This is a genomic window from Halomonas litopenaei, assembly GCF_017303055.1.
In the GTDB taxonomy this organism is placed as follows: domain Bacteria; phylum Pseudomonadota; class Gammaproteobacteria; order Pseudomonadales; family Halomonadaceae; genus Halomonas; species Halomonas litopenaei_A.
Map to the genome: position 1 here is coordinate 57,672 of NZ_JAEKJT010000006.1, position 115,343 is coordinate 173,014.

At 61.3% G+C, this 115,343-nt stretch carries 95 protein-coding genes, 7 tRNA genes, 1 pseudogene and 2 riboswitches (2 of these 105 cut by a window edge); of the genes and pseudogenes, 46 read left to right on the forward strand and 57 right to left on the reverse strand.

What is annotated here, in order from left to right; translation table 11 throughout:
* Nucleotides 1–1,035, reverse strand: partial view of a calcium-binding protein gene (locus JF545_RS12875; protein ID WP_206942675.1) — the 5' portion only. Its footprint begins 861 nt before the window's first position; only the first 1,035 of its 1,896 coding nucleotides appear in the window; the start codon lies at nucleotides 1,033–1,035; its stop codon lies beyond the left edge, outside the window.
* 167 nt (nucleotides 1,036–1,202) lie between these two features.
* Here JF545_RS12875 and JF545_RS12880 point away from each other — a divergent pair, with 167 nt between their 5' ends.
* Nucleotides 1,203–1,373, forward strand: a complete 171-nt coding sequence (locus JF545_RS12880) for a hypothetical protein (protein WP_206942677.1) — start codon at nucleotides 1,203–1,205, stop codon at nucleotides 1,371–1,373.
* A gap of 87 nt (nucleotides 1,374–1,460) precedes the next feature.
* Here JF545_RS12880 and JF545_RS12885 read toward each other — a convergent pair whose 3' ends face one another.
* The 3 genes from JF545_RS12885 to JF545_RS12895 form a co-directional block, all read right to left on the reverse strand.
* Nucleotides 1,461–3,365, reverse strand: coding sequence for a calcium-binding protein (locus JF545_RS12885; protein ID WP_206942679.1), 1,905 nt, complete (start codon nucleotides 3,363–3,365; stop codon nucleotides 1,461–1,463).
* Nucleotides 3,366–3,891: 526 nt separating this feature from the next.
* Complete coding sequence (locus tag JF545_RS12890; RefSeq protein WP_206942681.1) at nucleotides 3,892–6,021, reverse strand: TonB-dependent siderophore receptor; 2,130 nt, start codon at nucleotides 6,019–6,021, stop codon at nucleotides 3,892–3,894.
* 357 nt (nucleotides 6,022–6,378) lie between these two features.
* Nucleotides 6,379–7,278 carry a LysR family transcriptional regulator gene (locus JF545_RS12895; protein WP_206942683.1) on the reverse strand — a complete coding sequence of 300 codons (900 nt, stop codon included), beginning with the start codon at nucleotides 7,276–7,278 and terminating at the stop codon, nucleotides 6,379–6,381.
* Nucleotides 7,279–7,501: 223 nt separating this feature from the next.
* Between JF545_RS12895 and JF545_RS12900 the strand changes: the two genes are divergently transcribed.
* From JF545_RS12900 to JF545_RS12915, 4 genes are all read left to right on the forward strand, one after another.
* Entirely contained in the window at nucleotides 7,502–7,714 is a 213-nt protein-coding gene (locus JF545_RS12900; RefSeq protein ID WP_206942685.1) for a DUF3311 domain-containing protein, read from the forward strand.
* Complete coding sequence (locus JF545_RS12905) at nucleotides 7,707–9,158, forward strand: sodium:solute symporter family protein (protein WP_206942687.1); 1,452 nt, start codon at nucleotides 7,707–7,709, stop codon at nucleotides 9,156–9,158. Before JF545_RS12900 ends, JF545_RS12905 begins: the two co-directional genes overlap by 8 nt.
* 26 nt (nucleotides 9,159–9,184) lie before the next feature.
* Complete coding sequence (locus JF545_RS12910; protein ID WP_206942689.1) at nucleotides 9,185–10,495, forward strand: amidohydrolase; 1,311 nt, start codon at nucleotides 9,185–9,187, stop codon at nucleotides 10,493–10,495.
* Nucleotides 10,496–10,668: 173 nt separating this feature from the next.
* The gene (locus JF545_RS12915) at nucleotides 10,669–11,250 is read left to right on the forward strand and encodes a hypothetical protein (RefSeq protein WP_242520860.1); all 582 of its coding nucleotides are present in this window, start codon (nucleotides 10,669–10,671) and stop codon (nucleotides 11,248–11,250) included.
* Nucleotides 11,251–11,377: 127 nt separating this feature from the next.
* Here JF545_RS12915 and JF545_RS12920 read toward each other — a convergent pair whose 3' ends face one another.
* Nucleotides 11,378–12,586 carry an NAD(P)-binding domain-containing protein gene (locus JF545_RS12920; protein WP_206942691.1) on the reverse strand — a complete coding sequence of 403 codons (1,209 nt, stop codon included), beginning with the start codon at nucleotides 12,584–12,586 and terminating at the stop codon, nucleotides 11,378–11,380.
* Between the two features lie 111 nt (nucleotides 12,587–12,697).
* Nucleotides 12,698–13,219: a MarR family winged helix-turn-helix transcriptional regulator gene (locus tag JF545_RS12925; RefSeq protein WP_206942693.1), complete on the reverse strand. Its 522-nt coding sequence runs from the start codon at nucleotides 13,217–13,219 to the stop codon at nucleotides 12,698–12,700.
* A 300-nt stretch (nucleotides 13,220–13,519) separates the two neighbouring features.
* On the opposite strand from JF545_RS12925, the gene JF545_RS12930 reads away from it, so the two are divergent.
* The 5 genes from JF545_RS12930 to JF545_RS12950 all read left to right on the forward strand — a co-directional run bounded on the left by JF545_RS12930 (nucleotide 13,520) and on the right by JF545_RS12950 (nucleotide 19,535).
* Nucleotides 13,520–14,038, forward strand: coding sequence for a hypothetical protein (locus JF545_RS12930; RefSeq protein ID WP_224851778.1), 519 nt, complete (start codon nucleotides 13,520–13,522; stop codon nucleotides 14,036–14,038).
* A gap of 335 nt (nucleotides 14,039–14,373) precedes the next feature.
* Nucleotides 14,374–16,185: a BCCT family transporter gene (locus tag JF545_RS12935; protein WP_242520861.1), complete on the forward strand. Its 1,812-nt coding sequence runs from the start codon at nucleotides 14,374–14,376 to the stop codon at nucleotides 16,183–16,185.
* Nucleotides 16,186–16,404: 219 nt separating this feature from the next.
* Nucleotides 16,405–17,994, forward strand: a complete 1,590-nt coding sequence (locus JF545_RS12940) for an ABC-F family ATPase (protein WP_206942694.1) — start codon at nucleotides 16,405–16,407, stop codon at nucleotides 17,992–17,994.
* Between the two features lie 422 nt (nucleotides 17,995–18,416).
* Entirely contained in the window at nucleotides 18,417–19,007 is a 591-nt protein-coding gene (locus JF545_RS12945) for an NAD(P)H-dependent oxidoreductase (protein ID WP_206942696.1), read from the forward strand.
* A gap of 213 nt (nucleotides 19,008–19,220) precedes the next feature.
* Nucleotides 19,221–19,535, forward strand: a complete 315-nt coding sequence (locus JF545_RS12950; RefSeq protein ID WP_206942698.1) for a putative quinol monooxygenase — start codon at nucleotides 19,221–19,223, stop codon at nucleotides 19,533–19,535.
* A gap of 78 nt (nucleotides 19,536–19,613) precedes the next feature.
* Here JF545_RS12950 and JF545_RS12955 read toward each other — a convergent pair whose 3' ends face one another.
* From JF545_RS12955 to JF545_RS12970, 4 genes are all read right to left on the reverse strand, one after another.
* Nucleotides 19,614–20,804, reverse strand: coding sequence for an MFS transporter (locus JF545_RS12955; RefSeq protein ID WP_206942700.1), 1,191 nt, complete (start codon nucleotides 20,802–20,804; stop codon nucleotides 19,614–19,616).
* Nucleotides 20,801–21,208 carry a GlcG/HbpS family heme-binding protein gene (locus JF545_RS12960; RefSeq protein ID WP_206942702.1) on the reverse strand — a complete coding sequence of 136 codons (408 nt, stop codon included), beginning with the start codon at nucleotides 21,206–21,208 and terminating at the stop codon, nucleotides 20,801–20,803. The genes JF545_RS12955 and JF545_RS12960 overlap by 4 nt, the downstream gene beginning before the upstream one ends.
* Nucleotides 21,209–21,353: 145 nt before the next feature.
* The gene (locus JF545_RS12965; RefSeq protein ID WP_242520874.1) at nucleotides 21,354–22,034 is read right to left on the reverse strand and encodes an IclR family transcriptional regulator; all 681 of its coding nucleotides are present in this window, start codon (nucleotides 22,032–22,034) and stop codon (nucleotides 21,354–21,356) included.
* An 88-nt stretch (nucleotides 22,035–22,122) separates the two neighbouring features.
* The gene (locus tag JF545_RS12970; protein ID WP_206942707.1) at nucleotides 22,123–22,494 is read right to left on the reverse strand and encodes a winged helix-turn-helix transcriptional regulator; all 372 of its coding nucleotides are present in this window, start codon (nucleotides 22,492–22,494) and stop codon (nucleotides 22,123–22,125) included.
* Between the two features lie 288 nt (nucleotides 22,495–22,782).
* Here JF545_RS12970 and JF545_RS12975 point away from each other — a divergent pair, with 288 nt between their 5' ends.
* The 5 genes from JF545_RS12975 (at nucleotide 22,783) to JF545_RS12995 (ending at nucleotide 25,913) form a co-directional block, all read left to right on the forward strand.
* Nucleotides 22,783–23,370, forward strand: coding sequence for an NAD(P)H-dependent oxidoreductase (locus tag JF545_RS12975; protein WP_206942709.1), 588 nt, complete (start codon nucleotides 22,783–22,785; stop codon nucleotides 23,368–23,370).
* Nucleotides 23,371–23,399: 29 nt separating this feature from the next.
* On the forward strand, nucleotides 23,400–23,747 hold the full coding sequence (locus tag JF545_RS12980) for a cupin domain-containing protein (protein ID WP_172977712.1): 348 nt from the start codon (nucleotides 23,400–23,402) through the stop codon (nucleotides 23,745–23,747).
* Between the two features lie 26 nt (nucleotides 23,748–23,773).
* A complete protein-coding gene (locus JF545_RS12985) occupies nucleotides 23,774–24,574 on the forward strand; it encodes an SDR family oxidoreductase (protein ID WP_206942710.1) in 801 nt (266 codons plus the stop codon).
* Between the two features lie 102 nt (nucleotides 24,575–24,676).
* A complete protein-coding gene (locus tag JF545_RS12990) occupies nucleotides 24,677–25,393 on the forward strand; it encodes a glutathione S-transferase family protein (protein ID WP_206942711.1) in 717 nt (238 codons plus the stop codon).
* 115 nt (nucleotides 25,394–25,508) lie between these two features.
* The gene (locus tag JF545_RS12995) at nucleotides 25,509–25,913 is read left to right on the forward strand and encodes a PaaI family thioesterase (RefSeq protein WP_206942712.1); all 405 of its coding nucleotides are present in this window, start codon (nucleotides 25,509–25,511) and stop codon (nucleotides 25,911–25,913) included.
* Between the two features lie 471 nt (nucleotides 25,914–26,384).
* On the opposite strand, the gene JF545_RS13000 is transcribed toward JF545_RS12995, so the two are convergent.
* The 17 genes and pseudogenes from JF545_RS13000 to JF545_RS13075 all read right to left on the reverse strand — a co-directional run bounded on the left by JF545_RS13000 (nucleotide 26,385) and on the right by JF545_RS13075 (nucleotide 38,090).
* Entirely contained in the window at nucleotides 26,385–27,815 is a 1,431-nt protein-coding gene (locus JF545_RS13000; protein WP_206942713.1) for a P-loop ATPase, Sll1717 family, read from the reverse strand.
* Nucleotides 27,816–28,769: 954 nt separating this feature from the next.
* Complete coding sequence (gene yidD / locus JF545_RS13005; RefSeq protein ID WP_206942714.1) at nucleotides 28,770–28,979, reverse strand: membrane protein insertion efficiency factor YidD; 210 nt, start codon at nucleotides 28,977–28,979, stop codon at nucleotides 28,770–28,772.
* A 6-nt stretch (nucleotides 28,980–28,985) separates the two neighbouring features.
* Entirely contained in the window at nucleotides 28,986–29,231 is a 246-nt protein-coding gene (locus JF545_RS13010; protein ID WP_206942715.1) for a DUF4177 domain-containing protein, read from the reverse strand.
* Nucleotides 29,232–30,330: 1,099 nt separating this feature from the next.
* Nucleotides 30,331–30,605 (reverse strand): annotated as a pseudogene (locus JF545_RS19965) (IS30 family transposase); the annotation flags it as partial.
* A gap of 314 nt (nucleotides 30,606–30,919) precedes the next feature.
* Nucleotides 30,920–32,179 (reverse strand): hypothetical protein, encoded by a 1,260-nt coding sequence (locus tag JF545_RS13015; protein ID WP_206942716.1) that lies wholly within the window; start codon nucleotides 32,177–32,179, stop codon nucleotides 30,920–30,922.
* Between the two features lie 227 nt (nucleotides 32,180–32,406).
* Nucleotides 32,407–32,494, reverse strand: a tRNA-Ser gene (locus JF545_RS13020).
* Between the two features lie 137 nt (nucleotides 32,495–32,631).
* Nucleotides 32,632–33,207 carry a YiiD C-terminal domain-containing protein gene (locus JF545_RS13025; protein ID WP_431606265.1) on the reverse strand — a complete coding sequence of 192 codons (576 nt, stop codon included), beginning with the start codon at nucleotides 33,205–33,207 and terminating at the stop codon, nucleotides 32,632–32,634.
* A 40-nt stretch (nucleotides 33,208–33,247) separates the two neighbouring features.
* The gene (locus tag JF545_RS13030; protein ID WP_206942717.1) at nucleotides 33,248–33,808 is read right to left on the reverse strand and encodes a nitroreductase family protein; all 561 of its coding nucleotides are present in this window, start codon (nucleotides 33,806–33,808) and stop codon (nucleotides 33,248–33,250) included.
* A gap of 235 nt (nucleotides 33,809–34,043) precedes the next feature.
* The gene (queF, locus tag JF545_RS13035; RefSeq protein ID WP_206942719.1) at nucleotides 34,044–34,898 is read right to left on the reverse strand and encodes an NADPH-dependent 7-cyano-7-deazaguanine reductase QueF; all 855 of its coding nucleotides are present in this window, start codon (nucleotides 34,896–34,898) and stop codon (nucleotides 34,044–34,046) included.
* A 65-nt stretch (nucleotides 34,899–34,963) separates the two neighbouring features.
* On the reverse strand, nucleotides 34,964–35,737 hold the full coding sequence (locus JF545_RS13040) for an ABC transporter permease (protein WP_206942720.1): 774 nt from the start codon (nucleotides 35,735–35,737) through the stop codon (nucleotides 34,964–34,966).
* Nucleotides 35,734–36,678 carry an ABC transporter ATP-binding protein gene (locus tag JF545_RS13045; RefSeq protein WP_206942721.1) on the reverse strand — a complete coding sequence of 315 codons (945 nt, stop codon included), beginning with the start codon at nucleotides 36,676–36,678 and terminating at the stop codon, nucleotides 35,734–35,736. The genes JF545_RS13040 and JF545_RS13045 overlap by 4 nt, the downstream gene beginning before the upstream one ends.
* An 846-nt stretch (nucleotides 36,679–37,524) precedes the next feature.
* Nucleotides 37,525–37,599: transfer RNA gene (locus JF545_RS13050), tRNA-Gly, on the reverse strand.
* 55 nt (nucleotides 37,600–37,654) lie between these two features.
* A tRNA-Glu gene (locus JF545_RS13055) sits at nucleotides 37,655–37,730 on the reverse strand.
* Nucleotides 37,731–37,733: 3 nt separating this feature from the next.
* Nucleotides 37,734–37,808: transfer RNA gene (locus tag JF545_RS13060), tRNA-Gly, on the reverse strand.
* 27 nt (nucleotides 37,809–37,835) lie between these two features.
* Nucleotides 37,836–37,911: transfer RNA gene (locus JF545_RS13065), tRNA-Glu, on the reverse strand.
* 4 nt (nucleotides 37,912–37,915) lie between these two features.
* A tRNA-Gly gene (locus JF545_RS13070) sits at nucleotides 37,916–37,990 on the reverse strand.
* 24 nt (nucleotides 37,991–38,014) lie between these two features.
* A tRNA-Glu gene (locus JF545_RS13075) sits at nucleotides 38,015–38,090 on the reverse strand.
* Between the two features lie 335 nt (nucleotides 38,091–38,425).
* Between JF545_RS13075 and msrB the strand changes: the two genes are divergently transcribed.
* The 5 genes from msrB to ggt all read left to right on the forward strand — a co-directional run bounded on the left by msrB (nucleotide 38,426) and on the right by ggt (nucleotide 44,482).
* Entirely contained in the window at nucleotides 38,426–38,824 is a 399-nt protein-coding gene (gene msrB, locus JF545_RS13080) for a peptide-methionine (R)-S-oxide reductase MsrB (protein ID WP_206942722.1), read from the forward strand.
* A 188-nt stretch (nucleotides 38,825–39,012) separates the two neighbouring features.
* Nucleotides 39,013–40,014 carry a ribosome biogenesis GTPase YlqF gene (ylqF, locus tag JF545_RS13085; protein ID WP_206942723.1) on the forward strand — a complete coding sequence of 334 codons (1,002 nt, stop codon included), beginning with the start codon at nucleotides 39,013–39,015 and terminating at the stop codon, nucleotides 40,012–40,014.
* Nucleotides 40,015–40,111: 97 nt separating this feature from the next.
* Nucleotides 40,112–41,341, forward strand: coding sequence for a pyridoxal phosphate-dependent aminotransferase (locus JF545_RS13090; RefSeq protein WP_206942724.1), 1,230 nt, complete (start codon nucleotides 40,112–40,114; stop codon nucleotides 41,339–41,341).
* A 186-nt stretch (nucleotides 41,342–41,527) separates the two neighbouring features.
* Entirely contained in the window at nucleotides 41,528–42,427 is a 900-nt protein-coding gene (htpX, locus tag JF545_RS13095) for a protease HtpX (protein WP_206942725.1), read from the forward strand.
* A gap of 315 nt (nucleotides 42,428–42,742) precedes the next feature.
* Entirely contained in the window at nucleotides 42,743–44,482 is a 1,740-nt protein-coding gene (gene ggt / locus JF545_RS13100; RefSeq protein WP_206942726.1) for a gamma-glutamyltransferase, read from the forward strand.
* A 182-nt stretch (nucleotides 44,483–44,664) separates the two neighbouring features.
* Here the strand turns inward: ggt and pdxB are convergent, their stop codons facing one another.
* Complete coding sequence (gene pdxB / locus JF545_RS13105) at nucleotides 44,665–45,825, reverse strand: 4-phosphoerythronate dehydrogenase PdxB (protein WP_206942728.1); 1,161 nt, start codon at nucleotides 45,823–45,825, stop codon at nucleotides 44,665–44,667.
* Nucleotides 45,826–45,978: 153 nt separating this feature from the next.
* Between pdxB and JF545_RS13110 the strand changes: the two genes are divergently transcribed.
* Together JF545_RS13110 and JF545_RS13115 are read left to right on the forward strand one after the other, a co-directional pair.
* A complete protein-coding gene (locus JF545_RS13110; protein WP_206942730.1) occupies nucleotides 45,979–46,260 on the forward strand; it encodes a hypothetical protein in 282 nt (93 codons plus the stop codon).
* A 1-nt stretch (nucleotide 46,261) separates the two neighbouring features.
* Nucleotides 46,262–46,624 (forward strand): hypothetical protein, encoded by a 363-nt coding sequence (locus tag JF545_RS13115; protein WP_206942732.1) that lies wholly within the window; start codon nucleotides 46,262–46,264, stop codon nucleotides 46,622–46,624.
* A gap of 6 nt (nucleotides 46,625–46,630) precedes the next feature.
* Here JF545_RS13115 and JF545_RS13120 read toward each other — a convergent pair whose 3' ends face one another.
* Both JF545_RS13120 and rlmKL read right to left on the reverse strand, forming a co-directional pair.
* Complete coding sequence (locus tag JF545_RS13120) at nucleotides 46,631–46,972, reverse strand: glutaredoxin family protein (RefSeq protein WP_206942734.1); 342 nt, start codon at nucleotides 46,970–46,972, stop codon at nucleotides 46,631–46,633.
* Between the two features lie 14 nt (nucleotides 46,973–46,986).
* Nucleotides 46,987–49,353, reverse strand: a complete 2,367-nt coding sequence (gene rlmKL / locus JF545_RS13125) for a bifunctional 23S rRNA (guanine(2069)-N(7))-methyltransferase RlmK/23S rRNA (guanine(2445)-N(2))-methyltransferase RlmL (RefSeq protein ID WP_206942736.1) — start codon at nucleotides 49,351–49,353, stop codon at nucleotides 46,987–46,989.
* Between the two features lie 296 nt (nucleotides 49,354–49,649).
* Here rlmKL and rmf point away from each other — a divergent pair, with 296 nt between their 5' ends.
* The gene (gene rmf / locus JF545_RS13130; protein ID WP_045994893.1) at nucleotides 49,650–49,856 is read left to right on the forward strand and encodes a ribosome modulation factor; all 207 of its coding nucleotides are present in this window, start codon (nucleotides 49,650–49,652) and stop codon (nucleotides 49,854–49,856) included.
* A gap of 155 nt (nucleotides 49,857–50,011) precedes the next feature.
* Here rmf and JF545_RS13135 read toward each other — a convergent pair whose 3' ends face one another.
* Together JF545_RS13135 and JF545_RS13140 are read right to left on the reverse strand one after the other, a co-directional pair.
* Nucleotides 50,012–51,028 carry a quinone-dependent dihydroorotate dehydrogenase gene (locus JF545_RS13135; RefSeq protein ID WP_206942738.1) on the reverse strand — a complete coding sequence of 339 codons (1,017 nt, stop codon included), beginning with the start codon at nucleotides 51,026–51,028 and terminating at the stop codon, nucleotides 50,012–50,014.
* A gap of 142 nt (nucleotides 51,029–51,170) precedes the next feature.
* Entirely contained in the window at nucleotides 51,171–51,461 is a 291-nt protein-coding gene (locus JF545_RS13140; RefSeq protein WP_206942740.1) for an encapsulin-associated ferritin-like protein, read from the reverse strand.
* A 137-nt stretch (nucleotides 51,462–51,598) separates the two neighbouring features.
* Between JF545_RS13140 and mgtE the strand changes: the two genes are divergently transcribed.
* Both mgtE and JF545_RS13150 read left to right on the forward strand, forming a co-directional pair.
* Entirely contained in the window at nucleotides 51,599–52,951 is a 1,353-nt protein-coding gene (gene mgtE, locus JF545_RS13145; protein WP_206942742.1) for a magnesium transporter, read from the forward strand.
* Between the two features lie 278 nt (nucleotides 52,952–53,229).
* Nucleotides 53,230–53,601 (forward strand): hypothetical protein, encoded by a 372-nt coding sequence (locus JF545_RS13150; RefSeq protein ID WP_206942744.1) that lies wholly within the window; start codon nucleotides 53,230–53,232, stop codon nucleotides 53,599–53,601.
* A 170-nt stretch (nucleotides 53,602–53,771) separates the two neighbouring features.
* On the opposite strand, the gene JF545_RS13155 is transcribed toward JF545_RS13150, so the two are convergent.
* The 4 genes from JF545_RS13155 to JF545_RS13170 all read right to left on the reverse strand — a co-directional run bounded on the left by JF545_RS13155 (nucleotide 53,772) and on the right by JF545_RS13170 (nucleotide 61,793).
* The gene (locus JF545_RS13155; protein ID WP_206942746.1) at nucleotides 53,772–58,613 is read right to left on the reverse strand and encodes an NAD-glutamate dehydrogenase; all 4,842 of its coding nucleotides are present in this window, start codon (nucleotides 58,611–58,613) and stop codon (nucleotides 53,772–53,774) included.
* A gap of 180 nt (nucleotides 58,614–58,793) precedes the next feature.
* On the reverse strand, nucleotides 58,794–59,897 hold the full coding sequence (gene trmA, locus JF545_RS13160) for a tRNA (uridine(54)-C5)-methyltransferase TrmA (RefSeq protein WP_206942748.1): 1,104 nt from the start codon (nucleotides 59,895–59,897) through the stop codon (nucleotides 58,794–58,796).
* Between the two features lie 332 nt (nucleotides 59,898–60,229).
* Complete coding sequence (gene murI, locus JF545_RS13165) at nucleotides 60,230–61,006, reverse strand: glutamate racemase (RefSeq protein ID WP_206942750.1); 777 nt, start codon at nucleotides 61,004–61,006, stop codon at nucleotides 60,230–60,232.
* A gap of 244 nt (nucleotides 61,007–61,250) precedes the next feature.
* Nucleotides 61,251–61,793, reverse strand: a complete 543-nt coding sequence (locus JF545_RS13170) for a hemerythrin domain-containing protein (protein WP_206943167.1) — start codon at nucleotides 61,791–61,793, stop codon at nucleotides 61,251–61,253.
* A gap of 226 nt (nucleotides 61,794–62,019) precedes the next feature.
* On the opposite strand from JF545_RS13170, the gene JF545_RS13175 reads away from it, so the two are divergent.
* On the forward strand, nucleotides 62,020–63,372 hold the full coding sequence (locus JF545_RS13175) for a replication-associated recombination protein A (protein WP_206942751.1): 1,353 nt from the start codon (nucleotides 62,020–62,022) through the stop codon (nucleotides 63,370–63,372).
* Nucleotides 63,373–63,522: 150 nt separating this feature from the next.
* A complete protein-coding gene (locus JF545_RS13180) occupies nucleotides 63,523–63,672 on the forward strand; it encodes a hypothetical protein (protein WP_206942753.1) in 150 nt (49 codons plus the stop codon).
* A 129-nt stretch (nucleotides 63,673–63,801) separates the two neighbouring features.
* On the opposite strand, the gene JF545_RS13185 is transcribed toward JF545_RS13180, so the two are convergent.
* Both JF545_RS13185 and JF545_RS13190 read right to left on the reverse strand, forming a co-directional pair.
* Complete coding sequence (locus JF545_RS13185; RefSeq protein ID WP_206942755.1) at nucleotides 63,802–65,319, reverse strand: MFS transporter; 1,518 nt, start codon at nucleotides 65,317–65,319, stop codon at nucleotides 63,802–63,804.
* A 204-nt stretch (nucleotides 65,320–65,523) separates the two neighbouring features.
* Complete coding sequence (locus JF545_RS13190) at nucleotides 65,524–66,159, reverse strand: class I SAM-dependent methyltransferase (protein ID WP_206942757.1); 636 nt, start codon at nucleotides 66,157–66,159, stop codon at nucleotides 65,524–65,526.
* A 41-nt stretch (nucleotides 66,160–66,200) separates the two neighbouring features.
* Here JF545_RS13190 and JF545_RS13195 point away from each other — a divergent pair, with 41 nt between their 5' ends.
* The 10 genes from JF545_RS13195 (at nucleotide 66,201) to pta (JF545_RS13240) (ending at nucleotide 79,470) form a co-directional block, all read left to right on the forward strand.
* Entirely contained in the window at nucleotides 66,201–66,605 is a 405-nt protein-coding gene (locus JF545_RS13195; RefSeq protein WP_206942759.1) for a VOC family protein, read from the forward strand.
* Between the two features lie 121 nt (nucleotides 66,606–66,726).
* The gene (locus tag JF545_RS13200) at nucleotides 66,727–67,116 is read left to right on the forward strand and encodes a DUF4870 family protein (protein ID WP_206942761.1); all 390 of its coding nucleotides are present in this window, start codon (nucleotides 66,727–66,729) and stop codon (nucleotides 67,114–67,116) included.
* Nucleotides 67,117–67,118: 2 nt separating this feature from the next.
* Nucleotides 67,119–68,060, forward strand: a complete 942-nt coding sequence (locus JF545_RS13205) for a lysophospholipid acyltransferase family protein (RefSeq protein ID WP_206942763.1) — start codon at nucleotides 67,119–67,121, stop codon at nucleotides 68,058–68,060.
* A complete protein-coding gene (locus tag JF545_RS13210; protein ID WP_224851791.1) occupies nucleotides 68,057–68,413 on the forward strand; it encodes a DUF4870 family protein in 357 nt (118 codons plus the stop codon). Before JF545_RS13205 ends, JF545_RS13210 begins: the two co-directional genes overlap by 4 nt.
* Nucleotides 68,414–68,939: 526 nt before the next feature.
* The gene (locus tag JF545_RS13215; RefSeq protein ID WP_347401335.1) at nucleotides 68,940–70,556 is read left to right on the forward strand and encodes a glucan biosynthesis protein; all 1,617 of its coding nucleotides are present in this window, start codon (nucleotides 68,940–68,942) and stop codon (nucleotides 70,554–70,556) included.
* Nucleotides 70,553–72,475 carry a glucans biosynthesis glucosyltransferase MdoH gene (gene mdoH, locus JF545_RS13220; RefSeq protein ID WP_206942765.1) on the forward strand — a complete coding sequence of 641 codons (1,923 nt, stop codon included), beginning with the start codon at nucleotides 70,553–70,555 and terminating at the stop codon, nucleotides 72,473–72,475. Before JF545_RS13215 ends, mdoH begins: the two co-directional genes overlap by 4 nt.
* 170 nt (nucleotides 72,476–72,645) lie before the next feature.
* Nucleotides 72,646–72,797, forward strand: a riboswitch (TPP riboswitch).
* Between the two features lie 77 nt (nucleotides 72,798–72,874).
* On the forward strand, nucleotides 72,875–73,543 hold the full coding sequence (gene tenA, locus JF545_RS13225) for a thiaminase II (protein WP_206942767.1): 669 nt from the start codon (nucleotides 72,875–72,877) through the stop codon (nucleotides 73,541–73,543).
* A gap of 68 nt (nucleotides 73,544–73,611) precedes the next feature.
* A riboswitch (TPP riboswitch) is annotated at nucleotides 73,612–73,746 on the forward strand.
* A gap of 92 nt (nucleotides 73,747–73,838) precedes the next feature.
* Complete coding sequence (gene thiC, locus JF545_RS13230) at nucleotides 73,839–75,791, forward strand: phosphomethylpyrimidine synthase ThiC (protein WP_242520862.1); 1,953 nt, start codon at nucleotides 73,839–73,841, stop codon at nucleotides 75,789–75,791.
* Between the two features lie 305 nt (nucleotides 75,792–76,096).
* Nucleotides 76,097–77,311, forward strand: coding sequence for an acetate/propionate family kinase (locus JF545_RS13235; protein WP_206942769.1), 1,215 nt, complete (start codon nucleotides 76,097–76,099; stop codon nucleotides 77,309–77,311).
* A complete protein-coding gene (gene pta / locus JF545_RS13240; RefSeq protein WP_206942771.1) occupies nucleotides 77,308–79,470 on the forward strand; it encodes a phosphate acetyltransferase in 2,163 nt (720 codons plus the stop codon). The genes JF545_RS13235 and pta (JF545_RS13240) overlap by 4 nt, the downstream gene beginning before the upstream one ends.
* A gap of 126 nt (nucleotides 79,471–79,596) precedes the next feature.
* Here the strand turns inward: pta (JF545_RS13240) and JF545_RS13245 are convergent, their stop codons facing one another.
* Entirely contained in the window at nucleotides 79,597–80,658 is a 1,062-nt protein-coding gene (locus tag JF545_RS13245) for a YeiH family protein (protein ID WP_242520863.1), read from the reverse strand.
* A 183-nt stretch (nucleotides 80,659–80,841) separates the two neighbouring features.
* On the reverse strand, nucleotides 80,842–82,473 hold the full coding sequence (locus tag JF545_RS13250; RefSeq protein WP_206942773.1) for a GMC family oxidoreductase: 1,632 nt from the start codon (nucleotides 82,471–82,473) through the stop codon (nucleotides 80,842–80,844).
* Between the two features lie 212 nt (nucleotides 82,474–82,685).
* Here JF545_RS13250 and JF545_RS13255 point away from each other — a divergent pair, with 212 nt between their 5' ends.
* The 4 genes from JF545_RS13255 to JF545_RS13270 all read left to right on the forward strand — a co-directional run bounded on the left by JF545_RS13255 (nucleotide 82,686) and on the right by JF545_RS13270 (nucleotide 86,668).
* On the forward strand, nucleotides 82,686–83,918 hold the full coding sequence (locus JF545_RS13255) for a TRAP transporter substrate-binding protein (protein WP_206942775.1): 1,233 nt from the start codon (nucleotides 82,686–82,688) through the stop codon (nucleotides 83,916–83,918).
* Nucleotides 83,918–84,505: a TRAP transporter small permease gene (locus JF545_RS13260; RefSeq protein WP_206942777.1), complete on the forward strand. Its 588-nt coding sequence runs from the start codon at nucleotides 83,918–83,920 to the stop codon at nucleotides 84,503–84,505. The genes JF545_RS13255 and JF545_RS13260 overlap by 1 nt, the downstream gene beginning before the upstream one ends.
* 10 nt (nucleotides 84,506–84,515) lie before the next feature.
* Nucleotides 84,516–85,790, forward strand: coding sequence for a TRAP transporter large permease (locus JF545_RS13265; RefSeq protein WP_206942779.1), 1,275 nt, complete (start codon nucleotides 84,516–84,518; stop codon nucleotides 85,788–85,790).
* A gap of 101 nt (nucleotides 85,791–85,891) precedes the next feature.
* On the forward strand, nucleotides 85,892–86,668 hold the full coding sequence (locus JF545_RS13270; RefSeq protein ID WP_206942781.1) for an IclR family transcriptional regulator: 777 nt from the start codon (nucleotides 85,892–85,894) through the stop codon (nucleotides 86,666–86,668).
* Between the two features lie 158 nt (nucleotides 86,669–86,826).
* On the opposite strand, the gene JF545_RS13275 is transcribed toward JF545_RS13270, so the two are convergent.
* The 4 genes from JF545_RS13275 to JF545_RS13290 all read right to left on the reverse strand — a co-directional run bounded on the left by JF545_RS13275 (nucleotide 86,827) and on the right by JF545_RS13290 (nucleotide 90,589).
* Nucleotides 86,827–87,369, reverse strand: coding sequence for a universal stress protein (locus tag JF545_RS13275; RefSeq protein ID WP_206942784.1), 543 nt, complete (start codon nucleotides 87,367–87,369; stop codon nucleotides 86,827–86,829).
* A gap of 174 nt (nucleotides 87,370–87,543) precedes the next feature.
* The gene (locus JF545_RS13280; RefSeq protein WP_206942786.1) at nucleotides 87,544–88,884 is read right to left on the reverse strand and encodes a TRAP transporter large permease; all 1,341 of its coding nucleotides are present in this window, start codon (nucleotides 88,882–88,884) and stop codon (nucleotides 87,544–87,546) included.
* 2 nt (nucleotides 88,885–88,886) lie between these two features.
* Nucleotides 88,887–89,489: a TRAP transporter small permease gene (locus JF545_RS13285; RefSeq protein ID WP_224908234.1), complete on the reverse strand. Its 603-nt coding sequence runs from the start codon at nucleotides 89,487–89,489 to the stop codon at nucleotides 88,887–88,889.
* A 56-nt stretch (nucleotides 89,490–89,545) separates the two neighbouring features.
* A complete protein-coding gene (locus tag JF545_RS13290) occupies nucleotides 89,546–90,589 on the reverse strand; it encodes a TRAP transporter substrate-binding protein (RefSeq protein WP_206942788.1) in 1,044 nt (347 codons plus the stop codon).
* A 279-nt stretch (nucleotides 90,590–90,868) separates the two neighbouring features.
* Between JF545_RS13290 and JF545_RS13295 the strand changes: the two genes are divergently transcribed.
* Nucleotides 90,869–92,350: a PLP-dependent aminotransferase family protein gene (locus JF545_RS13295; protein ID WP_206942790.1), complete on the forward strand. Its 1,482-nt coding sequence runs from the start codon at nucleotides 90,869–90,871 to the stop codon at nucleotides 92,348–92,350.
* Nucleotides 92,351–92,536: 186 nt separating this feature from the next.
* Here the strand turns inward: JF545_RS13295 and JF545_RS13300 are convergent, their stop codons facing one another.
* The 3 genes from JF545_RS13300 to JF545_RS13310 form a co-directional block, all read right to left on the reverse strand.
* Entirely contained in the window at nucleotides 92,537–93,604 is a 1,068-nt protein-coding gene (locus tag JF545_RS13300) for a CobW family GTP-binding protein (RefSeq protein WP_206942792.1), read from the reverse strand.
* A gap of 216 nt (nucleotides 93,605–93,820) precedes the next feature.
* Complete coding sequence (locus JF545_RS13305; protein ID WP_206942795.1) at nucleotides 93,821–95,458, reverse strand: amidohydrolase; 1,638 nt, start codon at nucleotides 95,456–95,458, stop codon at nucleotides 93,821–93,823.
* Nucleotides 95,455–96,957 (reverse strand): sodium/glutamate symporter, encoded by a 1,503-nt coding sequence (locus JF545_RS13310; protein WP_206942797.1) that lies wholly within the window; start codon nucleotides 96,955–96,957, stop codon nucleotides 95,455–95,457. Before JF545_RS13310 ends, JF545_RS13305 begins: the two co-directional genes overlap by 4 nt.
* A 114-nt stretch (nucleotides 96,958–97,071) precedes the next feature.
* Between JF545_RS13310 and JF545_RS13315 the strand changes: the two genes are divergently transcribed.
* Nucleotides 97,072–97,968, forward strand: coding sequence for a LysR family transcriptional regulator (locus tag JF545_RS13315; protein WP_206942799.1), 897 nt, complete (start codon nucleotides 97,072–97,074; stop codon nucleotides 97,966–97,968).
* A 171-nt stretch (nucleotides 97,969–98,139) separates the two neighbouring features.
* On the opposite strand, the gene JF545_RS13320 is transcribed toward JF545_RS13315, so the two are convergent.
* From JF545_RS13320 to thiO, 3 genes are all read right to left on the reverse strand, one after another.
* Nucleotides 98,140–99,612: an NAD(P)/FAD-dependent oxidoreductase gene (locus JF545_RS13320; protein WP_206942801.1), complete on the reverse strand. Its 1,473-nt coding sequence runs from the start codon at nucleotides 99,610–99,612 to the stop codon at nucleotides 98,140–98,142.
* A gap of 32 nt (nucleotides 99,613–99,644) precedes the next feature.
* Complete coding sequence (locus tag JF545_RS13325) at nucleotides 99,645–100,037, reverse strand: nuclear transport factor 2 family protein (protein ID WP_206942803.1); 393 nt, start codon at nucleotides 100,035–100,037, stop codon at nucleotides 99,645–99,647.
* A gap of 119 nt (nucleotides 100,038–100,156) precedes the next feature.
* Entirely contained in the window at nucleotides 100,157–101,332 is a 1,176-nt protein-coding gene (gene thiO, locus JF545_RS13330; RefSeq protein ID WP_206942805.1) for a glycine oxidase ThiO, read from the reverse strand.
* 148 nt (nucleotides 101,333–101,480) lie between these two features.
* Here thiO and JF545_RS13335 point away from each other — a divergent pair, with 148 nt between their 5' ends.
* Complete coding sequence (locus JF545_RS13335; RefSeq protein ID WP_206942807.1) at nucleotides 101,481–102,485, forward strand: AAA family ATPase; 1,005 nt, start codon at nucleotides 101,481–101,483, stop codon at nucleotides 102,483–102,485.
* On the forward strand, nucleotides 102,482–104,233 hold the full coding sequence (locus JF545_RS13340) for a cobaltochelatase CobT-related protein (protein ID WP_206942810.1): 1,752 nt from the start codon (nucleotides 102,482–102,484) through the stop codon (nucleotides 104,231–104,233). The genes JF545_RS13335 and JF545_RS13340 overlap by 4 nt, the downstream gene beginning before the upstream one ends.
* Before the next feature lie 396 nt (nucleotides 104,234–104,629).
* Here JF545_RS13340 and JF545_RS13345 read toward each other — a convergent pair whose 3' ends face one another.
* The 3 genes from JF545_RS13345 to JF545_RS13355 all read right to left on the reverse strand — a co-directional run bounded on the left by JF545_RS13345 (nucleotide 104,630) and on the right by JF545_RS13355 (nucleotide 109,751).
* The gene (locus JF545_RS13345) at nucleotides 104,630–105,649 is read right to left on the reverse strand and encodes a Fic family protein (RefSeq protein ID WP_206942811.1); all 1,020 of its coding nucleotides are present in this window, start codon (nucleotides 105,647–105,649) and stop codon (nucleotides 104,630–104,632) included.
* 1,266 nt (nucleotides 105,650–106,915) lie between these two features.
* Nucleotides 106,916–108,151, reverse strand: a complete 1,236-nt coding sequence (locus JF545_RS13350; protein ID WP_206942813.1) for an NAD(P)/FAD-dependent oxidoreductase — start codon at nucleotides 108,149–108,151, stop codon at nucleotides 106,916–106,918.
* A gap of 187 nt (nucleotides 108,152–108,338) precedes the next feature.
* Nucleotides 108,339–109,751, reverse strand: a complete 1,413-nt coding sequence (locus JF545_RS13355; protein WP_206942815.1) for a sodium:solute symporter family protein — start codon at nucleotides 109,749–109,751, stop codon at nucleotides 108,339–108,341.
* Nucleotides 109,752–110,025: 274 nt separating this feature from the next.
* Between JF545_RS13355 and JF545_RS13360 the strand changes: the two genes are divergently transcribed.
* On the forward strand, nucleotides 110,026–110,958 hold the full coding sequence (locus tag JF545_RS13360) for a LysR family transcriptional regulator (protein WP_206942817.1): 933 nt from the start codon (nucleotides 110,026–110,028) through the stop codon (nucleotides 110,956–110,958).
* Between the two features lie 49 nt (nucleotides 110,959–111,007).
* On the opposite strand, the gene JF545_RS13365 is transcribed toward JF545_RS13360, so the two are convergent.
* The 4 genes from JF545_RS13365 to xsc form a co-directional block, all read right to left on the reverse strand.
* Complete coding sequence (locus JF545_RS13365; protein ID WP_206942819.1) at nucleotides 111,008–111,706, reverse strand: aspartate/glutamate racemase family protein; 699 nt, start codon at nucleotides 111,704–111,706, stop codon at nucleotides 111,008–111,010.
* A 69-nt stretch (nucleotides 111,707–111,775) separates the two neighbouring features.
* Nucleotides 111,776–112,561, reverse strand: coding sequence for a TSUP family transporter (locus tag JF545_RS13370; protein ID WP_206942821.1), 786 nt, complete (start codon nucleotides 112,559–112,561; stop codon nucleotides 111,776–111,778).
* A gap of 28 nt (nucleotides 112,562–112,589) precedes the next feature.
* Nucleotides 112,590–113,597 (reverse strand): phosphate acetyltransferase, encoded by a 1,008-nt coding sequence (gene pta / locus JF545_RS13375; protein ID WP_206942823.1) that lies wholly within the window; start codon nucleotides 113,595–113,597, stop codon nucleotides 112,590–112,592.
* 157 nt (nucleotides 113,598–113,754) lie between these two features.
* Nucleotides 113,755–115,343, reverse strand: the 3' portion of a protein-coding gene (xsc, locus tag JF545_RS13380; RefSeq protein WP_242520864.1) for a sulfoacetaldehyde acetyltransferase. 232 nt of this gene lie beyond the right edge of the window; the window shows 1,589 of its 1,821 coding nt (coding positions 233–1,821); its start codon lies beyond the right edge, outside the window; the stop codon is at nucleotides 113,755–113,757.

Below are 115,343 nucleotides of genomic sequence, written 5' to 3' on the forward strand. Positions count from 1 at the left end.
CACGATAAAGGCGGGATCACCATAGTGGTCAGACGTCGGCGACCAGATGTCGCCCACCCAATAGATGCCTCTGGCATCTTCACCCAGCGCGGCAACCACGACCACACTATCCTGACTCATCCACTCGTAGAACGACGACGATACGATTCGCGAAACCAGATCGGCAGTCCTTCCACTAAGATGGGCACTCCACGCAAAGGGATTTAGCACGGAGTGATTTGATAGGGAAAGTGTCAGACTGGCATAAACGTCATCAAATATAACGAGGTTGTCTACGGAGCTTGAGTAGTTGCCATCATTGTTCTCCAAGGCGCCATCAAGATTGCCAATGGCCGTCTCCAGGTCCTCGTAATCCCCCACATAGCGATACACTGCGTCATTTTCAAACCCGACATTCAGGACATTATCAGCCTCAAAAATGAAGGGCGATGCATAGCCCATGTAATTGCTCTCTGCAAAGAAGCCATCTGCCAACTGGCCAGAGAAGCGCGCTTGAATATTGGTCAGGGCTCCGCCCAGGCTGTAGCCGGTAATAATGGCATCGTCTCCACTCAAGCCATGTGCACTCATGTAACTGGCCACACTTGCCAACACAGGTTCCATGGTGTCGGCGATCTGATTGCCCTCATTCAAGTAAAAATAGTCGACAATATCGACCGGATTGTTGGTGCCGGCATAGGAGACGCAGACACGGCTGATGTTACCTAGAGAGTCATGTTCAGCGAGAACTTTCAGCTGCGGTCCCCCCGAGACACCTCCCAGTAAAGGACTGCTCAGTGTGATGTAACCGTCTTTATCAACAATGGAAGCATCAAGCCCTAGCTCAGCAGCGGACACTTCACGCCACCCGGATGGTATTTTATGCTCGCTTTCCAGTGCCGGCCCTGACACATGGTTAATGGTTTCAAGCACATCAACCGCCGAAAAGCCAGCGTCATCAGCAGCAGAATTAGAATATAGCGCGAGTTCGTATGCCGTGACGGTCAGTGCCTTTGCATCTTCAACATTCAACTTGGAAACGGAAAAAAGTGGCATCGCTTTTCCTCTAAATGGAAACTGCATTCACATTGCAGAGGAAGGCTAGAGCATCATAGCAACATCATGTCATACACTTTTTTTGGTACGGCGCCGTCGGCAAAGATTCAAGAACATGGCTTACCAACAACGGCACAGTCGCGGAACATTGTTGAACAGCCCAGGACATGGACGGCGAGGGAAATATCTTTAGCGAACACCGCGACCTGCACCGGATCAACGAACTGGCTGAGGTGGCGGCGAATCTCGGCCATGACCGCGACGAGGTCGAGGCAATGCTCGAGTCAGACGAGCGTGGTAAACCGGTGCGAAAACACCAGGCGGACATGGATAGCTAAGCTGCTTCGCATAGACCCAGGCATCGACATCGGCATCGCTCCACCCTGACGACCGCTCGGCTGTCCCGAGCGGTCGCAGGCATCCTATCAGACGACGGAGAGGACGTCCGGTAGATCGACTTGCCCCGTCAACACCGCGCCATGCATCAGCGACGCTGCATCGACGCCTTCCAGCCTGACCGTGCCCCCCGCAAAGTGCACGACACTGTCATCGCCAACCTGAACCAGTGAACGCTCGAAGGCAGCATCGTCCGACAACACATCACGCAGATCGAGGATATCCTGCTGTTCCCCTTCCAGCGCAAAGTCTTCGATCACCGCGTGCATGGCAGCACCGTCCTTCACCACGAAGAGGTCCTGCCCAGTCCCACCATTGGCACGATCGTTTCCGGCCGACAGCACAATCACGTCATTGCCTTCCCCGCCGTAAAGCAGGTCACTGCCGCCACCGCCATTGAGCCAGTCGCGACCTTCCTCGCCGACCAGGACGTCCTGACCCGAAGTTCCGCTCAGGTGATCGTTGCCGGCGCCAGCAAAAACGACCTTTCCTTTGATCACGTTATCCCCAGCATCACCCAGCGTGGCCTTGCTGTAGGCAAAATCGCGGTCAAACCAGGAAAACTTGTATGCGTCTTCAAGGTGGGAGTCCTGCACGAGATAGTTGACCCCTGGACCAGAGTGGAACCAGCCACCACCGCGGGTGAACTCAATGGTCTCAATACCATGGGCAATGGTCAGCCCCCCGTTGCCTAATGCCGCCACCTTGCCGTCATCCAGCTTGAAGACGTCGTAATCGCTAGCCCATCCATCAAGAATCAAGGCGTCGACGCCAGTCCCCCCTTCCACCTGGTTGAACCCACTGGAGGCGCGTATCCGGTCATTACCAGCCAGGCCATCGATATAATCGTTGGCAGCGCTACCCGCCAGCAGATCAGCAAAGTCGCTGCCTACGATAAAGGCGGGATCACCATAGTGATCGGACGTCGGCGACCAGATGTCGCTCACCCAGTGGGTCGCTCTGCCTACGGCTCCCATCGCTGACACGACAACGACGCTGTCCTGAGTCATCCAGTCATAGAATGAGGAGGATACGATGCGCGAAAACGCATCGGTGGTCATGCCGTTTAGATGTGCGCTCCAGGCCAGTGGGTTGATAATAGAGTGATTCGCCAGCAGCACGGAGAGGTTGGCATAGACATCGTCAAACATGACGACGTTATCGACAGAACTGGTGTAGTGACGATCGTTATTGTCCAGGAAGCCTTCTAAATTCGAAAGTGCTGTCAGCAGATCGTCATGGTCCCCCAGATAACGGTAAACCGCGTCATTTTCAAAACCCACATTCAACACGTTGTCAGATTCATAAATAACAGGGGAGCCATACCCAATGTAATGGCTGTCGGTGAAGAATCCATCTGCCACCTGTCCCGAAAAGCGCGCTTGAATATTCACCATCGCACCACCTTGGCTATAGCCGGTGATGATCGCATCCTCTCCGCTAAGACCATTGGCACTCATAAAGGTGGCAACATTCGCCAACACGGGTTCCATGGTCTGTGCTATCGCACTACCTGTGTTCATATAAAGATAGTCAACTATATCGACAGGATTATTGGTGCCAATATAAGACACACACACACGACTAATATTGCCGAACGCATCCTGCTCTGCCATCACTTTCAGCTGTGGCCCGCGTGAAACACTGCCGAGAAGCGGACTATCCAGTGTGATATAGCCATCTACACCAACCACCGATGACGGTAGCCCGAGCTCAGCTGCAGAAACTTCACGCCATCCGGCCGGCATGCTGACATTCACCTCGTTACCCCATACCGCACCAGGCCCTGCTGCCTGGTCGATGGTTTCAAAGATGTTGCCCAAAGGGATTCCAGAAAACTTCTTTAAGTGAGAATGCAGAGCAAGATCAAATGACGTCACCACCAATTCTTCGGCGTCTTCTGAGTCAAGTTTGGAAACGGAAAACAGAGCCATGATGATTCCTCTCGTGTGGACTTGCATTACATCATCCTACGTCAACGAGGAATGCTAGATCATCAAAAAATCAATATGTAATACTCGCTTTGACATGTAGCCACTGAAGCAAAAAACAGAGATAGTTCTCGAGCTGATTCGACACTTTCTTGAGTAGAGACTTACAACCTTACCACTTTGATAGAATTGACGTAGCGTTTCAAAAAATCGGAACCCTGAGCAACACCACCAACTGCAAATCATAAAAACAACCATGGCCCCATGAGATATTTCACTATTGATTACCACCCCTTTCTAATGCCGAGCTCGACCCTACGTCCTAACTGAGCCAACAGTCTTCATCGACTCTCACCTATGGCCTTCACTTCCAGGTTCGCTATCTCGAGGCCTGGAGGTGCTCATTATCCAATGCCTCGTGGCGTGGTGTTCAATCCGTGCAACTTGAAATCATCAAAAAGGGGCACCGTTAGACGGCGCCCCTTTTGCACGAGTACGGCATATCACACGACAACGTCGAGATAAGCCTTTACCAGCGATAGCTGAGCTTGGCGGTCACCTCACGTCCTGGGTTGTAGTAATCCGCCGTCCCGGAACCTACTACGTGCTTCTCGTCGAACAGGTTGCTGACATGCAGAGAGAGGTCAGTGTTCTGCACAAACTGGTAGCTGTACGATGCATCGAAGATGGTCGCTGACTCGCTCTTGATGGTGTTGGCGGTATCGAAGTAGTACTCACCGGTATAGCGCGCCCCAAGCCCTACGCTCATGTTCAGGTCAGGCAGAGTGTAGTGAGTCCATAGGGAGGCCATATGCTCCGGCGTGGTGGTGAGTTCGTTGCCCTCGATGGAGCTGCCGTCGCGCAGCGTGCCACGCTCCACTTCAGAGTCCATGTAAGAGTAGCCGCCGATCACGCTGAGGTTGTCGGAAAGCTCTACCTTGGCCTCAAGCTCCAGTCCCCTTACCCGCGACTCCCCGATGGTTTCACGCTCGATGATCCCACTGTCCTGGACCACTGCGATGGTGATGTCGTCCTGGTTGAGGTCATACACCGATGCCGAGAACAGGGCGTTGGTACCGATCGGAGCGTACTTCAGCCCCACTTCATACTGCTCGCCACGCTCGGGCGTCACACCGATGGAAGGCGGTGCCACCGACTCGACGTAGCTGACATAGGAAGACAGTTCTTCATTGATGATATAGGTCAAGGCGCCACGGAAGGACGTCTCCGAGAAATCATCACTGTCGTCAAAGGCGGCGCCCCAGGACACCCCCTTGCTCGACAGGTCCATATCGTCATTGCGTACCCCTGCGGTGACGATGAAGCGATCGTCGAAGGACAGGTTCTGCTGCAGGAAGACCGAGCGGGTCTCATAGTCCTGGTCATTGGTGCTATACACGTTGAGGCTGGACGGCCCGCCGCTGAAGGTCGGGTTGGACAGGTCAATCGGCTGTGCATCGCCATAGATGGAGCTCTCGTCGGTCGAGGCGTCTCGGTACTCGGTGCCTACCAGTGTACTGCTGTCGAAACCATCGAATCTGGCGTCGTACTGCACCATCAGGTTACCGATCACTTCGTGGGCATCGGTATCGGTGCCAAAGTAGTCGCGGTCCACGATGGAGCCCGTGCGAGCTGCGGAATCGGTCAGATAGATGTAGCCGAAGTCATCGGACAGATCGCTGTAGCGCAGGTTGCCACGCAGCACCAGGCCATTGTCGAAATCGTGGGTAAACTGGCCGGTCGCGCTGGTACGCTCCACATCGTGGTAGTTGAAGTCCGGTTCACCGAAGAACTCATCCCGCGAGTAGTCACGGTCCAGTGGATAACCGCCGCTATTGGGGGTGTCATCGCGATCCAGGTGATCGATGATCAGGCTGGCGGTGGTGAAGTCGGTGGGCTCCCAGGCCAGCCCTGCCATGACAAACTCGTTGTCGTCGCGGGAGTGGTCGTATTCGCGATCGCTGTCCTGCACCTTGCCGGTAATCCGATACGCCAGGGTGCCACTGTCATCCAGGACATCGCCGAAATCGACGCCCGTTTCCAGGTGGTCGAAAGAGCCGTAGCTTGCGTAGGCCTCGCCAAAACGCTCGAAGCGCGGACGCTTGGTGACAAAGTTGACCGATCCGCCCGGGTCGGCCGGCCCGAACAGCGTGGAGTTGGCCCCCCGCAGCACCTCGATACGCTCGTAGGCGAACGGCTCTTCTCTGACTCCACGCATCGAACCAAGCGTCATGCCATCCCGATACGTGGTGGCCTGGAAGCCGCGAATCTGGAAGTAGTCGTTGCGATCATCGGTGCCAAAGTAATCGGTGATGACGCCTGGCGTGTACTGCAACACCTCTTCGGTGGTACTGGCATTACGCTGCTCGATCTCTTTCTGGGTGATCACCGAGACCGAAGCGGGAGTATCCAGAAGACTGGTGGCCACCTTGCCACCGACCCAGAGCTCCTGGGCAACAATGGCATTGGCATCATCGTCAGCCACCGCCTTGGCATTGACGATGATGGGCGCCAGCCGGTAGACCTCATCCTTGGCATCGCTGTCGGCTTCCTGTGCCAGTGCCGGAAACGACAACACCGGAGCCAGGCAACAGACGGCCGTCAGCGCACGCGGACAGGCCCCCGCCCGGCCCACGAAACGATAGAGCAACGTGTTCATGTGATACATCCCGAGAAATCGTTATGGAGTCTGGTTATTGTGATGGTTCGCAGAGCAACCAAATTCTCGGGATTAGGTCATACAAAGTCAAGAATGAGAAACAAAATCATTTGAATGAACATCAATAAACAGAGCCTACCTTGCCCATTGTGGGTGGCACCTCCTCATCTATGAAAACGGCTAGCCCCTCACCGTTGGCACCGTAGCCCCAGTAGACATACCGCAGGCCTGCACGTGTCTTGACTCGGCAGCTGTTCGGACAGCCCCCACCGCGCTGGCGCCAGAACCGGGGCGCCAGAACCAGGGCGCCAGACCCGGGGCGCCAGTACTGGGGCGCCTGAACAGGGACGTGAACCATCAGGCCCCGGACGATAGCTCGGCTTGTACCTGCTGAATCAAGTTGCACAGGGTCGGTGAGTCATTACCATGGCGCCATGCCAGCCACAGCGGCATATCGCAGCGATCGAGCTCGGGCAACCTGACAAAGCGCACGCCGGGCAAGGGGTGATGCCGACTCGCTGAGGTGACGATGGCAAAGCCAAGACCTGCCGCCACCATGCTGAGAATGGTGATGTTGTCGGCGCCGTACTGGACGACTCGTGGCGCAAAGCCCAGGCGCTTGAAGTGCGACAGCATGCGGTCGTAGTACATCGGCGACGCGCTGCGAAAGCCCCACACAAAGTCCTCTTCCTGCAGGTCCGCCAGACACTGGGGCGGGCACTTGGCCCACGGAGAGGACTCCGGCAGCGCCAGCACCAGGCTGTCGTGTTTCAGCGGCAAGGTGTCGAGCCCGGGATAGTCCGGCCCATCCAGATACACCACGCCAGCGTCCAGCGTGCCTTCGCTCAACCGTTCTAGCTGCGGGCCAGAGAGCAAGGGAAAGACTTCAAAAGCCACGCCCGGATACTGCGCCCGATACTGCCCCATCATCCGCGCCACTTCGGGCACCCATAGGTGGGCCACCGTGATGCCCAGGCGCAATGTTCCCGTGCGACCGCTGCCCAGGGCCGTGAGACGGGCCTTGATCTGCGAACGCTGATCCAGCAACAGCAAGGCTTCCTCATACAACGCACGCCCCGCCATGGTCAGGCGGACGCCCCTGGCGTGACGGTCCAGCAGGCGGGTGCCCAGATCTTCCTCGAGTAAACGAATCTGGCGAGTCAGCGCCGGTTGCGCCACATGTACCCGGCGGCTGGCCTCGGTGATGGTCCCGGCCTCCACCACCGCCACGAAATAGCTCAGCTGTCGGAACTCCATGACGTGAATGCCTCCCTCGACGTTAGACGGCGCTGACGACGGCGACGGCAATCACCCCGTTCCCATGCCATATCGATATCGCTGCTATCAAAAAGCCATATTTTTGGTATCGAAAGAGCTATCCCATAGTAAAGGCACAATTTCAATAACCGCCCGCCGGCGGCACCGGGAAACGCTCGTCCGCAACAACCTCCCAGCGTCCCCCAAGGCCAAGGAACCTTCCATGACCAAGACCTTTCACCTGTTGACCGGGCTGCACTTCGCCGTATGTTCGCTCGCCATGATCTGGCCCGGCGCGCTGATCGCCAACCGCATTGAACCGATGGTACTGGGCCTGCCGTTCCTGTTCTTCTGGTACATCCTGTGGATGCTGATTCTGTTCGCCGGCATGTGGATCGCCTTTGTGGTGCGACACGGAGGGGATCGCCATGAATGATGCCTTCATCGTCGTCGGTATTACCCTCGCCTACCTGGGCGTAGTGCTGTGGGTGGGCATCCGCGCCCGTGGTCAGCACAGCTCCAGCCTCGAAGGCTACGTGGCCGGTGGTCGCCACGTCGGGGTGATCATTCTGTTCTTTATCCTTGGCGCCGAGATCTTCTCGGCGTTCGCCTTTCTTGGCACCCCCGGCTGGGCGTATGAGAGGGGCGCACCAGCCCTCTATATCCTGGCCTATCTGGCGCTGGTGCCGATCTCGATCTGGGTGCTTGGCCCAAGGGTCGCCAAGTTGGGACGAGAGCGGGGCTACCTGACCCAGGGCGACATGATCGCCCATCACTACCGCAGCAAACCTCTCGGCATGATCGCCGGCATCATCGGCGTCGCCGCCATGGTGCCCTACCTGACCATCCAGATCGCCGGGGCTGGCATGCTGTTCCAGGCCGCCACCGATGGCCTGGTGCCGCTGTGGCTTGGTGCGCTGCTCGCCTTTATCGTGGTCGCTGCCTACGTCTTCACCAGCGGCCTCAAGGGCATCGGTTGGACCAACCTGCTGCAGGGCATCATGATGATCGTGATTGCCTGGCACCTGGGTATCAGCCTCTCCGAGCGCCTCTATGGCGGGGTCGGCGAGATGTTCAGCCAGATCCAGGAGAGCGCTCCCGAATACCTGACCCTGCCCGGCGCCACCAACATGGGCTGGGGCTACTTCAGCACCGCGATCCTCGTCAGTGCCTTTGGCGGCGCCATGTGGCCGCATCTGTTCATGAAGTTCTATTCCGCTGACAGCGGTCGCACGTTACGCAAGGTCAGCGTCTTCTATCCTCTCTACGCCTACTTACTGGTACCTCTGCTATTCATCGGCTTTGCGGGCATTATCGTGTTTGCCGAGGAACCGCTGGCGCGCCCGGATACGGTGCTGCTGAAGCTCGTGCTTGACGTGGCCGACTACTCGCCCTGGGTCATCGGTGTGATGCTGTCTGGCGCCCTGGCCGCCGCCATGTCTACCGGGGCCAACCTGGCCCACACCGCGGGCATCGTACTGGTCAGAGACGTGCTGGGCCCGACGGTCATGCGCGGCGCCAGTGAAAAGACCGTGGTCAGCGCCACCCGCTGGAGTGTGGTGGGGCTGTCCCTGGTCGCCTACGCCTGTGCGCTGGCCAACCCGTCATCACTGGTCATGATGCTGCTTGTCGCCTATGGGCTGATCGTCCAGCTGCTGCCCATGGTCATGGGCGCGGTCTTCCTGCCGACACTACGACGCCTGAGCGTCCTGGCAGGCGCCATGGCGGGAAGCGTTGCCTACCTGTTGATGGAGTTCGTGTGGTCCTCGCCACTGGGCTGGCATTCCGGCCTGTGGACCATGCTGCTCAACGTGCTGGTAGTCACCGCCTGTCAGCGCTTCATCCAGCCGGCCGCCGACACCACATCCCTCGCCAACTGATGTGACACACACAAGGAGACGTACCCATGACCACTCACATCAGCGCTGACCTCAGTCAGGCTATCCGCGCCCACGCAGAGCAGACGCTTGAGACTATCGGCTCGCTCTACCGTCAGCTGCATCAGCACCCGGAGCTGCCTTTTCAGGAACATCAGACCAGCGCTCATCTGGCCGACGCCCTGGAGGCAGTAGCGCGGGACACCCCAGGCATGGAGGTCACCCGTGGCGTCGGCGGCACGGGCGTCGTCGCCCTGATACGCAACGGGGAAGGCCCCACCGTGATGCTGCGCGGGGACATGGACGCACTGCCGATCAAGGAAGACACCGGTGTCGAGTTTGCCAGCACGGATACCGCCGACACTGACGGCGGCAGCGTGCCGCTGATGCACGCCTGCGGACATGACCTGCACAGCAGTTGCATCGTCGGCGCCGCCACGGTGATGGCCGCCATGCGCGACCAGTGGCAAGGGACCCTGATGCTGATCTGCCAGCCCGCCGAGGAAATCTTCGGTGGGGCCAAGGCGATGCTGGAGGATGGGCTTTATCGCCGCTTCGCGCGCCCGGATATCGTTCTCGGCCAGCACAATATGCCAGCACTGGCCGGCAACGTCGGGCACATTGCCGGACGTGCCATGGCGGCCGCCTCGAATCTGGCGATCACTATTCATGGCGCTGGCGGCCATGGCTCGATGCCAGCTCACACCATCGACCCGGTCGTCATTGCCGCCCATGTGGTAACCCGGCTGCAGACCATCGTGTCGCGAGAAGTCCCGCCGGAAGAGACCGCCGTGGTCACGGTGGGCCGGCTGCACGCCGGCACCCAGGCCAATATCATTCCTCACCATGCCGAGCTGGACATCAATATCCGCAGCTTCGACAACAGCCTGCACCGCCAGCTGATCGAAGCGATCGAGCGCATCGTGCGCGCGGAATGCGACGCTGGGCGCTGTCCACGCCCGCCGGATATTCGCGTGATCAATGACACCATCGCGCTATACAACGACACGGACCTGGTCGAACGCCTTCGCCGCGCCCATGGCGAGCATTTCGGCCAGGACGCGCTCTACGACATGCACCGACTCAACGGCAGCGAGGACTTTCCGCTTTTCGGTGATGCCAAGGCAGGCGACTTCGGCGGCGACGATATCCCTTGCGCCTACTGGTTCTTCGGCGCCACCCCTGCAGAGCGCTGGGCAGCGACACCGGGCCGCACGGTGGCAGAAAAGATGCGGCACCTGGAGATGCCGCATTCTCCCCACTATTTCCCGGGCAACCCCGTGACCCTGCGTACCGGTATCGAAGCGTTGGTCAGCGGCGCCATCGCCTGTCTGGACTGACGCAGCACGACCGGGGAAGCAGAGGCGGCGAGCAGAAAAGGCCATCGCCAGGCTTCCCCGGACTCTCGAGCAGCCCCCGTCGATACACCCCAGCTTCAGCCCTGCCCTACTTACAGACATGCATACAGCCCTGCTCACAGCGTTTCTCTCCGCCTCTTACCCGACCCAGCATCATGCTCGCCGACAAGGTCTGTAAGGATTTGCGACACCGACCGACGCAAACCGGCGCGGCCTCGACTGTGCAGCTGCGCATTCGCGACAGGTTGCCAGCGGGGTGCCATGACGACCATCTCGTGACCGCCGCCGTGCGGAATGATCTCAGGAAAGGAGAGGAAACAGATATGTCAGGACTAAAAGGCGGGCTGCTGGCGATGCGTGTCGGCATCTTCCTGGTGTTACTGGTGTGGACGCTAAGCAAATTCATCAACCCCGCCCAGGGCAGCGGCATTATCGACAAGTACTTCGGCGTCGCGGGCGTGGACACCGCCGTGGTGATGGTGCTCGGCGCATTGGAGTTAGCCCTGATCCTGGCGTTCGTGGCGGGCCTTTATAAGCGCATGACGTACGCAGGCGTGCTCGCCATTCACGGCATCTCGACGCTGGTGACGATTCCCGCCATGGTGACAGATCCCTTTGGCCATATGCTGTTCTTCGCCGCCCTGCCGATGCTGGCGGCCTGCTACACCCTGTACCGGCTGCGCGACGAGGACACCTTGCTGACGCTGCAACGCTCGGCGCCAGTGACCACCGCCTGAAACACCGTCGCCGGACCTACCAGCCCCTGGTAAGTAATTCTTCAACTACCGGGGGCTGGCTGTGTCAGACAGATCGATGCGGTCGGGCACGTACCCTAGCCTCGCTATCCTCGCAAGCATCGTCGCTCTATCGATGGCCGAAGCTACCTCGTGCCGCTCCTTCCGCCAGCATTGCGACCACCGAGCGCACCTGTTCGTAACCGGTCCTCAACAGAAAGGTGGGAGCACGGCCGTAGCTCTTGATGCCCAGGATAAACAGCCCCTGCTCCGGATGACGGAGTTCCTCGGCGCCGTGGGAGGGCACCGAGCCACAGCTATGTACGTTGGGGTCGATCAATGGCGCCAGACGAACCGGGCTCTGGGTGGCGGGATCCAGCTCGAGGCGAAGCTCAGACAACAGCGACAGATCTGGCCGGAAGCCGGTAGCGACGACTACCTCGTCCACCGGCGGCAAGCCATGCCCTTGCCCCTGGATGACCAGACCATCGGCCCATTCCTCAAGTCGCTCGATCCTGACCCCGGGATAGACCTCGATCCTGCCATCGCTCACCAGACGCTGGACCTCAAGCCCCAGCCGACCGCGTTCCTCGAGAGGATCGTCGGCGCAACCGCAGAACATTCTGGCCGGTGAATCTCCACGAATTGCCCACAGCACCCTGGTGTCCGGAGCCGCCTTGGCGAGCTCAGCCAGATCACGTAGCAGATTGAAGGCCGAATGCCCGGCTCCGACGACCAGTACACGCCGGTTGGCGTAGCGATCACGCCCCTCCTTCAGCACCGATGGCAGTCCGTAGGTCACCCTCTGTGCCAGTCGCGCCTCCCCCAGCGCTGGCATACCGTGCGCTCCCATCCAATTGGGCTGGCCAAAGGTACCTGAGGCATCGATGACCGCATCGGCGAACAGGTCCCGCTCGCCATCGGGGTCTTCGATCCTCAGCACGAACGGCGCCTCGAAGCGCCCCTTGTCTTTCAGCACATCGATACCGGACCGACTCACTCCCAGCACGCGGTTTTGCAGGTACACGCGGTCTCGGAACTCGGGCAGATTCGCCAGAGGTTCCAGATAGTGATCCACAAGCTCCTGCCCGGTCGGGCAGGCATTGCCGCCAGGTGGCTGCCATCCGGAGGCCTGCAGCAAGGCGACAGCATGACCGTCGAGGTTGCATTCCCAGGGCGTGAACATTCGCACATGCCCCCACTGCCGCAGATGCTCACCGACGCCCTTGCCCGCTTCGATAACCAGCGGATCGAGTCCATGCGCTAGCGCGTGGGCGCAGGCGGCAAGCCCTACAGGACCGCCTCCGATGATCGCGATCCTGCCACTTGTCTGATTCATCTATCGCTCCTTGAGAGAGTGGTACCTTGGCGGACGCGCCCTCACATCCGACATTAGTTGTCAGTACCAACAATCCGTACAAAAAAACTCAGGTCTCGTCCTCATTACAACTCAGGGCCGAGGCCCTGGACCACAGCGCCGATGCGCTGCCTGGGTCAACTGCCGTATCAGGGTCAGCGCCGCCCGACGCATATCCGGAGTGAGCCCTTCGAGCATTGCCCGCTCTTCGGCGATCAGGTCGGCGCGAATCGTCTGGTACAACGCTTCTCCCTGCACTGTAGGCCGGATCAGCGCGGCACGTCGATCCGCCGGATCGGCGATCCGGTCGACATGTCCCTTGCGGACCAGGGCGTCCACCACGCGACTCGCCGTGCTCTTGTCCAGGTACATTTCGCTAGCCAACCCCTGCAGGCGCAATGGCCCTTGATGGACCAGAGTCTCCAGGGCATAACACTGGGCCACAGAAAGGTCATAGCCGCAAATGCGATCTCGATCTCGAAACTGGTGGACCCGAATCAACTGATTGAGCGCGTCATAGAGCGCTCGGGCATCCCGATCGAGGTTCTCGCCGCTAGGGAGGTCTCGGGAGTTGTCGCTGTCGCTTTTTTGGGTGCTATCGCTATGGAGAGACATTGGGTCTTTGGTAGTTTAGTTGGTACTAGCAACGTAAATGACCTTCCGGGCCGGGTCAAGCGGCGCACCGATGAGTCGAGAGCCCTGCGCCTGCGGTGAGCGACTCCTCTCCTCTGACTAAGAAGTTCCTTCTCAACCTCTGATATACGGCAAGGTTTTCTATTTCCCGCGCGCTAATGAACAGCAAGATTACAGTGACCGCTTGATGGCATCAGTTGGGCTTCATACCATCAGACTTCAATAATAAATAAAAACGTTCTGTTGAATGATATGAATATTTACGCACGGGAGTAACGCCAAGTGAAACGAACGAGTACCCTACTATCTGTTGCTGTAGCAAGTGCCATGATGCTCAGTGGTTGTGCCAGTATCGTTGGTGATCGCGATCAGGCAATCACCATCAACAGTGCTCCAACCCATGCAGACATTACAATCGTCGACGAAAAGGGGCAGCAAGTCTTCGAGGGAAGCACGCCAACCAGTGTAACGCTCAAAAAGGCTGACGGCTCCTACTTTGGCGGAAAGGATTATGTCGTCACCATCAGTAAAGATGGTTTTCAGAGTCGCTCTATAGAGATTACCAGCCATGCCAACGGCTGGTATGTAGGAGGCAACTTAATTTTTGGGGGATTGATTGGCTGGTTAATCGTTGACCCATTAACAGGGGCCATGTACTCGTTGACCCCGGATGAGATAAACACTTATCTGGGCGACAGTCTCACGAGTACACAAGGTGGGGAGCAAGAGGTCACTCTCGTATTGATCGAAGATGTGCCACAGGAGCTTCGCAATAACTTGAAGCTACTCAGCCAGCGATAGCCTACTCGTAGGGGGCAATGTAACTGTCAACCCACTCCTAGAGGGATGAACTGCGCCCGCACCCGAAGCGCCGGGGCAGTTCTCCCGGGCCCCATGACGCGCAGCGATGGTGGAGCGCTTGAGGCTAAACGTAGCGTCGACGCACCCAGAGACGTCTCGTCAAGCTATGTCCTGCGCCACGGCCGCCACTAAAAAGTGTATGATATGCAACGCATTGGTGGCCCGACGCCACCTTCTTTCCAGCATTGCTGGCGTTTGCGACAGCGCACCGGCCCTCGCTTCCCATGCAGGCGAGAGCAGGTTTGGTGCGTCCCATTCGCCAACGTCCAGGCACGATGACTTGCTCTCAGTCTTCGCGCCACGAGGTCGCTCGTAGCTGGAGTGACAGCGGGATCGCCGGCCCGTGGCCCGGCTCAAGAGGATACGAGACTATCGCTACTTCAGATTCACCCTCCACGGCAGCCGCCAGCACGGCGTCTTCCGACTCTCCCCCCGACGACAATCCCCATGCGGTGATGGGCACCGACTACATGGTCACAGAGCTCGACCAGGGCGGTCCTTTCCAGGGCATGCACCGCGGCATGACCATCACCTCTGGTGCGCTGATTCTGCTCTTTGTGCTGTTCACCGGCCTTAGTTCGGACACGGCAAGCGTGGTGTTCGGCACCGCCCGCACCTGGATCGAAAGCACCTTCAGCGGCTATTACCTGATTTCCGTGGTCGCGCTGCTCGTCGTCTGTGCCTTTATTGTCTGCAGTCGCTACGGCAATATCCGCCTGGGTACCGATGACAGCCGCCCGGAATTCAGCAACTTTGCCTGGTTCTCGATGCTGTTCTCGGCGGGTATCGGCATCGGCATTCTGTTTTTTGGCGTTGCCGAACCGATCTTCTATCTCGACAACTCCGGTGCCTTCGGCTATCCCAACAACCCCCATGCCGACATGGCCGGGGCCACCGAGATCGGCCACGAGCGCGCCATCGATGCGCTACGCGTCACCGTCTTTCACTGGGGCCTGCACGGCTGGGCCATCTACGTCATCGTCGGCATGTCGCTGGCCTACTTTGCCTACCGCAAGGGACTGCCCCTGGCGCTGCGGTCTGCCCTCTATCCGTTCATCGGCGATCGCATCTTTGGTCCCCTTGGCCACTTGTTCGACATCTTCGGGGTACTGGGCTGCGTGTTTGGCGTCGCCACGTCCCTCGGGCTCGGGGTCAGCCAGATGGGCGTCGGACTGGAAAAGCTGTTTGGCATCAGTGATGGCCTGCCCACTCAGCTAGCCCTGATTGCGGTCATCTCGACCCTGTCGATCATCTCGGTCGTCAGCGGTGTCCAGCGCGGTATCCGTATCATTTCGGTGCTCAACATCTGGGTGTCGGCGGTGGTGATCGGCATCTTCCTGTTCGGCGGGCCCACCCTATGGCTGTTCAAGACCTTCGGTGAGACGCTGGCCGACTACGCCACCGAAGTGATTCCGATGGGGCTCTGGTATGCCGACAAGGCAGGCACCAGCGAATGGCAACAGGCCTGGACCATTTTCTACTGGGGCTGGTGGCTCGCCTGGGCTCCGTTTGTCGGTCTGTTCATTGCCCGCATCTCGAAAGGCCGCACCCTGCGGGAGTTCGTGCTCGGTGTGCTGCTGGTACCGACCCTGCTGGCGTTTATCTGGCTGGTCATCTTCGGCGGCAATGCGATCCATCAGGAGTTGAACGCGGCCGGTGGCGCCGGCTCCGCCGGCATTATGGACATGGTGCGTGCCTGGGACCTGCCTTCGGCGCTGTTTGCCACCGCAGACGGTATCGTCGGCTCCGGCGTATTCGGCTGGGTGCTGTCGGCGATGATGGTGTTCCTGCTGATGAGCTGGTTCATCACCTCGTCAGACTCGGGCACCCTGGTGCTGACCACCATTCTATCCCTAGGCGATGACGATCCGCCCAAGCTGTTCCGCGTCTTCTGGGGCGTCATCATCGGCCTGGTGGCGGCGGTGCTGCTGGTTGTTGGCGGGCTCTCTGCGCTGCAGACAGCACTGATCGCAGCGGCGCTGCCGGTCAGCGTCGTCATTCTGGTGATGACCCTTGCGGTGCTGCTATCGCTGTTCCGCGAGCCGGGCGATCCCTATCGACCACGTTCTCGTCTGTCCCGTCGCTGATGCGACAAGCCCGAATCCCTGCGGATTCGGGCTTTTCAGTTCTGGCTGCCTGACATACGGCTATGCAAGCCCTGACGCTGCGGACAGGCAGCGCTGGGCGCTCACCGAGTGGATACCCCCCGGGTCGGACGCGTACAATGCGCGATCCACTTTGGTCGAAGCCTCCTGTCGTGCCGGCCCAAGTCTCACATTCATGCTGCTTCCGCGAGATTCCCTGCCGTGCTCTCTACCGCCAACATCACCATGCAGTTTGGCCCCAAGCCGCTGTTTGAAAACGTCTCTGTCAAGTTTGGACAGGGGCACCGCTACGGCCTGATCGGGGCCAATGGCTGTGGCAAGTCCACCCTGATGAAGATCCTTGGCGGTGACCTGGAGCCGACCAGCGGTCAAGTCATGAAGGACGCCACCACCCGGCTGGGCAAGCTGCGCCAGGATCAGTTTGCCTTCGAGGACGAACGCGTCATCGATACCGTGATCATGGGCAATGAAGAGCTGTGGAAGGTGGCTGCGGAGCGCGAGCGCATCTATGCCCAGGCGGAGATGAGCGAAGAAGATGGCATGGCGGTGGCCGACCTGGAGGTCCGCTATGCCGAGCTCGATGGCTACACCGCCGAGGCGCGTGCCGGTGAGCTGCTGCTGGGCCTGGGCATTCCGCTCGAACAGCATGATCAACCGATGAGCGTGGTAGCACCGGGCTGGAAGCTGCGCGTGCTGCTGGCTCAGGCGCTGTTCAGCGACCCCGACGTGCTGCTGTTGGATGAGCCGACCAACCACCTGGACATCAATACCATTCGCTGGCTGGAAGATGTGCTCAGGGCGCGTTCATCGACGATGATCATCATTTCCCACGACCGCCATTTCCTGAACAGCGTCTGCACCCATATGGCGGATCTGGACTACGGCGAACTGCAGCTGTTTCCCGGCAACTATGACGAGTACATGACGGCCGCCACCCAGGCTCGTGAGCGTCTGCAGGCAGAGAATGCCAAGAAGAAGGCGGAGATCGCCGAGCTCAAGCAGTTTGTCAGCCGCTTCTCGGCCAATGCCTCCAAGGCCAAGCAGGCCACCTCACGCCAGCGCAAGATCGACAAGATCAAGCTGGATGAGATCAAGCCCTCATCTCGGGTGAGCCCGTTCATTCGCTTCGAGCAGAACAAGAAGATCCATCGCCATGCCCTGGCGGTCGAGGAGCTGACCAAGGCCTGGGATGACAACGTGCTGTTCGAGCGCTTTGGTCTGCGCATCGAAGCCGGTGAACGCGTTGCCATCATCGGCCCCAACGGAATCGGCAAGACCACGCTGCTGAACTGCCTGGTCGGCTCGATGGAGCCCGACGCGGGCGAGGTCAAATGGACCGACGCTGCCGAGGTGGGCTACTTCGCCCAGGACCACGCTGCCGACTTCGAGGGTGGCGAGACGCTGTTTGAGTGGATGCAACAATGGACCACGTCTGGCGAGCAGATCGTACGCGGGGCGCTGGGCAGAATGCTGTTCTCCAACGATGATATCGGCAAGTCGGTCAAGGTGATCTCCGGTGGAGAACAGGGCCGCATGCTGTTCGGCAAGCTGTCACTGCAAAATCCCAACGTGCTGGTCATGGACGAGCCCACCAACCACCTGGACATGGAGTCCATCGAGGCCTTGAACCTCGCCCTGGAGCACTACGCCGGCACCCTGATCTTTGTTAGCCATGACAGAGAATTCGTCGGCTCGCTGGCCACTCGCGTCATCGAAATGAAGGACGATGGCATCGTCGATTTCAGCGGTAGCTACGACGACTATCTGCGCAGCCAGGGTATCCTCGGCTGATAGAGCACGGCATATCCACGGGCAGCGCTGGCTGCCCGTGGCTGCTCAGTGGCCTCGCTCGCTTAGCTGCTCGCCCCGATCATCTCGCCCTTCTTTCCTCTTTCCCGCTCTTTCTCCCTCTCTCGCTCTTTCTCTCTCTCGCACTATCTCGCTCTCCCCTCTCTCCCCTCTCTCCCCTCTCTCCCCTCTCTCCTCGATCCTGCTGATCTGCTGTCTCTCTTCTTCGACTTCCTCCTCTCGCTTTACGGTCAGCCGATCATGCCGCAGCGCTCACGGGTCTCCTGCCGTCAGTTCTTGGCTGCTTCTTGGCGCCAACGTGCAACATCATTAGCGAGAAAGTGTTTTGCACTCATACCGATTGTCCGAGCCTGCACGAGCCCCCACTGTACCGCGTGACCATTTTTAGACGAATCGGGCAGTCAATGAACATTCTGATGCTTAATGGCGGCAAGGCATTCGCTCACTCCGGCGGCCGCTACAACGACACTCTGCATGACGCGGGCCGAGGCGTCCTCGCTGAGCTGGGTCACCAGATTCAGGAGACACGCATCGACGAGGGTTACGACCTTCAGGCCGAAATCGACAAGTGGCTGTGGGCGGACACCATCATCGTGCAGATGCCTGGTTGGTGGATGGGACCGCCGTGGATCGTGAAACGCTACCTGGACGAAGTACTGACCGAAGGCCATGGCAGCCTCTACGCCAGCGACGGTCGCTCGCGCAAGGATCCGTCTCTCCAGTACGGCAGTGGCGGTCTGCTGCAGGGGCGCCGCTATATGCTGTCATTGACCTGGAATGCGCCCAGAGAAGCCTTCGATGAGGAAGGCAACTTCTTCGAGGGCAAGGGCGTCGACGGCGTCTACTTCCCGGTCCACAAGGCGATGGAGTTCCTCGGCATGCAAGGCTTGCCCACCTACCTCGCCAACGACGTGATCAAGGTGCCCGCGATCGATACCCATGTCGCCGAATATCGCGAACATTTGCTCGCGCTGTTCTCGACCACCGAAGCCTGAGCAAACGCTGCCGTCATTAGCCGTGCGGAACGACGCGTCAGCGCCCGAAGCCCAGCATCCGAAGCCTCTGTGCGATCAGGTAGGGCCTTCGAGCAGCGGACGACGCAGCGACTCATCCGTGCAGGCATTGATGCCGCGCTTCCTTGAGCGCTTTACGGCCCCGACAAACCGGCCGGGGCCCGTCCACCAGATCAAGACCAGAGGAGTGTCACCATGCTGTGGGTCATTGCGACGATCACCACAACCCCGGGCAACGCCCAGAACGTGCTGGATGCATTGCTTGAGGTAGCCCCAACGGTTCAACAGGAAGAGGGCTGCCTGCGCTATCAGCCGGCCATCGACGCCCCAAGAGGCCTGACCCATGACGACACCGCGCGTAGCGATACGGTCACCGTCATCGAAACCTGGTCCTCCCGTGCGGCACTGGAAGCCCACATGGATACCCCGCACATGGCGCGCTTTCGCGACGCCACGGCAGACTGGGTCACCCATGCCGACATTCGCTTGATCGACCCAGTCGACGCGTGATAAAGGCGCAACGATCAAGAACATACCCGCCCCCGCCCCTTCACCAAGGGGGCGGGGGCGGGCGAAATGGCGACTCCATCACGCCGCCGCCTCGACAACACGAGAGCGGTTCACCTTGCCCTGAAGCCACAGGATGCCCAGCGCCAGCACCGCCAGACCGCTTCCGGCCAGTGGCGTGAGTGCCAGCGCCTCCCTTGCGACCAGCGCACTCCCCACGGCGGAGCCGGCCGAGATACCGATATTGAACGACGAGATATTAAGCGCCGAAGCAAAGGCCACCGCCCGCGGCCGATGCTGTTCGGCAGACGCCAGCATGCCTGACTGAAACGCGGGCGACAGACCAAAAGCCAAGGCACCCCACACCGCCAGCCATATCGGCATCAACGCGCTTATCTCTCCCCAGGCATGGATGATCGCCAGGATCGCCGCCAATCCGACCAGCAGCCAGGCGGCCGTGCGCCGCCAGCCCATGGCGCCGACCATGCGACCGCCCATCAGGTTGCCAACCAGGGTCGCGCCACCGAAGACGATCAGCAGTCCACTGGCGATATGCGTGGAGAAACCCGACTGCTCGGTCAGCCAGAGACTGATGTAGGTGAACAGCGGAAAGGTCGCCCCGAAGCCCACCGCCGTCAGCGCCATGGTCACCACGATGACCGGATGGCCGAGCGCCGACAGCTGCTCTCGCCAGCTGCCTGTCGGCTGGGCGTCCAGATGCGCCGGCACCCAGCGCCACAGCGCGACTAGCGCCATGCTCGCCAGTACCACAATCACCACGAAGGGGACCCGCCACCCCACGCCGTTACCCAGCAGGCTTCCGACAGGTACACCAATCACCATGGCCAGCGTCAGCCCCGAGAACATCAGCGCAATGGCACTACCTGCCTGCCCTTGTGGCGCCAGCCGACTGGCCACCGTCGCCCCTAGCGCAAACAGGGCGCCATGTGCCACGGCCGTGATCACTCGGCCGAGCATCAGGCTGGTGAAGTCCTGGGCGATGACCGCCAACAGATTGCCGACCAGGAAGAGCGCCATCAGCCCCGTCAGCACCCTACGCGGCGGGAAGCGGGACAAGGTCAGCATGAGCAGCGGCGTACCGATCGCCAGGGCCAGTGCATAGCCACTCACCAGGGCACCGGCGCGATCCTGGGTGACGCCCAGATCACTGGCGATGGTGGGCAGCACCCCGACCACGATGAACTCCGCCATGCCGATGGCAAAGGCAGCCACCGCCAGTGCCAGCACGGCAGGATGCTGGCCGCGCATCATGCCGCCTCCCGTGCCATCAGGCGCGGCCCCAGCTGGGCAAGGGTCTCGTCCAGTTCAACGGTTGCGCCGGCTACACCGACGGCCCCGACCACGCGCTGTTGTGCATCGCGCAGTACCACGCCGCCGCCAAAGCTGATCAGGCCACCGTTGGTGTTTTCCAGGGTATAGACGGCCTCGCCGGGAGCGGCGATCTGACCGAGTTGTGCACTGTCGGCTTGAAACAGCGAGGCCGTGCGCGCCTTCTTGATCGCGACATCGATACTGCCGGGAACCGCGCCATCCATGCGTTCGAAGGCGACCTGGAGCCCGCTGGCGTCCACGATGGCCAGCGAGACGGCAAACCCTTCAGCGGCAGCAGCCTCGCGAATCCCTGCAATCACGTGATGGGTATCATCAAGGTGCATGTCATTCTCCTCATGAATACAGACAAGAGCAGCGTCGTCGTCGACGCGATGAGGAGCATGCCGATGCCGCGCAGGCAGGCACAGGGGGGAGCGGCGGATGCCGATCAAGATTCGACAATGTCGAACGGCGAGGAGTACAGGAGGGTCATCGCGCTAGAAGTTGCTTCGCCAACCGGCTCAGCTGCGCCTGCGTCCAGCGCGATGAGGGACCCGCCATGCCCAATGCGGCCACGCAATCGCCGCGCTGGCGCAGCGGAATCGCCAGGCAACAAAGACCTGCCTCCACGGCTTCAAGGTCCAGTGCAAAGCCCTGGAGGCTGACCTCACGCAGTTGAGCCTCCAAGGCATCACTCAGGGGCCCAGTACGCCTGACCTGACGTAGCAGGTCATCATCGTTGGCCAGGAAGACATGCCCGATCGCCGAATGCCGCAGCGACTCCCGGCGTCCTCGCGGGCTCTGGACACGCCGTGGCTGTCGTCCCTCCACGGCCTCGAGATACAGGTACTGCTGGCTGCCGCAGGGCGCGGCCAGATAGACCGTCTCATCACTCAGCGCCGCGGCTTCTTCCAATAGTCCGCGGTAATGATGACGCAGTTGCTCACGCTCCTGCGCCAATGGCTCAGCCAGCTCGTCAAGACGCAACCCAAGCCAGTAGCCCTCGGCCAGGCGCCGGACGTAGCCCAATGCCACCAGGGTATTCAGCAACCCGTGAACGGTGGTTTTGCCCAAGCCCACCTCAGCGCTGAGATGGGCCAATGTCTGCGGCTTGTCGGCGCGTCGCAACGCCTCGAGCAGCAGAAAGCTGCGCGACACCGACTGGATCATTCTGGTCACTGACGTGCCTCGCCCTGGGTCCCGGAGCGTGCGGTGGGAACGCCCGACACCCCGCGAGAGCGGCCCGGAGACACCCTCATCATTGGTCCACGACCCCTTCCGGCAATGACTCGCTCCATTCACGCAGTTCATCGAGCACCCTGATGGCCGTCTCGCCAAGTGGCGTGATCGCGTATTCGACCACAACCGGCGACGTCTCGCGCACGTGCCGGGAGATCAGCCCCTTTGTCTCGAGAAAACGCAGGCGCTCGGTGATCATCTTCTTGCTGGCGCCCCCCACCATGCGAGCAAGGTCATTGAACCTCACCGGCCCTTCGTTGATGTGCCACAGCAAGGACCCTGTCCACTTGCCCCCGAGAATTCGCATGCCCTTCTCGATGGCACACGGCTCCAGACAGGGCGACGCGACACGACGCCGGCCTTTCGAATCTTCCGTCACAGACGCTTCCACTTTCCTATCTCCTGTGTACCTACCCAGCCCCCGCTCGAATCGTGGCGTTGACGGCGCCTTGGCCGCTCTCCTCTACCAGGGCGTCCTCTACCAGGGCGCCTTCCACCAGCGCGTCGCCTCCAAGACGTCTCTGATAAGGCGTCAACACGTCCGCCGGGATGTCACGCTGCTGTCCAGCAGCCAGGTTACCAAAAGTATACTAGTTGTTTTTATATACCGCTCGCTTCATCTTAACTCCTGAAGAGCCTGCAGATCCATGACTCATTGCCACTCAAGACGGAGGTTTTTATGCGTAACGTACTGATCATAAACGGTCACCAGCCCTATCCATTTGCCAAGGGCACACTCAACGACAGCCTGGCTGAGCGCGCTCGTCATTGGCTTTCCAGCAAGGGCCACGAGGTGCGCGTCAGTCGCATCGCCGAAGGGTATGACGTCGATCAAGCCATTGCAGACCACCAGTGGGCCGACGTCGTGATCATGCAGTTCCCGATCAACTGGATGATGGTGCCCTGGTCCTTCAAGAAGTACATGGATGAGGTCTACACCGCCGGCATGGACGGCCGTTTCTGCAACGGCGACGGTCGCACCGCCGAGAAACCGAAAGAAAACTACGGTCTTGGCGGTACTCTCACCGGCACACAGTACATGCTCAGCGTCACGCTTAACGCCCCGGCCGAAGCCTTTGATGACCCCGAGGAACCTTTCTTCGCCGGCAAGTCGCTGGATGACCTGGTCGCCCCCGTGCATCTGAACGCACGCTTCTTCGACATGAGCCCACTGCCGACCTTCGGCGCTTTCGACGTGATGAAGAACCCCGACATCGATAGCGACCTCGCACGCTTCGATGCCCACCTCGAGCGCGTCTTCGGCTGATGCCTCCGTCACCTTCAGGAGAACACCCCATGACAACACCTCAATGGCCTGACGCTGGGCACCCGGTTCCGCTGGCCGACCAGGCCTCTCCGGAGTTCTACCGCGAGCTCATCAACACCGGTGAGACACGCCTGGTACACATGACCATGGCCCCCGGCGCCGCTGATGCGCCTCACCGCCATCCCGAAGAGATCGTCTACTTCCTTTCTGCCGGCCGCCTGCGCATCGCGCTGGAAAGTGGCGATGTCGTAGAGCGTGACGTGGTAGCAGGGGACGTCATGCATAACGAGGCCTGGGCCCACCAGGTGACCAACGTTGGCGCGACTTCCGTCGAGGCCATCATTTTCGAACGCCTGGATCGCGACGACCTGGCGTAACCCCACTTATCTCGAGGAGAGAGACGATGAAAACCATTCTGATGACAGGGGCCGGCAGCGGTCTGGCGGAAGGTGCCGCACTGGGACTGGCGCAGCAAGGACACCGGGTCATTGCCACGGCGGAGATCTGGCCACAGGTATCGGCCCTGAAAGAGAAGGCGCAGCAGCTGGGGGTTCGCCTGGAGGTCGAAAAGCTCGACATCACCGATGCTCAGGATCGCGACAGCATCTTTGCGCGCTACGGCGCCGAGGTGGATGTTGTGGTGGCTAATGCGGCGATCGGCGAGACCGGCCCCATCGCCGAAATCCCCGTGTCGCGCGTGCGCAAGGTCTTCGAGACGAACGTCTTCTCGACCCTCGAGTTCGTCCAGCCTTACGCCAAGACCTTTGCCAGCCGCGGCCAGGGCAAGATCGTGCTGGTATCTTCCATCGCCGGCTTCACTACCTTCCCGTACCTCGCGCCCTATGTCGCGTCCAAGCATGCCCTGGAAGGTATTTCCCAGCTGCTCCACGAAGAACTGGCACCGCTGGGCGTGAAGGTCGCCACCATCAACCCGGGCCCCTTCCGCACCGGTTTCAACGACCGCATGTACGACACTCTCGACCAGTGGTACGACCCAGAGACAAACTTCACCCCTGAGGCGCCGATCCGAGAGACCCAGCAACTGTTCGCCGGGGACGATCTTCAGCTTGATCCCTCATCCATGATCGATGAGATGGTGCGCCTCATCCCGCTGGACGAGCACGCCTTCCGTAATGTGCATCCCGCACGATTCGAGGAAGACGTAAAGCGCTACCAGGAGAGCCTTTGGGACCGTCAGATGTGACCGTCCACAGGCAACAGGAAATGCGCGTCGGGCCCGATGCACGAGGGTAGCGGGCCCGGCGAGCAACGCCCTACATCGCGTTACCCCATGAGGACGTTCCCTATGTCACTGCCGGATATTCACCTGTACACCGCTGCCACCATGAACGGTTACAAGCCGGTCATCTTTCTCGAAGAGGCGGAGGTGCCCTACGAATTGACCTTCATCGACTTCGGCAAGAAGGAGCAAAAGGCGCCCGACTATCTCAAGCTCAACCCCAACGGGCGCATTCCCACCATTGTCGACCGAGGCAATGACGACTTCGCCGTGTTCGAGAGTGGCGCCATCCTGTGGTACCTGGCCGAGAAGTACGACCAGTTCCTGCCCAGAGAGGCCAAGGCCCGCAGCGAAACGCTACAGTGGCTGATGTTCCAGATGGGGGGCATCGGTCCGATGATGGGCCAGGCCATGTACTTCCAGCGCATCGCCGCCCCCAACGGCCAGCAGGAACCCTTCTCCATCAAGCGTTACGTGGATGAGTCCCGTCGCCTGCTGGAGGTCCTGAACACCCGCCTGGAAGGCCGCGAGTGGCTGGCGGGGGATCAGTACACCATCGCCGACATGGCGACCTATCCCTGGGCACGCGCCTACGTCTGGGCCAAGGTGTCGGTCGACGGTCTCGACCACCTGAAGGCCTGGTTCGAGCGGCTCGATGCGCGCCCCCAGATTCAGAAGGCCTTGACCATCCCTAAGGCACAGCCCGCCTTCTGGGGTGACGCCGACGAAAGCGAGTTCCTCAAAGAAAATGCGGCACGCTTTTCCTCCGATGTGCGCACTTGAACTCAACCCGACGTGGCTCATCGCTGAAGGTGTGTAGCGACGCCATAGTGACAGCCCTTGGCCAGTGTGTATCGTAGGCGCTATTCAGAATTATCCTCACAATGAGATCACCGCCATGACCACCGCCGACGATATTAACCGCATGCTGGCAACACACTGGCCAAGCTGTCCGTTTACCTGTCTCGAACTTGCCGAGCGGCACGCCATTGCTACGGTCGAGGTCCGAGAAGAGGACCTGCGGCCCGGTGGCTATGTGTGTGGCCCTGCCCTGTTTGCCGCTGCAGACGCGGCACTGTGGTTTCTGGCTTCTGCTGGCCGTGAAACGCCACAGGCCATGGCGTTGACCTCTGACCTGGCGATTCGCTATCTGTCGCCGGCTGTCGGCCAGCGGATCATCGCCCGGGCCGACCTCAACAAGAGCGGAGGCAGAACCATGATCGGCAGCGTATCGGTGTGGATGGATGACAGCGAAAGCGAGCCCTGCGCCATCGCACAGGGCGCTTACATTCTTCCCGCCTGATAGTTGATGTCGGCTCCCGCCCGTCTATCACCTGGGAGCATACAACCCTTTGGCCGGCCGGGCGCCAATGGCCACAGGCCTGCTCGGCTTCGATCTACCGCCGTGCAGCGTCGTGCTGCTTGCTGACATCCTTCAACGACTTCTGACCCGGTCTTCACACTGCACTAGAGCTTATCGATCCATCTCAGAGCTAGGAGGCGGTGAAATCGTATTGGCGGGCCACCTCAGCTGCTGTGGTCTTGCCTTTCAAGATGTCAGTAACCACAGCTTTTTGAGTATCCCTGTTCGTCGTTCACCTTTCAGGGGTCGACGGGAGGTTCGTTGCTGATTTCACCCTCCCGATAGCTGCGCTATTGCCTGTGCAGCTTGGGAGAAGGGCACTTCACTTCTTTGTTACCTTCATCATTCCATCGACTCCAATGTACAGTCAAAAAAACCAAAAAAGTTACAGAAGGAACTAATCAAGAAGACTCACCTCATCCTCTCCACTGTATTGACAGATTTTCTAAAGCAAGGATGTATTTGCACCTCCTCAAATCTTGGTTCATGTCGATCTGAGTATGAGAAGAATGTCTTACTACCTCCCTGACCGCCTTGGACAAAATCACCTATAAAACCAATTTCATACAATATATGAAGAAAACTCTCAAAATCTGCCTGATCGGCAATATCATTAAACCATGACTGATTAACTTCTGCTTCAGTAAAAATCTGAAACAGCATTTCGTCGACTTCTTCGCGCTTAAGATGGTACTTATTCCTGAAGAATCTTGTTTTCCAGAACGAAAAAATAGTCGAAAGATTCGGATATTGATTCGAGTACTCAGTGCACAAGTCATCAAGCTTCCAAGATGAATAAGTAGGCTCACAAGCCTTCAAGGTTTCACTATCAGGCTTATCACCGTGAAGTCCCTCAGTGTAGAACCTAGCCATCTGGATAAGTTCTCTTGGCCTTGAAAGAGTTCTTTCGACAAGCCAGTTATCTGTATTATGTGTTCCTACAGTTTCAGGAAAAACTTTTAAAAATGGTCTATCTGAGAGTTCCTCACCAGACTGCTTCATATTAAAAATAATTCTTCGCTCAATGAGGTTCACTAAGGATGCTTTAGACCATCTAATCCTTTCAATGTTTCGATATTTATCAGAGTGCTGAGTTCTGCTCATCAAAATTGAATAAACATCTTCTCTAAGATACACGAAAACATGAATATTCCTAGAAAGAGCCATCAGATAAGAGCTTGCTGCGAGTAGCCCCAACAGCATATTATTTGAAACGTCAGAGTTATCCCAGCCGAGGTCAAGATCATCAACCATGATGACAATCTCAGCTCCTGACTCAGCAATTGATCTCAAATGATGCTCTAAAGCATCAACTTCTGCGACTGCTCTCAGCTCTCTCTCTAGTTGAAGCCCCAGATCACCTAACTTTCCGGCTTTAACTTTGACTCTCGTCAAAATATCCGAAATATTTTCAACTAAATCCTTGGATGTTCTATTCAGCTCAACCGAAATCCCTCGGGCAAACTCCATGCTATCTGAGGTGTACTTACCTTTTGCTTTATGGCCAAGCAAGGAAAGGCTATCCAGCATTATCTGCCTCAACCAACTATGCTGAAAGAAAATCTCCTCACCAAATCCTTCACTAAATGACTCTTCATTAACAATATTTCTTATTGATGAGTAGCTAGGAGTAATATTAACAACATGAATACCTTTCTGCTGATCGAAAGAATTTGCCAACTTCTTCCTAAGAGCGCTTTTTCCTGACCCCTTCCGACCGACAACTAAAAATTTTGATTTCCTGAGAAGTCGACCATAACTGTCGGTATCAACAAAATAAGAGAGAAGATTCTCATCTTTCTCAGCGCTATCATCACCCCATAAAATACTATTCAATTCCATAAAAATCAGTCTCAACCATTTCTTATCAATTTACTCGCCCAAGCCGAATCTCACAAATACCCAGGTTCCCCACGTCCTTCGTATCCTGCGACTTGATCAATTCCTTCGCATAGCGCAGGTTGTCGCTGATAAGCAGCCAGACGCCGCCTGCGACGCGCAGCTCGCGCTTGATGCGCACCTCGCCACTGACGAGCAGCAGCCCCCTCCGGGTGCGGATCGCGGCTACTGCGGACCACCAGCACCCAGTCGCCGTCGGCCAGAGTGCCGTCCATCGAGTCGCTGCGGACCTTGACGCCGACCACCCGGGCCGGATCGAGGCCCTGGGCGGCGAGCTGTTTGGTGGGGACTACAGCGTGGACTTGACCTCTTCCCGCTTGAGCTAACGGCCACCACCGACAGCGACCTCAATGTCGTACATGGCTACAGCTAATAGCTTTGAACTTTTCGGGCGCGAACTCATCTTGAGATAGTATCAAACGCAGCCTCTCTTCCTTGAGACGCTCATGGATCGTCACACGGACTCCTCCAGTCCCTCTGACACATGCATATAAATGCATTGGCGTTCAATCCGAAGCAAGCGCATGTTCATCAAAGAAGGAAGCCGCCGTCGAATTCGTGGCTTAGCTACCCGCGCCTCGCGCGCTAAAACTGTCGATATCTCCGACACCAACCCCAGCCCAGCCCAGCCCAGCCCAGCCCAGCCCAGCCCAGCCCAGCCCAGCCCAGACAGTATTGCCAGCGATGCAGTGGACAGTATCAACACCAAGCTGAAAGCGGGCAGTCCAACGCTCTAAGGTCGGCAAGCCAACTACTGTCGAAGCCACTACCCACAGAGGGTCTTCATCCACACCATCCCCATGGCACTTCGCTACATTAGCGAAGCCTACCTTAACAATCATCCTGAAGCCATCACTAGCCCATCAGGCATCTGTTAAGAAGGGCTGCTCATGTCGGTCAAGGAGTGTGTTTTCCGCCATTAGGCGGCCGACAGGACATAATTCGACGCGCGGCCAGGGACCAGCCTTTCAAAAACCCGTGTTTGCGTAGTGCAAGGATGGCGTAAGTCGAGCAAGTCGGCTCATACAAGCAAGCATCCCGCAGGCGGCGAGGCGCTATACGCTGATATAGTTTCACTAGCCCAACAGAAGCCTTTACGAGAAACACAGAGTGTCACTCGGCAGGCTTACGGAAGGTAATGACGTAATATGTTGTTTCATCAGCCTTCTGTCCAAACAGCGACGCTAGGCATCCCGGACGCACATGTACACCGATGGGATCAACACGATGAAACTCCCAACCATTGCGAGCCTGCTCGTTGACTACAGCCTCTAGATAAGCCGCTGCTTCGTTGCCTTTCTGCCCTTTCGACTCAATCGAAATGTTCGGCGGAACTTGCTGCATCTTGTATGTGTACATCGACTCCACTCCTTGGCTCAAAGAATTTTAGAATGCCCCCGGTTCCCATCGTCCGACATAGGAGCATCAAGTCGAAACCTGCAACCTATTCCCATGTTTCACAGCAGTTCTCTGCATATTCTCGAGGCCTGCCAACCTAGGCCAGCTCGGACAGACTGAAACGGGACGCGTCCGTATGCCTGATCCGGAAAACTAGTGGCGAGCGCCACATTACGCGATTGCCAGTATCATTCTCAGGGGTCACTCTCACCATAAGCCTTTTTAACTCATTAGGCCAACCCTGACTGAGCAAATATCTGGTTTAATCAGCCTCTTCCAGAAGCATGGCTGACTGCTCGGTTCGTTTGCAGTGAGCTGAAGCGAACGACCAGGAAAGATACGTAAAATGACAATCGGCTGACTAGAAACACTCTTGCCGCCACCCGAAGTTTGGCTTGCCATAGATGTGTTCAATGATTGCGTGCCACATAGCATACCGGGTGGGCTCTGCAAGGGCTCCCACGGCAAGCACTGGGCCCGTACGCTCGCATTCCTGCAACCATGCAAAGGGCCCCGGCTCTCCTGTAGTGAGGAAAGCTGCCTAGCGTCGAAGACACAGCGACGGATCAAACTACAAGTACGGCTCAGCGCCTAGACATTGAGACATGGTCGCGGCCCTCTAAAAAATGAGGCGAGCACAGGAGCCCCCTCCCAGAACCCCAGTGCCGATCTAGAGCGCTAGCGAGCCTGTCTTGATGAAGGCAAAAAACGAAGCAGCAGGCCAATGGCCACAAGGCTTATCCAAGAAAGGTACGAAGGAAACCAGCGCGTCCACCACTCACTGGAGTACCACGGCAATCCGTTGAGAGACTGCGCGTTCAACGCCGTGTACAAGTTAAGCGACAGCACCACCGCCAATCCGACCGTGCCAATTCCCAAAAGTAATCCCGACAGCCGACGCCTATGCATTCGTGCGTTCTCCATGCGAGTGGTACCGCCAGTGTCTTCCAGACAGCCCCCCACGTCTACTCGAGCTGCACGCAACGTTGTCCGACATCGCTGGAATAAGCCGCAGTGATCCCCAACAGCCCTGGATATCTTAAACTACATGCGCACTAGACCTGGTATTAAGTAAATCGACGATATCATCGGGCTCTTCCTGGCTGTAAGCGGAGAGGCCCGTCCCCGTTAGCAGATCCTGCCGCCCCCCTTTGCGTTCTCGTTGGAGGCACGCTGCCATAGGCTAAGCGGGTCAGCGAAGTAGATCGCTGCACCGGTTTATCGCGTGATCTCGGCATGCTCAACCAGCTCTCTACCCTGGTCATAGGTCATAGACGGACGCAGAGCGAGCGATACCACATTGAGCTTATCGCTGAAGCCAACGGCCGCCGCGGTGGTCCTGACGTAAGCAGGCGATTAGCGCTTCCTTGAGACTGACGCTGGGCATCACATAGCGCGCGGTGTAGATGGCCTCATGTGAGATCTGTCAGCGTGAATCGTTAAAAGACGCACGCTTCATGTGGGCTGGCTATCCGTCGCGGAGACCAGTACCTGCGCAGTAAGTAGATCACCACCTCGAAGAGCCCCCGTCCGGGTGCAGCCAGGGACGCTGGCGAGGCCGGTAGGCCTGCATCGTAGACCTTGATGGGTCACGTGCCGCGCTGGGTCATTGAGACCGCCGAAGCGCGTGTCTGACGCTGCGCGGTCATCTATTCTGTTGACGTCAATAAGATAACTCGGTTCACGCGCTTATCTTGTCCGAATTCGATCAGAGTAAACCATTCCCGGTAAGCATCCTCAGAATGGGTACCGGAAATGTCGGGGCAGGCCGGGATAACGAAATTTTGCGATCTGGCAGTATATCCTGAGGGCACGCGTCCAAGAATGTGGATCACTTCCCCACGGGTCAAACCAACCCTGATGCCTGAGGGCGTCTGCCAGTTCGGCGAGATGGTGGACATGTTGACAACGACATCTCGGAAAAAATCGATATTCGCGCCAATCAGGGCTATCCGGTCAATTGGCTCATCACTGAACGAGGTTGCGTCGGTGGCCTTCGGTGTTCCGAACTTGCTGAGTGCGCCCACTGGCGCGCCCATCTTTATCCCATTGAGGCGAAGCTCCGATGGGGGAAGGCAATCAAATTCGTCGCTATATTGATGGTTTTTTAGCAGAAGCGGTATGGAGGCCGATGACACAGCATCCGATATCCAGGTCTGGGAGTCCCAATCCCACGTCTGGCCGGCGGCCACTTTGACATCATGGAGCCCGCCGCCAAAGCCATAGCTTACGGTCTCAGGGATGCACTCAAGGCGGGCGATCCGCTCGCCGCTCTCGGTCACTTCAACCCACCCAAAGCGCCTTATCGGACGCTGCATCTCCTCCTCGGAAAACGGACGGTCAAAGCCGCCCACAACGTTATAACCGTAATCTTGATTGAAGAAGGTGACTGACTCGCTGATCGCCTTGCCAAGCCCCGACCATGGCTCAAAATCAACGCGTTCAATGGGTTCTGACAGAGAGAGATCCGCTGGCCCGCCAATCGGGCCGTAGCTGTAGGTGGCAGTCTGGCTATCAAAACACACGAAGACTTCGGTACCGAGGCCTTCCATCTGGCAGGAGGTGAAGGCTTCCTGCCCTTGTGGGCAGCCTGCCTCTGCTCCCATCGCCAGCAGCCCCATCACGAGCCACAGGCCGCCCATTAGAACGCATCTCAGTCGCCCAAGCCTTTTGACATGCATTTCTCTATCCCGGCACTGATGAGCAGGTTTCACACCAAACACTATAGCGCTGCAGGAGCCATGCTTGAGAAAAATTCCTAACGCGCGGTCGAACAGGAACACATGTTCGATCTGATCAGAGCTTGGTGCTTGGTGCTTGGTGCTTGGTGCGAAACGGGGAATCCCTTCGCTCTCGTGGGGCGCTGACGATTCGCTCCAGGCAGCATCAGCTAAATAGCCGCCGTTCACTGCTCGTGTTCAGGATCTCTGGGGCGGGACGATGCAGGCTTAGCCCTTGGCTCAAGTCCCCGGGTCCACCTCGCGTGCCAGGTCAACAGATGACAGTTTCCAAGAGCAGGTAAACAAGGCCAGGTAAACAAGGCCAGGTAAACAAGATCAGGGTAAACAAGATCAGGGTAAACACCACCCATATAGAAAAAGCCCGCTGATCTCTCAGCGGGCTTTTCATCAATTCGTGGCGGAGGGGGAGGGATTCGAACCCTCGAAGCCTTTCGACTTACACACTTTCCAGGCGTGCTCCTTCGACCACTCGGACACCCCTCCGCATTGTCATCTTGAAGAACACGTTGCCCGCGTTGCGCGGTGCTTATCCCTCAAGACGGCGCATACTTTATCGCCTTAAGTTCTCGATTGCAAGCCGTTTTTTGCTACTTTGCCCGTATGGGAGATCGGTTCGGTGCCTAGACGGCGATTGGCGGCTCGCTGGGCAGCACGGCGTAGTCACCACGCGCCTCAAGGCACAGCGTTTCACCACACCACAGCTCCTGTACCAGGGCGATTCGCCCCTTCCCTCGCTCGGCCAGGCGACGTTCCAGCGCATCCTCGGGCGATGTCTCTCCGGCGATAGCACTGTCGAGCATTGCTCGGTCGTCGCCCGGCGCCTCCGGCCGGCAGATCAAGCGATAGTCCCCGGTCACCGGCGCCACAAAACGCTGGCTAGCCTGCGCTACCACGACATCCTGGTTGATCCCGCGACGCCTAAGCCACAGCGTCGTCCAGCACCAGCCCAGCAGGGTGGTCTGAGCGGTCAACGAACCGCCAAAACCGGTGCCCTTGTCATTGAGGTTGGGACGCAGATCGAGCTCCCACACGAGAGCGTTACCCTCTTCCCGCATGCGCTGGATGCCAAGCGATCCCACCAGGGGGATGGCCTCCCCCAGCCAGTCAAGAAAACCATTCAGGTCTTCAGGCACACCTGTGGGCGGCAGCGCTGGCCGCGGATGCGCGTGGCCAACCTGTCTTGTCATGTCATCCATGAACGTGCGTCCCGTATCGCTGACCCAAGCGCAACGGCGCTTAGTCCCATACCTCGACGTAATCCTCTACCCGGTGCTCGGCGATGGGCTTGTGACGACCACCCAGCTGGCCCAGGTAGATGAAGGCGACCAGCTCATCGTGCTCTCCCAGCCTGAGCCCCTTGCGCACGGTGTCGTCGAAGGCGTACTTGCCACTGCGCCACATGGCGCCCAGACCCTGGGCGTGAGCGGCCAGCAAGATACCGTGGGCGGCGCACCCTGCGGAAATCACCTGCTCGATCTTCGGTACCTTGGGCACGTCCGGGTCCACCTTAGCGACGACGCCGATGATCATCGGTGCGCGCTTGGGTTTCATCCGTGCGCTGTTGAGGCACTCGTCGGTTGCCTTGGGGTCTTCGCGAAACTCGGCCTCGGCGAACAGCTCGCCTAGTCGATCGAGGCCTTCACCGGAGAACTCGATAAAGCGCCAAGGCCTGAGTTCCTTGTGATCCGGCGCGCGCAGCGCAGCTCGGTACATGGCGTCGAGCTGCTCACGGGACGGAGCAGGCCCCGTCAGCTTGCCCATGGAGCTGCGTTCATGCAGCAATGTCATGGCATCCATCGTGTCACTCCAGAGGGCGAATGCCCTGTCACAATTCAATGGTTGAGACGCTTTCGCATTACCCTACCAGACCACTCAGGTATTGTCCCTGCGGCACCCTCTATCGCCGCGATCCTTCTAAACAATCTATCTACACGATCTCTCCCAAGGAGCGATCCACAGGAGCGGTCCCAGGAACCTATCACAGGAACCTATCCCCGCGATCTAGGGCGCCGCATCCACTGCGTGCGGCTGGTCACTGCCGCGCCAGGCGCAGCGGCGTGGGAGGCGTCTCGCCGGGGGTGCCGCGCCAGGGGCTGATATCCAGACCACCGCGCCGCACGTAGCGCGCCAACACCAGCAGGCGTTCAGGGCGGGCCCTCTCCATCAGGTCCACGAACATGTGCTCGACACAGTGTTCGTGAAAGTCCTGATGCTGGCGGTAACCGACGATGTAGCGGAGCAGGCCATCTCTATCGAGCCTGGGCCCACGGTAGCGAATCATGACGCTGCCCCAGTCGGGCTGTCCGGTGACCGGGCAGTTGGACTTCAGCAGGTGCGAGGTCAGCGTCTCCTCGACAATCTCATCGCTCACCGTCAGGTGATCGGGAGTGGGTGTATAACGAGCAATTTCGATATCCCGGTCGTCGATGCACTCACCCGGCAGGCGGCGCGGTGACAGCTGCTCATCCTCGACGTCGAGAATCTCAACGCTCACCGCCGCCCCTGCCGCCTCGCCAAGGTCCCGCTCCAGAGTCGCGATGAGTTCACTGCGCGAACTCAAGCGCGTCTGGTTCAGGCTGTTGAGGTACAGCTTCCACGACTTGGACTCGATCAGACGTGGTGAGCTCGCTGGCAGACGAAAGCGCGCCACGGCAACGCATGGCTTGCCCTTGGGCGTCAGCCAGGACAGCTCGAAGGCGTGCCATTCGTCTTCTCCCACGAATGGCAGTGCATCCTCCGCGATGCCCAGGGGCGCTCGGTTGGCCGCCCGCTCGATGGGGAAGAGAAGCCCCGGATCGTACTGGTCGGGGTAGGCCGACTCTCGTCCCAGCGGGGCGTCGGCCAAGGTCGCGGGGCGATGGTGAGGATGATCGGACGAGTGACTCATGCACGCTACCTGAACACAAAAGAACCAAGAAAAAGGGTCACGACAAACGCCGCGATGACGCGGCGCTAGCTACGAATGCCCTTGCCATTTTCCAACATCCACAGGGCAATGGCGAATAGACCAATGATAAAGCCAAAGATCGCGGTCAGGGCCCAGCCCACCGGGATATCCGACACCCCAAGAAAGCCGTAGCGGAAGACGTTGACCATGTACAGGATCGGGTTGAGCATCGACGCCCCCTGCCAAAAGTCCGGCAGCAGGGAAATCGAGTAGAACACCCCGCCGAGGTAGGTCAGCGGCGTCAGCACAAAGGTCGGCACGATGGAGATGTCATCAAACTTCTTGCCCAGCAGCGCATTGATAAAACCGCCCGTGGCGAACAGTGCCGCGGTCAGAATGACCACGCCGATGGTCAATAGAGGATGCGCGACCTCGATCCGGGTAAAGAACAGCGACACCCCGGTGACGATGATGCCAACCCCGAGCCCACGAGCCATGCCGCCCAGAATGAAGCCCGCCAGCATCACCCAGTTCGGCATGGGCGACACCATCATTTCCTCGACACTGCGCTGAAACTTGTTGGAGAAAAACGACGACGCCACGTTGGAATAGCTGTTGGTGATCACGGACATCATGATCAGCCCTGGCACGATGAAGTCCATGTAGCTGTAGCCGTCCATCTCGCCAATGCGCGAGCCAATCAGGTTGCCGAAGATGATGAAGTACATCGTCATCGTGATCGACGGCGGCAGCAGCGTCTGAGGCCAAATGCGGGTAAAGCGACGAATTTCCTTGATCACCAGGGTCCATAGGGCGATCGCTATCTGGCTCGGATTCATCCACGCATCTCCTTGTCTGCATTGCCGCTTTCCACCATGGAGACGAACATCTCCTCCAGCCGGTTGGCACGATTGCGCATCGACAGCACCTTGATGCCGTCCCGCTTCAGCGCGTCGAACACGTCATTGAGGCACTGCCCACGATGGACCACGACCGACAGCTGGGCATCGTCGACCTTGCCCACCTCGAAGCCCTCGATGGCCGGTGCCTCGGACACCGGCTCTGCCAGGTCGAGCAGGAAAGTTTCGGTGTCCAGCTCCGCCAGCAGCTCTCTCACGCTGGTGTTACGCACGATTTCCCCGTGGTTGATGATGCCCACGTTGCGACAGAGGCTCTCGGCCTCTTCCAGGTAGTGGGTGGTGAGGATGATGGTGGTGCCCTCCTCCCGGTTGATGCGACGCATGTACTCCCACATGCTGCGGCGCAGCTCGATATCCACGCCGGCGGTCGGCTCATCGAGAATCAACAGCTTGGGTCGATGCATCAGCGCCCGCGCAATCATCAGCCGCCGCTTCATCCCGCCAGACAGCATGCGCGCGCTGCCGTTGCGCTTGTCCCACAGGCTCAAGTCCTTGAGCAGGCTCTCTGCCCGCGGCAGCGCTTCGCGCCGGGACATCCCGTAGTAGCCCGCCTGCGCCAGCACGATATCAATGACTCGCTCAAACTGGTTGAAGTTGAATTCCTGGGGCACCACCCCGAGGTGATACTTGGCACGGGCAAAGTCCTTGTCGATATCGATGCCGAAGATCGATACCTGGCCCGCGGTCTTTTGTACCAGCGAACAGACCACGCCCAGTGTGGTGGACTTGCCGGCGCCGTTGGGACCCAGCAGCGCGTAGAAGTCGCCCTCCTGAACATCGAGGTCGATGCCCTTGAGAGCCTTGAAACCATTGCCGTAGACCTTGGTCAGGCCTCGAATGGACAGAGCCGGTTCGGCCATGAGGGATCCTTGGTGTGGGTGTCAGGGGAAATAGATAGAAGGCTCACCATATGGGGTCACTCAGCCACATCTTCAACCGAGCCACCCGCCTTGCCGCTGCCAGCAGCGTGTCACCAGGAGGGCGACACGATGCCCCGAGAGCGCCTGGACATACGTGTCGAACCCCGCCCAACCTGCCATTGACGCCTCTTTGGTGAGAGACGAGGGACGGAAGGCGAGGGCCGACGTCCATCAAAGCATGACGGAGGTCAGTGGCCGCCCCCTTGAGCGCAGCCTAAGCTAAACAGTCTCAACCACTACGAGGACAACGCCATGACGACCTGCAACAAGCACCCACATCATGAGCATCAGCACGGGCCTGGGTGTGGTCACACGGCGATAGAACATAACGGGCACATCGACTACCTGCACGACGGGCACCTGCACCACATGCACGGCGACCACGTGGATGAGCACACCATCGAGGTAACTGATCAAAACCCGGCAGACTGCACGCCGCACCACCACTGCTCAGGCCATGCTGCAGATCATGTGCATGGCCCCGGATGCGGTCATGAACCGGTGCCTCATGGGGATCATATCGACTACCTCGTCGATGGCCACCTGCACCACCCTCATGGGGATCACTGTGACGATCATGGCCCCGTCACTGTCGTGACATAGGTGACTTGAGGTCAAAGGGGGGGCTGGCGCACATCATCAGACAAGCGTCGCCCCCCTAGCGGCTGACGACGCATGACAAGAGATACGCACAGCGAGTCAGACCATCCAGAAAGCACAAAAAAAGGGCCCGGGGGCCCTTTTTTCGTCAGGCACTGCCGCCGAGGCAACAGGCCAATAATTTTTTGGAGCGGGAAACGAGATTCGAACTCGCGACCCCAACCTTGGCAAGGTTGTGCTCTACCACTGAGCTATTCCCGCTCTATCGATGCAGAGACCGCGACAGCTGTCGACGTCCCTCTGCTGCGTTGCGAAGTGGCGTCCCATAGGGGGTTCGAACCCCTGTTCCCGCCGTGAAAGGGCGGTGTCCTAGACCACTAGACGAATGGGACGCATGGAGCGGGAAACGAGATTCGAACTCGCGACCCCAACCTTGGCAAGGTTGTGCTCTACCACTGAGCTATTCCCGCAAACGCATCGCAAATTGTACCGGAAAGTGGCGTCCCATAGGGGGTTCGAACCCCTGTTCCCGCCGTGAAAGGGCGGTGTCCTAGACCACTAGACGAATGGGACGCATTGGAGCGGGAAACGAGATTCGAACTCGCGACCCCAACCTTGGCAAGGTTGTGCTCTACCACTGAGCTATTCCCGCATTCCGGCCTTTCAAGAGGCGAAGTGGCGTCCCATAGGGGGTTCGAACCCCTGTTCCCGCCGTGAAAGGGCGGTGTCCTAGACCACTAGACGAATGGGACGCATCGGCCTCGTCTCTCTCGAGGTGGCGCGTATGTTACTGAGCACCCTGAAAAGTGTCAACCCCGAGTCACGATTTTCCTGTTCGATTCAACGCCCTTCTCTATTCCCCGTCCTGCTTGCCCCACACACAGGCACACGTGCATAGGGACATGTACATAGACACACGTACATAGACACACGGGCCTCGTATGAGGCCGACACCCAGCGCAGTGTTCACGAGCACGTCCCACGTACACCATGGAACGGTCAGCGTGAAACCGTCGGGTTGGTCAAACGGCCATAAACGTCTTAGCTTGAAGTGAGCGCCTGCGTCGAACCTCACGGGAGAACATCCATGCGCAAGAAGATCGAGAAAACCGATGCCGAATGGCGGACACAGCTTTCCCCGGAGCAATATCACGTCACTCGCGAAAAAGGCACGGAGCGCCCCTTCAGCGGCGACTACCACGTCACCGATACCCACGGCATCTATCACTGCGCCTGCTGCAACGCGCCCCTGTTCGAGAACGAGCACAAGTTTGATGCCGGCTGTGGCTGGCCAAGCTTCGACCGGCCGCTGTCCGAGAGCTGCATCCAGCTCGATGACGACCATCGACACGGCATGCGCCGTACCGAAGTCAGCTGCCAGCGCTGCGACGCCCACCTCGGCCACGTCTTTGCCGACGGCCCTACACACACCGGCCAGCGCTACTGCATCAACTCACTGGCACTGAACTTTCACGAAGGTGAATAGCGCCTGGCGCACCTAGCACGCCCTTTCCGCCCCTTGGCGTCCACGGCCACCCCGGCGGCTCGTGGTCGCCCACTCACTGCATCGACTCGAGCTTCAGCAGCCTGCCCGCATCTCTGCTGACGACATTTGACTCGGGTTTCCCTAAGATGGAGCGTCATTTGCGCTTATAGAGTAGGCAGGAGAAAGAGATGCTGGGCTGGTTTCCGGGACACATGAACAAGGCGCGCCGTCAGATACTGGAGGCGCTGCCGGAAATCGACGTGGTGATCGAGGTGCTCGACGCCCGCCTGCCCTACTCCAGCGCGAACCCGATGCTGGCCAGTCTGACCCGCCACAAGCCGGTGCTGAAGATTCTGTCCCGCGCCGATCTCGCCGACCCGGAGGGCACCCGCGCCTGGACCGCCTTCTTCGACGCACAGCCAGACACCCGCGCGCTGGCGGTGACCACGACCAACACCCGCGAGCTGAAGCGCATCCCCAAGCTATGTCACGAACTGGCCGGTCAGGTTCGCGTAGACCGGGATGTGCGGGTCATGGTCATGGGCATCCCCAACGTCGGCAAGTCGACGCTGATCAACGGACTGGCTGGCCGCACCATTGCCAAGACGGGTAACGAGCCCGCTGTCACCAAGCGTCAGCAAAAGGTGCGCATTCAGGGTCGCGTTGCCCTGACCGACACTCCCGGCGTGCTGTGGCCCAAGATCGAGGACCAGGCCAGTGCCTACCGTTTGGCCGCCAGCGGCGCCATCCGAGACACCGCCATCGACTATGTCGATGTGGCCTTGATTACCGCTGCCGAACTGGCGAAGCGCTATCCAGAAGCCCTCAGGTCACGCTATAAATTGACGACACTGCCTGCCTACGACGCGCATCCTGACGCGGACAAGGTCGACGCGGATGGTGACGAGCGTCCCGACCTCATGGCCCAGGCTGGCTTCGACGGCCACGCCATCCTGGCGGATATCGCCGCCAAGCGTGGGGGACTGCGTGCCGGCGGGGAAATTGACCTGCATCGTGGCGCCGAAGTGCTGCTGCATGAGCTGCGTGATGGCAAGCTCGGCCGACTGACGCTGGAAACCCCGGATGACATCCCGGTGGATGCCCCTGCCGACGACGACATCAGCGCCGAGGCCTCCCCGGCTGAAGCAGACGACAGCTCGGCATCGGGTGGTGCGACCTCGGAAGACTGACTACCCGGCAGACGGCCATCACGACCTGCCACACACGGCTACACGACCGGCCCGCCCTCAGCGGGCACGTTACAACGGACTCTGCGAGACCCGCGCCATGGACACGCCTACCCTTTCAAAGTCACACAAGCTGGATAACGTCTGCTACGACATTCGCGGCCCGGTGCTGGAGCACGCCAGGCGCCTCGAGGACGAAGGCCAGCGCATTCTAAAGCTGAATATCGGCAATCCAGCCCCGTTCGGCTTTGAAGCGCCGGAAGAGATTCTTCAGGACGTGATGCGCAACCTGCCCACGGCCCAGGGCTATTGCGACTCCAAGGGACTGTACTCGGCACGCAAGGCCATCATGCAGGAATGCCAGCGCAAGGAGATCCCCGGCGTTGGCATCGAGGATATCTACATCGGCAACGGCGTGTCAGAGCTGATCGTCATGGCCATGCAGGCCTTGCTGAACGACGGTGACGAAGTGCTGATTCCGGCCCCGGATTACCCCTTGTGGACCGCCGCCGTCAATCTGTCCGGTGGCCGTGGCGTCCACTACCTGTGTGACGAGCAGGCGGACTGGGCGCCCGCCATGGATGATATCCGGGCCAAGGTCACCAGCCACACCCGTGCCATTGTCATCATCAATCCCAACAACCCGACCGGCGCCGTCTATCCCCCCGAGGTACTGCGCGAGCTGCTCGACATCGCCCGCGAACACAACCTGGTGGTGTTCTCCGACGAGATCTACGACAAGATTCTCTACGATGACACCGTGCACGTGGCCACCGGGGCGCTGGCCAGTGAAGATCAGCTGGTCGTGACCATGAATGGACTGTCCAAGAGCTATCGCTGCGCCGGCTTTCGCAGCGGCTGGATGACGCTATCCGGCACGCTCGCCCGGCAGCGAGCCAATGACTTCATTCAGGGGCTGACCATGCTGGCATCGATGCGCCTGTGTGCGAATGTGCCTGCGCAACATGCCATTCAGACAGCACTTGGCGGCTATCAGTCGATCAATGATCTGGTCCTGCCCGGAGGGCGGCTGCTGGCACAGCGGGACATTACCGTAGAAAAGCTGAATGCCATCCCGGGGGTCAGCTGCACCACGCCGAAGGGCGCCTTGTATGCCTTCCCGCGCCTGGACCCCAAGGTCTACAACATTCAGGATGACCAGCAGCTGGTACTCGACCTGCTGCTGCAGGAAAAGATCCTGCTGGTACAGGGCACCGCCTTCAATTGGCCGGATCCGGACCATGTCCGCATCGTTACCCTGCCCTGGGCGGACCAGTTGGGTGATGCGCTGGATCGTTTTGCCCGTTTTCTGTCGCGCTATCGCCAGTAAATCGGCAAGCACAGGCACGCACTGGCAGGCGCAAACCGACAGGTACTTGCGCTTCGCTCGACAAGCGATGGAGCGATCAACGCCTGGGCGCTTGAAACTTGGCGCCCCAGGGCTTATCTAAGCATCTGATTCCCCCGTCGAGCCACTGGGCTCTTCAGGTTTCCTTCCTTACGGAGAATGTCGGCAATGATGAGAATCCTGCTCTTTCTGGGCACCAACCTGGCGGTGATCCTGGTCGCCAGTATCACCCTGCGATTGCTGGGCGTGGAGCCGTACCTCAACGCCCAGGGCATCAATTTCAACAGCCTGCTCATCTTCTGCTTTGTGTTCGGCATGGCAGGGTCCATGGTATCGCTGTTCATCTCCAAGTGGATGGCCAAGCGTTCCACCGGCACCGTGATCATCGAGAACCCGTCCAACGCCACCGAAAAGTGGCTGCTCGACACCGTGGCCGAACTCGCCCGCGAGGCCAACATCAAGACGCCTGAGGTCGGTATCTTCCCGGCCCAGCAGTCCAACGCCTTTGCCACCGGCTGGAACAAGAACGACGCCCTGGTCGCCGTGTCTGCGGGACTTCTCAACCGCATGCAGCCGGAAGAAGTGAAGGCCGTGCTGGCCCACGAGATCGGTCACGTGGCCAACGGTGACATGGTCACCCTGGCGCTGATTCAGGGCGTGCTGAACACCTTCGTGATGTTCTTCGCTCGGGTGGTGGCACAGCTGGTCGACAGCTTCCTGCGCCGCGATGACAACGAAGGCCTCGGCTTCTTCGGCTACTTCGCCGTGGTCATGGTCGCCGAGATCGTGTTCGGCATTCTCGCCTCGATGATTGCCGCCTGGTTCTCCCGCTTCCGTGAGTACCGTGCCGACGCTGCAGGAGCCAAGCTCGCGGGCTCCGGCGCCATGATCAATGCCCTGGCACGCCTCAAGGCCGAGACCCAGATGCCCGATCAGATGCCGGATACCCTGACCGCCTTCGCCATTACCACCGGCCAGACTCGCAAGCTGATGGAGAAACTGTTCGCCAGCCACCCGCCGCTGGACGATCGTATTCGCGCCCTCAAGGAAGCCGCTTACCGTCAGTGACGAAAGCGCCGTCCTGCCAACACCCCCGCCGGTCCCGCCGGCGGGGGTGTTTCTTTTTCAGCATCATTTTTTGCTGTGGTCTACCGCGCCTCTTGTCGTGCTTGCCACGCCCCGGCTCCTCGCCACTGCGCTTGTACCGGTCGCCCTCAGCTCCCTTCGACACCCGCACACCTCTCTTGTTGGCGCCCAACCCTATTTGCGCTGTGGTCCATGGGCGTCAATAGTAAAACGGCGTGTCATGCCTGATGGCCGCAGCACTATTCGACAGTGCCACCATTCCATCACACAACGATCCGACAACCTGAGGGGTACGCCATGTCGATCTCCCGCCGTTTACGCACCACCATCACTGGTTCAGCCATCGGCCTATCACTGAGCCTGAGCGCGAGCCCAGCGCTCAGTGACAGCCAGGCCATTCTCGAAGGCGAACGGTTCCATCCGGAAGTGAGCACCAGGGGAATGGTTGCGACCAGCCATTTCCTGGCTTCGGAGGTGGCCCGCGACGTGCTGGCCAACGGTGGCAACGCGGTGGATGCCGCCGTCACGGCAGGCTTTGCCCTGGCTGTCACCCAGCCACGTTCAGGCAATATCGGCGGCGGCGGCTTCATGCTGATCTCCGATGAGACAAGCGGCGATGTGATTGCCATCGACTATCGCGAGAAGGCCCCCAAGGCGGCCTACGAGACGATGTTTCAGGATGACAGCGGCGACGCCGTAGCCGAGCTGTCCCGCTATACCCACAACGCCGCCGGCGTGCCCGGAACGGTTGCCGGACTCGCCCTGGCGCTGGAGCAGTACGGCACCATGACGCTGGCCGAGACGCTGGCGCCCGCCATCAAGCTAGCCGAGGACGGTTTCGCTGTGCCGCAACGGTTCGTCGATGGCATCGAGAGCGCCAGTGAGCGTTTCGAGCCCTGGGAAGCCAGTCGCGCCAAGTTCTTCAAGGAGGATGGTTCCCGCTACGAGGTAGGCGACATCTACCGCCAGCCAGACCTGGCAGCCACCCTGAAGCGAATTGCCGAACAGGGACCCAGAGAATTCTACGAGGGCGAGACCGCACAGTTGATTGCGGCCGAAATGGAACGCCACGATGGCATGATGACCCTGGAAGACCTGGCCGGTTACCAGGCCACGGTGCGAGAGCCGGTGCACGGCAATTACCGGGGCTATGATGTCTACGCCATGAGCCCGCCCTCCTCCGGCGGCGCCCATATCGTGCAGATACTCAACATGCTCGAGGGCGACGACATCGGAGCGCTGGGTTTCAACTCCGCGAGCACCATCCACCTGATGTCCGAAGCCATGAAGCGCGCCTATGCCGATCGCTCGCAGTACCTGGGAGATACCGACTTCGTCGACGTCCCCCTGGCCGGCCTGACCTCAGAAGACTATGCCGCTGAACTGCGCAGCGAGATCGCCGCCGACCAGGCTACGCCGAGTGCCGATATCGCCCCCGGCAACCCGCTGCCCTACGAGTCCAACGAGACCACCCACTTCTCGATCGCCGACGGCAACGGCCTCGCGGTCTCCAATACCTACACCATCAACTTCAGCTATGGCTCGGGTATCGTGGTGGATGGCGCAGGCTTCCTGCTCAACAACGAGATGGACGATTTCTCCGCCAAACCGGGGGTACCCAATGCCTACGGGTTGATCGGCGGCGAAGCGAACAAGATCGAGCCTGAAAAGCGCATGCTGTCATCGATGACGCCCACCATCGTCAAGAAGGATGGCGAGAACTTCCTGATCACCGGCAGTCCGGGCGGATCGCGGATCATCACCACCACGCTGCAGGTGCTGATGAATGTCATCGATCATGGCATGAACATCCAGGCTGCGGTGAGTATGCCGCGCATCCACCATCAGTGGCTGCCTGACGAGATCCGCATCGAGCAGGGAATCAGCCCGGACACCATCCGGCTGCTCGAGAACATGGGCCACAGCGTCAGCCTGCAGGAAGCCATGGGCGCCGCTCAGTCCATCATGATCGAGGACGGCACCTTCTACGGCGGAGCCGACCCACGACGCTCCACCTCCTCTGCCATGGGGCTATAAAGGACGAAGGCAGGCCGAAACAGGCCAAGACAGGCCCCGACGACACCTCCACCACGCACCGGATGCGTCCCGCCGCCTTCAAGGCGGGACGTGTGCAAGCGGGGACGTCTCCAAGGAGGCGTGCCCAAGGCTCCCGACCACGGGTGCTCAAAGGCCATGGCCTCCCGGCTTGCCTTGCCTCCTCAGCCTGACACTACGCGAAAGCCTGCGCCTGCCAGCACCTTGGCCATACCCTGTGCTTCGCCCGTCAACTCGACGCTCAGGGTCGAGAACTCGCGGCGCAGCGGATAGCTGGCGCGGCACTGGTCGAACCCCTGAGCCGGCGAGCTGGTGGCGAGGGCCTGGGCCAGCCGGTCATGGTCGCGTCTGGGCTCATACACCGCGCGCATGCAGGCGCGCAGCACCTCCTCGACCGGCAGCGCTCGCTGCCAGGTCATGCGCGCCAACGCGGGAGAAGGCAACAGCTCCTGTAGCGTGACGGCCTCATCCACACCAAGGTGTTTGACCAAGGCCTGATAGATCTGGTGAGTGCCACGCAGCTTGCCCTCCAGGCTGTGCCCTGCAATATGAGGAGTGCCCAGCATTACCTGGTGAGCCAGCGTCAGATCGATGGCCGGCTCCCGCTCCCACACATCCAGCAGGGCCGTCATATCGTTGTCGCGCTCGAGCCTCGCGCTCAGCGCCTGCCCATCGACGCAGTCACCGCGCCCGGCGTTGAGCAGTAGGCTGCCTGGTTTCAAGGCCTCGATGCGCCCTGCGTCCAGCAGGTGTCGGGTGGCGTGGGCCCCCTCCTTGACCAGCGGGGTATGCAGGCAAAGCACATCACAGCGCTCGATCAGCGTATCCAGGTCGACAAACCCTTGCTGACCTTCTCGGTCTGCCCGGGGAGGATCGCACAGCTCGTGGGCCACTCCCATGGCGGCCAGACGCGCCGCCAGACGCCCCCCCACGTTACCGACACCCAGGATGCCCACCCGTTTATCGAGCAGCGACTCGGCCCGTCGCTCGCAGGCCAAGGCCAGAGCGGACAGCACATAATCCACCACTGGCTCGGCATTGCAGCCAGGCGCGCTGGCAAAGGCTATTCCACTCGACGCCAGGGCTGCGAGACTGACGTGATCGGTGCCGATGGTGCAGCTGCCAACGAAGGACAAGGGCGATCCCAGCGACCGCGCCTGGTTGATCAGCGCCTCATCCACTTGGGTAATGGAACGAATCACCAGCGCGCTGGCATCAGCCAGGTGATGGGCATTGATCTCGCGTCCCGGTACGCGCACCACCTCTCCCAGCGGGCCAAAACAAGCATCGGCAGCGGGCACGTTGGCGTCGACGACAATCTTCATGAACGGTTCCTGGCGGCAGGGCAATCGACAGCCCGACCCAAGATCGGGCTATTTGTGGATGAGCCTCAAGGGCTTACAATGGCCATCTTAACCGAAAAAAGACGGTGCTTGAGGCCCTCAGGTGCCGACCACTGCTGATAGACGGGAGTCGCCGTGATCGTCCGCTGGGAAACCGACCATGACTATGTCCTTGTGCATGTGCATCAGGACATGTTCGGCGACTGGATCTTCAGCCGTGCCTGGGGGCAGATCGGCACCCAGTTCGGCGGGCTCAAGCATCAGTTGGCCGATGACTATGCCCAGGCCATGATGTGGCTGGAAGACGAAAAGACCATCCTGACCTCGCGCGGTTTCAGCAAGGTCCTGGAAGCCGATGACCACAGTCCTGAAGGGCGTGAGGCCGTCGGTCAACTGTCGCTGCTGGACGCCAACTGACATGCCGGCAGCTGACGCCTCCACCACCAGCGACGCGCTGGCAGCACGTTTGCGAGCACTGCTGGAGACCACTGAGACCCACCAGCTACCGCTGACCTACCAGCAGGCTGCCGAGGCACTGGGGCTGATGCCACCCCGGACCATTCGCCGGGTTGCCGAGGCGCTGGAAGTCACCATCCACGAAGACGTGGCAGCGGGCCGCCCCTTGCTGGCCACTCTGGTGGTCAGCCGCCAGCCCCCTCACCTGCCTGGACCCGGCTTCTTCAGCCTGGCCGTTGCCCTGGGCCGCTTTCCCGAGCATCAGGACGATCACCCGCAGGCTTACCGCCAGGAGCTAGCCGCCGTCCTGGCCAGTCGGCGCTGACCTTGGTCAGCGACCGCCGAATACCCGCCTACCCCGTACCAGCCTTGCGCCGACGACATGGTCTGCCTCACCCGCTTCAGTCTGCTGGACCAGCGCCCGCCACGCGCTGTGATCAAGCAGACCGCGAGCATCCAGCCAACGAGCCACGCTGTCGGCGTCGACACGCCCCTCCAGCACATCATCGGGGCGCGTCTCGTCGATCAACACAGGGATGCGCTCGGCAAAGCGCTCCAGCAGCGCCTCATCGTCGCTGATCTCGACGCTGTCGATGGCAATGTCCTCCACCGACAGCGTCTTGACCAGCGCTGCCATCTGCTCGCACAGGTGGCAACCCAGCGTGGTGATCATCACCCAGCGCCCCATCACGATGCCCGATGGCGAATCAAGAAGCAGTGGTGAAGGTCGGGGCGCCGGCTGAAGTCCGGATCAAACGTCTGGCGCGAGATGTCCTTGATCTCGAAACGCTGCTCCAACGCCTCATCCATCTTGAACCGGCGCTGGTTGTTGGAGAACACCAGAGTGCCCTCTGGGGCCAGTCGCGCCATCGCCAGCTCGACCAAGCGGGGATGGTCACGCTGGATATCCAGCGTGTCGTCCATCTTCTTGGAGTTCGAGAAGGTCGGCGGATCCATGAAGATCAGATCAAATTCGCCCTTGGCCGTCTCCAGCCAGCGCAGGCAGTCGTCACGCACGACCCGGTGGCGTGACGGGTCGAGGCGGTTGAGCGCGAAGTTGTCCCGGGCCCACTCCAGGTAGGTGTTGGACATGTCGACACTGACACTGTCGCTGGCACCGGCTTGACCCTCCTTGCCACTGCCGAGTGCCGCCTGCACCGTCGCCGTCGCGGTATAGCAAAACAGGTTGAGGAAGCGCTTGCCCGCGGCCATTTCCCCGAGCATCCGACGTACCGGACGATGATCCAGGAACAGACCGGTATCCAGGTAGTCACGCAGGTTGACCCAGAAACTCGCCTGCCCCTCGCTCACCTGAAAACGCTGCCCGCTGCGGCCTTGCTTCTCGTACTGTGACTTGCCCTGCTGGCGCTGGCGCTGCTTGACCACGACCTTGCCGGGCTCCACGCCAAGCACATCGGGTATCACGCCAAGGGCATCATAGAGCCGACGCTGAGCCTGGGAGGCATCGATCGACTTGGGCGGCGCATACTCCTGTACATGCACATGGTCACCGTAGACATCGATGGCCAGGGCGTACTCGGGCATGTCGGCATCGTACAAGCGATAGCAACGCTCACCGCTTCGCTTGAGCCACTTGCGCAGTTTCTTCTGGTTCTTCTCCAGACGGTTGGCGAACATCTGCGCGCCTGAACTACGAGCCGGCTGTGTCGGGCTGTCGGCCTCGCCTGTCTCTCGACGGGAGTCACGCTCTGCACTGGGGTGTTCTGACCCCTGCCCTGGCTGCGGCTGCGAGCCTTTAGGCTCGGCGCTGGCACTGCCCTGGGGGTTGTGCGCAGCATCGTCGAAGGATGACGCAGGCCTCGCCTCCGTCGCCTTGTCTGTCAGCCCTTCCGCTGATGCAGATGCATCGCCCTCACGACGCTGGCCAATGTCGATCAGCAGCAGCTTGGCGTCCAACGGCCCATTGCGCAGCGCATACTGCTTGTGGGCACGCATTCCCAAGCGGTGTCCCAGATCAGGGTTGCCGGTGAACAGCGCCAGCCGCCAGCCGGAAAATTCCGCCTTGAGGCGCACACCAAGATCCGAGTACAGCCTGACCAGTTCCGGCAGCTCGCCGATTCGCTCACCATAAGGGGGGTTGCTGATCACCAGTCCAGGCAGCTCAGGGTCGAGTACCCGCGGACGTGACAGGCGCTGCACGCTGGCACCATCCAGGTGAATCAGTGCCGGAATGCCGGCTCGCATGGCGTTGGTCTTGGCGGCCGTCAGGGCGGGCGGGCTCTGGTCAAAGCCGAAGATCGACGACTGCGCGCGCTTGCGCCCAAAGCTTGCTCTCGCCTGGGCCTCTCGCAGCACCTCCTGCCACAGAGCTCGGTCGTGCCCGGCCCAGCGATGGAAACCGAAACGCTCACGAGACAGGTTGGGAGCCATGTCCGCCGCCATCAGCGCCGCTTCGATCAGCAGCGTCCCCGAACCGCACATGGGGTCGATCAGGGGCGCGCCCTGCTTGGCCAACTCAGGCCAGCCGGCACGTACCAGCAGGGCCGCCGCCAGGTTCTCCTTGAGCGGAGCATGGCCCGTGTCACGACGATAGCCGCGACGATGCAGACTATCGCCGGACAGGTCGATCCCCAGCACCAGGCGCCCCCGGTGAAGGTGCGCGTATAGACGCACGTCGGGTTGGCGAGTATCCACATCGGGGCGCGCCTGGCCCGAGGCGGTCAGGCGGTCCACCACCCCATCCTTGACCGTCTGCGCACCGAAACGGGTATGGCGGATCTGCTCGCTGCGACCGTGGAAGTCCACCGCGATGGTCGCCCCGGGACGGACATGGCGCTGCCAGTCAATGGCCGCTGCCGCGTCGCGCAGGGAATCGGGAGTTTCCACCCCCTCGACGCGAGCCACGCAGAGGATGACCCGATTGGCCAGACGCGACCACAGACACGCTCGATAGGCACCCTCGAGGTCACCCTCGGCGTTGACTCCCGCCACGGTGGACTTACCAGGGGCGAGACCGAATGTCGCAAGCTCAGTGGCCAGCAACTGCTCGATGCCGCGTGGACAGGTCGCCAGAAGGTCTAACTTCTCAGGCACTTGCTTCTCCTACTGTGATGATGATCCTGCGAGTCATTTTTTGGCTAATCGTTCAATGACCGCTGGATGAACAGGTTGTTACAAAACAAACGTCGACAACGGCTCGTGGCTTACGCTATCAATGAAATGGTAGCTACGAGATACGACACATGTGATCCTGTCAACAAGCCTTCATTTCGTGCTTCTCACGCTAGAACGCACATCGCAAGGCTTGGGCATCACGGGCCCGTTCCACGCTCTTCCCCAATGTACGGCGGGAGCGGGTCGGATTGGTACCTTTGTCACGAGGTAGACCCATGAAACGACAGAAACGTGATCGCTTCCAGCGCGCCTATGTACACGGCTATAAGGCAGGCCTCTCGGGTAGATCCCGAGATGATTGCCCCAGCCAGGACATCAATCTACGGGAGTACTGGATGAGCGGTTGGCGTGAAGGTCGTGGGGACCAGTGGTCGGGCATGACAGGAGTGTCCGGCATTCACAAGAACCCCATGGTGCTCTGATAACGCTGTACTGTTGAGGTAAGGGAAAGACCCCGTAAGCCCATGGCCGTCAGTGCCATGGGCTTTTTGCTGCCACATTCTGCAGCACTTGTTTCAGCAACATCGCCACGCTCTGGCCCGCGGCCCCGCCAGACAACCTGCCTGGCGATGCTCCGCTAGCGGCTGGACGCCAACGCCCTCGCCGTTTCACGGACCAGCGCCGGGCCACGATAGATAAAGCCGGAATAGAGCTGCACCAGATCCGCGCCAGCCTGCCGCTTGGACACCGCCGCCTGGCCGCTGTCCACACCACCGACACCGATGATGGGCAGCTGCGGCAACGCCTCGCGTAGCTGAGCAATGACGCGGTTGGACGCATCCAGCACCGGACATCCTGACAGGCCACCTTGCTCGTCGGCATGTTCAAGCCCCGCCACCGCCTCACGCGATACCGTGGTGTTGGTCGCAATGACCGCATCGATACCGTTGCTGGCCAGCGCGCCAGCCACCAGACGCACCTCATCCTCATCCATGTCCGGCGCAATCTTGACGGCCAGCGGCACCCGGCGCCCGCTACGCTCGTCCAGGCGTGTTCCCGCTTCTCGCAGACTGGCCAGCAGGCGGTCCAGGTGGTCACCGAACTGCAGGTTGCGCAATCCCGGCGTATTGGGGGACGAAATGTTCACTGCCACATAGTCGGCGTGATCGTGGACTCGCTCGAGGCAGTAAAGATAGTCGGCCTCAGCGTCTTCCACCGCCGTGGTCAGGTTCTTGCCGATATTGATGCCGATGACGCCGCGATAGCGGCTGGCCTTGACCCGCTCCACCAGATGGTCGACACCGTGGTTATTGAAGCCCATGCGATTGATGATCGCGCCGCGCTCCGGCAGCCGGAACAGCCTCGGCTTGGGGTTACCGGACTGCGCTCGCGGCGTCACGGTGCCTACTTCCACGAAACCAAAGCCCAGCGCCCCAAGCGCATCGAGGTGGTCAGCATTCTTGTCCAACCCGGCCGCCAGACCAATACGGTTGGGAAAGGTCAGCCCCATCACGGTGGTCGGGTCATCTACCGGCGCTCCCGCCATCCATCGCGTGGCCTTGACCCGCGCCGCCCAGTCCAGTGACGTAAGCGAGAGGTCATGAGCCCGTTCAGGGTCGAGGCGAAACAGCAGAGAGCGGGCGAGATCGTACATGACATCTCCGGAACGAGAAAAAGACGAGGGCGTGCGGCCGGGCGCGAGTATAGCGCAGCCACGCCTTCACGACGACGCCCTGCATCAAGGGTCATGAATTTTGCCCCAGCGAGCTTTCCTCCCCGGGGCAATCAACGCTCGTTCAATGGCCGATATCGCCGTCAGTAAACAGAAACTCGCGCAGATACTTGTCCATGACGGGATCCTTGCGACGCAGCCACTCCAGGGTCATGGCAGCGTGTTCCTTCTCCTCATCGCGGTTATGTTCGAGGATCTTGCGTAGATCGTCGTCCTTGCAGGCATCTACACGCTGGTTGTACCAGTCTACCGCCTCCAGTTCCTCCATCAGCGACACGATGGCGCGATGGTAATCACGGGTCTGAGCCGTCAGCTCTTCCACCGGCTCATGATAGCCCTCGCTCGATCCGGCCATGTGCAACTCCTTTTCTTTGCAAACAGTTGTGGTCTACTGGTGTCCTGATTCACACGTTGGTGGCAAAGGACTTCTGCCCAATCAACGTAGGACACGAACGTTGCCTTGTCAGTCAGCAACATATGCCGGGAGGGACCATGACAGAAGTGACCGAGACCTTTGAAAGCCAGCTGTCGCGCATCCACCTGGCCCTGGAAGATGAAAACTCGCAGGAAGTCTCCGATGTCCTAGAGGATCTCGAACCTGCCGAGGTAGCTCTGCTGCTTGAGTCGCTGCCGCTGAGCGAGCGCATAAAGCTGTGGGAACAGGTGCCATCAGAGGACGATGGCGAAGTACTGCTGCACGTTCACGATGAGGTCCGCAGCACCCTCATCGAGGACATGGATCCAGAGGAAATCGTGGCGGCCACCGCCTCACTGGACACCGCTGACCTGGCCGAGCTGTTCGAGGACCTGCCCAAGCAGGTGGCCGAGGACATGCTGCGTACCATGGACGAAATGCAGCGCACACGCCTGCAGGAGACGCTGTCGTTCGAGGAAGACAGCGCCGGTCGCCTGATGCGCACCGACGCCATTGGGGTACGCTCGGACGTGACGCTGGAAACCGTACAGCGCTTCCTGCGCTGGAAGGAGTCGATTCCGGACAACACCGACAACCTGATGGTGGTGGATAGGATCGGCCACTTCGTTGGGGTCTTGCCATTGGCCCGACTGGTCTCCCACGACCAGGAAACGTCGGTGGTCGAGCTGATGGACGCCGACGTCGACGTCATCCAGGGGGATATGAAAGCCCGCGACGTCGCCACCCTGTTCCAGACCCACGACCTGACGTCGGCACCCGTGGTGGACAACGATGGGATGTTGCTCGGCCGTATCGTCATCGACGACATCGTCGACGTCATCCAGGAAAACTCCGAACAGGCGCTGATGAACATGGCCGGCCTGGATGAAGAGGAAGACCTCTTCGCCCCGGTGTTGCCCAGCGCCAAACGCCGTGCCGTGTGGCTGGGCATCAACCTGCTGACGGCTTTCCTGGCGGCGTGGGTCATCGGGCAGTTCGAAGATGCGCTGGAGAAGGTGGTGGCGCTGGCGGTGCTGATGCCCATCGTCGCCAGCATGGGCGGCATCGCCGGCAGTCAGACTCTGACACTGGCCATCCGTGGTCTGGCTCTGGGACAGATCAGCAAGACCAACAGCAACTGGCTGCTCAGAAAGGAAGTCGGCATCGCCTTGCTCAACGGCGTGGTGTGGGCGCTGGTGGTCGCCGTACTGGCGGTCCTCTGGTTCAAGAGCATGGCCATTGGCGCCATCATCGCCGCCGCCCTGGTGATCAACATGCTGGCTGCCGGCGTCTGCGGCATCGTGATTCCGCTGATTCTCAAGCGCATGAACATCGACCCGGCCCTGTCGGGCTCGGTCATCCTGACCACGGTCACGGATGTCATCGGCTTCATGTCATTCCTGGGTCTGGCGACCATCTTCCTGCTCTAACCCCCATCGCCCCACCAAGCCATGGCTGGCTTGGTGGGGCACGCGGCCCCCTCTCTGCCGGTGATGGCCGGTGATGGCCTCAGCTCTGTATCGCCCACCGCGAATTCATGCCTGGCACCGCCTCGTTACCCGCGGCAGGCATCTGTCTCCTTTAAGCGACATATGGCGTCGCAATCTCTCTACTCTTGTGCTGATTGCTGTATTCGTTAGCATGGTCACCAAGGCGCACGGATATTGCGCCGGTCTGCACTGTCCCGAACGGAAAAAGGAGAGACCGCATGATGACCAAGACCCGCTCCATGATGCTCGTGCTGGGCGCCGCTTCTCTGGTAGGCCTGGCTGGCTGTGCCAGCGATAGCGCGTCAATGGAAAAACAGAGCACCGACTACATCGTCACCGGACTCGGCGATGATCGTCAGGAGGCGCTGGAAGAGGCCAAGGAACGCGCACTGGAGCAGTGCGAGGCCCAGGATCGTGATGAGTTCATCATTGAAGAGCAGCAAGTGCTGGGTCCCAACACCAGCGCCGAGAAGCGCGAACGCGCTGAGGCCATGGTCGAAGGCGGCACCGTCAGCGAGGACACCAACCTGGCCGCGCTGAACGACGATAGTGCCGAGTTCAAGGCGATCTGGAGCATCAGCTGCCGCTGATATCAGCATTCCAGCAACGGCCATGACTAAAGAAGGGCGCCCCGAGGGGCGCCCTTCTTGTTGTCTACCATCAGCTGTCTACCATCAGCCGTCTACCATAACGACTGCCAACAGGCAGCGGCAGTGAGGACATCAGTGTGATGCCCTCGACGGCGCACGGGTGATGGCGGTTACACCTCGCTGTTGCTCTCTGCCAGGTCGACCAGTTCGCGCACAGCCACGGCGAACAGCGGGAAGCCTCCCTGGGCGCCACTCTCGACCTCGTTGATCAGACGACACCAGCGCTTGTGCATCGACTCATGATGCTTGAGCCACTGCTCGACACGCCCGGCGGTATCACGCGCACCGCTTTCCATGGTCAACACGCTGGCGGTCAAGGCCATCTGCTGACGCTCGATATCGTCGCGGAAGGTCTCGCGGGCCTTGGACTGCCAGCCATCCTTCACCGGCAGAGCGGTCACCTGCTGGATCATCCAGGGAAGTTCCAGGCGAGCCCCGATCTCGTAGCAGACCTCGGCCACTTTCTGCGGCTTCTCGTTGACCTGGCGCGCGGTCTGGATAATACCCAGCGCCGTGTACAGGCTATCGGTGGCGGCGACGGTCGATGCCAGGGCCTCAGGCACTCCTGCGGCGACCAGTTCATCACGACGCGCCTGCCAGGCCTCGAGGTCTTCACCGCGCAGGCGCTTGCCGATGTTCTCCTGCAGCTGAGCGATGCGCGGTGCAAAGTACTCGATGCAATCCGCAGCAGACTGGCCAGAACGGTTACGCAGGAACCAGCGTGACGCCCGGCGGATCATCCGCATCAGGTCCAGCATCATGCTGTACTGGATGTCCGTGGACACCTTGTTGTCCAGCGCCTCGATCTGTTCCCACAGCTTCGGCAACTGGAAGCTGTCTCGGGCAATCACGTAGGCACGGGCAATATCGGCACGTCCCATCCCGGTGGAGTCGATCAACCGGCGCGTGAACACGATGCCCATATGGTCGACCAGATCGTTGGCCAGCTGGGTCGCGACAATTTCACGCTTGAGGCGGTGGCTGAACACCTGGTCACGGTAGCGCTCCACCAGACTCTGGGGGAAGGCCCGCGCGGCATGCTGCGCAATCACTTCGTCGTCAGGCACGTCCGAGGCGATCAAATCGCCCTTGAGGGTGCTCTTGGCGTAAGAGATCAGCACCGACAGCTCCGGCAACACCATGCCTTGATCGTTGGCGGCCCGCTCCTGAAGTTCTTCGTCGGACGGCAGGAACTCCAGCTCACGGTCGATCTGACCTGCGGCTTCGAGCTCGCTGATGAAGCGACGATAGGGACCGATGCCCTGCAGCGACAGACGCTCGGAGAGATCCAGCGCCTGGGTCTGACGATAGTTGTCGGTCAGCACCAGCTCACTGACTTCCTCGGTCATGTCCGCCAGCAGCTGATTACGCTGCTTCTCGGTCATGTCGCCGTTGGCCACCACTTCATCGATCAGGATCTTGATGTTGACCTCGTGATCGGAACAGTTGACCCCGCCCGCGTTGTCGATGAAGTCGGTGTTGACCCGCACACCCTGAGTGGCAGCTTCCATGCGCCCACGCTGGGTCAGGCCAAGGTTACCGCCCTCGCCCACTACCTTGCAGTTGAGCTCATTGCCATTGATGCGCAGCACGTCGTTGGCCTTGTCACCGACCTCGGCATCGGTTTCGGTACTGGCCTTGACGTAGGTACCAATGCCGCCGTTCCAGATCAGGTCGACGCGGGAGCGCAGCATGGCCTGAATCAAGTCATTGGGTGCCAGCTTGTCCTCGTTAATACCGAAGGCGTCTTTCATCTGCGGCGTGATGCTGATGGACTTGGCCGCACGGGAGAAGATGCCACCGCCCTCGGAGATCAGGCTCTCGTCGTAGTCCTGCCAGCTGGAGCGAGGCAGCTCGAACAGACGCTTGCGCTCCTTGAAGCTGGACGCGGCGTCCGGCGTCGGATCGACGAAGATATGCAGATGGTTGAAGGCCCCGACCAGACGAATGGTCTCGGACAACAGCATGCCATTGCCGAACACGTCGCCCGCCATGTCGCCGATACCGACGACACTGAATTCGTCGGACTGGGTGTCGACCCCAAGACCGCGGAAGTGACGCTTGACCGACTCCCAGGCCCCCTTGGCGGTGATCCCCATCTTCTTGTGGTCATAGCCGTTGGCACCTCCGGAGGCGAAGGCATCGCCCAGCCAATGGCCGTACTCCAGGGAAATCTCGTTGGCGATATCAGAGAAGGTTGCCGTGCCCTTGTCCGCCGCCACGACCAGGTAGGGGTCGGCGTCATCATGGCGCACCACGTTCTGGGGCGGCACCACCTCGCCGCCGACCAAGTTGTCGGTCACGTCCAACAAGGCGCGAATGAAGGTCTGATAGCAGGCAATGCCTTCCTTCTGCACCGTTTCACGATCGGCCCCCTCGGGCATGCGCTTGCAGACAAAGCCGCCCTTGGCACCGACCGGCACGATCACCGAGTTCTTGACCTGCTGCGCCTTGACCAGCCCCAGCACTTCGGTGCGGAAGTCCTCGTGGCGATCGGACCAGCGCAGACCGCCGCGGGCCACCTTGCCACCACGCAGGTGGACCCCTTCGACCCTGGGTGAACACACGAAGATCTCGAACATCGGGCGCGGCTTGGGCATGCCCGTCACCTTGGACGGCTCCAGCTTGAAGGCCAGGTAATCCTTGAAGCCGCCCTCGTCGGTCTTCTGGTAATAGTTGGTCCGTAGCGTCGCCATGATCAGCTCTACATAGCGGCGCAGCAGACGATCGTCGTTGAGGCTGGCCACATCGTCGAGCAGGGTGTTGATGCGCTCGACGCATGCCTCGACCTCGCCTTCGTCAGGACGATCCTCTGGGTCAAAGCGCAGTTCGAACAGGGTCACCAGCTCGCGGGTGATGTGCGGATGCGCGACCAGCGTATTGGCGATGAAATTCTGAGAGATGCCGAAGCGAATCTGCTTGAGGTAGCGCGCATAGGAGCGCAGCATCGCGACCTCGCGCCAATCCAGATTGGCACCAATGATCAAGCGGTTGAAGCGATCATTGTCCGCCTCACCGGCCCAGATACGCTGGAAAGCCTCGACAAACGGCTTGCGCATCTCCTGCAGATTGACCTCGGTGGCCGTGTGATGCTCCAGATCGAAGTCATGGATCCAGTAGCTCGCATCCACGGCTTCGACCTCGTAGGGTCGCTCACCGATCACTCGCAGGCCAAGGTTTTCCATCATCGGCAGCACGTCGGACAGCGGAATCTGGCTGCCCTTGTGGAACAGCTTGAGATTGACGCCGCTGCCCTCTTCTTCGATCAGCCGATACAGCGACAGTGCCAGCGGCTTGCCGTTGTCGAGCTCGCCGATGTGCTGCAGGTCATAGACCGCGGTGCGGGCGCTGAAATCGTCCTGGTAACCCGCCTGGAAAGCGTCACGGAAGCGGGCCAGCAGATGATTGGCCTGTTCCTCGCCGTATCCATCGATGGCCGCATTGAGCAGATCATCACGCCAGTTGCGGGCCAGTCGAGCCAGCTTCTCTTCGAGCGCCTTGATGTCGTAGTCGCTTGGCGCCTCTCCGTTAAAGCGCAGGATGAACTGGATACGTGCCAGCACCGACTCGGACAGGTACGTATTGAAGTCACCGAAGGTAGCGTCGAGTTCTTCGCACAGCACCCGCTGCAGCCGCAGTCGCAGCTCGGTGGAGAACACATCACGAGGCACAAACACCAGGCAGGAGTAGAACTGGCCGAAGCGATCCTCGCGAATGAACAGACGCACGCGGCGACGCTCGCGGATGTCGAGAATGCCCAGTGCCGTCTGCGCCAGCTCGTCGGTGTCGATCTGGAACAGGTCATCGCGCGGATAGACCTCCAGAATCTGCGTCAGCTGCTTGCCGTTATGGCCCTTGGGGTTGAAGCCGGCAATGTCCATGACCGCCTTGAGCTTACGCCGAAGGATCGGAATGTGGCGCGGAGAGTCGTTGTACACCCCGGACGTGAACAGGCCAAGGAAGCGGCGCTCGCCGATCACGTTACCCTGGTCGTCGTAGCGATCGATGGTGACGTAGTCCGGGTAGGTCGGACGGTGCACCCGCGCATGAAATGCGCTCTTGGCAAAGGACAGCAGCTGCGGAACCAGGACGTAACGATCCCCCTCGACCCCCTGGTCGGTGCGGATACGCTGGCGATACTGCGCCTCGGACAGGCGGAACAGTCCTAGTTCGCTGCCGTCCACTTGATTGAGACTCTGCCCCCCATTGGACCCATCGACGCTGAATTCGTCATAGCCCAGGAAGGTAAAGTTGTCGTCCAGCATCCACTCCAGGAAGGCCACCGCCTCGGCGTGGTCGTCCTTGTTCACCGGTCCGGGGCAGCAGGTGTTCAGCTCATCGATGGCTTCGCGGATGCGCGCACGCATCGGCTCGAAATCCGCCACGGCAGTGCGGACTTCCTGCAATACTTCCTGCAGGCTCTGCTCGATGGCGGCCAGCTCGGCGGGATCGGAGTGGCGGTCGACCTCGATGGCGATCAGCGACTCGCGCTGCTCCGGTGCGTCCTTGTCACGCGGAGACGCCAGGCGCACCACCCGGTGCTGCTCGTCCCGGGCCACCGACAGCACCGAGTTGTGGATCGCATGCACCGTCATGCCACGGCGATTCAGCTCGATACGCACGGAATCCACCAGAAACGGCATGTCCTTATGCAACACGGCCACGAAGGTGTGGGTCGATTGCCAGCCGTGCTCCTCGAAGTCAGGGTTCATCACCTTGACCTTGGGCGAGGCAGGATCAAACTGCTGCAGGAAGTGCCATACCGAGAGAGTGGCGCCGTAGAGATCGTCCAGGCGACGCTCGGTCAGATCTTCCAGCGGAATCGTGGAGTAGAAGTGACGAGCGAAGTTACTCACCTGGCCGGCCTTGTCCTGATCGAGTCGCCCCTCGAGCCTTTCCTCGAGCTGCTTCAGCAGATCTTCGCGACTGTCATCCTGTGCGACGTGTAACATCCTCACCTCGGTTGGCGGCGGCCACTTCACTGTGGCCAGTTGAACGGTTATGACGAGCGTAGTGCATGGTCGCCAAGCTTACGGCAATCCCTTCCTCTCCCCCATCCAGATGCCCGCCTTCTCATGGAGCATGACGGTTGCGCATCGGTCTTGACAGCGGCCTCAGCTTGCGCCTTGGTGCTAGCGGCGCTCCAGCAGTACGCCACATTCACAATGATGGGTGAAAGGAAACTGGTCAAACAGAGCAAACCTCACCACATCATGGGTCTGGGTCAGCTGTTCAAGATTGTCGGCCAGGGTGTCAGGGTTGCAGGAAATATAGACGATACGCTGATACTCGCTCAGCTGTGCGCAGCTGTCGGCGTCCAGGCCGGCCCGCGGGGGATCGACCAGCACTGTCGAGAAGTCATAGCCGTCCAGGGCCATTTCGTCGACACGTCGTCCGCCCTTGTCCCCTTTCAGCGCAGCCGAGAAATCCTCGGCGGACATCCGGGCGACGACGGCGTTGGTCACCTGGTTGGCCTCCAGATTGACCTTGGCACTGGCCACTGATGTGCGCGAAATCTCGGTGGCGAGGACCCGACGGAAGTTCTCGGCCAGCGCGATGGTGAAGTTGCCATTGCCGCAATAGAGCTCTACCAGGTCACTGTGCTGGCTCCCGGCGGTGACATCGCGGGCCCAGCTCAGCATGGCGGAGCAGATCTGTGCATTGGGCTGGGTGAAGCTGTTTTCGACCTGCTGGTAGTGCAGGGTACGGCCATCCACCTCCAGACGCTCCCACACGTGATCGCGCGTCAGCACAATACGCTGCTTGCGCGATCGGCCGATGATCATCACTCCAAGCGCCTGCTCCAGCGCGCGCGCATCCGCCTCCCAGTCGTCCTCCAGCGGGCGGTGGTAGATCAGGCTGACCAAGGTTTCCCCCGCCAGCGTCGAGAGAAACTCAACCTGAAACAGCTTGCGCCGCATCACCGGGTTGTCGCGTATGGCATCCAGCAGGGCTGGCATCAGGGCGTTGATCCGCTCGCTGGCCACGGCGAACTGATCCATACGCACCAGCGCCTTGTCAGAAGGATCGTCGGGATTGACCTCGAACATCACATAGTAGAGATCATCCCCTTCGTGCCACACCCTGAACTCGCAGCGTTGGCGATAGTGGCTCGGCGGTGACGGATAGACCTCGAGGGCCGGCGGCGAGAAGCGGGCAAACTGAGCTTCCAGGCGCTCGCGCTTGGCGTCTAGCTGTTCGGTATAGCGTTCAGGGTCAACAACAGGTATGGCCACAATGACTCCGCAACAAACATTGGATAGTAGAGAAACCAGAGAAAAACAGGGTAGACAGACAGCGTCGGCAGCAAGCGCTGTCAGCAAGAACCGTCAAAACGAGCTGTCATAAAGCGCTGTCATAAAGCGCTCTCATCAAGAACTGCCAGAACGAGCAGCGACCAAGGCGACATCAAGACGGCATCAGGGCGACATCAAGACGACATTGGATGTCCGGCTCTGCTTTATCCGACCCAGCGCAACCCGGCCCAGCGCAACCCGGCCCAGCGCTGCCCGACCCCGCCGGACAGCCTCAAGGCTGGCACGCACAGGCTCCACGTCAGGCAGACGCTTTACACCGTCGGCAGCTGGCGAACCGCGTCGAAACCAAAGCGCGACAGCCCAGGCTCCAGCGCCGGCGACGATGCCGTCAGCCAGGCGCACTGCGCTCCCTGGCGCGCATCGGGTTGCTGCATCACTTGAACCGTGCGCCGGGCAATGGCGTCCCCCGAGTCGATCCAGGTGATGGCTCGCGGCATGACCTCGTCCAGCCAAGGCAACAGCAGGGGAAAATGGGTACAGCCGAGCACGACCGTATCCACCAGCGGATCGTCGATCAGCGGCGCCAGGGCGTGACGCACCACCTCAAGATCCACCGCTCGCCCTGCCAGCTGGTGCTCAGCCTGGGTCACCAGCGCATCAGCGGCGACCTTCTTTACCCGACAATGAGGGGCGTAGCTATCGATCAGTCGCTGCGTGTACGGCCTTGATACCGTCGCACTGGTGGCCAACAACGCCAGACAGCCGCTGCGTGATGCCAAAGCGGCAGGCTTGATGGCGGGTACGGTACCCACCACGGGCAGCGCAAGACGTTCACGAAGCTCGTTGAGCGCCAGCGTGCTGGCGGTATTGCAGGCCACCACCAGGGTATCTGCAGAGGTCGCGTCGACGGCGGCAGCACACACCGCAACGATACGCTGGACCAGCCAGTCATCAGGGCGGATGCCATAGGGCATCATGGCGTTGTCACAGCAATACGCCATTGCTGTCTCGGGCAGGTGCTGGCGCAGCGACCGAACCACCGACAGCCCGCCAACCCCTGAGTCGAAAACCAGTACAGGACCCGCCATCAGTCCCCCACGCCATCAACGATCACACGAAGGCCCATCCTCGGCGACGATGGGCCCTTGGTACGGCGACGAAGAAGATATTGAACGGGAGCAGACACAGGATATGGCGCCATGATCATCATGGCGCCATTCTACCCGAGAGGATGCAGCGGAGTCAGCAGCAGCGCGAGTCAAGCGCCACCGCCGTTACCGCCATTTACCCTGGAGTGACGTGTCAGATGGAAGGTTGCGGGCGCATCGACCGTCAGGCCGGCATGGGTTCTTCCCTGAGCTCTGCGTAGAGTTCCGGGTAGGCCCCCTGCAGCCTCTCGAGCTCAGAGGTGGCGTGTTCCGGCAAGGCATGCGCCAGCCGTTCGAGGTCCTCGTCAGAGAAGTGCTCGCTGATCAGCGGAAACAGCTCTTCCCGTTCCTGGCGCAGGTAGGTCCGGTGGCTGTCGAGGTAGTCGCGCAGGTCGCTGGAGAACTGGTCCATGGGAACAGCGACGTCCATCAGAATCATGTCGATGTCGCGAGACAGGCGGGAGAGCCTTGCCTTGAGCTTGCGGTAGTCTCCGGAGAGGCGCTCGGCGATGTCTTCGCTGGCTGGCGCCACCTCCCTGAGGCGATCGGTACAGATCTGTTCCAGCGGCAGCGTGAAGCCTGCCATGTAGTCGAGAATGTAATCGACCACCTCCCTGACAAGCTGGAAATTGGGCCGCTCTCCCTGAGCGAGGGTCTTTTGCTTGAGTTGCAGGACGTGCAGTATGCGCGCCATGTTGGCGTGATCCCGTCGCAGTTGCTTTAGCATGGGCATGACGGAAACCTCCTGTGGTCAGCGTGAGCTGAAGGCACCCTAGCTTAGACTGGCCTTCTCGGATCAGGTTCCGGATCGATCACACACCGGAATGTATCACCCTAGACGCATAATCACGTTTCTGCCCGACGAATTCCACCACATAAGTAATGAACGATTTCTTACAATCCGCCTAAGCATTAACCTCTGGCGCATTTTTCCATTTGAGCAGGAGTCGGCGATGGACATGTTTCAACAGGCCCACCAGGAAGACGCAGCGCCGCTGGCCTGGCGCATGCGCCCGAGAACCCTCGACGACTACCTGGGACAGCCATCGCTGGTGGGCCCGGGCAAGCCTCTGCGACGCATGGTGGAAGCCGGACAAATTCGCTCGATGATCCTGTGGGGCCCCCCGGGGGTCGGCAAGACCACCCTGGCAGACATCCTGGCCCACGCCTCCCAGTCACGCCTGGAACACCTGTCTGCGGTGATGGCTGGGGTCAAGGACATTCGCGAGGTCGTCGAGCGGGCCCGGGCGGCCCAGGGACAAGGCCAGACCACGGTGCTGTTTCTGGATGAGATTCACCGCCTCAACAAGAGCCAGCAGGATGCCTTGCTGCCCCACGTGGAATCAGGCCTGCTGACGCTGATTGGCGCCACCACGGAGAATCCGTCCTTCGAGGTCAATTCGGCGCTGCTGTCCAGAGCGCGAGTCCATGTGCTCAAGGCCCTGGATGACGACGCCCTGATCCAGGTGATGCGCCGAGCGCTGAGGGATACACAGCGAGGCCTTGGCCAGCGCAACATCCAGGTCGACGATGAGGTACTGGCCACCCTGGCCAGGGCCGCCGCGGGCGACGCACGCCGCGCCCTGGGCCTGCTCGAGACCGCCTGCGATTTCACCGTTCCCTTCAGCGCGCCCCAGGGCCAGGGAGAACGGCTTGAGGCCGGGGTGCTCGACGACGTTATCGGCCACACGGCGAGCGCCTTCGACAAGCAGGGAGATGCCTACTATGACCTGTTGTCGGCCATCCACAAGTCCGTGCGATCTTCCCGTCCAGATGCTGCCCTGCTGTACATGGCGAGGTTCATTCAGGGCGGTGGTGACCCTCTTGATGTGGTGCGCCGACTGGCCGCGATTGCCTCGGAGGACGTCGGCAATGCCGATCCGCGCTGCCTGCCCCTGGTGATGGCGGCGTGGGACGCCTATCTGCGCCTGGGGGACTACGAGGGACAGCGCGCTATCGCCCATGCCGCGATCCACCTGGCGGTGGCGCCCAAGAGCAACGCCATCGACCAGGCCTGGAAAAAGGCGCAGGCATTCGTCGCGTCACAACCACGCCTGGAGGTGCCCACCTACCTGCGTAACGCACCGACCAAACTGATGGCGTCCCTCGGCCATGGCGACGGCTACCGCTATGCCCACAATGAACCCAACGGATACCCAGCGGGCAGCCAGCACGACTGCTGGCCGGAGGAGCTACCCGTTCAGGCATTCTATCAGCCGTCTGACTACGGCCAGGAAGAGCGCTTCAAGCGCATCATGGATTGGCGTGCACAGCTGGACAGGACAGCCGACGGGAACAGCGACTGATCACTCATCATCCGCCGCAGGGGCGCTGTGGCGGGCCCTGTCCGCCCTGTTAGCGTTGCGGCACAGGGCGCAACGTCAAGGATAGGTCCCTCGCGACGACTACCTCCCATGCCAAGGCCCACAGTGGGCCTTGTCCCCGGAGGAACGCCCATGACTACCACCCCTGTTCAGCAAGCTCGCAAGATTCTGGTCCGCAACGCCCGCCACCCCAACCACCACGACCTGCTGCTCGCCTATGCGCGCCAGCAGGCCACGCCGGCAGTGCGGCGCGCCCTGTTCAAGCTGCTGTTCGAACAATGACCACCCCCGCGCCGTCTCTCCCCCCGGCGCGTTTCACCCCCGCGGTCTTTCACCCCCGCGGTCTTTCACATAGCTGAGAGGGAAACGAAGGGCGGCGGATGACACCCACGCAAGCGCAGGCGCCGAACGTCAGGTGCCGCTGGCCTTGCCGCAGGCAGAACCTGACGTCGTTGGATGGCCGGTGGACGGATCGCTGGACGTTGCTTCCGGCCCCGCCGTGTCCTTGACCGCTTCGGACTCGTCTTCATCGATAGCCTCGGTGGCCTCGTGATGATGCAGCACCCCGTCGTGGAAGCCGGCGTCGTCAAAGTAGGCCACGTACTGTCCCTCTTCGACCGGGGGCCCGACGATAGGCTCGGCCACATCCACGTCAGGCACCACGTCTGACAAGTCTTCCATGTGCTCGTGCTCCTTGGCGCCTTGCACCCACTCGTCGGTGACCACCAGCTCCGCGCCCACCGAGGACAGCGGGGTGGCCGCAGAGAACGGCACCACAGGCACCGGAGCAGGACGCACCAGACGACGCCAGGCGAAGAACAGCACCAGGGCAGCTCCCAAGGCACCAAAGGACATGAACAGCGCCGTGTCGCCAAGCGCAGCCATGACCGGACTGATCAGAGGCGGACTCACCGACGAGCCCAGCGCGCTGATCAGCAGCAGTCCCTGGCTCATCGGCACCAGGGCACCGGCCGGGGCGCGGTCAGCGGAGTGACCGACGGACACCGGATACAGCGAGAATACCCCACCCCCGAGCAGGAACAGCAGCGCCGCGAGCCCCCAGGAAGGCAACGGCACCAACAGCACCGTCAGCGAGATCGCCAGACAGAAGATCCCGATAAGAATCAGCACAGTCTGCCGGTCATGACGATCAGACCAGCGTCCGACCGGGTACTGCAGCAACATGGCGCCCAGCACCGTGGCCGCCATCAGCTGGCCAACATCCGCCACGCCAAAACCGTTGCGCTGAAGGTATAGCGGCAGCAGCGAATAGACGGCAGCGGCCAGCATGCCAGAGCCAAACGCCCCCACGACCCCTGTCGGCGTCAACACCATCAGCCGGAACGGCGATAGGGGTTCGATCTTGTCCAGAAGCGGGGTCACGCGGGGAATCATCGCCATCGGCAGCACCGACAGTGAAGCGAGCGCCCCCACCACCATGAACGGTGCGGTGTCCCCCAGGTTCTGGGTCACGCCAAGCAATAGCTGCCCGAGCACGCCAGAGCCGTAAAGCGCGATCATGTAAAGCGCCAGCAGGCGACCGCGAACCTGGGAGTCACCGGACGCCAGCAACCAGCTTTCAATGACCAGGAAGACACCCACCGTGGCCCAGCCACCGATCAGACGTAAGCCGAACCAGGCCACCGGGTCCAGCATCAAGCCTTGCAGCAGCACGGTCACGGCGACCAACGAGGCAAAGCTGCCGTAGGCGCGGATATGGCCAATGGCCAGCAGCAGGCGATCGTTGAACAGCGCCCCCAGCCCAAGGCCAATGTAATAGGCGGCAGACACCCAGCCGACCACGACTGGGGATTCCCCGGCAGCATCGAGCCGCAGGGTAATCAGCGACGACAGAAAACCATTGCCGATACCAAGGATGAACAGCCCCAGAACAGGGGGCAGAGCCATGGCCAGAAGCTGAGGAGACATGACAGGTCTGGGCTCCAGCGATGCGGACGACGCGGACGACGACGGCGGGTGAGTGTTGGCATATCGAGTCCGTCCGTCGCGGTGCGTTATTGACGACTCTTGGGCGGCGAATATACCCCCGTTTGTCCGTCTGTCAACGGCTTTCGAGCCGCTTTTGCAGAGCTCCTGCAACGCCTTGTTGACAAAGCACAAATTACAGCCATGTCAGCGCGCTGGCCGCTGCAGCAACGCGACATCCGAGCCCACCAGTTCCAGCGTGACGCCCAATCGCTTGGCCAACCAGCGAAAGCTCGCGTCACTGAAGAACACCACATGGGTAGGGTCGCGGATATAGTGCCAGCCGGCAAAGTCATCCGGTGTGCGCTTGGTCATCAACCCCAGCCAGCCACCGGGACGCAGGCGTTGCACCAGACTGGCCAGTACCTCACCGGGGGCGTACAGATGTTCAGCGACCTCGGTGGCCGTGATGAAGTCGTACTCCCCCTCTGCCCACTGCGGGAAGGGGTGGTAGTAAGGATCGTGAATCCGCATCGAAAAGCCGGCCTCTTCGAACATCAGTGACAGCGTGGGGCCAGGGCCAGCGCCAAAATCCAGCCCACTTGCCCCGGCAGGCAATCGTTCGCTCAAGGGACCGAACAGCCGTCCCAGGAAACGCCGATAGCCGGGATCGTCGGGGCGGTTGTCGTGCTGGTCGTAGATCGCTTTCTCCGCGGATGGCGCCAGACGCTGAGCCGGCGGCACGGCAATCAGGTCACAGCGCGGACAGCGGAAGTAGTCGCGCTGTCCGTCCCAATGAAAATGCTGGGTCGTCGGGTTTGTGCATAGCGGACAGCTCGGCATCGTCGTATTCTCTGAGGCTTGATTCACTTGTGGAGAAAGGCATGCTGTCAGGTCTTGATCACCTGGTCATCACCGTGACCGATATTTCCCGCGCCGTTGACTTCTACACGCGCGTGCTTGGACTCGATGTCCGCTACCGAGACCGTGAACGTGTCGACCTGATGCTGGGCGAGCTGGCCTTGCGCCTGCACTGGACCGCGACCGACGTCCACCCGCGCGCCGCCACACCGACGCCCGGCAGCCTCGATATCTGTTTCAAGAGCCAGCTCCCCCTTGCTGACGTCCAGCAACACCTGGAGGCACTGTCGGTCGATATCGAGCTCGGTCCGGTGACTCGCCAGGGCGCCACCGGCAAGATCGAGTCGCTCTACCTGAGAGACCCCGACGGCAACCTGCTGGAGATCTGCCGCCCACTGCGAGAACCCCAGGAGCACGGAGAGGTCTAGAGCGGGATGAGGCCGAGGAAGGAGTAAGATCCAGCGACGAATCTCCCCCGTTCATCATGGCATTGCGGCACAGGCTGGGTATCATAGCGAAGCCGTTTTACATGCACAGAAAGGAACACGGATGAGCCAGCGCGACCTCGAGCCCCAGCCTCCCCACGTCACGCCCCCCGAGCCGGAGGGCTCCGGAGCCGACACCACCATCGCCCTGGTCGGCTACGCCTTGCTGCTGGCCAACCTGGTCACCGGCTTCACCGCCGTGATCGGCGTGGTCATCGCCTATGTCTACAAGGGCAAGGGCCCCGCCTGGCTGGACCAGCATTATCGCTACCAGATCCGCACCTTCTGGATCGGACTGGTCTATGCGGTCGTCGCTTCCCTGCTGACCTTCGTCCTGATCGGGCTGCCGCTGCTGCTGGCGCTGGCAGTATGGTTGATCGTCCGCTGTGTAAAGGGTTTCAAGGCCCTGCAGGAAAAGCGTGCCCCGGACAACCTGGAAAGCTGGCTGATCTGATCATGCAACTCCCCTGGCAACAACGTCTGCAGGCCTTTGCCGTCGCTCGCCTGTGGACCCTCCTGTCGCACTGCTCGCCCGCCTCACTGTGGCGGCTGAGCCGCGTTCTCGTCAGCCTGGCGTACCCCTTGCTCAAGCGCGAACGCGCGGTCACTCGGCTGAATCTGGAGGTCGTCTACCCCGACGCCAGCCCGCAGCAGCGGGAATCGCTGGCTCGCGACAGCCTCACGCACTCGACCGCCACCATGCTCGAGCTCGGCTTCTCCTGGCAAGGCGACCCGCAGCGCGTGGCTGACAGCATCGTCGAGGTGCATGGCCGGGCCTTGCTGGATGACGCCCGCGCCGAAGGCAAGGGGGTAATCATCCTGGCGCCTCACTTTGGCAACTGGGAAGTGCTCAACTTCTGGCTGTCCAGCCACTTTCCCTTCACCGCTATGTACGAGCCGCCCAAGCTGGCACCGTTGGACCCCATCATCCGTGCGGGGCGTGAGCGCTGCGGCGCCAGCCTTGTGCCGACCAATCCAAGAGGGGTCGCCGCCCTGCTCAAGGCGCTGAAGCGCTGCGAGGCCGTCGGCATCCTGCCAGACCAGGAGCCCAGCTGGGGCAGCGGTGTCTTTGCTCCCTTCTTCGGACGCCCGGCCTATACCGCCACCCTGCTGCCAAAGCTGGTGGGACGCACCGAAGCACGGGTGGTGACAGGCGTCGCCCTGCGCCTACCCGGGCGAGGGTTTGCCCTGCACTTCCTGGCCGCCGACGAGCGAGTTTACGATGCCGACGAGACGACCTCCTGTACCGGTGTCAATGCCAGCATCGAAGAGGTCATCGCGCTCGAACCCGCCCAGTACCAATGGGAGTACAAGCGCTTCACCAAGACCCTGGAAGAGCAGCGCGGCGATCCCGACTTCCGCCGCCACCGGCTGTACAGTTCGAGGAATATGAAGTGACCCGTCCTCAGGACTCGATCTCCCGCGACACCCATGTAGGGCACGCCTTGTACGTGATGTACCTGGCGGGCCTGGTCACCGGGTTCCTGACCCTGCTGATCGCGCTGATCGTGGCCTACGTGTATCGCAAGGATGCCCCGCCGTGGCTTCGGGCCCACTATCACTACCTGATTCGAACCTTCTGGATCGGCCTGGTGTATGGGGCCGCCGCGGCGGTGCTGACGGTTCTGGTCATCGGCCTGGCCTTGCCACCACTGCTGGTCAGTGCCTGGTTCGTGATTCGCTGCATCATCGGCTGGCGCGCGCTACACCGGCGGCTGCCGCCGCCTCGGGTGGACAGCTGGCTGTGGTAGCCATCTGACGCAGCCGAGCCGACACCCGCCAACGCGGGCGCCCCTGCTGCCTCGCGCCTTACCCGCCAGATCAGCCCCTTCTCCTGTCTATTCTCTTGTCCCTGTCTCTTCCCCTTCCCCTTCTCTCCTGCCCTTGCCCCTGCGACATGTATCCGCAGGGATACATTTCTTCGCAATTTTGTCGCCAGAAGACGACACGGAACCTCACTTTCCACCTCCTCTCAAAGGCAGGTAGAACCCATCTATTGCATCTTTACCATCAGACAATAGGCTAGAGTGTGAAGAGCATGGATAGCCGTTTCAGCACAAATATGGGCAAAGTGAGACACGCGACCTGCTGGCTGACCGCCTCTCGACCATCGCCGCAACGGCAGTCGCGGCGATGGTCACGTATCACGGCGATCCGCGGCAGACCGTGATGGCTCCGCGATAGCCGTGACAGGTCCCGACGCCCACTGCCCAACGTCCCACTGGTTCCGCCTGACAGAGCACTGTTCTGTGCCATCAGGCCGCAAGGAGAGCGAACGTGAACACCCGAGTCATCTGCGGACGGTCGACACCGCCCACTGCCTACAAAGCCGAGTCAGCCCGCGTCAGTGGACGCGGCGGCCTCCACTGGAAGGCCGCTGCATCATGGGCACTGGCCGGCATGTTGGTCAGCGCACCCGCGCTGGCGGTGGATGCCGATAGCCTTTTCGAACAGGTGACCGATCAGGCGAGAACCCTGGCCGAAGCGCCCTACGAAGCGCCAGAAAGTACACTGCCTGACGCCGTGGCCGAGATGGGCTACGACCGCTACCGGCAGATTCGCTACCGCGATGAACAGGCGCTTTGGCGCGATCACGGCAACTTTCAGGTGGAGCTGTTCCATCCCGGCTTTCTCTACGACCAGCCGGTCGATATCCATCTCCTCGAAGATGGCGAAGTGCGCACCCTACCCTTCGAGCAGCAGCGCTTTCGCTACGACGACGATGCCGCTGAGCTGGCCGAACTGGATCTCAGCGACCAGGGCTATGCCGGCTTCCGTCTGCATTACCCGCTCAACCGAGCGGATGTCGACGACGAGTTTGCCGTCTTCCTTGGCGCTTCCTACTTCCGCCTGGTGGGCAGAAACCAGGGCTACGGGCTCTCCGCAAGAGGCTTGGCGATCGATACGGCCATGCCCCAGGGCGAAGAGTTCCCCTCCTTTCGAGAGTTCTGGCTGGTCCAGCCTGAGGCTGACGCCAATCGTATGACGGTTCTGGCGCTGCTGGACAGCCCGTCGCTGGCCGGGGCCTACCGCTTCGAGATTGCGCCTGGCAAGAACACTGTCGTCGACACCGAAGCGCGACTGTTCGCCCGCAGCGATGTCGAAAAGCTCGGGGTCGCCCCGCTGACCAGCATGTTCCTGCATGGCGAAATGGATCGGCAGGAAGAAGATGACTATCGCATCCGCGTGCATGACTCCAGCGGGCTGCTGATGGCCACCAGTTCTGGCGAATGGACCTGGCGCGTTCTCGATAATCCCGCAGACCTGCAGATCTCTGGCTTGCAGGATACCTCTCCCAGGGGCTTCGGCCTGGTCCAGCGTCCGCGCCACTTCGATGCCTATCTGGACATGGAAGCCCGCTACGAACGCCGCCCAAGTCAGTGGGTACAGCCCGCTGGCGACTGGGGAGAAGGCCACGTGGAATTGATCGAAATTCCGACCGACAGCGAGGCCCACGACAATATCACGGCCTACTGGGTCCCCTCCTCGCCCCTCAAGGCGGGAGAGTCACGCACCTATCGGTATCAGACCTGGACCTTCGCTGACACCCCCATGGAGGAACCCCTGGCGCGGGTCGTCAGGTCACGCCAGGGCTGGGGTGGCATTCCCGGTCAGAGCAATCCCCCCGACGAACAGCTCAGGCAGTTCATCATCGACTTCCGCGGCGGCGAGCTCGAGGGTCTCGATGCGAGCCAGCCGGTCAGCGTGCACCTGACCACGTCCAGTGGCGAGACGACGGAAACCAAGGTGACAGCGCTGCCCGATGGAGACACCTGGCGGGCCAGCTTCAAGCTGCTGCCTGACGGCGAAACGCCGGCAGACCTGCGCCTGACCTTGATGCTGCGCGACCAGCGCCTGAGCGAAACCTGGAACAGCATCTGGAGTCCCCGATGAACGAGCATACCCCGGAAGTCCCCTGGCCCCGGTGGCGCAGAACGCTGGTAGGCATGGCCATTGCCGCCACCACCGCGCTGGGTGTCTGGACCATGTTCAAGATCCTGTACGTCGAGGGCATCACTCCCCTGGAAATGGCCATCCTGGGGCTGTTTGCGATTACCTTCGGTTGGATCACCATGGCCTTCTGGAGCGCCGTAATCGGGTTTGTGCTTCACCTCACTGGGCGTGACCCCTTGAGCCTCAAGCGGCGTGGCCCCGGACCGATGAGGCCCGCCGGCTCTCGCTCACGCACCGCCTTGGTCATGCCGATCCACAACGAGGACGTGGCCCGGGTCGCGGCTGGGCTCGAGACAACCTGCATGGACCTTGGCGAGCTGCCGGAGGGCATCGACGTCGAGGCCTTCGTGCTCAGCGATAGCACCGACGACGCCGTCGTGGCGGAAGAAAAGGCCGCCATGGCAGCGCTGCAGCAGCGACTCGAGGGCCACTGCCGGCTGCACTATCGCCACCGGGACAGCAACGCAGGGCGCAAGGCAGGCAACTTGGGCGACTTCTGCACCCGCTGGGGCAGCCACTACGACTATATGCTGGTGGTCGACGCCGACAGTCTGATGAGCGGGACCACGGTGGTCGAGCTCATCGACGAGATGATGGCCAATCCTCGGCTGGGGCTCCTTCAGACGGTGCCCATTCCCGTGCGCCAGCAAAGTCTGTTCGGGCGCTGCAATCAATTCGCTGCCGCGCTCTACTCGCCCATGCTGGCGGCAGGACTGAGCTTCTGGCACGCCACCGCAGCCAACTATTTTGGCCACAATGCCATCATTCGGGTGGACGCGTTCACCGACGCCTGTGGCCTTCCCGAGCTCCCCGGCAAGCCGCCCCTGGGTGGCGATATCCTCAGTCATGACTTTGTCGAGGCGGCGCTGTTGCGCCGGGCCGGCTGGCAGGTGCGCATGCGCACCGACCTGGGCGGCAGCTATGAGGAAATGCCCAGCCACATTCTCGACTATGCCAAGCGTGATCGACGTTGGGTACAGGGCAACCTGCAGCATCTGCGCCTGCTGAATGGCCATGGCCTGCATGTGCTGAGCCGTCTGCACTTCTTCTTCGGCGCGCTGGCCTACCTGTCGTCGCTAGTGTGGCTGGCGATCCTGGTCATCAGTACCATCGATGCGCTGATCAGGGCGCTCGTTCCCACGAACTTCTTCACCGCCAGCTCGCAGTTGTTCCCTGACTGGCCCATCGCTCCGCCCAACCTGATCATTCCCTTGTTGATCGGCACCTTGGGCATGCTGCTGATGCCTAAGGTGCTGGGACTGATACTTGGTCTCATGCGGGATCCAGAGGGCTACGGGGGACGCCCAAAACTGGTCTTGAGCATGCTGGTGGAGACCCTGTTCGCCATGCTGATCGCACCGCTGATGATGGTCTTCCACAGCCGTTTCGTGATCCAGGTGCTGACCGGTCGTACCGTTGCCTGGGACCCGCAATCCCGAGAGGGGCGGGCACTGCCCTGGCGGGAAGCCTTCCGCCATACCTGGCTGTGGTCGCTGATTGGTGCGGTGTGGGCTCTCGTCACCTGGGCCTACACTCCGAGCTTCTTTCTCTGGCTGACGCCCGTCTGGCTCGGCCTGGTGCTGGCGGCTCCGCTGGTGCGCTGGAGCTCCAGCCTGACCATCGGCCGCCGCCTGGCCCGCGCCGGGCTTCTGCTGGTACCCAGTGAGACACGCCCCCCCAGGGTCGTCGCCGATCTACACATCGAGAGTCAGCTACCCTCATCGGGCGCGCCGGCCGCTCCCCCCAGCGAGCGTCCCCGAGACATGCCTGTGCAGTCCTTCCGACGCCCCCATCAATCGGCTGAGGTGCACAGCGACCCTGGCCACCCGATCGACACCCCCACGCCAGATCGTCGCTGATCCATCATAAGCCATCATCAGCGTCGGTGCAGGACGCCGCGGCCGTGACCCTCATGGCCGCGGCGTCATCATTAGGTAGTCTCTCTCGACAACCTCCCTTGACGCCCCCTTCCGATGCTATCCGAAAGTGGTGTCTGGCAAAGCCGCAAGGGCGTGCTAGACTGCGGTCGACTCGCTTGACGGGGTGCCGGTCAATCCGGCTGAGATGGTGCAGGGCCAGCGTGGTGTAGCGGCCCGACAGCACCGATCCCGTGGAACCTGATCCGGGTGCGGTGTGGACTCACACCTTGAACCGGCGTAGGGAATCAGGCGGTGGCACGCCTTCCCTGCGGGGGCCTGCCCTTCCTCCCCGCCGTCCTTCTCTGCCCCGCCCACCGGATCCACTATGCCGGAGCTATCATGGGCTACTGCTTCAACGATCTGATCGCTGCCTGCCGCGACGACTGGCGGCGCTATACCGAGCACGACTTCGTTCGTGCACTTGGGCGCGGCGACCTGAATGACGCCAGCTTTCGCCACTATCTGAAGCAGGACTACCTGTTTCTGCTGCAGTTTTCACGCGCCTACGCCCTTGCTGCCTACAAGAGCCAGGACCTGGAGAGCTTGCAGGGGGCCTTCAAGGGGATGCAGACGATCCTCGAGGTCGAACTGGGCCTGCATCTTGCCTACTGCCGAGAATGGGGCATTGACGACAGTGAGCTCAGCCGTCTACCGGAGGCACGTGCCACCCTGGCCTACACCCGCTACGTCCTCGACACCGGCAGTCGGGGTGATCTGCTGGACCTGCACGTTGCCCTGGCGCCCTGCATGGTCGGCTACGCCGATATCGGTCGCTGGCTGGCGGATCATCCCGAGACGCTGCGTGGTGGCGACAATCCCTACGATGCCTGGATCACCATGTACGCAAGCCCTGACTTTCAGGCCTCGGCCGTGCGCGAAAGACACTGGCTCGACGACCAGCTCAGCCAGGTATCGAGCGCTCGTTTCGAACGGCTGGCGCGCATCTTTAGCGACGCGACCCGTCTCGAGACCGACTTCTGGCAGATGGGACTGGAGCTGAGCGACTGACCTTGGCGACGCCTTTGGGCGATCGACCTGGGCGATCGCGCTCGACAACACAGACAAGCTGACAATAGCAACGCTTGACGGGGTGCCGCAGCCAGCGGCTGAGATCATGCAGCGCATGAGACCCGTTGAACCTGATCTGGGGATACCCCCGATGTTACGGCATCGAGGCGAGGACCAGCGTAGGGATCAAGCGCTCACGGCCACGGCCTCGACGCCCCCTTCTCCCTCGCGACGTGCCATTACCACCATCAGGGCGACGCCACTTGCCCTGCACCGCCGTGAGAGGAAACCACCTATGTCACTCGACCATCCCTCGTCTCATCCGAGATCCCGCCATGACGCCCACTTCCTGGCCGAGACGGCCAGGGTCGACCAGGCCGCCGTCACTCCCCTGCCAGGCTCTCGCAAGGTCTATGTAGAGGGCTCCCGCCCCGACCTGCGGGTGCCATTTCGCGAAATCACCCTGTCGCCGACGCGCACTTCAGGCGCCGACGAAGCCAATCCACCGCTACTGGTGTACGACACCTCAGGCCCCTATACCGACCCGGCGATACAGGTCGATCTGCGCAAGGGACTGGCCGAGTTGCGCAGGCCCTGGATTGAGGAGCGCAACGACACCGAGTGGCTCGACGGTCCCACCTCCGAGTACGGCCGCCGGCGTGCCAATGACCCACTGCTGGCACCGCTGCGCTTCGAGCTGACGCGCACACCACGCCGCGCCACCAGGACCGCCGATGGCCGCCCGGGCAACGTCACCCAATTGCATTACGCGCGGCGCGGCATCATCACACCGGAAATGGAGTTCATTGCACTTCGCGAGAATCAACGTCGACAGGCCCTTCAGGCCCCTTATCGTGGCAGTGACGAGGTCGAAGCGATACTTGGCCACCAGCACCCCGGCCAGTCGTTCGGAGCCCGTTTGCCGGATGAGATCACCCCCGAGTTCGTGCGCCAGGAAGTGGCCGCCGGACGTGCCATCATCCCGGCCAACATCAATCATCCCGAAGCCGAGCCGATGATCATCGGGCGTAACTTTCTGGTGAAGATCAACGGCAATCTAGGCAACTCTGCGGTGACCTCCTCCATCGAAGAGGAAGTGGACAAGATGACCTGGGGGATTCGCTGGGGGGCGGATACGATCATGGACCTGTCCACTGGACAGAACATCCATGAAACCCGTGAGTGGATCATCCGCAACTCACCGGTGCCGATCGGTACCGTGCCACTCTATCAGGCGCTGGAAAAGGTCAAGGGCGTGGCCGAGGACCTGACCTGGGAGATCTTTCGCGACACCTTGATCGAGCAGGCGGAACAGGGGGTGGACTATTTCACCATCCACGCCGGTGTGCTTCTTCGCTATGTGCCGCTGACCGCTGGCCGAGTCACCGGCATCGTCTCGCGGGGGGGCTCGATCATGGCCAAGTGGTGCCTCTATCACCACCAGGAAAGCTTCCTCTACACCCACTTCGAGGAGATCTGCGAGATCTGCAAGCAGTATGACGTGGCCTTCTCGCTGGGCGATGGGCTGCGCCCGGGATCCGTGGCAGATGCCAATGACGAAGCTCAGATGGCCGAACTCAAGACCCTGGGCGAGCTGACCCACATTGCCTGGAAGCACGACGTGCAGGTGATGATAGAAGGGCCCGGCCACGTGCCCATGCACCTGATCAAGGAGAACATGGACAAGCAGCTCGAGTACTGCGACGAGGCGCCCTTCTACACCCTGGGCCCGCTGGTCACCGACATCGCTCCCGGCTATGACCACATCACCTCAGGCATCGGCGCGGCGATGATCGGCTGGTACGGCTGCGCCATGCTCTGCTACGTCACCCCCAAGGAGCACCTGGGCCTGCCCGACAAGGACGACGTCAAGACCGGGATCATCACGTACAAGATCGCCGCCCATGCGGCGGATCTGGCCAAGGGGCACCCCGGCGCTCAGCGCCGGGACAATGCGCTGTCCAAGGCACGCTTCGAGTTCCGCTGGGAGGACCAGTTCAACCTGGGCCTGGACCCGGACACGGCCCGCGCCTACCACGACGAGACGCTGCCCAAGGACGCGGCCAAGGTGGCCCACTTCTGCTCCATGTGCGGACCCAAGTTCTGCTCCATGAAGATCAGCCAGGAAGTCCGAGACTATGCCCGCGACAACGGCGTGGACGGCGACAGCGAGGCGGTCATGGCGGGCATGGAGGCGCAGGCACAAGCCTTCCGCCAGCAAGGCGGTGCCCTGTACAAGGAAGTCTGACGCAAGCCCATCACGGCCTCCTTCCCGCCCGCGGCCCCGCGGGCGGGAAGGAGGCTGCCGCAAAGCGAATGCTGCGGCGGAGATTCAGGGCCGCCGGCAGCCTTCACGCTGCACCGCACAAATTGTTACCAAAGTCTAACCTCTTTACCCTGTCACTTGATGGTCGTCACAAGCTGTGCTGTTCCACCAGCAACTGGCCCTCCCTACCTCCCCAGGACAATTATGAGGCACCGGCCGCGGTGCTAGATTCGCCGCCATCCCCCCCGTTTACACGCCTTAACAAGGCGTCTTTCTCTGGAGATGGCATGAAAGCCCCGATACTGGTGATCAACTGCGGCTCCTCCTCGATCAAGTTTGCGCTGGTCGATCAGCCCCCTGGCGCACCTCGGATATCAGGCATTGCTGAGCGCCTGGGCAGCCACGATGCCTGCCTGAAGCTGGAAGAAGAGCACGGCAACCGGCGTGACATTTCGCTACCTCGAGCCACCCACGCCCTGGCGCTCAAGACCATCCTCGACCACCTGGGTGATCAACGTCCCGTCGGCATCGGGCACCGGGTGGTCCACGGCGGCGAGCGCTTCACCTGCGCCACGCTGCTGGACGACACGGTAGTCCGCACCATTCGCCAGACCGTCAGCCTGGCACCCTTGCATAACCCGGCCAACCTGGATGGCATCACCGCCACCCGACGTCTGTTCGAGCACCTGCCCCAGGTGGCGGTATTCGATACCGCCTTCCACCAGACCCTGCCGGCCCACGCCTACCGCTATGCGATTCCCGAAGACCTGTATCAGCGCCATGGCATCCGGCGCTACGGCTTCCACGGCTCCAGTCACGCCTACGTCAGCGAGCGCCTGGCCGAGGTCAGCGAGCGGGGACACGGAGGTTGGCTGATCGCCCATCTCGGCAATGGCTGCTCCGCAACCGCAGTCTGGGAAGGCGAAAGCCAGGACACCAGCATGGGCATGACGCCCCTGGAGGGGCTGGTGATGGGCACACGCAGTGGCGACGTCGACCCGGGCCTGCACCTCCATCTGGCCCGCCAGCTAGGGATGTCGCTGGAATCGATTGACCTGCTGCTCAACCAGAAGAGCGGCCTTCTCGGCGTATCTGGCCTGACCAATGACATGCGCGAGCTGGAGCAGGCCGCAGGCGCAGGACACCCCGGCGCGACCCTGGCCATCGAAGTGTTCTGCTATCGCCTGGCCAAGACCCTGGCCGGTCTCGCCTGCGCGCTTCCTCGGGTCGATGGCATCGCCTTCACTGGCGGCATAGGAGAAAACTCGTCGCTGATTCGGGCCCGCACGCTGGGCCACCTCAAGGCGCTGGGCGTGCATCTCGATAGCGCTGCCAACAGCGCTCTTGCGCGCGGCAGCGAAGGTGCCATCCATGACGCCAGCGAGTCCGGTTCGCCGGAAATCCGCGTCATTCCCACCGATGAAGAAGGCTATATCGCCAGCCAGACCCGAGCACTGATCACCCGTCTGGCACTGGCCGACAGGTCCGAGGAAGCCGTATGAGCCTGCAACCCCGTACCCTGCTGTTGATCCCGGTGGATGAGGGGGTCGCCCTGACCTCTGCGGCGCTGGGAATGCTGCGCGCACTGGATACCCTGGGCCTGGAGGCAGGCTTCCTGCAGCCATTCAGCCAGGCAGAGGGCATCGATGACGATAGCAACAGCGCCGAAAGGGCTCGCTCGCTGGTCGCCAGCACCCTGGGCATCGGCTCGCCTCGTCCAGTGCCCCGGGAAGACGTGGAGCACTACCTGGGCAGAAATGACAGCGACGGTCTGCTTGAGCTTGCCGTCGAACGCCATTCACGGGTCGCCAAACCGGCGACCGGCAAGCGGCCGGCCTTCATCGTCGTGGAAGGCATTCGCCCCCTGCGCAAGAACGCCTACGCCCTGGATCTCAATGTACGTCTTGCCAGCGCCCTGGACGCCCAGGTGATTCTGGTCGCCGATGGCCAGACGAGCGACCTGAAGGAGCTGGCCAAGAGCCTGGCCTTCCATCGCCAGAGCATCGACGCGGTGGGTTCCAGGCGTACCCTCGGCACCATTCTGATGCGCCTGCCCAGTGACGGCGATGACTCGGCCAGCGATCAGACCCTGGCCTCCGTCAGTGATCGTGAAGCCAGCGCCCACCGCCAGCACTGGCAGGACCAACTGGCCACGGCATCCGAGCAGAGCCTGCCGGTAGTGGCCGCGGTACCCTATCGCGCCGCGCTGACCGCGCCGCGGACCCTGGATGTGGCCCGCGCCCTCGGCGCCAGGATCCTGCATCACGGTGATGCTGATAGACGTCGCGTCGCCCATACCACCCTGGGTGCCCGCAGCGCCGAGCATCTGCTGTATGCATTGCGCCCGGGCGAACTCATCGTGTCCCCTGGTGATCGCGACGACACCCTGCTGGCTGCTGCCCTCGCCACCATGAACGGGGTGCCCCTGGCGGGCCTCCTGCTAACCCACGGCGAAACCCCCAGCAAGCAGCTGATCGACGTCTGCCAACCAGCACTATCCTCCGGCCTGCCTGTCCTGTCCGTCGATACCGACAGCTTCACCACGGTGGCCAAACTGACCGACATCCCCGGTGGGATTCCGGTGGATGACCAGGAACGGGCGGAGGCCATCAGCGCCTTTGTGGCGGATCACCTCGATCGAGAATGGCTGCTGGCATTGATGGACGACGAGACCCAGCGCCGACTGTCTCCAGCGGCCTTTCGCCATCAATTGGTCAGCATGGCCCAGCAAAAGCGCCAGCGCATCGTGCTGCCCGAAGGGGATGAGCCACGCACCCTGGAAGCAGCCATCCTGTGCCAACGCCGCGGCATCGCCAACTGCGTCTTGCTGGGTAAGCGCCAGGCCATTTTGGAAGTGGCCAAGGCCCGCGGCCTGGAATTGCCCGATGATCTGCAGATTCTCGACCCCGACAGCGAACGTTGCCGCTTCATCGCCCCCATGGTGGAACGGCGCAAGGGCAAGCTGACCCCCTTGACCGCCGAGGCCCAGCTTCACGACAGTGTGGTTCTGGGCACCATGATGTTGGCGGAAGGCGAGGTCGATGGGTTGGTATCAGGGGCGATACACACCACCGCCAACACCGTTCGACCGGCCTTTCAGCTGATCAAGACCGCCCCCGGATATGCTCAAGTGTCGTCGGTTTTCTTTATGCTGCTGCCCGATCAGGTGGTGGTCTACGGCGACTGCGCGGTCAATCCTGACCCGGACGCCGACGCGCTGGCCGAGATTGCCTTGCAGAGTGCGGCCAGCGCCGAGGCCTTCGGCATCGAGCCCAGGGTCGCCATGATCAGCTATTCCACCGGCGAGTCAGGCACCGGTGCTGACGTTGACAAAGTCCGAGAAGCCACCCGAATCGCCCGCCAGAAAGCCCCACACCTGCCCATCGATGGTCCTCTGCAATATGACGCTGCGGCGATCGCCAGCGTGGCCCGGCAAAAGGCACCGGACTCGCCAGTGGCAGGGCGCGCTACGGTGTTTGTCTTCCCTGACCTCAATACCGGCAACACCACCTACAAGGCGGTCCAGCGCAGTGCCCGGGTGGTCAGCATCGGCCCCATGCTGCAGGGCCTCAACAAGCCGGTAAACGATCTGTCACGGGGCGCCCTGGTCGAAGACATCGTCTACACGATTGCGCTGACGGCGATACAGGCTGGGCAATAGCGGCCCGCCGACGTTTCCCGTCACATCAATGCCGCCACTGGCGTCCTGATCGCCGCATCTCGGCGCTGATACCACCTCGCCCCGGAGTTGCCGGGGCTAGGTTGTCTGCCACGCCTGCCTCCACGGTCACCACTCGGCGATACCGGTATACAGGCACACCAGCACCAGGCCAAGCAGGAACAGCGTCTCGGCAATCATCAGAATGACCGGTTTCCACCCCACCACGGCCAGCTTCTGAAACGACGTCTTGATCCCCAGCGCGGCAATCGCCGTCACCAGGCACCAGCGCGACAGGTCCGTCATACCCTCCACCATCACCGGGGGTATCACGCCGAGACTATTGATCAGTACCAGCACCACAAACGCAATCAGGAAGCTCGGGAACATGGGGACCTTGGCGCCATCCGCACCGCCTTCCGCCATCCGGGCACGCCGAAACAGCAGCATGAAGACCATCACCGCCGGCACCAGCATAGCGACCCGCAGCAGCTTGACGAAGGTCGAGATATCGCCCGTTTCGTCCGAGATCATATAGCCGGCACCGACGACCTGGGCCACATCATGTATCGTGCCGCCCAGAAAAATACCCGCCTGGGTGTCGCTCAGCTCCAGCGCTCCCACCAGCAGCGGATACAGCACCATGGCCGCCGTGGATAGCGTGGTCACGCCAACCACCGTCAGGATGGTATTGCGCTCGGCCACCTCGTTACGAGGCATCGCCGCCGACAGCGCCAGGGCTGCCGATGCACCGCAGATGGCGACCGATCCCCCGGTCAGCAGGCCCAGGTCATTGCGCAGGCCAAGCAGCCGCGCCAGCACCCCACCCGCGACGATGGTCAGGATGACCCCGGCCACTACCGTTACCACCGGACCGATGCCAAGCTCGGCCACCTGTTCCAGCGTGATCCGCACGCCCAGCAAGGCCACGCCCAGGCGCAGGATGGTGCGAGCCGCGAACTCGACGCCCAGCAGACAGGGGCCCTGCTCGCTGAGAAAGTGCAGCGTCATGCCGAACAGCAGCGCGTACAGCAGGGTTGGACCACCATAGTGATCAGCGATGAAGGTCGTCGCGAGGGCGATGGTGATACAGATCAGTACGCCGGGCATACGCGCCCTGGCGGGCTCCAGATGCCGCCTCCACCCACTGTCTGGGGCGTCGCTCGGGGCGTGGGTCGTTGGCTGGGACATGACGTGTCCTCTGTTGTCGTTGATATCGCCACGTCGTGGCAGCGTCTTCATGGTGTGAGCAATACGGGGACCGCTGCGGCCGGCACTGCATGCAGCACATGCTGTCCCAGGCGCTGCGGTGGAGTTAGGACCAGCGCCGGGCCTTGCATGAGTCCAGCTAGGCGCCCTGGCGGCGCGCCGTACTCAGGCGACCTGCGTCCTTGCCTGGCGGTCGGCCTTGATCATGTCCGCCGCGCGTTCGGCGATCATGATGGTCGGTGCATTGGTGTTCCCCGACACGATGATGGGCATGATCGAAGCGTCGACGACCCTGATCCCCTGGAGCCCATGCACCTTCAAGCGATCATCCACCACCGCCAGTGGGTCGTTGCCCATCTTGCAGGTGCCCGCCGGGTGGTAGATGGTCTGGCTATAGCGGCGAGCGGCGTCCAGCAACTGCTCATCGCTTTGATAGGCACGTCCGGGCACGTACTCGTCAGTAATCACATCGGCGAGGGGAGCCTGCTCGGCGATACGCCGGGCGACCTTGATGGCGTCTACTGCCACTCGGCAGTCCTCATCGGTGCTGAGGTAGTTGGGCTGAATGGAGGGATAGACCGCCGGGTCCGGACTGGTGATACGGATGCGTCCGCGACTCGTCGGCCTGAGCTGACACACCGATGAGGTGAAGGCCGAGAACGGATGCACCCCTTCCGCCGGCTTGTCGGCGGACAGCGGCTGCATATGAAACTGGATGTCAGGGCGGTCCAGCCCTTCCCGCGACTGGGTGAAAATGCACACCTGACTGGCGGCCAGGGTCAGCGGCCCGGTGCGGGTCAGCGCATACTGGGTGCCCACCGCCAGCTTCTTGAGTGGATGGCGCACCTCATCATTGAGGGTTCGGCAACGCGTCTTGAACACCAGGCGAATCTGCAGATGGTCCTGCAGATTCTCCCCCACACCAGGCAACTGGTGAAGGCAGTCGACGCCGACATCGGCCAAGTGCTGTGGGTCACCGATACCCGAGCACTGCAGGATCTGCGGCGAGCCTATGGCACCCGACGACAGCAGCACCTCAAGAGTGGCGCTGGCCCGACGAAGCACATTACCCTGGCGGTACTCGACGCCGACCACCCGCTTTCCTTCCAGCAGCAGGCGCTGGCAATGGGCCCGTTTGACCAGGGTCAGGTTGGGGCGCTTCAACGCGGGGCGCAGGAATGCCTTGGCCGTGGAGCAGCGAAAGCCCTTGTACGATGTCTGCTGGAAGTAGCCGACTCCTTCCTGGGTCTCGCCATTGACGTCTTGATTCTCGGGGATACCCGCCGCCTTGGCGGCCTCGATAAAGCGCTCGGCGATCTCGCGACGCAGTCGCAGGTCTGACACCTTGAGCGGCCCATCGGTGCCATGAAAGGCATTGGCCCCGCGCTCCTGGCACTCGGACTTCTTGAAATAGGGCAGCACCGAGGCGTAATCCCACCCCTGGTTGCCCATGGCCGCCCAGTCGTCATAGTCCTGACGCTGCCCTCTTATATAGAGAAGACCGTTCAACGAGCTCGATCCCCCCAGGACCTTGCCCCTGGGCCACTGCAGCCGCCGACCATCGATGCCGTCATCCGGGTCCGTCAGGTAGCACCAGTCGGTCGCCGGGTTGTGCATGGTCTTGAAGTAGCCTACCGGCACGTGAATCCAAGGGTTCCAGTCCGATCCCCCTGCCTCCAGCAGCAGTACGGAAACCTCCGGGTCTTCGCTGAGACGGTTCGCCAGTACGCAGCCGGCGGAACCAGCTCCCACGACGATGTAGTCGAAGACGTCTGACGATGGTGTTGTCGTTGTCATGGCTCTCACTCAAACGAGACGTTTTGTCTCAAAACATCGTAGACCCATTTCTAAAAATATCAACATCGAGACAAATAGAATCAATTTTATTGCCAACACCCAAAAGGCGATCTATGGTGTGGTCAAGGCCGAAAAACGGCCCGGAGGCATTGCCCCGCCATGGCCTGCCTCCTTCTGCATCCCGACACCAACCACAACATTGGGAGCAACACATGAGTTCACGCCTTCTCCCCTCACGTCTGTCTCGCCGTGACTTCCTCAACATCTCCGGTCGCTTCGGCATGACGTCTACCCTATTGGCCGCCAGCGGCCTCGGCGCGGGCCTGACCGCATCGAGTCTTGCCCGCGCCGCGGAGTCCGAGCAGCAGCGCCGCTACGCCAGCGAGCCAAAGTTCCAGCTACGCTTCGGCGCCTCCGGCTTCAATGAGCGCAACCTGGATATTCAGAAATCCGGTCAGCTGTTCTTTGCCCGGGACCTCGAGGAGCGTACCGACGGCGCTATTCGCGTCGAATTCATGGGGTCCAACGAGGTCTGCAACCAGCTCGACTGTGTCAGCAAGGCACAGCAGGGCATCGTCGACATCTTCTCGGCATCGACCCAGAATTCCGCCGGCGGCGCGCCCTACCTGAACGTGCTGGACTTCGCCTACATGTTCCCGAGCGTCGCCTCGATGTTCCATTTCTTCTACGACCACCGCAGCGAGGCCCTGCTGCGCGAACCGATGCGCCAGCGCCACAACCTGCAGTTCCTGTTCACACACTGCGACCTGCGCGGACTGATGATGGGCCAGAGCTGGGCGGACCGTCCGCTGGTCGACAGCCTGGAAGTGCTGCAAGGCACCAAGAACCGGGTGACAGGCACTCAGCTCGGGCGTATCGCCATGGAACAGCTTGGTCTCAATCCGGTTCCAGTGGCCTGGGAAGAGACCCTGGACGGACTGCGGCAGGGACTGCTGGATGGGGCGGAAACCTGGATGAGTGCGGTGGCCTACGCGGGCATGGCGCCAGTGGTCTCCCAAGCGGTCGACCTGCGCTTCTTTGCGGGCACCGAGCATACCGCCATGAATCTGTCCAAGTTCGAAAGCCTCGGCGCAGAACTTCAGCAGCAAGTGATGGAATCTGCCTATACCGCGCAGATCTTTACCCAGGGCATGAACGAGGCCGGTCGCTACCAGATTGTCGGCGCCAGTGAACACCCTGCCGCGGGCACCGTCTTTGCAGAAAACAATGTGAGAGTCGCGCCGCTATCCGATGAGATTCGCGCCCAGGCCGAGCAGCTATGTGCGCCGGAGTTCAACCCGGGCCCCTGGGAGCAATGGCGTGAGCGCTTGAATGGCTGGGCGGGCGACATCGATATCTACCAGGAGATTCACACCATTGCTCGCGAAATCCCCCGCGATATGGCGGCTGTCAATGTAGCGCCGAAGCGCTGGTGGAGGGCGTAATGACCGATCACAAGGCCACCGCGGCTGAGGCGACGTCGTCTGACGTCGCCAACAGCTCGACTCCCGCCTGGCTGCTGCCTCTGAAGTGGATCGATGCCAACCTGGAGAAGGTCATCATTCTGGTGTCCTACAGCGGAATGGCAGGCATCATCTTCGTCGAGGTCATCCGCCGCTTCTTCTTCAGCCTGCAAGCCCCCTGGAGTACCAGTATTCCGGTGCTGCTGTTCCTGTGGCTGACCTGGTTCGGCGCGTCGCTCAACGTCAAGCAGCGTACCCACCTCTCGCTCAACGAGATTCGCATGCGCCTGCCCTACTCAGGCCAGTTCGCCTGTCAGGTCCTCGATGCGGTGCTGTGGATCGCCTTCGGCGCCCTGGTCATCCATTTCACCGTCATCCAGGTGCAATTGGCGCACATGAACTTCGCCATCGTGCCCGGCACCGACAATGTCATGCAGTGGTGGTTCTACCTGGCCACGCCGCTGGCCTGGGTGCTGATCATCTACCGCGTCCTCCAGAATCTGGCGACCGACGTCGCACGTTTCCGCCGAGGCGAACCTTTCAACCTGCAACCGTCCATCATGGACTAGGAGAAGCGTGATGACTGACGGCATGCTTATTGGCCTGGTCACGGCGGGCTGTACCACGATCTTTCTGCTGGGGGTCCCGATCTTCCTGGTGATCGGACTGTGGGTGGTCGGCACCAGCCTGATCATCGACTTCACCCTCGCCAACATCGGCGTCACCCTGTTCCAGGGGCTCAGCTTCTTCGGGCTGTTGGCGCTTCCCTTGTTTATCCTTACCGGCGACCTGATCAATGCCGCGGGCATTGCCAAGCGGCTGTCCGACTTTGCCTACTCGGTACTGGGTTGGCTGCGCGGCGGCATGGGCATGGCGACCCTGGGCGCCTGCGGCCTGTTTGCGGCGATCTCGGGATCCAACGCCGGTACAACGGCCACGATTGGCTCCATCATGCAGCCTGAGATGGTCAAGAACGGCTATGACGAGCGCTTTTCGGCGGCCACCGCGGCCTCTGGCGGCACCGTAGGTATCATCATCCCCCCCTCGATCATCTTTATCGTCTACGGCTTCATGATGAACCTGTCGATCAGCGATCTGTTCATCGCCGGGATGATTCCCGGAGCGATGATGGTGCTGGGCATGATGGTGGCCTGCCACCTGGTCGCACGGCGCCACGGCTGGGGCACGCTGATTCCCTTCAAGGGCGGAGAAAGCGCTCGCTTCGCACGCCGCGCCTACCTGGGCTTCGCGACTATCGGGGTGGTGCTGTACGGCATCTATTCGGGCAAGTTCTCGCCCACCGAGGCGGCAGCGATCACGGTCGGTTTCACCTTGATTGCCGGGCTGCTGATCACCCGCGAGATCCGCTTTACGGCACTGCCGTCGATCATGCTGCGCTCCGGCCAGATCGCCGGCATGCTGGCACCGCTGATCGCTATTTCGGTGGTCATGCAGCAGCTTCTGTCGGTGTTGGGTGCGGGGCAGGCGCTGGAGACCCTGCTCAGCGGGCTGGGCAACTACTACGTCATCCTCGGCGCATGCATGCTGATGATCCTGTTGGCGGGCATGATTCTCGAGAGTCTGCCGGTGACCATCATCCTGGCCCCGATTCTTGCGCCAATCGCCCAGAATGCGGGGGTCGATCCGATACACTTCGCGGTGATCTTCCTGGTCGGTGCCGCCATCGGTTTCGTCACGCCGCCCTTCGGTCTCAACCTGTACGTCGCCAGCAGTATCACCGGCATTCCCTACCTCAGACTGGTGAAGTTCGTTATTCCCTACTTTATCGCGTTGATCAGCTGCTGGATTGCTATCTCGCTATGGCCTGCCCTGTCGCTGATGCTGGTGGGATGACATCGCTTGAACCGGTGCACGCTGACGCGGCAAGCCTCTCCGGGCTTGCCGCGTTATCATGAACGTCAGGTTTTTCATTTCGACGTCGCCAAGGATCGCCTATGCCGACCAACGACAGCTCCCGCAACACGACCAATTCCACGCTGCAACGCGGTCTGATGCTGCTCGAGAGCATCGCCACCGCCGTGCATGGCGTCAGTGCCGCCGACCTGGAACGCCAGCTGGACATCCCCAAGCCGACGCTCCACCGACTGCTCAAGCAGCTCGAGGAACAGGATCTGATCGTGCGGGACCCAGAGGGCCGTCACTTGCTGCCGGGAGATCGCCTGCATCAGATGGCCATGGGGGTCCTCGCCAACGAGAGCCTGAAGGCTCCGCGCCGGATGCTGCTCAAGCGTCTCGCCGAAGACGTCAACGAGACCTGCAACCTGACCCTGCTGGAGGGTCACGAGGTGCTCTACTACGAACGGGTGGAGACCAACTGGCCGGTACGCATCCAGCTGCCCCCTGGCTCTCGCATCCCGCTGCATTGCACCGCCAGCGGCAAGCTGTTTCTTGCCCTGATGGGCGCCAACCAACGCCGCCAGCTGCTCAAGCACTTGCCGCTGGAGGCCTACACGCCCTACACCGCCACCGACGCCGACGAACTCGAACGCCGCCTTGAGAATATCGCCGCCAACGAGCTGAGCACCGACAACGAAGAGTTCATTCAGGGCATGGTGGCTATCGCGGTGCCCATCTACGACACAGCGGGCCGTATCCAGGCGACGCTCGCCATCCACGCCCCGCGACTGCGCCATACCATTGATTCGCTGATGGAGTGGGCCCCGCTGATGCGCCGTATCGCCGGCCAGCTGCAAGAAACGTTTCAGCGCTGAGAAGCGGTCCAGCAGCGCCCCATCAAGCGTCTCATCTTGAGACGCCCTGGGCTCGACGACATGAAGAGCCCGACGCTGCTCGACGTGACGTGACGCTGCACCGGGCTCTTTTAAAGGGCTTTTTTAACGAGCTCTTTAAACAGGTTGTTTCCACAGGATCACACCGGTGGCACCACCACCACTGGAACGCTGGCACGCTTGATCACGCCCTTGGTGACCTTGCCGGCGTAGGACGCGCTGAACCCCCGTTTATTGGTGGCCATGACGATCATGTCGCAATCATGTCGGGTGGCATAACGGATGATTTCCGACGCCGGATATCCCTCCACCACGGCACGAGCGGTGATCAGGCTCATCTGGCTCGGCGCGTCGGCGGATACCTTGTCACCGCGCTGTCGGCCGCTTTGTTCGCTGTCTGCTGGGTGACTCCCCAGCCAATCCTGCTGCAGCGCCTCGATAAACTCATCGAGTCGCTGTGCCGCCTGGGCGCGTCGCTGTTCCATCAACGCATCCAGAGTGCGTCGCTCGCGAATGTTGGCCTTGAGGGTCTGCATCACATCGTCAGAGAGTGACTTGACGGCGTGCAACACGTGAACCTCTGCCTGGCAGGTGCTGGCGAGGCTGAGGCTATGGGCCAGAACCTGACGGCAGTCATCCTTGAGCCCAAGGCAACACAGCACACGTGAGATGGTGGTAGGCATGGCAACCTCTCTATGGGGTGTCAGGCCGGGACGCTGGCGTGGCGGTTCCCGGCGAGGTTCAGAGGGCGAGTTCAGAGGGCGAGTTCAGAGGGCTAGTTCAGAGGGCTAGTTCAGAGGGCGACACTCACACTGGCGCCCGCGACGCCGCCATGACCCGGCGGCACCTGCACGACGTCAATAGCCAAGAAGCCCGGGTAGCCACAGCGACAGTGCCGGGAAGTAGGCAATCAGGAACAGCGCGAATACCGATGCGGCGGCAAATGGCAGCGCCTTCAGCGAAATTTCCTCGATCGACGATCCTCCGATACCTGACGCTACGAACAGGTTCTCCCCCAGAGGCGGCGTCTGGAAGCCGATGGCCAGTGCGCACACCACTACGATGCCCACATGCACCGGATCCATGCCCAGCATGTACATGATGGGCAGCAGAACGGGCGTCAGGATCATGATGGCCGCCAGGGTTTCCATGAACATGCCGACAAACAGCAGGAAGGCGATCACCATGGCCCAGATGAGATACAGATTGTCGGTCAATCCCAGCATGCCCTCGGCAATGACGGCAGGAACCCGCTGCTCGACCAGCAGTCGTCCAAAGACGGTCGCGGTGAACAGGATCAGCAGCACCCGGCCAGTGATCCAGGTAGTCGTCTCCAGGGTCTTCAGCGTGGGTTTCCATTTCAGCTCGCGGTGCAGGAAGATGCCGACGATCAGGGTGTAGGCAATGGCCACCACGGCGGATTCCGTGGGGGTAAAGAGTCCACTGTAGATACCTCCCAGAATGATCAGCGGTGCCAGAATCGACCACACACCGCGCTTCAGACTGCGGCCAATGGTCTCCCAGGACCAGGTATCACTGAGCCCCGAATAGCCACGGCGTCTTGAGATCACATAGTTGATGGTCAACAGGCAACCGGCAATGACCATGCCGGGCACGATACCGGCGATGAACAGCTTCGGAATCGACAGACTCTGGAAGGCGCCATGCTGCGCCACGGCCTCGGCGGGGGGCTGCAGCCCCATGCCCGAAATCCCGAAGATCACCATCGGAATCGACGGCGGAATGACCACTCCCAAGCCACCGGACGAGGCGGTGATGGCGGAACCATAGCCGCGGTCGTAGCCACGATTGGCCATGGCAGGGATCATCAGCATGCCCACCGCAGCGGTGGTGGCAGGCCCCGATCCGGAGATGGCACCGAAAAACATGCAGGCAAATACCGTGGCGGCGGCAAGCCCCCCCGTCACCGGACCCGCGAAGGCTTCCGCGATATCGACCAGGCGTCGGGATATGCCGGCGGCCTCCATCAATGCCCCCGCCAGTATGAAGGCTGGCAATGCCATCAACGGAAATGAGCCTACCGAGGTAAAGGCGATCTGGACGAAGGCCATGGGGTTTTCCCCCAGCCACAGGTACGTCGCCAGGGCGGCGACGCCCAGCGACACCGTAATCGGAGCCCCCAGCAGAAGCAGCAGAAAGAATACGCCAAACAGCACGTAGATCAGGCTGGTTTCCATCGCTACTTCTCCTCGGCCGAGGGTGACAGTGCGGCCATTCGTGCTTCCTCGATGGCTTCGGCCTCCGGGTCTTCCGGCTCCCGATGCTGAACAAAGCGCACATAGTTGTTCTGCACGATACGTAGCGTCATGAGCACGAATGCCAGCGGCAGGATCAGGTAGAACACCTTCATCGGCACCCCAAGGGTCTGGGATTTCCAGAAGTCGTTCATCCGATGGAACACGAAGTCGTAACTCAGCCAGATGAACACCAGATTGAAGCCGACCCAGATCAGATCGGTCAGCACACCACAGGCAAGCCCCACCCACCTGGGCAGGAAGCGAAACTGAAACGTCACCCGGTTATGGGCAGACTTCTTGGCGGCGTACACCGCGCCCAGATAGGCAAACCAGACAAAGGCGTAGGTCGCCAGCTCATCGGCCCAGGGCAGCGAGTAGCTGAACAGATTGCGCAGCAGAATCTGCGCGAAAAGGAGAACAACAAAGGTCACCAGCAGCAACTGACACAGCCAGTTCTCGAGATTGTCCACCACCTTCCAGACACATTTCATCACGACGACCTCCGAGCAGTCGCCGCCGACCCTGCCAGTGGAGTCGGCGGCCATGGTGCCCGACACCGGGCACCAGGAGGGTTCAAGGACATTCAGGCGAGGGACGCTATTCAGGGAGCGGGTTCACGTCCTAGAGCGGCCAGGGCGGCATCCAGTTTTTGCTTGCCGCCAATGCTGTCGTAGAAGTCGGGCCAGATGGCAGTGGCCTGTTCGATCCAGGCCTGTTCGCCATCGGCAGGCTCGGTGATTTCCATGCCGTGCTCTTCTACCAGGCGCGTCTTGATGGCGTCTTCCTGGGCAAGCAGGTAGTCATAGCTGTGGTCGGTGGCCTCCTGAGCCGCTGCCAACACCCACTGCTGCTGTTCCTCGGACAGGCTCTGGAACTTGCCTTCGCTGATGATCAGCGGCTCCATGGAGAACACATAGCAGCTGTCGGTCACATGATCCTGGACCTCGTAGAACTTCATCGCATCAATGGTGATGTAGGGATTGTCCTGACCGTCGACCACGCCCTGCTGCAGCGCCGTGAAGGTCTCCGACCAGGCCAGAGGATTGGGGTTGATGCCCCAGGCCTGATAGGCCGCGATCATGATCTCGTTCTTGGGCACGCGAATGACCAGCCCATCCAGATCGTCCGGGGTTGCTACCGGATGGGACGAATTGGTCAGCCGTCGGCATCCCGAATAGGCCCAACCGAGGATGCGCACGCCAGCATCGCGAATGGTGTTCTCCACCATTTCCTGGCCGATCGCGCCTTGGGTCAGGGTGCGGGCATCTTCGGGGCTCTGAATGACATAGGGGAGTGTCATTACCCCCACCGTTGGCGAAAAGGGGGTGATATTGTTGATCGCCAGCACCGACAGGTCGAGCAGCCCCATGCTGGCGTTGTTGACCGTATCTTGCTCGCTGCCAAGCTGACCGTTGGGGAACAGGTCGACGTTGATCTCACCCCCTGACTTTTCCTCGATCAGGGTGGCAAAGGTCGATCCAAGCTCATATTGGGTGCCACCGGCGGCATCACCCAGCGCCATCTTCCAGGTCGCCGCATGGACAGTGGTCCCAGCGCTCAGCAGCGCCAGTGACAAGCCGGTAACCAGCCCGCGCGGCAGAACGCGTGAGGACTTGGGGTGCGTATAGGGTGCCTGGTTATGCATGAGGAACTCCCATCATTGTTGTACCGCATCGAGCGGAATATTGTGTCGGGTGTTTCATTTCAGGGGCGGTCGGCGGCATGTTGGCTTCGCCGCCTCACCATGATGCTTACTCTCTATCGACAAACGCGCACCCCATAGGACCAACGCGCCGCCATCGTTTGGGCCAGCCCCCCGGCTCCTCTCGACAGCGTGCGTTGTCTGTAGGATCGTAAGCAGCGGTAGCGAATCTCTTCGTCGCCCCACAATGCCAATAATGACTATCAGGAATGCACCAGCGGAATGAGCGCCCCCCTGTTTCGACTCAACGCCGACCGTAAGGAAAGCCTGCAGTGCCAGCTGCGCGAGCAGATCGCCCGCGCGATCATCGAAGGCCATCTGCCTACTGGAGAAGCGCTTCCCTCTAGCCGGCGCCTGGCCAAGGAGCTGGGCGTCGCGCGCAATACTGTCATGCTGGCCTATGACCAGCTGCTGGATGATGGCTATCTGGTGGCCCGAGAACGCAGCGGCTACTTCGTCAATCCTGACATTCTGGCCGGGCGCGTTGCCGCCACCGGGGCCGACAATCACGCTGCCGCACGCACTGCGGCCGCACCCGAGCTGCCCTGGGAATCACTGCTGACGCGCCGGCTCGCCCAGCAGCCCTGCATCACCAAGCCGACCGACTGGCTCGACTACGACTACCCATTCCTCTACGGTCAGATCGATCCCAACCTCTTCCCTACCCAGCATTGGCGCGAGTGCAGTCGTGACTCGGTGAGCGTGCCGGCGATTCGCCGCTGGTCTGCCGACCACCTGAGTGAAGACGACCCCTTGCTGGTCGAACAGATTCATCAACGCCTGCTGCCACGCCGCGGCGTCTGGGCACGACCCGAGGAAATCCTGGTGACGGTGGGCGCGCAGCAGGCGCTGTGGATCAGCGCGATGCTGACCCTGGGGCCTCAGCGACGCTTTGCCATGGAAAACCCCGGTTACGTCGACATGGTCAACATTGCGCGCACCTTTACCGACGATATTCTGGCGGTGGACGTGGACGACCAGGGGCTGGTGATCGATGACCGACTTGCCGGCTGCCATCTGGCCTATGTGACGCCTAGCCACCAATCCCCTACCGGCGTCACCCTGCCGCTGGAGCGTCGCCGACAGCTGTTGGAACGCGCCGACCGCGACAATTTCCTGGTGATAGAAGACGACTACGAGAGCGAGACCAATTTCATCGACAACCCGACCCCCGCCCTCAAGAGTCTGGATACCAGCGGTCGGGTCATCTATGTGGGGAGTCTGTCCAAGACGCTGGCGCCAGGCTTGAGGCTTGGCTACATGGTGGCGCCCCCTGCCTTCATCGCTGAAGCGCGCGCCCTGCGTCGCCTCATGCTTCGCCATCCAGCGACCAACAATCAGCGCAGTGTGGCGCTGTTTCTCGACCGGGGCTATCACGACGCTCTGCTGCGCCAGATACGCCAGACCTATCAACGTCGCTGGCACTTGATGCGGGATGCCCTGGAAGCGCACCTTCCTCAGTTCCAGATCCGCTCCACCTTTGGCGGCTCGTGTTTCTGGCTGGAAGCGCCCGAGAACACCGACGTCGGGCTGCTCAAGCGTCTGGCCCAGGAGCAAGGCGTGCTGTTTGAAGCGGGAGACGTGCATTTCCTTACCCAGCCGACGCGTCCCACGCTGCGCCTGGGGTTTTCTGCCATCGACGAGTCGCGCATCGAAGCCGGCATCGAGCGTCTGGCCTCACTGCTGCCCTCACTGCGGCAATAGGCAAGCACACCGGTGCATCGCGGCTGAACGCACATCCGCTTCAGCGTCGGCCCCACGCCATCGCCCCTTAGGGCAGCGCTGATTACACCAGCCGAGCAGTATGAGGCGCTAGGCGCCCGCAACGCAGCGAATCGGCGGCGCAGCCATTGATTCAGGTGTCCCCTGGCGAGCTGGCCGCGGGGCGATCTATGGATGGTCGAACAGATGTTCAAGCGGCTCTTCGAGCTGTTCAATCTCCTTGATCAGACCGTCAAATGGCTCGCTCTGGCGACCGATACAGACCAACACCGCTCCAGTCACCGGACGGCCATGGGGGCGCCAACGACCTCGCGATCCGCTGTATTGGAGGCTGTACCAGCCCCCTTCGTCCCCGGCCTGCCTGAGAAAGCCCTTGGCCCGATACAGGCAGTCGCGGTAGCGCTCCAGCACCGTCACCAGGCGATCGGCCGCCACCGCTCCGGTAAAGTGCAGGGTACGCTGCCTCAGCCCGGAGTGATCTGTCTGGCCCCCTGACGCGTCGGCGCCCGCCGGATGCTCAGAAGACCCCGCCACCGTGCGGTCAAGCTGGCTGTCAGCGCCGCCACATGACTGAGCGGCGACATCACCATCGTCCCAGGCCCCGGTTTCCGATACCAGGGTGGCTCCTGGCGCCAGCTTTCCCAACCAGGCCAGCAGGCGTTCTCTATCCTCTTCGTCCCGAGGTAGACGATTCACCAACAAGCGCCGCGCCGACGACAACTGAGCGTGCCAGAGATCGCTGACCTGAACGTCTTGAGCCAGGCGCCGGGCCTGGCTGGCATCGACCAGCACCACGGTATCGGAAAGGCTCAAGCCCGGCGCCAGTCGAGCGATGTCGCCGATGCGCCAGGGGTTGGCGACCCCGCTGGCCTCGATCAGTATCTCACTGGGCCTGGCCTTCAGCCGCAGCGCCTGGGACAGCTGCTCTGCCAGGGTCCCGCCCAGGGTGCAGCAGACGCAGCCATTGGCCAGCGACAGCACGCGATCGTCCCGGTAGTCGATCGATGCCACATCCACATTGACCTTGCCGACGTCGTTGACCAGGATCAGCGCATCCACCACGTCCCCCGCCGCCAGACGTCGATTGATGTAGGTGGTCTTGCCTGCCCCCAGGAAACCGGCGATGACCGTGACCGGCACCGCCTCGAGCGCACTGCGCTGCGCTGAGCCCTGCGGACGGATGCTTGCGGGCTCAAGACTGTCCCTGGCAACGTCCATTGCCTCAGTCCCCGCCATCCTTTCGCCTCCCTCTGTCCTCTCGGTCTCCTCTGTCCTCTCAGCCCGCACTATTCCCTCAGTCCGTTCTATCCTCTCAGCCCCCATGGGACCACTTGCCAGATCGTCATGGACCATCTCATCTACCTTTGTTGATGCCCATTGCAGGCGGCCGTATCCATTGCGCTCTATTGCCCTTGCCGGGCACCCTGTCGCCAGCGACGGAGTCAGCAACCTTCATCCTGTGTGGCTTGCCTTGCGTTGGTGGATACGCCCGCCCAGCAAGGTGGCATGTACCCTGATGTCTCGCAGGGCTTCGGCCGGTTGTTCAAGCGGATCCTGATCCAGCACGGCCATGTCGGCAAACTTGCCCACTTCCAGGCTGCCCACGCGATCATCCATCCCCAGGGTGAAGGCGGCACCCAGGGTGATCATCTCAAGGGCGGCCTCAACGCTGACGGCCTCCTGCTCACCAAGCTGACGGCCGCTGGCGGTGGTGCGGTTCACCGCGCACCAGGCAGTAAACAGTGGCCCCAAAGGGGTCACCGGCGCATCGCTATGGATCGCGGTCATGATGCCCAGGCGTCGCGCAGACGCCAGTGGCTCCAGTCGCTGGCAGCGAGACGGACCCAGGGTGCGCTGCAGATGGATGTCGCCCCAGTAGTAAATGTGGTTGGCAAACATGTTGAGACACAGCTCAAGCCGGGCAGCACGTCGCAGCTGAGCATGGTCGATGACCTGGCAGTGCTGCAGGGTATGGCGATGATCGGGGCGCGGCCACAACGTCAACGCCTGGGTCAAAGCCTCCAGCATCAGTTCGACGGCCTCATCTCCATTGGTATGGATATGCAGCTGCAATCCCGCCTGATGGTACGCCTGTACCAGCTCCGTCAAGGCGGCGGGGTCGGCATTCCACATGCCATTGGCGTGGCCGTCATGGTAGTGGGGCCATTTCAGGCGGGCGGTGTAGCCCTGAATCGAGCCGTCTGTCATCAGCTTGGCCGGGCCGAACACCAGTCGGTCATGACTGTAGGTCTTGGCACGCTGTAGACGCGCGATCCCCTCCTCCGCCGACCAACCCAATACCCCCATGGCAGGCACCAGCCGCACCGGAAAATCGGCGGCCTGGGTCGCCTCCCGCATGGCCTCGATGGCCTCGTCGGTCATCGGGTTGTAAAGATCGGTGATGGTGGTCACGCCACAGGCACTGGCGATCGTCCCGTATCGCTTGAGCGCCTGGGGCGAGGCCACCGCATTGAACAGGTTATTGCCGATGGCATCGAACACCACGAACATGGCCGCCATTTCCTGCAGCTCACCGTTTGGCCGTCCCTGGTCATCCAGTCGTACCCCTTCCACCCTCGGGCCTTGCTCGATCCCGCTCAGCTCCAGCATCACACTATTGACCGTCATGCTGTGAAAGCTGGCGTGGAGGATCACCAGCGGCCGGTCTGCGACGGCCTCATCCAGCTCTCGACGACTCAGACGCTGCCCTGGAAAGTAGACCGGATCGAACCCCCATGCGATCAGCGGCTCCCCCTCGTCCAACGTGGCCGCATGCTGGCGCAGGCGCTGCTGCACCTGGGCGATGGTCTCAAGGCCGCTCCATAGCTGCCCAAGATGATCCTGGCGCGGGAAGAATCCAAGATACAGGTAGTCCCACATCGCGCCTTCCAGGGCATGGCTGTGGCCTTCCACGAAGCCCGGCAGGATCACCTTGTCGGCAAACTGATCATCGGTGCGGGCATGGCTCGGCATATCCTCGGCGCCGCCCACCGCCAGGATTCGGTCATCGTGCACGGCGACGTGGGTGGCCCGAGGCTGGGATGGATTCATGGTCAGCACGCGGCGAGCAGGATAGACAACGATACTCATGAGCGAGACGCTCCCTTGGTCACGGTCGATGAAAGGCTGGCGGGTGAGCTGGTGTATGAAGGTTGGTCGACGCTGGCGGCCCAACCTGACGATGGCGAACTATCTCGCCCGTGGCGGCCCCACATCAGCATCAGCGGGATACAGGCGACCAGGGCCAGCGCCGTGCCACCAAAGGCCAGCAGATAAGTGCCTGCCCCCAGAGACGGCGCGATCGGCGCGAAGATCATCAGCAGGTGCAGCGTCGCCAGCACGATGGCCAGGTTGAAGAAGGCCAGCTCCTTGGGCACGGAGGTGGAAAAGTCGGCGTCCATCATTCGCAGCAGAAGCAGGCCGGTACCGGTGGAACCGCAGCAGCAGCCAAAGGACGTCACGGTTCGCTCCGGCCCTAGCTCGCCGCTCAGCCGCCCCATGACCAGACACCCCAGCAGCGTCGACAAGGTGACGGCCACCGTGACCAGCAGGATGGGCACCAGCAGCGCGTAAAGCACCGCAAACTGGATGCTCATCAGGGTGCCCACGACCATGAAATCCACCGAGCTGCCAGTAATTCTTTTAAGCGTCTCATCATCGACCCGATGAGCGAGGCCAAGACGGTCAATGAGCATACGCATCAGCACGCAGACGCCCAGGCCGTGCAGGAAGAACAGGTTGTGACTGAACAGCACCCCCACGTTGATGCCGAAGGGTGTGGCGTCACCGATCACCCCCTGGATAAAGGTCAGCCAGAGGTGCGTGACGACATAGGCAATCGCCAGCAGACCAAGGTGATAGGCCAGGGAGTCCAGATTGCCAGGGTGGGAGATCATGCGCCCCATCGATGGCAAGGAGGTCGCGTCGGCCGCCTCGCCGGCACGGGTGAAGAAGCCGCGACGGAAGTTGTCGTCCAGGCGTGAGGCGCGGTTGGCGTTCAGTCCCTTGGACAGATAGCGTCGCGCCAACGGCACGCCCAGTGCGAAGGCCATCAGGAATCCAAGCGAGGCATAGATAAGTCCCACTTGGGCGGCATTGGCGATGCCGTACTCGCTCTCCCAGATAGTGCCGTAGGTCAGCGCCTGTCCGGGCCCCTGAGTGAAGCCATGGGTGACGATGGCACCGAGAAAGGCGCTGATCTCACTGCCGGTCACCGCGTCGTAGCCGCTGACCACGAGGAAACCGATCACGCCCTGAAGGCCCAGGCTGATGCTCCAGGCAAGGGTCATCCACATGCCGCCGCGAAAGATGCTGCCACCGCCGGCCTCGCTCTGGCGCCCGCTTCCGGTCAGGCACAAGGACATGAAGCTCAGGGTAAAAAAGTGAAAGGTCAGCGCGGTGAAATCGCCTGGCTCATAGCCAGGCAGCAGGCCCAGCGACAGCGCCAAGAAACCCAGCAGACCACCGACAATGCTGGCGGGAACCAGCGAGGCTCGCAGCCAGCCAAGGCGGCTGCGCAGCTGACTGCCAAGCCATAGCATCAAGGCCAGCAGCGCAAAGGCAATTACCCCGTGAAAGGAATCTTGCATGATGGAGTCACCCGACGGTTGTTATTGGAAGTGAAGCGGATGTTCTCAGCCTAGGACCACCGTCGTTGCTCGTATAATATCAATTAGGTTTCATGCGATACCGATGAGGCATCAATGCGCATAGAACTTCGCCATCTCTCCGCTTTTGTCGCCGTGGCTGACTGCCTGCACTTTCGTCATGCCGCTGAGCGGCTCAACGTTGCACAGCCTGCTCTCAGCCGCACCATTGCTCAGCTGGAAGAGGCCATCGGCGAGACCCTGCTGCTACGCAACAACCGCCAGGTCAGGTTGACCGAGCCCGGACGCGTCATGCTGGAGGAGAGTCGCCAGATCCTGCGCCATCTGGACGAGGCGGTGCTCAAGACACAGCGAGCGGGACGGGGGGAGCTGGGACGCCTTGCCATTGGCTACACCGACTTTGCCATCACCGGGGAACTGCCGGCATTGCTGGATGACTTTCGCCGGCTGCACCCGGATATCCACTTTGACCTGCACTTCGGTTCAACGGCATCACAGCTACAGGATCTGACGGATTGCCATCTGGATTTCGGCTTCGTCACCGGGCCTGTGCTGACCCCAGGCCTGTGCTCACGTCCTATCCAGCGCGACCGTTTCATTGCTGCGGTCAGCGAGCATCATCCCCTGGCACAGCGCCGGAGTATCCGCCTGGAGGAGCTCGCCCACGAGCCGTTCATTCTCGGCGCACACAGCATGTGGCACCACTTCCGTCAAAAGCTCGAGTTGATCTGCCGCGAGGCGGGATTTGAGCCCAAGGTGGCGCAGGAAACCTTCAACAGTGAGACGATCTTCGCCTTTGTGGCCTGCGACTTTGGCGTCACCGTGCATCTGGAGTGCGCCAGCAACTACCTGCGCAAGGGGGTAACCATGGTGCCCCTGGAAGGCGTGCAACACAGCCTGGTCACGGAAGTGGCCTGGCGCGAAGGGGAGCTGACGCCGGTACAAACGGCCTTTCTGCAGCGGCTCGACAAGCAGCTGCCGCCAGAGCATTGAGGGTTCGACGCCTTACGCGTCCGACCACTCTAGAGCGAACGGGATGGCGAGTCCGCCGCCCCACATCACAACGACGTCCAGGCCGTCCCGATGGGCACGGCCTGGCTCCCTTAACCCAGCGAGGCAACAGCGCACGTTACAAGAGCGTGGTACCGGCGTCGCCGAATGTCGTCATAGCAATTCATCCTTGACGTAGTAGTAGCGGTAGAGAAAACGCTGGCCAGCGCGGCGGAAAGGGGCAAACGCCTGCGACTCGATGCGCTCTCTCAGATTGGGAAACGGAAGCTTGGACGTAAAGATCGGCAACTCCAGGGTAGCGCCCTCACCTGCGATCCACTGTGCCAGCCGCTTGCCGGCCTGGGCCGAGTACATCACCCCATTTCCACCGTAACCGAGAGCGTAGTACACGCTTTCCCGGGGATCAGGCTGGTGAATCCGCGGCATCATGTCGTGGCTGACATCGACCCAGCCCCACCAGGAGTAGTCGATCTCGATACCGGCCAGCGCCGGAAACTTGCGCTCAAGATCGGCCTTGAGCATGGCGGCGTAGCGTTCTTTCGGCGCATCACGACCTGAAATCGCACTGCGACTGCCAATCTGCACCCTATTGTCGGGCAACAGTCGGTAGTAATGGCGCAGGATGCGCGTGTCGGTGAGCACCTGGCGCGTGCGAAACCCGGTCGCCTCGATCTCGTCGGACGTCAATGGGCGAGTGACCATGGAATTCGACAGGATCGGCAGCAGCCGATTATGCAGCGAACGGTGGAGCTGACCGGTGATATAGCCCCCGGTGGCAATCCCGACCGCCCGCGCCTTGACCAGACCGCCCGGTGTGCGCAGGTAGTGCGTGTCGCCGCGGGTCTCCCAGCCCAGAACCGGACTTGCCGGGTGTACCTTGACGCCCAGAGCACGTGCCTTGCGGTGGTAACCAAAGGCCAGCTTTGCCGCATGAATACCGATGCCCTCAGGCTCATGCATGGCGCCTGCCGCCTCACTGTCCCCCACCCACTCACGCTTGACGGTGTCGCCATCGATGATCCGCGCATCGTAGTCGAAGGTGTCTCGCAGCAGTCGCGCCTCTTTCTCCAGGCCCGGCATCATCCGATCCTTGTGGGCGATATACAGATGCCCGCCGGGCTGTGGATCGCAGTCAATGTCGGCGATCAGGGACTTGAACGTCTGCATGCCCTCGACGCATTCCCGATGCAGCTTGAGCGCCGTATCGAGACCGTAACGTGCAATCCACTGGGAGCGCTTGAGGCGCCCTGAGGCGCACTGAGCCTGGCCACCGTTGCGCGTGCTGCAGCCCCAGCTCACCCGATTGGCTTCCAGTACCGTGGCCTTGATGCCATAGCGCTCCGCCAGGAAGATCGCCGCGGTCAGCCCGGTGAAACCCGAGCCAACGATGACCACGTCGGCATCGGTATCGCACTCAATGGGGCCGTCGTCGGCAGGTGGCTCGCCGGCGGTGGCGACCCAGTAAGTGGGCGCATAGTCACAGCCGGTACCCACCTGCTTCGCCGTCAGCGGGTCATAGGCAGGATCATAAGGGGCGCGCGCAGACGTCGCCGCACCTTTGCCTTGCAGCGGCCCCTGGCCGGTGGCCTCCAACGCTCGCTGCTCCGCGGTCTTTAGCTCCAGCATGTCGCTCCTCCCGGATCGCGAATGGGGTACCCTCAGCCCTGACGAGTCGGCGTGGCCGGCCGCTGCTTGCGGAAGGCATTCTTCACCGCAATCTTGCCGTCGCGGAAGGTAAAGGCATCGATCATGCGAGCCTCGGAGCGCATACCATCGGCCGTGGTCCCACAGTAGGTGCTCTCGCTGTAGCCGCGATCTCCAATCACCTGATGCACCCCGTCAAGCCACTGGGCATCCGGGGCATTTTCCCAGGCCGCCCTGAGTCCAGCGCGAACCTGCTCCTGACCATGAAAGGTCTTGCCCAGCAGTTCTGGGCCAGCCACGGAATGGAATTCGCAATCGTCGGTCATCATCGACATCACCGCGTCGATATCGTGACGGTTGAGCGCATCGGCGAAATCGGCGAGAAACTGGGCGTCGGGTTGGCTCATGGAGGTTCTCCTTGTTGTTCACAGCGCGACTGAGCGCCTAGAGCAGTATCGTTATTGTGTTGGCGAGGCCCTCTTGGCCTCGTCTACCCCCGAGCCTAAAGGCCCCGAGCGCTCGTCCCTTAGCACCAGTTGCTCGCTGTCGATTGGGCCAGCCCTGCGGGTGACGCCGAATCCTGCACATGGTGTGCGTCGTGCCCAAGCCGATAGGGTGCCGGGTCCACGCAGGGTCGCTCACCCAACAGCAACTCCACGCCGAGTCGAGCCGCCGCGGGCGCCAGCACCAGACCATTGCGGAAATGGCCGGCATTGACGTGGAGTCCAGCCCAGCCAGGCACCTCCCCGATAAAAGGAATGCCGCCAGGAGAGCCAGGTCGCAGGCCGGCCCAGTGATGCTCGATACTGGCCCTGGAAAGCGCTGGCAACAGCCGCACCGCACTGCGATACAGCGACACCCGTGCCGCGCTGGTGGTGGTCTTGTCGAAGTCTTGGTGCTCCAGGGTGGACCCCACCAGAATGCGTCCATCCTGACGCGGGATCAGGTAACGCCCATCCGCCAGCACCACCCGTGAGAGCGGTCGAGTACCATAGGGGGGCTTGAGCACCATCATCTGTCCCTTGACCGGGTTGACTGCCAGGCCAACCCCGGCTCGCCGCAGCAGTTCGCCGCTCCATGCCCCGCCACAGACCAGTATGCGCCCCCCATCGATGCGACCCTGCACGGTCTCTACCCCGACCACGTCATCGCCTCGACGCCTGAATCCAATGACCTCACAGTCCTCCCGGACTTCGACCCGGCGATCCCGTTCCAGCCGCGCACGCAGGGCACGCCCCAGGCGCGGGTTACGCAAGCTGCCGAGTGTGGGCATCCACAACCCGCCCTGCTGCCGACGCAGCCAATCGGTCTCGGCGAGCCCTGGCTCAAGGCAGCAAATGGCATCGGCGTCGATGTCCTCCAATGGCTTGCCGAAGCGCTGCGCCCACTGTCGCGCGTCCTCGGCATCGTCCACCGCGAGATACAACAGGCCATGCCGGGTGAACTGCGGGTCGACCCCGGTCTCGTCATATAGCTGGCGGCACAGCGCCGGATAGACGCCTTCAGACAACGCTGACAGCGCAGAGACAGGCGCGCTGTAGCGCCATGGATACAGCGGCGAAACGATGCCACCACCGGCCCAGGAAGCCTCTCCGGCGCAACGACCCCGCTCTACCAGCGTCACGGTCAGGCCGGCTTGTGCCAGACGCCAGGCACTCATCATGCCGATGACGCCTCCACCCACCACGATCACATCCCGCATATGCTTCTCCCCCTCGTTCACGGCGCCCCACTCATCCCAGGGTGGCCAGAACCCATTGAAATCTCATTTTTCGATACAATTTGCGTTATTTTTTAAAACACGTCTATAGTGTCATCACTTTCACAGCAGCGCACCAGGACACACGACCATGGCCGATGCCCATTCCCTGCTCGATGACAGCCTCCCCGCCCAGCACTGGCACAGCGCCCGGGAGATCTTCGGTATCGATTCGGACCTCAAGGTGCCGGTGTTCACGCAGCGAGACGATCATGTGCCCGCCATGGATGAGGCCTACCGCTTCAACCCGGACGTCACCCTGGCGATCCTGGCGGGCTTTACCCGCAACCGTCGGGTGATGGTTCAAGGGCTTCATGGCACCGGCAAGTCGACCCATATCGAGCAGGTCGCGGCGCGCCTCAATTGGCCCTGCGTACGTGTCAACCTGGACGGTCACATCAGTCGCCTCGACCTGGTGGGCAAGGACGCCATCGTGATCCGAGACGGTGTGCAGGTCACAGAATTCCAGGAGGGCATCGTGCCCTGGTCACTTCAGCGGCCGGTCGCCCTGATCTTCGATGAGTACGACGCGGGCAGACCCGACGTCATGTTCGTCATCCAGCGCATCCTCGAGCGCGATGGCCAGTTCACCCTGGTCGATCAGAACCGGGTCATCCGTCCACACCCGATGTTTCGCCTGTTCGCCACCGCCAATACCGTGGGCCTGGGCAACCAGGACGGCCTCTATCAAGGTACCCAGCTGCTCAACCACGCCCAGGTAGATCGCTGGAACATTGTCGCCAAGCTCGACTATCTGCCGCGGGACGAAGAAGTGAACATCGTGCTCGCCAGGGTGCCGAGCAAGGACAACGAGCGTGGCCGGCGCCATGTCGACGCCATGGTGGCGGTGGCCGAACTTACCCGAAAGGGCTTCGCCAACGGCGACCTGTCGACGTTGATGTCGCCACGCACGGTGATTACCTGGGCCGAGAACTGCGAGATATTCCGCGATCCTGCGCTGGCATTTCGTCTGTCGTTTCTTAACAAGTGCGACGAGCATGAACGCGCTCTGGTCGCGGAGTTCTACCAACGCTGCTTCGATGAGGAACTGAGCGAGTCCATCGCCAGCGGCGACGGTGGCAGTGAAGCATCATGACGACCCCAGGCGATGCGACCCACGCCAGCGCCTTGGCCAGAACACGGCGCCAGCAATATCTCGAAGACATCGAGGCGGCGGTACTGCGAGCCCACACCGGCGACAGCCGCTGGTTCTACGCCAGCCGTCGTCTCTACCACGGGCAACGACGAGTCCCCCTGCGGGCCCCTCACCTCAAGCTTGCCGATGACTGCCTGTCGATTACGGGCTATCGCGCGGTCAGCGATGCCCTGGCCCTGCGCGAGCGCTTCAGCGACGACGCGCTTCACCAGCACCTACGGCCAGCAGAGCCCGAACCACGGCTGATCTACGACTGGCTGGAGCAGTGCCGCGTGGAAGCCTTGCTGGGCCCCGGGGCACCGGGCATGGCGAGCAACCTCGAACAGCGCTTCCGACAGTGGTCGCTGGACTACCATCACGCGCAATTCACCGAAACTGCCCTCGGACTGTTGCTGTTCTGCGTGATTCAGATCAGTCGCTCGCGGCTGATGGCGGCACCGATGCTGGAAGCGTTCGAGGACATGCTGGAGGCCACCCGGGCCAATATCGTACCGGCCCTCGGCCACGCCCTGGCGGGACTGCGACGCGAGCGTCACGATCAAGCGGCCTTCCAGCGTCACGCCCACGCCATCGCCGATTGGATAGCTGCCCAGCTGGAAGGCTTTGAGCCTCAGCAGGATCGCGAGCAGGAGGACAAGGATCCTCGCCGTGCCCTGGCCCTGCTGCTGGACAGTGAAGATGACCTGGAGGAAGAGATCCCGGTCGCGCTCAGCGGGCAAAGCCGTCTACTGGAAGATGACGCCAACCGCTACCGCGCCTTCACCACGGCTTATGACAGCGAAAGGCGTGCCGACAGCCTGGTCCGGCACGCGCTGCTGGTGGAGTACCGCGACCGTCTGGATCAGCGGCTCGCCGCCCAGAAGGTCAACGTGCGCCGGCTGGCCCGGGCCTTTCGGCGTCATCTGTCGGTGGTGGAGAGAGATGGCTGGAACGACGGCGAAGAAAGCGGCGTGATCGACGGGCGCCGACTGTCGCAGATCGTGACATCGCCCCAGGAGCGCCGCGTCTTTCTCCGCGAACGCCATCGACCCGTCAGCGATGCTCAAGTCAGCCTGCTGATCGACTGCTCCGGTTCCATGAAGGTCCACGGTGAAGCCATCGCTACCCTGGTGGAGCTATTGGCCCGGGCGCTGGACATGGCGGGGGTAAGCAGCGAGGTGCTGGGCTTCACCACCGGCGCCTGGAATGGGGGCCGTGCCCAACGGGACTGGCTCAGGTCAGGCAGACCCGCGGCCCCGGGACGCCTCAACGAGGCACGCCATCTGATCATCAAGGACGCCAGCCAGCCCTGGCGCCGCGCCCGGCTGGGACTGGCGGCCCTGCTCAAGGCCGATATCTACAAGGAAGGGATCGACGGCGAAGCCGTGCAATGGGCCTGTCAGCGGCTGATGAGCGCCGACGTCAACCGCCGCCTGCTGGTCGTGATCTCCGACGGCAGCCCCTCGGATAGCGCCACCAACCTGGCCAACGATCGTCACTACCTCGACCACCACCTGCGCTCGGTGGTGGCGACGTACAGCGGCGGCAACGGTCGTCGTTCCGGCCCCATCGATATCGTTGGCCTCGGCGTCGGTCTCGACCTGAGCCCCTACTATCCGAGACACCGAGTCATCGACATCGGTCAGACCCTGGACAATACCCTGCTGGATGACGTGGTGGAGCTGATGCTGTCGAAGCGGCGGTATTAGTCTTGGGGGACAAGCGCCAGGTAAGGCCTTGCGAAACCATCCCCGTCCGTCTTAAGCGATGAGGTCAGCGTGAAGTGGTCACCGAGTTTCAAGCCTGAAGCGTCGTCCTTAATAGCTCAACGCCAATCAAGAAGTGCACGCTGTTGATGGACAAGATCAGGCTAATGGGCGTGTCATCCAACTGGCAGAGCCAACTGCTACGTCCCCGGGCCACCCCGTCTCCGCTATCAGGGTGTGCGGCCTTGATATGCCCAGAGTAGGCATCCCTCTGCGAAGCAACTTCACCTCGCCTTACACATGCCAGTTATATGTAAAGAAAAAGCTGGCACCTTTACACATGGAGTCACGTCTATCAGTTTTGTCGGCGCTGCGTTACACAAACACTTTCTCGAAGAGTCATGACCGGAATAGCCGCAGGTAACGCTCAAAGACAAATATCCGGTTACGCTGGTAGCCAGTTATCTCGTTCAACATCTTATCCTCGACCATCCTGTTGAGCAGCGCAGAGGCGGTCTGATGCGTCACCTCCAGCAGTTCGCTGACCTGTCCTGCCGTTACCGCAGGACGCCTGTAGAGGTGTCTGAGCAAAGTCTGTACATTCTCGGCCCGCTTGCCGTAGCCAAAGGCCATGCGATCCATTTCCTGGCGCAGCTCGAGGATCCCGGTAAAGGTGGCCTTGCCCTTACCAGCGGTCTCGATGATGGCCGATAGGAAGAACTTGACCCAATGGACCATGTCATTAGACATCCGCACACGAGTCAACGCATCGTAGTAGCTGGCTCGGTTGCGCTCGAAGAAGTCTGACAGGTACAGCGAGGGCTTGCGTAACAGGCCCTTGCTAACTAGATAGAGGGTGATCAGCAGCCGCCCGATACGGCCATTCCCATCCAGGAAGGGGTGGACGGTCTCAAATTGGTAGTGACTTATAGCGATCCGGATCAGCTCCGGCACGTTGACACTATCGTTGTGCCAAAAGAGTTCCAGATCCCCCATCAGCTCAGGCACCTCACTGGGATGAGGCGGGATAAAGGCTGCATCCACCAAGCTACTACCACCTATCCAGTTCTGACTGATACGAAAATCCCCGGGAGACTTGTGCTCACCACGTACCCCCTGCATCAGGATGGCGTGAGTATGCTTGAGTAGCCGGTTGGATAACGGAAGACGCTCCAGCTCCTCGACCGCTTCGTTGATCGCCTGAATGTAGTTCTGTACTTCGTGCCAATCATCGCGCTTTTCGGGTGCCAACTGGCTGCTATCCAGTACCGCCTCATCCATCTCGGTTTGCGTGCCTTCGATACGAGAAGAGTTGTTGGCCTCCTTGGTGATGTGCATCTGGATGAATAAATCCACATCCGGAACGATCAAGGTAAAGGCATCCAGCTCCGCCAAAGCGCGGGAAGCGCGTTCCAGCAAGGTGTTGATCTAGGGGGCCTCCCAGCTCCACTCTCTGTTCACCGTCACCGGGCTGAAGCTTTTGTACTGATACTGGGGCAGCCACTGCCCTGCCTGAAAGGTTTCAAACTTCATTAGCCGACTCCTTGTCTTAACAGTCAGTGGCTCGCGCTATGGCCGCCATGGCAATCTTGAGGTGGTACACATACTGACCGGCTCGCCAGCAACGTCCATCGATTTTTCCGGTGACGGCGGCGGAGATCAGAGCGGCGCGGCCTTCGAGCAACACTATCACTGCGCTCATTGCCTTAACAACAAGATGTAAAAATCACTATTTCAAAGCCGAAAACCGCAGATAAACTACCTATTGTTCGCGTACGAAAATCACTATAGTGGGACTCTCATTAACCTACTAGACGCACCGCCAACCTATGTAACGCTGTCTGCCTCACGAGAAGCGACCTCTGAAGTTAAAATGTAAATCGACACTTCTAACACCATGTAAAAGATCGCACCCCTCCTCTATCCCAGAAATCAAATCAAGTAAGCGGAGGGGGGGGTGAACCCGTCTAGTGGCTCCTCACCACTACACAGAATTAAAATGCTTAGCATTACTCGACATGAGTTCAGCTTTTAACGTCTTTTCGTCTATGCAAGACGCACCAGCCATATACAGGCGATGTCTCACGCGTCATAGTTTCAACGTCGTAACCTGCCTCATCATGACAAATTGATCCTCTCACGACCTTGCTACCAACAGTCACGTAAAACCGTCATATAAATTATCTCCTAATACTTTAGTATCTTCCTCGCGATTTCACCCTCGAGTCATTCATAGACGTCTCGGGATTAACTTACTTGGTGATAGCGAGAGATGACCGCTTGGCTCTTCCCCCCGCCATTCGGCACCAAAGCCCTCGTACTAGACACATTTTGCAATGTTCGTGCGAGTAGCTCCCCGCAGATCCGCTTTATCCAGCCGGTACAAGCCTTGAGATCAGGTTCATGGATTGATCTACACCAACCATGCTGATGCGGACGTCAAGCGGGCAGCACTCTGTCCACAGGAGCTTATGGAGTGAATTCTCATCCATAAGCCTGCCCAGACGCCTGACTAGCCTTGAAATCGAAGCGCAGCGGAACAACAGGCGAATCACGTTCGAAGGCTACGGTCTACACTAACCTCCTCAGAACTTCGCCCAAGAGTATCGAACCCCGGCTACCGCGAAATTTCCCAGAAAAAATCTCTGTGTCCATCGACACTGCTCACGGAAACGAGCGCCCTCTCTAGAACCTCGCCGGTGACAGCCGTTGTGCGTAGTCAGGCAGCGGGCTGCCATCGATCATGGCGCGGATCAACTCACCGGTCTGGGCGGACAGGGTCAACCCCAGGTGAGCGTGCCCGTAGGCCAGATACAGCCCTTCCCTGCCGGCCACGGGACCGACCACCGGCAAACCATCCGGGGTGGAATGACGAACGCCCATCCAGCGCTCGCTCAGCGTCAGAGAGCGACCGAACATGGCGTCTCCCCACCCCTTCAGGCGGTCCCAGCGGCGCTGGTCGGCACGCCGTTCCGGCGCGGTAAACTCGGTGGTGCCCGCCAGGCGCACACCGCCCTCCATCGGTGTGGCGTAAAAATGGTGGGCCAGCCAGCCCGTAGGTCGTGTCAGCGAGACCGACGTGTCGAGCCGCACGTGGTAACCACGCTCGCTGACCACCGGCAGCGACATCCCCAGCCACTTCATCAACGCCTGGTTAGCCATGCCCGCGCACATGACCACCTGATCGGCATGGTGCTCCCCCAGCGTACTGACCAGACGCCACCCGCCATCGACACAAGGCGCCAGTCCCTCGATGCGCGCACGGTGCAATACCGCACCGGCGCGCTCCAGTCGGCGCCACAGGGTGCGACTGACGGTCAAGGGGTCCTTCAGGTGACGTGTGGAGGGAAAGAACAAGGCACCTTCCAGGCGCTCAGGGCTGAGCTCAGGCTCCAGGTCGCGAACGTCAGCGGCCGTCAGCGCGCGACAGTCGACGCCATCGGCCCGCTTGGCCTCAGCTGAGGCCTCGAGCGACCGAGACAGCGCATCCCCACGATACGCCAGCTGCAGGCAGCCGGTATCCGCGTACAGGCCCGGTGCGTCAAGCGATTCGAGCAAGCGGTGTTGCGCCTTGACGGCGTCCTGTATCAGCGCCACCAGATCCGCCTTGTGGCGGGCAAAGCGGGAGGGTGTGGCGGCCTGGATAAAACGCGGCCCAAAACTGGCCAGCCGCGACAGATAGCGGGGATCAATCGATAACGATGCGTCACGCCGGACCAGTTCCCTGGGCAGGGCCTTCAAGGTCTCGATACTGGCCATGGGCGAGGTCGCGTAGTTGGCAATCAGTCCTGCATTGCCAAGGGAGGTGCCCTCCCCCGGTGCTCCCGGATCGAAGAGCTGCACCTGGTAGCCGGCGTCAACGAGCGATCTCGTCACGGCCAGACCGACAATGCCTGCCCCCACAACGGCGATGGTGTTCATGCAATGTCTCCTTGGGGACACTGACGTCCGGCCCGTGGTTCAGGCCGGACGCGCGTAGCGTGGATAGCGGGGATTCAGTTATCGCGGTAGAAGCGCCAGGAGGCGATCCCCACCCCTACCGCGGTAAGGATGCTGACGGCACTGACGGCATACAGGGCAAGAGCGTACAGGGTCATGGGAGTCTCCTTTATTGAGTCTTGGCGACGACGGGAGCATCGGGAGCCGACCGGAACAGCTGGTAGACCAGTACAAACACCGAGACATTGGCGATGACACCGGCGATCAGAGCGGTCAAGCCAGTAGCCGCCTGCAGGTCAAAGGGCCCCCACTTCCACAGGATCGTGACCGACGCGCCCGCTAGCATCGCCGCCACAGCTGAGCGGGTGCAGCGCAAGTTGAACAGCACGGCGAACACGAACGGCAGCAGAATGGTCGGCGCCCACAGCGCATAGCTGAGCAGCAGCGCATCGATGATCGAGGTCGCGTACAGGGCGAACACTACCGCACCCAGGCCGATCAACAGGTTGACCAGACGCTCGATCCACAGCCGCTTCTGCTCACTGACCGTGGGCTCGATGAAGGGCTTGTAGATATCACTGACGAAGATCACTGCGGCGGAGTTCAGGTAGGAGTCGGCGGTCGACATCACCACCGCCAATAGCGATGCCAGTACCAGCCCTGTAATGCCCACCGGCAGGGCATCACGAATCAGCGTCGGCATGGCCTGATCAGGTGAGATCGTTGGATAGAGCACCAACGCCACCAGCCCGATGGTGGCACTGACCAGATAAAACAGGAAACCGAAGCCACCGGCCACCGAATAGCCGATACGTGCATGGCGGGAGTCCGGCGCCGACAGGGCTCGCTGGGTGTAGGGGGGAACCAGCGTTTCGCCCAGCAGGAAGGCAATGAAGATCGACAGGAACATGCCCAGCGAATAGTCACCCATCAGGCTGAAGTGGCCCTCCGGCAGGCGCTCGATCAATGCCTGAGGTCCCCCCAGGTCATGCAGCCCAATCAGCATGGTGACCGGCAGGAAGATCGCCAACATCAGAAATTGCACTACATCGGTCTGGATGACCGCCCACATTCCACCGATGGTGGAATACACCAGCACCACGGCCATGCCGATCAAGATACCAGTGGCAACGTCGATGCCGAGTATGGCGTTGAACACGGTGCCCACGGCCAGGGCCTGAGCCCCTAGAATGCCGACGCAGAACACCAGCGAGAAGATCCCGGTAAACAGGCGAGCACTGGCGCCAAAGTGCTGGGCCATGATGTCGCCAACCGTATGGGCATTGACGTAGCGCTTGAGCCTGGGCGCGATAAACAGTCCGGCAAGCACCGTGGCAATGGGAAACGCAGAAGCGGCGAACATGAAGGCATAGCCTTCATCAAAGGACTTGCCGGCACGGCCCATTGAGGCACCGCCACCAAGAAAGGACGCCGCCAAGGTGGCGAACAATACCGGCCAGATGATCTTGTTGCCGGCAACCGCAAAGTCAGCGCTGTCAGAGACTTTCTTGGCACTGCGATAGCCGATGTAGATCAGTATCGCGAAGTACAGCAGCAGTCCGCAGAGGTCGATCGGATTCATGCAACTACCCTCGTTATGGTTGTAGGGGGGTGGTGTCAGCTTCGACGACCCTTGTCCTAAAAACAACTTTGATCTACCTATGAACCTATAGATAAAACTTAGACCATATCGCGTGCACTTTAGCGGCCCTCGCCTCCCGCGGAAGAGCCCAAACCATGTCGCCGCGAACGACGCCCCAGACAGCACCGCAGACAGCAGTACAAGCGAAGCTACGTCGGCCCATGCCGCATCGCGGCGAAGCCTGTCCTCCACCACCCTACCCAGGAGTCCCTGAATGAAGCTGCGCTACCCTCTTCGTCAGCTGCAGATATTTCGCGAGGTCGTGCACACCGGCAGTCTCAGCAAGGCCGCACGACGACTCGATCTCAGCCAGCCGGCGGTGAGCTCCGCCATCGCCAACCTGGAGCAGGAGGCCGGCTTTCTGCTGTTCCGTCGCAATAACTACGGCACCGAGCTGACGCCGGAGGCTCGCTACCTGATGGAGGGCGTCGACAGGGTGCTGGCGTCGGTGTCACATCTGGACGAACTGGCCGAAGGTCTGCGTCAGGGCCGCGCCGGCAAGCTGATTGTCGGCTGCATGCCGGGGCTCTCACCGAGCGCCTTGCCCCAGATCATGGCGGACTATCTCAGTGACTTTCCCGATACGCGGCTGTCCCTGCAGACCTTCAGCTCAGGCAAGATTCGCGACTGGGTGGCCGAAGGCCAATTCGATGTGGGCGTCATTGAACGTCAGGATGATCTCAGTGACCTGGAGGTCAAGCATCTGACCCTGCGCATGCATCTGGCGGTACCGGCGAACAGCCCATTGGCCACCGCCACCGTGGTCGGGGCCAAGGACCTTGACGGGATGCCGCTGATCACCCTGGACGAGCACCACCAGAGCACGCTCAAGCTGAAGCAGGCACTACGCCAGGCCGATGCCCGCTGGCATGTCGCCGCCGAGACACACCTGTTTCCGTCTGCCATCAGCCTGGTGCGCGCTGGCATCGGTCATGCGCTGGTGGACCCGGTTTCTGCCGCGGGCTTCCTGCTGCGCCGGGACTGTGACGTGGCCATCGTGCCCTTCGAGCCGGCCATCGACCTGGAGATCGCCATCATCACCCCGCGCTTTCATCCAAGCTCCCGTCAATGCCAGCGCTTCCTGCCCTATCTCGAGAAGGGGCTGGCCCACTGGCATAAGCGCGCCCTGGCGCCCCTTCACGCCTGAGCAGGGGCACCGTGGCGTGCCGGAACGGTGCACACCGGGCTAAGCATATTCACCTGCTGCCGCCACAGGCCCGAATGACCAGATCGAGCGCCGGGACAATATCGTAGACCGGGCAGCGCGCCTCCCGGCGCACCACGTCCACAAAGGCGCTCAGGTCCGTGCACTCAAGCACGATGGCATCCAGCGTGACCTTGCGCATCAGCCGTCGCGTGGCAGTCGCGACCTCTTCCGCCATCGCCGCCATGTCGAGATCATCACGCTGTCCCTCAAGGATCACCTGCCGAAACTCGCTCCCGTCCTGGAGACCTTCAAGCGCGGGAAGAGACCCTTGCCAGCCCGCTCCCAGGAAATGTTGCGCCTTCAATGCCCCTGCGTCGGCCGTCAGCACCCCCACCCGCCCAAGGCCCCCGTGCACGACGGCAAGCCAGGGCAACAAGGTCAGGCTGGAGAGCACCACCGGCACCGACATTGCCTCGGCGACCTGAGCCTGATACCGCGCCATGAAGCCGCAGCTGCCCGCAATGGCGCACACCCCCTCCGCTTCCAGCTGGCGTGCCTGCTCAAGCAACAGGTCGCGCAAGGCGTCGCCGGGCGCGTGCAGCAGCCTGGGAATATCAACGCCCTCGAGCACGCGGTAGCGCACCGGATGGCGGAAGCTATCGGGATGGCGCAGGTGTCCCAGGGGCTTGGTAAAGGACGAATCCAGGCACAGCACCCCCAGCGGCGCCTCTTCTATATTGGCTCTCACAGGCCAGCTCCAGATGCATTCGATAGATGTATGGATGCCGTCGGCTCAGGGCAAAGCTCTGGCATCGATTCAGTACTGCCATAGCGCCATGGCGCCATCGATCACCAGCCCAGTGCCGATGATCATCAAGGTCAGCATCGCCACCCGCCGCAGCAGTTCAGCACTGCAGGGTGGTGGATAGCGGCGCCCTGCCCAGGTGGCCAGTGCCGCCGCTGGCAGGGTCCACAGCGCCAGCAGCCACACCTGAGCGTCGAGCCCGCCGCCGGCACCGACATACAGGGTGCGCACCCCGGAGGTCATGGCGAAACACGCGATCAACAGCAGACGAATCGTCTCGCGGGGCAACGGCTGGCGGTAGCAGTGGTAGATGACCGGCGGCCCCGGCATGCCGAACATGCCCCCCAGCAGACCCGTCATCGCACCGCTGACCGCGAAGCCGGCAGGAGCCGAGACCTGTGCGCGCGGACGGGGCCTGAGGCCAACGCTGAGACCTCCGTAAAACACCAGTGCCCCCAGCATCAGCATCAGTAGAGCTTCAGCGCTGACGCTCAGCCAGTTCAGCGCCCACACGCCAAGTCCGATGGACGGTACGATGCCAAGACCCAGCGCCAGCACGTGGCGCCCATCCAGGTGATGCAGTTTGCCAGGTAGCGCCACGGCACTGTTGACCAGGGTAATCAGGCTGACAACGGCCACCAGGGTGGCAACGCTGACAAGTTCCAGACCGCTGGCCACTCCGATGATGATCATGCCGATACCAAAGCCAGCCACGGTATGCAGGTAGCCGGCCAGCAAGGTGATCGATACCACCGCCGCAAGACTGGACAGCGCCATTCCCTCAGGTACCAGTGTCATCTACCCTCCTTGGCCGTCCCCATACCGTTTACGCTACCGACAGGCGCTGGGCCTGGACGGTGGTCACCGCAATGACGTTGACGATATCTTGCTCACTGCAGCCTCGCGACAGGTCGTTGGCAGGCCGCGACAGTCCCTGCAGCAGCGGCCCGATGGCCTCGGCCCCGCCGATGCGTTCCGCCAGCTTGTAGCCGATGTTGCCTGCCTCAAGGTCTGGAAAGATCAGCACATTGGCATTGCCCTTGACCTTGGACTCCGGCAACTTGCGCTCGGCGATCTCCGCCACGATGGCAGCATCGAGCTGCACGTCTTCATCGATGGCCAGGCTCGGGCGCGCCTGCTTGACCCGACGCGCCGCCTCGACAACCTTGTCCACCGCCGCATGATGGGCACTGCCACTGGTAGAAAAGGACAGCATCGCTACCCTGGCCGGCTCATCCAGCAGGGCTTCGGCGCTATCGGCAGCCGCCATGGCGATCTCGGACAGCGCCCCGGCATCCGGGTCCACCACCAAGCCGCAGTCAGAGAAGATCATGCCGCCCTTGAGGCTGTGGAACTCCTTGCACAGCATCATCAAGAAGAAGCTGGATACCAGGGTGGCGCCAGGGGCCATGCCGATCAACTGGATCGCGGCGCGAACCACATCGGCGGTGGTGTGGACGGCACCAGCCACGCTGCCGTCGGCAAGCCCGGCGCGCACCATCAGGTTGGCAAAGATCAACGGATCCCGCGCCCGTGTGGCGGCATCCTCAGGGGTCATGCCCTTCGCCCCTCGCAGCTCCAGCAGTAGCGCCACCAGGCGCTCGGTGTGCTCGGAATCCGCGGGGTCAATCAGCTCTATCGCATCCAGCTCAAGCCCTTCGGCTTCGGCCCGGGACTGGATGACCTTATGCTCGCCCACCAGCTGAATGCGCGCGTAGCCTGCTGCGCTCGCTGTCAGGGCGGCCCTCAGCACTCGGGGGTCATCGCCTTCGCACAAGACGATGCGTTTCGGGTCCTGCCGGGCCATCTCACGAATATGGTTCAGCGCTTTCATCGCAACCGCTCTCCCAGGGGTAAAGGGGTCGACAGACTCGGTCGTGGCGCATCACGAACATGAAAAAAAGCCCTGGCACCAGGCCAGGGCAATGTCGTCATACCGGACGAGAGAGTCTTGCTTGGCGATCAGACTCCAGGGTCCGCCGCCTCCGGTATCAGACGTAGTCCTGGTACTTCTCGAGCAGACGGACCGGCTTCTTCAAGGCGTCGCGGCGGAAGGGGTCGCCCAGCTCGCGGGTACACATGATCTCGATGATGCAGGTCTTGCCTTCATTCATCTGCATGTCGACCGCTTTCTTCAGGGCCGGGCCTACATCTTCCAGGCGATCCACGGTGATACCCTCGGCGCCCATGGCGCGGCCGATCTCGGCAAAGCTCTCGTTGTCGAGCTCACCGGCGACAAAGCGACGGTTATAGAAGTCGACCTGGTTCTTCTTCTCGGCACCCCACTGGCGGTTGTGGAACACCACGGCGGTCACCGGAATACCGTGACGCACGGCGGTCATGGTTTCCATCAGACTCATGCCCCAGGCGCCGTCACCGGCGTAGGCAATGGCCGGACGATGAGGCGCAGCGGTCTTGGCTCCGATGATAGTGGGCAGCGCATAGCCGCAGTTACCAAAACTCATGGGGGCAAAGAAGCTGCGTGGCTTCTCGAAGCGCAGGTAGCTGTGGGCCACCGAGTTGATGTTGCCGATGTCGGTGGAAACCATGACATCTTCCGGCATGGCCTTTTCCAGCTCACGCAGGACCTGACGCGGATGCAGATACTCGCCGCCGGAGAAAGGCTTCTCGTCCTTGGCTTCTTCGATGGCATCCAGGCTGAACGGATCACGCTCGTGGGTCCACTCGTCGAGCTCTTTCTCCCAGGCTTCCTTCTCGGCCTTGATCTTGGCCAGGCGCTCGTCCTTGGACGCATCGCAGGCCAGGTTGCGGCCTTCAAGGCGCTGGCTCAGCTCGATGGCAGCAGCCTTGGCATCGCCGCAAATGCCCACGGAGATCTTCTTCACCAGCCCCAGCATCTTGTGATCGGCATCGACCTGAATGATCTTGGCGTCCTTGGGCCAGTAGTCCATGCCATGCTGCGGCAAGGTGCCGAACGGGCCAAGGCGAGTGCCGAGGGCCAGCACCACGTCAGCCTGGGAGATCAGCTTCATGCCTGCCTTGGAGCCCTGATACCCGAGCGGACCACACCACTGCGGATGACTGGCCGGGAAGGAGTCGTTGTGCTGGTAGCTGTTGACCACCGGTGCGCCAAGACGCTCGGCCAGGGCCTTGCACTGTTCCACCGCGTCGGCCATGACCACACCGCCACCGGAGACGATTACCGGGAACTTGGCCTCGGCCAGCAGTGCAGCCGCCTCGTCCAGCGACTGGGCGCCACCGGGACCGCGGTCGATACGCCGGGGCTCGGGAATCTCGGCCTCGATCTCGCCATAGAAATAGTCCCGCGGAATATTCAGCTGGGTCGGGCCAATTTCGGCCATGGCGCGATCGAAGCAGCGACCGGTGTACTCGGCCATGCGCGCAGGATGGGTCACATGGCCCTGGTACTTGGTGAACTCCTGGAACATCGGCAGCTGGTTGCACTCCTGGAATCCGCCCAGGCCGATACCGGTGGTGCCGGTTTCCGGGGTGATCATGACCACCGGGCTATGTGCCCAGTAAGCCGCCGCGATGCCCGTCACGCAGTTGGAAATACCGGGACCGTTCTGGCCGATGACCACGCCGTGGCGTCCAGAAA

Coding starts and splice junctions, on each gene's coding strand:
- thiO (WP_206942805.1), bottom strand. CDS start 101,332: ATGCGGGATGTGATCGTGGTGGGTGGAGGCGTCATCGGCATGATGAGT.
- JF545_RS13310 (WP_206942797.1), bottom strand. CDS start 96,957: ATGCAAGATTCCTTTCACGGGGTAATTGCCTTTGCGCTGCTGGCCTTG.
- JF545_RS12915 (WP_242520860.1), top strand. CDS start 10,669: ATGCTCGCCGACAAGGTCTGTAAGGATTTGCGACACCGACCGACGCAA.
- JF545_RS13255 (WP_206942775.1), top strand. CDS start 82,686: ATGAGTTCACGCCTTCTCCCCTCACGTCTGTCTCGCCGTGACTTCCTC.
- JF545_RS12880 (WP_206942677.1), top strand. CDS start 1,203: ATGGACGGCGAGGGAAATATCTTTAGCGAACACCGCGACCTGCACCGG.
- JF545_RS13120 (WP_206942734.1), bottom strand. CDS start 46,972: ATGATCACCACGCTGGGTTGCCACCTGTGCGAGCAGATGGCAGCGCTG.
- JF545_RS13325 (WP_206942803.1), bottom strand. CDS start 100,037: ATGAGCCAACCCGACGCCCAGTTTCTCGCCGATTTCGCCGATGCGCTC.
- JF545_RS13135 (WP_206942738.1), bottom strand. CDS start 51,028: ATGTACGATCTCGCCCGCTCTCTGCTGTTTCGCCTCGACCCTGAACGG.
- JF545_RS13190 (WP_206942757.1), bottom strand. CDS start 66,159: ATGCCGAGCTGTCCGCTATGCACAAACCCGACGACCCAGCATTTTCAT.
- pta (WP_206942771.1), top strand. CDS start 77,308: ATGAGCCTGCAACCCCGTACCCTGCTGTTGATCCCGGTGGATGAGGGG.
- JF545_RS13360 (WP_206942817.1), top strand. CDS start 110,026: ATGAAGCTGCGCTACCCTCTTCGTCAGCTGCAGATATTTCGCGAGGTC.
- pta (WP_206942823.1), bottom strand. CDS start 113,597: ATGAAAGCGCTGAACCATATTCGTGAGATGGCCCGGCAGGACCCGAAA.
- JF545_RS12905 (WP_206942687.1), top strand. CDS start 7,707: ATGAATGATGCCTTCATCGTCGTCGGTATTACCCTCGCCTACCTGGGC.
- JF545_RS13140 (WP_206942740.1), bottom strand. CDS start 51,461: ATGGCCGGATCGAGCGAGGGCTATCATGAGCCGGTGGAAGAGCTGACG.
- JF545_RS13305 (WP_206942795.1), bottom strand. CDS start 95,458: ATGAGTATCGTTGTCTATCCTGCTCGCCGCGTGCTGACCATGAATCCA.
- ylqF (WP_206942723.1), top strand. CDS start 39,013: ATGCTGGGCTGGTTTCCGGGACACATGAACAAGGCGCGCCGTCAGATA.
- JF545_RS13265 (WP_206942779.1), top strand. CDS start 84,516: ATGACTGACGGCATGCTTATTGGCCTGGTCACGGCGGGCTGTACCACG.
- JF545_RS13335 (WP_206942807.1), top strand. CDS start 101,481: ATGGCCGATGCCCATTCCCTGCTCGATGACAGCCTCCCCGCCCAGCAC.
- JF545_RS12980 (WP_172977712.1), top strand. CDS start 23,400: ATGACAACACCTCAATGGCCTGACGCTGGGCACCCGGTTCCGCTGGCC.
- JF545_RS13350 (WP_206942813.1), bottom strand. CDS start 108,151: ATGAACACCATCGCCGTTGTGGGGGCAGGCATTGTCGGTCTGGCCGTG.
- JF545_RS12950 (WP_206942698.1), top strand. CDS start 19,221: ATGCTGTGGGTCATTGCGACGATCACCACAACCCCGGGCAACGCCCAG.
- JF545_RS12990 (WP_206942711.1), top strand. CDS start 24,677: ATGTCACTGCCGGATATTCACCTGTACACCGCTGCCACCATGAACGGT.
- JF545_RS13030 (WP_206942717.1), bottom strand. CDS start 33,808: ATGGATGCCATGACATTGCTGCATGAACGCAGCTCCATGGGCAAGCTG.
- JF545_RS13260 (WP_206942777.1), top strand. CDS start 83,918: ATGACCGATCACAAGGCCACCGCGGCTGAGGCGACGTCGTCTGACGTC.
- JF545_RS13010 (WP_206942715.1), bottom strand. CDS start 29,231: ATGTACACATACAAGATGCAGCAAGTTCCGCCGAACATTTCGATTGAG.
- JF545_RS13205 (WP_206942763.1), top strand. CDS start 67,119: ATGCAACTCCCCTGGCAACAACGTCTGCAGGCCTTTGCCGTCGCTCGC.
- JF545_RS13270 (WP_206942781.1), top strand. CDS start 85,892: ATGCCGACCAACGACAGCTCCCGCAACACGACCAATTCCACGCTGCAA.
- JF545_RS13280 (WP_206942786.1), bottom strand. CDS start 88,884: ATGGAAACCAGCCTGATCTACGTGCTGTTTGGCGTATTCTTTCTGCTG.
- JF545_RS12935 (WP_242520861.1), top strand. CDS start 14,374: ATGACTTGCTCTCAGTCTTCGCGCCACGAGGTCGCTCGTAGCTGGAGT.
- thiC (WP_242520862.1), top strand. CDS start 73,839: ATGTCACTCGACCATCCCTCGTCTCATCCGAGATCCCGCCATGACGCC.
- JF545_RS13250 (WP_206942773.1), bottom strand. CDS start 82,473: ATGACAACGACAACACCATCGTCAGACGTCTTCGACTACATCGTCGTG.
- JF545_RS13245 (WP_242520863.1), bottom strand. CDS start 80,658: ATGTCCCAGCCAACGACCCACGCCCCGAGCGACGCCCCAGACAGTGGG.
- JF545_RS13195 (WP_206942759.1), top strand. CDS start 66,201: ATGCTGTCAGGTCTTGATCACCTGGTCATCACCGTGACCGATATTTCC.
- rmf (WP_045994893.1), top strand. CDS start 49,650: ATGAAACGACAGAAACGTGATCGCTTCCAGCGCGCCTATGTACACGGC.
- JF545_RS13200 (WP_206942761.1), top strand. CDS start 66,727: ATGAGCCAGCGCGACCTCGAGCCCCAGCCTCCCCACGTCACGCCCCCC.
- JF545_RS12995 (WP_206942712.1), top strand. CDS start 25,509: ATGACCACCGCCGACGATATTAACCGCATGCTGGCAACACACTGGCCA.
- queF (WP_206942719.1), bottom strand. CDS start 34,898: ATGAGTCACTCGTCCGATCATCCTCACCATCGCCCCGCGACCTTGGCC.
- JF545_RS12900 (WP_206942685.1), top strand. CDS start 7,502: ATGACCAAGACCTTTCACCTGTTGACCGGGCTGCACTTCGCCGTATGT.
- JF545_RS12925 (WP_206942693.1), bottom strand. CDS start 13,219: ATGTCTCTCCATAGCGATAGCACCCAAAAAAGCGACAGCGACAACTCC.
- JF545_RS13150 (WP_206942744.1), top strand. CDS start 53,230: ATGATGACCAAGACCCGCTCCATGATGCTCGTGCTGGGCGCCGCTTCT.
- mdoH (WP_206942765.1), top strand. CDS start 70,553: ATGAACGAGCATACCCCGGAAGTCCCCTGGCCCCGGTGGCGCAGAACG.
- JF545_RS13115 (WP_206942732.1), top strand. CDS start 46,262: ATGCCGGCAGCTGACGCCTCCACCACCAGCGACGCGCTGGCAGCACGT.
- JF545_RS12945 (WP_206942696.1), top strand. CDS start 18,417: ATGAACATTCTGATGCTTAATGGCGGCAAGGCATTCGCTCACTCCGGC.
- JF545_RS13045 (WP_206942721.1), bottom strand. CDS start 36,678: ATGGCCGAACCGGCTCTGTCCATTCGAGGCCTGACCAAGGTCTACGGC.
- JF545_RS13155 (WP_206942746.1), bottom strand. CDS start 58,613: ATGTTACACGTCGCACAGGATGACAGTCGCGAAGATCTGCTGAAGCAG.
- JF545_RS13185 (WP_206942755.1), bottom strand. CDS start 65,319: ATGTCTCCTCAGCTTCTGGCCATGGCTCTGCCCCCTGTTCTGGGGCTG.
- pdxB (WP_206942728.1), bottom strand. CDS start 45,825: ATGAAGATTGTCGTCGACGCCAACGTGCCCGCTGCCGATGCTTGTTTT.
- JF545_RS13370 (WP_206942821.1), bottom strand. CDS start 112,561: ATGACACTGGTACCTGAGGGAATGGCGCTGTCCAGTCTTGCGGCGGTG.
- JF545_RS13315 (WP_206942799.1), top strand. CDS start 97,072: ATGCGCATAGAACTTCGCCATCTCTCCGCTTTTGTCGCCGTGGCTGAC.
- JF545_RS12955 (WP_206942700.1), bottom strand. CDS start 20,804: ATGATGCGCGGCCAGCATCCTGCCGTGCTGGCACTGGCGGTGGCTGCC.
- msrB (WP_206942722.1), top strand. CDS start 38,426: ATGCGCAAGAAGATCGAGAAAACCGATGCCGAATGGCGGACACAGCTT.
- ggt (WP_206942726.1), top strand. CDS start 42,743: ATGTCGATCTCCCGCCGTTTACGCACCACCATCACTGGTTCAGCCATC.
- JF545_RS13025 (WP_431606265.1), bottom strand. CDS start 33,207: ATGGATGACATGACAAGACAGGTTGGCCACGCGCATCCGCGGCCAGCG.
- JF545_RS12965 (WP_242520874.1), bottom strand. CDS start 22,034: ATGATCCAGTCGGTGTCGCGCAGCTTTCTGCTGCTCGAGGCGTTGCGA.
- JF545_RS13170 (WP_206943167.1), bottom strand. CDS start 61,793: ATGCTAAAGCAACTGCGACGGGATCACGCCAACATGGCGCGCATACTG.
- mgtE (WP_206942742.1), top strand. CDS start 51,599: ATGACAGAAGTGACCGAGACCTTTGAAAGCCAGCTGTCGCGCATCCAC.
- murI (WP_206942750.1), bottom strand. CDS start 61,006: ATGGCGGGTCCTGTACTGGTTTTCGACTCAGGGGTTGGCGGGCTGTCG.
- JF545_RS13000 (WP_206942713.1), bottom strand. CDS start 27,815: ATGGAATTGAATAGTATTTTATGGGGTGATGATAGCGCTGAGAAAGAT.
- JF545_RS13180 (WP_206942753.1), top strand. CDS start 63,523: ATGACTACCACCCCTGTTCAGCAAGCTCGCAAGATTCTGGTCCGCAAC.
- JF545_RS13295 (WP_206942790.1), top strand. CDS start 90,869: ATGAGCGCCCCCCTGTTTCGACTCAACGCCGACCGTAAGGAAAGCCTG.
- JF545_RS12920 (WP_206942691.1), bottom strand. CDS start 12,586: ATGAATCAGACAAGTGGCAGGATCGCGATCATCGGAGGCGGTCCTGTA.
- JF545_RS12890 (WP_206942681.1), bottom strand. CDS start 6,021: ATGAACACGTTGCTCTATCGTTTCGTGGGCCGGGCGGGGGCCTGTCCG.
- JF545_RS13285 (WP_224908234.1), bottom strand. CDS start 89,489: ATGGCCGCCGACTCCACTGGCAGGGTCGGCGGCGACTGCTCGGAGGTC.
- htpX (WP_206942725.1), top strand. CDS start 41,528: ATGATGAGAATCCTGCTCTTTCTGGGCACCAACCTGGCGGTGATCCTG.
- JF545_RS13320 (WP_206942801.1), bottom strand. CDS start 99,612: ATGCTGGAGCTAAAGACCGCGGAGCAGCGAGCGTTGGAGGCCACCGGC.
- JF545_RS12975 (WP_206942709.1), top strand. CDS start 22,783: ATGCGTAACGTACTGATCATAAACGGTCACCAGCCCTATCCATTTGCC.
- JF545_RS12910 (WP_206942689.1), top strand. CDS start 9,185: ATGACCACTCACATCAGCGCTGACCTCAGTCAGGCTATCCGCGCCCAC.
- JF545_RS13340 (WP_206942810.1), top strand. CDS start 102,482: ATGACGACCCCAGGCGATGCGACCCACGCCAGCGCCTTGGCCAGAACA.
- JF545_RS12895 (WP_206942683.1), bottom strand. CDS start 7,278: ATGGAGTTCCGACAGCTGAGCTATTTCGTGGCGGTGGTGGAGGCCGGG.
- JF545_RS13090 (WP_206942724.1), top strand. CDS start 40,112: ATGGACACGCCTACCCTTTCAAAGTCACACAAGCTGGATAACGTCTGC.
- JF545_RS13275 (WP_206942784.1), bottom strand. CDS start 87,369: ATGCCTACCACCATCTCACGTGTGCTGTGTTGCCTTGGGCTCAAGGAT.
- JF545_RS12960 (WP_206942702.1), bottom strand. CDS start 21,208: ATGCACCTTGATGATACCCATCACGTGATTGCAGGGATTCGCGAGGCT.
- JF545_RS13300 (WP_206942792.1), bottom strand. CDS start 93,604: ATGGCGGGGACTGAGGCAATGGACGTTGCCAGGGACAGTCTTGAGCCC.
- JF545_RS12885 (WP_206942679.1), bottom strand. CDS start 3,365: ATGGCTCTGTTTTCCGTTTCCAAACTTGACTCAGAAGACGCCGAAGAA.
- JF545_RS13355 (WP_206942815.1), bottom strand. CDS start 109,751: ATGAATCCGATCGACCTCTGCGGACTGCTGCTGTACTTCGCGATACTG.
- tenA (WP_206942767.1), top strand. CDS start 72,875: ATGGGCTACTGCTTCAACGATCTGATCGCTGCCTGCCGCGACGACTGG.
- JF545_RS12985 (WP_206942710.1), top strand. CDS start 23,774: ATGAAAACCATTCTGATGACAGGGGCCGGCAGCGGTCTGGCGGAAGGT.
- JF545_RS13040 (WP_206942720.1), bottom strand. CDS start 35,737: ATGAATCCGAGCCAGATAGCGATCGCCCTATGGACCCTGGTGATCAAG.
- JF545_RS13235 (WP_206942769.1), top strand. CDS start 76,097: ATGAAAGCCCCGATACTGGTGATCAACTGCGGCTCCTCCTCGATCAAG.
- JF545_RS13175 (WP_206942751.1), top strand. CDS start 62,020: ATGGACATGTTTCAACAGGCCCACCAGGAAGACGCAGCGCCGCTGGCC.
- JF545_RS13290 (WP_206942788.1), bottom strand. CDS start 90,589: ATGCATAACCAGGCACCCTATACGCACCCCAAGTCCTCACGCGTTCTG.